The organism is Providencia vermicola (genome assembly GCF_010748935.1).
GTDB classification, from domain to species: domain Bacteria; phylum Pseudomonadota; class Gammaproteobacteria; order Enterobacterales; family Enterobacteriaceae; genus Providencia; species Providencia zhejiangensis.
In genome coordinates this window covers 180,344-295,686 of sequence record NZ_CP048796.1, presented here as the reverse complement: position 1 = coordinate 295,686, position 115,343 = coordinate 180,344, and the positions used below count along the sequence as shown (strand labels likewise).

Genomic DNA, 115,343 nt, shown 5'->3' with positions numbered 1-115,343 from the left:
ACTTTACTGTTTTCTCAACGGGTAATACCATATACACACCGCTAAAAACGGCCCCCGCCTCGCCGTTAGTTCCACTCACTGTCACTTCAAGTTTTACCCTTGCTTTACTCCCTCTCGCAAGACGGTCAAGGTCACCACTCATTTGCGACATATCCGCAATAGCGGTGGGTCTACCACTCACTGGCTTGCTATAACGAATATTGGCATCCACTAATACAATATCACCACCGAGTTGATGCTCTTGCATTAATAACCAAATCAATCCCCAACCTGTCAGGGTGGCTAACGAAAATTGGCTTCCTGCAAAAATCGTTTCGTGAGGGTTTTGGTTGCCAGCTTCTGGCATAGTGGTAATAAACTTTTGCCCTGTATATTGTTCAATTCGAACCCCCATTTTTTCACTTAATGGGATATATTTATACCAAGCTTGTTGTAACTCTCCACACCAATCAGGGCGATGAAGGATCTGGTCAAGTGTCTCGATCGGTTTGATCATTAAATAGTGACGAACAGGTGTTTTGAGCTCACCGGCAATCAGACCTCGGCTTTCAAAGCCTATCTTACGAAAAAAGGGAACCGCTTCTTCTCGGACGCTCGACACAATACGTTTGACACTTTCTTGCCGCGCAATTGATTCTAACGCCATCAAAATGAGTTTACCCAGCCCTTTTCCTTGCATTGCTGGATTCACCGCTAAAAAACGAATCGCGCCTTCGTTATCGGCATTAATATAAAGCCGACCAATGGCTAAGATACGATTTTTATCATCAACAACCATTTGATGGTAAGCGGTAAGATCATAACCATCTTTTTCAGAACCAAATGGTTGATTAAAGGGTTTACGTAACATCTCCCAGCGGAACTGGTAATAAGCATCAAATTCCGCTTCATCTTTCGGTGCACGCAGATGGTACATAGTCTCCCCCTTAATAGTAGAATTAGACTTGCAACCAGAAAGTCACAGGACCGTCATTGGTCAGGCTGACTTGCATATCCGCGGCAAATTGCCCTGTTTCAGTGATCACACCTTGTTGGCGACTTTGCTCAACAAAATATTCATATAATTGTTCAGCCCGCGTAGGTTCAGCTCCCCCAGAAAAACTAGGTCTCATTCCTTTTTTAGTATCAGCTGCCAATGTAAATTGAGAGACAACTAATAAGCTCCCACCCGCTTGTTGAACATTCAGGTTCATTTTTCCCTGTTCATCACTAAAAATCCGATAGCCAAGTACTTTTTCACACAACCGTTTTGCTTTTTGTTCATCATCATCTTTTTCAACACCGAGCAAAACAAGTAACCCAGAATCAATTTGACCAACCACCTGCTCATCAACAACCACTGCTGCATGAGCGACTCTCTGTATTAATGCAATCATGATAACTCGACAAAAATATGGAGTAACAGTTTAGGTTACTCCATGGTGATAATTCATCAATTATTCGACTTCAGCACTGAAGTCATAAGTGCGGAAATATTCAGGTACCGTGTCTTTATTCACGACATGGACACCTTTAATACCTAATGCTTCGGCAGCCTTAATATTGTCCTCGACATCATCAAAGAAGATAGCATCAGCTGCATCAAACCCTTCAGATTCAAGAACATATTGGTAAATAGCTGGATCAGGTTTGCGCATCCCCAGGTCTTGAGATAAGTATAAAAAGTCTGAGGAAGCTGCAATTTCAGGATAATGTTCAGGCCAGTAATCAAGGTGTAGGCGGTTAGTGTTAGATAAAACAACCACACGATGCCCCTGTTCACGAAGGCGTTCCATGATATCAATCACTTCTGGTCTTACTGACATAAATATCGCATGCCAGCCTTCCGCGAATTCTTCAAAACTGAGTGTAATGCCAAGTTCTTCACATAACATTTCTGCAAATTCGATATCTGAGATTTTGCCACATTCATGTTGTTGGAAGATATTCCCAAAAGTAAACCGCGACTTGATTTGCTCAGACGGTATTCCACTGAGTTCTGACCATTTATCAAATACACGATTAAAGTCGATATCAATAATCACATTACCCATATCGAAGATATACAGCATACCGTTTCCTCGTTGTTATTAACTAAATTCACTTTAATCATTATTCATACAACTGAACAGCCCTAATTACAGATTATTTTTTGTTTTTTATGAATACACGTGACCATCATCTCTATCGTGACAGTAGATACGGAATAATCTCGCCAAATGTTCACCTGCTGGCGATAACGTATGATCCCGACGTCGTACAAGAGCAAAAGTCGCATAAGGAAGCTTTTCAGCGAGATCGAGCGCAATGAATTGTTGTTCAAATAGAGGGTCATCAATAGTATCGATAGACACTATCGTCAAGAAATCACTCTGCGCCACTAAACTCATACAACCGATCAAGGTTTCACACGTCACACTAAAGCTCATCGGTTTATCCATCCTAGAGAACACCTCAGACAGTTGCTTATAGTAAGTGCCTTTCGGTGTTGGCATCGTCCAATCACAGTGGGTGAGCTGTTCTAATGAGGTAGCATGCTTCATTGGGTGATCTTTACGCATGATCACCTTGTATTCCTTGCTCATTAAACGTTCAAAATTGAATTCCGCATCTAGGCTACCGGGATAATACGTATTTACAGTGAAATCGAGCTCACCTTGGCGTAACTGAGGTAACATCGTCAAGAGTTGTCCTTCCATAATCCGAATTTTGATATTTGGAAAGTCACGATGGAATTGAATAATCACTTTTGGCATCACTGAACGCGCAATACTGCCTGCAACCCCAATATTAATCGTGCCGCTGGATAAGCCTATACGCTGCTGTATCTCTTCTTGCCCGACACGTAACTCTTCAAGAATGATACTGGCACGACGCAAAAAACTTTCTCCACTTTCCGTCAGATAGATCCCTTGATTACTGCGAATAAACAATTTTGCGCCTAAAGAAGCCTCTAATTCACGAATAGACTTCGTTAATGCGGGCTGAGAAAGCTGTAAAAAGCGACTAGCCGCTCTAATACTGCCATGGCGACTTACCTCGACAAACGCTCTCAACTGATTCAGTTTTATTGGCAAAGCCATATGAATTCCCTGATAACCATTAGTTATATAGGCAAAGATAATTGTATCTTTTTTACCCTATTTTGATTGTGTACAGTCAATGCATGACGATAACAAATAATTAACATCAATACTTATTAACTATTTTTATTTATTAAAATAAAGAAACACAACATATTAAATTATTTTGAAATTATTAAATAAAATTTAATTTCACTAAAATCAAATCGTACTGGGTATTTATACCGAGCCATTCTATTTTATCGTGATAACTAAAAGAGATAACAATTATGGAGATTTCTTTAAATAACGCCATTGAGTCCATCACACATCAACTACAACTTTGGCGCCGTGACTTCCATCAATATGCAGAATCAGGTTGGTTTGAATTTCGGACCGCAACACGAGTCGCAGATGAACTCGCTCGCCTTGGCTATCAGCTACAACTCGGAAAAGACGTTATCAAAGCGGAAGATCGTATGGGGTTGCCGACACCAGAACAGTTTGCCGAACAAGAAAAACGCGCTATTGAGCAAGGTGCGTTAACAGAATGGCTTCCCCATTTTTCTGGCGGATTTACCGGTATCGTTGCCACATTAGATACCGGTAAACCAGGACCGACACTCGCCTTTCGTGTCGACATGGATGCATTAGACCTTAATGAGGATCTCACCGCACAACACCGCCCTCATGCAGAAGGCTTTGCTTCTTGTAATTCACACATGATGCACGCCTGTGGTCATGATGGACATACCGCTATTGGCCTTGGTTTAGCTCATATATTGAAGCAGTTTCAATCACAGCTAACAGGTCGAATTAAACTGATTTTCCAACCGGCTGAGGAAGGAACTCGCGGAGCAAAATCAATGGCAACCGCGGGTGTGGTCGATGATGTGGATTTTTTTGTCGCAATACATATCGGTACAGGTGTTCCGAAAGGGGAACTCGTGTGCGGTAGCAAAAGTTTTCTCGCTACGACTAAATTTGATGTCACATTTCATGGTAAAGCAGCCCATTCGGGAGCAAGGCCCGAAGAAGGTAAAAACGCATTAGTGGCTGCGGCTCAAGCGACACTTGGCCTATACGCTATCCCTCGTCACAGTGAAGGTAGCTCTCGTATTAATGTTGGCGTACTGAATGCAGGTATCGGACGTAATGTGATTGCCGATCACGCCTTAATGAAAGTCGAGACACGCGGCGAAACGAATGAAATCAACGAATTTATGTATCAAAAAGCACTTAATGTCATCGAAGGTGCAGCAAAAATGCAAGATGTTGATTTCAAAATCAACTTAATGGGAGCGGCACAAAGTAGTCACCCTAGCCCTGAATGGGTCGATTTTATTATGGGTCTTGCACAGAACAAAATCCCTGAGCTGACCTCCGTCATCAAAGATAAACCTCAAGCTGCGGGTTCAGAAGATGCGACCTATTTTATGGAGCGTACAAAAGCGCAAGGTGGACAAGCAACCTATATGATTTTCGGTACTGAATTAAGCGCGGGTCACCACAACGAGCGCTTTGATTTTGATGAAGATGTCATGCCTGTTGCCGTCAAAACCTTAGCGACCATCGCGCTTTCGCTACCTGAATTTGGAGGCAAAACTCATGAGTAAGACATTCACATCCTTTATTAATAATTATATTGAGCAAAATCGTACTCGTTTTACCCAGTTAAGCGATGCGATTTGGGACCACCCTGAAACGCGGTTTGAAGAGACCTTTTCTGCTAATCTTCTTGCCGATGCGCTGGAGCAAGAGGGCTTTCAGGTTGAAAGAGGGGTTGGTGATATAGAAACCGCGTTCATCGCCAGTTTTGGCTCAGGTACCCCTGTTATTGCTTTACTCGGTGAATACGATGCACTTGCAGGTTTAAGTCAGCATTCGGCTTGTAGTCAACCTAATCCTGTTATTGAAAATGGTAACGGCCACGGTTGTGGGCATAATTTACTTGGCACTGCCGCCTTATCCTCAGCCTTTGCTGTAAAAGCGTGGCTCGAAGAAAACCAGTTGTCAGGCACCGTACGTTTCTATGGCTGCCCTGGAGAAGAAGGCGGTTCTGGTAAAACTTTCATGGTAAGAGAAGGCCTCTTTGATGATGTAGATGCTGCTGTCACCTGGCATCCTGAATCTTTCAGTGGCGTTTTTAATGTGCAATCACTTGCCAATATCCAGACAGCGTTCCGTTTCAAAGGTATTGCAGCACATGCGGCAAACTCACCTCATTTAGGACGTAGTGCGCTGGATGCCGTCAGTTTAATGAATGTGGGTGTTCAATTCTTACGTGAGCATGTTATCCAAGAAGCACGTATTCACTATGCAGTGACGAATACAGGGGGCGCCTCCCCAAATGTCGTTCAGGCCGATGCTGAAGTCTTGTACCTTGTACGCGCTCCTCAACTAGACCAAGCTCAAGATATATATCAACGCGTTATTGATATCGCTAAAGGTGCCGCCTTGATGACAGGTACAGAACTCGATATTCGTTTTGATAAAGCATGTTCAAATTATGTACCAAATCGTACGATTGAAAAAGCGATGTACCAACATATTACCACTTACGGCATTCCTGAATATGACTCGCAAGAACGCCAATTTGCCGAGGAGATCCATGCCACACTCACTAAAGATGATTTACGCAATGCCAAATTAAATGCAGCGCGTAGTGGTGGTGAAGAAGCGGTTCATTGGGGTGAACGTCAAGGCAATAAAGCGCTAACAGATGAGGTTTTACCTTATGTTGAATCAAAAGAACTGATGTACGGCTCCACCGATGTGGGCGATGTCAGTTGGGTGACCCCGACCGCACAGTGTTTTAGTCCCTGCTTTGCATTCGGTACGCCTCTACATACATGGCAATTAGTTGCACAAGGCAGAACATCCATTGCGCATAAGGGCATGTTATTAGCAGGAAAAATTATGGCCGCTACTGCCGTCGAACTATTAACGACACCCAGCTTACTTGCTCAAGCAAAAAATGAATTCCAACGTCAGCGTGATGAACAACCTTATCACTGTCCAATTCCATCTGACGTGAAGCCGTCAAAATTGCAGTAACGTGACATTGGCGGGCAAATAACAATCATAACGCCCGCCATCACAATTATAAAAATAACAATAATTGCAAATACATAGGAAAACATCATGAATCAAACTGCAACTTCAATGAATAAAAGTCCAGGTGCTATTTTTCGTTGGATAGAGCGTGTCGGGAATAAAATACCTAATCCTTTTATTCTCTTCGTCTATCTTCTCGCGATCCTAATGGTTGCTACTGCAATACTGTCTTGGTTCGATTTATCAGTCAAAAATCCCGCTAACGGTGAACTGGTTTCGGTTAAGAATTTATTGAGCGTTGAAGGCATTCAATGGATATTGCCTAATATCGTCAAAAACTTTAGTAGCTTCGCGCCTCTTGGGGCAATTCTCGCATTAGTTATCGGGGCGGGTCTCGCTGAGAAAGTAGGTTTATTGCAAGCCTTAATGTACAAAATGGCGTCAGGAATTAATAAACGCTATGCCAGTTACATGGTGCTCTTTATCGCGTTTTTTAGCCATATTTCATCAGATGCGGCTCTTGTCGTCATGCCCCCATTAGGCGCATTAATTTTTATTGCGGTAGGGCGTCACCCAGTTGCAGGCTTACTCGCCGCTATTGCCGGCGTAGGCTCGGGATTCACCGCTAACTTACTCATTGTCACCACCGACGTTTTACTTTCAGGCATTAGTACTGAGGCGGCAATGATCATTGACCCTAACTTACATGTTAGTGTGATTGATAACTGGTATTTTATGGCGACTTCCGTGATTGTCTTAACGATTGCTGGCGCATTACTCACGGACAAATTTATTGAGCCTAGGCTACCAAAATGGGAAGGAACCTCTAATGACCGCTTAGAAAAACTGACACCATTACAAAATCGTGGGTTATTAATGAGCGGACTTTCAGCACTCATCTTTATCGCTATTGTTGCGTTAATGGTTGTGCCGGAAGGCGCCCCGCTTCGTGACCCTCAAACTGGCTCGGTTATTCCATCTCCTTTCATTAAAGGCATTGTTCCTGTCATTATTATTTTCTTCTTTGTGGTATCTATTACTTATGGTATTTCGACAAAGCAGATTAAAAAACCAAACGATATCCCTGATTTATTAGTTGATCCAATGAAAAGCATGGCAGGCTTTATTGTTATGGTTTTCCCACTTTCCCAGTTTGTTGCTTTTTTCAATTGGAGCAATATGGGGAAATTTATGGCAATAGGTTTAACTGACTTACTTGAAAATTTAGGGATGACAGGTGTTCCTGCGTTTATTGGCTTGATGTTTTTATCCGCATTTTTATGTATGTTTATTGCGAGTGGCTCGGCGATTTGGTCTATCCTAGCGCCTATCTTTGTGCCCATGTTTGTTTTATTAGGCTTCCACCCAGCTTTTGCCCAAATAGTTTTCCGCATTGCAGATTCTGCCGTATTACCGCTAGCGCCTATGTCCCCTTTCTTGCCACTATTTTTAGGGTTCTTGCAGCGATATTACAAAAATGCCCAACTCGGCACCTATTACACCTTAATTTTGCCTTACCCATTAGTCTTCTTTGGCGTTTGGATATTACTACTCGTAGGTTGGTACTATGCCGGCTTACCAATAGGCCCAGGGGTTTATCCTCTACTCCATCCTTAACGCATCTGCCTATACGGATAAAAAAGGCGCCTTTTGGGCGCCTTCTTCATGATAGCTATCTCGCTAACGATAATTAGTCATCTTTTGAACGATTTGCACGGCGGCGATCGTTTTCAGTCAAGTGACGCTTACGTAGGCGAATAGACTGTGGAGTGACCTCAACTAACTCGTCATCATCAATAAACTCAAGCGCTTGTTCCAGAGTCATTTTGATTGGTGGCGACAGCGTTGTGGCTTCGTCAGTACCCGATGCACGCATGTTAGTCAATTTCTTACCTGTTAAGCAGTTAACAGTCAGGTCATTTGAACGTGAGTGAATACCAATGATTTGGCCTTCATACACTTCTGCACCGTGACCTAAGAACAGCTTACCGCGGTCTTGCAGGCTGTACAGTGCATAAGCAACCGCTTTACCTTGACCGTTTGAAATCAATACGCCATTTTGGCGGCCGCCGATTTCACCCGGACGAACATCATCATAGTGGCTGAATGTTGAATACAGTAAGCCAGTACCCGATGTCATCGTCATGAACTCAGTACGGAAGCCAATCAGGCCACGGCTAGGAATGATGTAGTCAAGACGTACACGACCTTTACCATCTGGCATCATATCGCGTAGGTCACCTTTACGTTCACCCAACGCCTTCATGACATCACCTTGGTGTTGTTCTTCAACATCTAAGGTCACTTGTTCAAATGGCTCTTGTTTACGACCATCAACTTCACGGAAGATAACTTTTGGACGAGAAACCGCCAATTCGAAACCTTCACGACGCATATTTTCGATCAGAACAGATAAGTGCAACTCACCACGACCAGAAACACGGAATGCGTCTGGATCTTGGGTTTCTTCAACACGCAACGCCACGTTATGAACGAGTTCTTTATTCAAGCGGTCAAGAATCTGACGAGATGTCACAAACTTACCTTCACGACCACAGAATGGTGAGGTGTTAACACAATAGAACATGCTAACTGTTGGCTCATCTACCGCTAATGCAGGCAGCGCTTCCACATTCCCCACGTTACAAATCGTGTCGGAGATATTAAGTTCACCTAACCCCGTCAGCGCAACGATGTCACCGGCTTCAGCTTGTTGAGAGTCAATACGCTCTAAACCTAAGTGAGTCAGTACCTTACCAATTTTACCATTGCGAGTGTTACCTTCGCTGTCGATCACCGTCACTTGCTGGTTTGGTTTCACTGTACCACGCTTGATACGACCAATACCGATAACACCTAAGTAGCTGTTGTAATCTAGCTGTGATACTTGCATCTGGAAAGGGCCTTCCAGATCAACTTTTGGTGGCTCAACGTATTTTACGATAGCTTCGTAAAGTGGGGTCATGTCTTCAGCCATATCAGTATGGTCAAGACCCGCAATACCGTTTATTGCAGATGCATAAACAATAGGGAAATCAAGCTGTTCATCCGTTGCACCTAAGTTAACGAATAAATCAAATACTTGGTCAACTACCCAATCAGGACGTGAGCCTGGGCGGTCAACTTTATTGATAACAACAATGGGTTTTAAGCCATTATCAAACGCTTTTTGGGTAACGAAACGCGTTTGAGGCATAGGACCATCAGTCGCATCAACCACCAGCAGAACGCTGTCAACCATTGACATAACACGTTCAACTTCACCACCGAAGTCGGCGTGGCCTGGGGTATCTACGATGTTAATGCGATAGTCATTCCATTTGATCGCGGTGTTTTTAGCAAGGATGGTGATACCGCGCTCTTTCTCCAAGTCATTGGAGTCCATAACACGCTCATCTACAGTTTCACGTTCACCGAACGTGCCTGATTGCTGTAGTAATTTACCAACCAGTGTTGTCTTGCCATGGTCAACGTGAGCGATGATGGCGATATTTCTTAAGTTTTGAATTGACAAGGATTTTTACCGTTTAATTGACAGGAAAGGAATATGCTTTATTGCGCCTAAATCGATATAGGAAGCATACTTTCTACGTTAATTTGCTGTTATTTTACACGTTTTTCCGCACAAGTGGAATAAATGTGAAACCCATCACTGTATAAAAAGTTTTTAACTAAAAAACATTCAGTTGCGTAACAATCGCGGAATATATCAGAAAATAACCCGTATCAGTACTGAAAAACCACAAAGTAGCAGAGTAATACACTTTGTACCATTAATTATCCGCCTAAAAAAAGAATAAAAAATAGATTTTTTTGCACAATATCTAGTTTTCGACCCTTTTAATGTGATTTAGATATATCTAAATTGACTAATTAGATATATCTATTTATATTTAACTCAAGCTAATTCGATATATCTAATTAAGGAGGATTATATGCGAATTCATACCTGCCGTCATGTTTATCATTCACGCCATGAAGACGGCCATGGACATCAATGTTGCCACGGCGAAGATCATGGTCATGGTGAAGGTCGTCATTGTCATGGTAAGGGCCGTAGACATGGCGAAGGTCGTCATAAAGGTCGTGGACGTGGATTACGTCGTTTATTCGACCATGGTGATTTGCACATTATGGTGCTGTCATTAGTTGCCAAAAAACCAAGCTATGGCTATGAAATTATTAAAGATATTCAAGAAGCGTCCAGTGGTTTATATGTACCAAGCCCTGGGGTCGTTTACCCAACGCTAACGTTACTTGAAGAGCAAGGTTTTCTTGAATCAGAAATAATTGAACGTAATCGTAAAAGCTTCAAAATTACCGCGGAAGGTGCCGAACATTTAAAAGCGAATCAAGAGATTGAGGCCACTATTTTCCGTAAATTAACCAAAGCTCGCGACATGCAGCACGGCGGTAATTTATCCGAAGAAATCGAAATGGCGGTTCACCGTTTCAAAGCATTATTGCGCCATAAAATGGTGCTAAAGCAACTGAATGAAACCCAAACACGCCAAATCGCACAGATCATTAATGATGCAGTACAGCAAATTGAGCAAGTAAACACATTACTGACTGACAATATCGATGAATAATGTTGTTATTTAGCCATTTTTATAAAATGAACAGCCTTGGGCTTAGACGTCAAGCACAAGGCTAAATAGCCAATCAATCGACTTTATTACGTCAATTTAAATCCCATCCTAGTCAAATTGCACTACATCTGTGCAATCAAAAAGTAAATTGCACCATATCAGTGCAATTACTGCTGTTTATTTCCTTATCCGTTTGTCATAACGTTGTAATATGCCGTATTTAGGCTATTTTAAAAGTTGGCACGTTTTTCGCTTATATTTTTATGTAAGAAGTGACACCTTGATTAACTGACGCTGAAAAGCCAGAAATAATGGCAAAAAATAATCCAACTGCCTGTGATTATTTTGCAAAACCGACCTGACCAGGAGAGCCGACGATGTCCTCAGAACACGTTTTATCGCTGATAGAAGAGCACAAAATAAAATTTATCGATTTGCGTTTTACTGATACCAAAGGTAAAGAGCAGCACATCACCATCCCTGCTCATCAAGTCAACGAAGACTTCTTTGAAGAAGGCAAAATGTTTGACGGTTCATCGATTGGTGGCTGGAAAGGCATTAACGAATCTGACATGGTGCTCATGCCAGATCCATCAACTGCAATGCTTGACCCATTTTTTGCGGATCCAACATTGATCATTCGTTGCGATATCCTTGAGCCAGGTACCATGCAAGGTTACGACCGTGACCCTCGTTCTATCTCTCAACGCGCGGAAGATTTTTTACGTTCTAGTGGGATCGCGGATACCGTATTATTTGGGCCAGAACCTGAATTCTTCATCTTTGATGACATCCGTTTTGGTAATAGCATGCACAGCAGCTACTATCATATCGATGATATTGAAGCGGCATGGAATACCGGCACTAAATATGAAGGTGGTAACAAAGGTCATCGTCCAGGCGTAAAAGGCGGCTATTTCCCTGTTCCGCCTGTCGATTCTTCACAGGACTTGCGTTCTGCAATGTGCACCACAATGGAAGAAATGGGCTTAGTGGTTGAAGCGCATCACCATGAAGTCGCTACTGCTGGACAAAACGAAGTGGCATGTCGCTTTAATACAATGACGAAAAAAGCGGATGAAACTCAGATTTATAAATATGTCGTGCATAACGTCGCACATGCTTATGGTAAAACAGCGACCTTTATGCCAAAACCTTTAGTTGGCGATAACGGTTCAGGTATGCACTGTCATATGTCACTGTCAAAAGATGGTATCAACCTATTTGCAGGCGATAAGTACGGCGGGTTATCTGAAATGGCGCTTTACTACATTGGCGGTATTATCAAACACGCTCGTGCGTTGAATGCCTTCACTAACCCAACAACCAACTCCTATAAACGTTTGGTTCCAGGGTTTGAAGCACCCGTTATGTTGGCTTACTCAGCACGTAACCGCTCAGCATCTATCCGTATTCCTGTTGTTGCTAGCACCAAAGCGCGCCGTATTGAAGTTCGTTTCCCAGACCCTGCTGCTAACCCTTATTTGGCGTTTGCTGCCCAGCTAATGGCGGGTCTTGATGGCATCATCAACAAGATCCACCCAGGTGATGCTATGGATAAAAACTTGTATGACTTGCCACCAGAAGAAGCGAAAGAGATCCCAACGGTTGCGGGTTCATTAGAAGAAGCGCTGAATGAATTAGATAAAAATCGCGAATTCTTAACGCGTGGTGGTGTCTTCACTAATGACGCTATCGACGCCTACATTGAATTACTGCGTAACGATATTCAACGTGTCCGCATGACGCCGCATCCACTAGAATTTGAAATGTACTACAGTGTGTAACACGCCGTTCCACTGCTAGTCTTTGTTGCCGTGAAACATTTGCCCCATCTTTGATGGGGCCTTTTCTCTGACTTTTTAGTAATAGATAAATTGACGGCATTGTTATTCAAGTTGCAGCTTTGTTGGGTAAATCAAGTATAATGCACCAAAATAGTGCAGGAGCAGAATTACATGAAAGCCGAACATTTGCCAGCACCAGAACACATCCTCAACTCACTGTTAAACAGCGTCTTAATTGTCGATTATGACCTTGTGATTCATTATGCTAATCACGCGGCTTTGCAAATACTTGCGCAAAGTCAACGCAAGATATATGGCACACCATTACCTGTTCTTTGTAGTTATTGCTCTTTAAATGACGAGTTAATGTTAAACAGCTTAAAAGAAGGCCACAGTTTTACCGATAACGAGGTCACGCTGGTGTTTAATAATCACTCCCATGTGATGGCGTTAAGCGCACAGCCTTTTTCTAGCCAATTTATTTTATTAGAGCTTTATCAATTAGACAGTCAACGTCGGCTAAGCCAAGAACAAGTACAAAATGCCCAACAATTAGCAGCAAGAGAGCTCATCAGAGGGCTTGCTCACGAGATCAAAAACCCCTTAGGCGGCCTAAGAGGAGCGGCTCAGTTGCTCTCTAAAGCCTTGCCGGATCCACAATTAAACGAATATACACAAGTCATTATTGAGCAAGCAGATCGGCTAAGAGCCTTGGTTGACCGGTTACTAGGCCCACAATACCCCGGTCCTAAAACACAACAAAGCATTCATCATAGCGCTGAAAATATCGTCCGATTGGTGTCGTTAGAAAAACCAGACAACATCACATTAGTCCGCGATTATGATCCAAGCTTGCCTGACCTTGAATACTATCCTGACCAAATTGAGCAGGTTCTGCTAAATATTATTCGTAATGCGTTACAAGCGCTTTCTGAGACAGGTGGTACGATTACATTACGAACTCGCACCGCATTTCAAGTGATGTTGCAAGGTGAACGTTATCGCTTAGCGGCACGTATCGATATCGAAGATAATGGCCCAGGCATTCCATTAGCTATACAAGACACCTTATTTTACCCCATGGTAAGTGGTCGCTTAGGTGGCACGGGATTAGGTCTATCCATCGTTCATAGTTTAGTTGACCAACATGCAGGAAAAATTGAATTTACCAGTTGGCCCGGTCATACCGAGTTTTCTATTTATCTACCAATTAAAAAATAGGAGATAACAATGCAACAGGGAAAAATCTGGGTTGTTGATGATGACAGTTCTATTCGTTGGGTACTTGAGCGTGCATTAAATAGTGCCTCTTTTCATTGCACCTGTTTTGATAGCGCAGATAGCGTCCTCGCGGCGCTAACACATGACCAACCTGATGTTTTGTTATCGGATATTCGTATGCCTGGTGTGGATGGCTTAGCCCTTCTCACTCAGCTAAAACAGTCACACCCATTATTACCCATTATTATTATGACAGCGCACTCTGACCTTGATGCCGCGGTGAATGCATACCAATCGGGCGCTTTTGATTATCTACCTAAGCCTTTTGACATTGATGAAACCGTTGCGTTGGTTGAACGCGCCTTAAATCATAGTCGTGAACAAAATCATGTCGAACGTGACCCCAAACAAAAAATGGAAAGCGTCTCTTCAACCATGATAGGTGAGGCTCCTGCTATGCAAGAGGTCTACCGTATTATCGGTCGTCTCTCTCGCTCATCAATTAGTGTGCTAATTAATGGTGAATCAGGAACAGGTAAAGAATTAGTGGCTCATGCGCTACACCAACATAGCCCTAGAGCCAACGGGCCTTTTATTGCACTAAATATGGCGGCCATCCCTAAAGACCTGATTGAATCTGAACTTTTTGGTCACGAAAAGGGGGCATTCACCGGTGCCACACAAGTTAGGCAAGGTCGTTTCGAACAAGCAAATGGCGGTTCTCTATTCTTGGATGAGATTGGTGATATGCCACTCGATATCCAAACGCGGCTACTGAGGGTACTTGCGGAGGGGCAATTTTATCGTATAGGTGGCTATACTCCTGTAAAAGTGGATGTCCGTATTATTGCTGCGACTCACCAAGATCTTGAGAAAAGGGTTAAAGAAGGGTTGTTCCGTGATGATTTATTCCATCGCTTAAATGTCATTCGTGTGCAACTCCCACCATTACGAGAAAGAATCGAGGACATTCCCCGCCTTGCATACTATTTCTTGCAAAATACCGCCAAAGAGCTTGGGGTTGATAGCAAATTGCTGCATCCAGAGAGTGAACGTCTTTTACAACACTATCATTGGCCCGGTAATGTCAGGCAATTGGAAAACGTGTGTCGCTGGCTCACCGTGATGGCGGCAAGCCAAGAAATTTTGCCACAAGACTTACCTGAAGATTTACTCGGTCACCAGCAGCAAAATGATGCATCCACTGAATCCACGACACGCCATTATGTCGCAAGCAATAATACAGCATGGTTTGAATTACTTGAGCAATGGACTCAAGACGCTCTCGCGGAAGGGAAAGAAAACTTGCTTGCACAAACAGTACCGTTAATGGAATACACCATGCTGAGCTGTGCACTTAAGCATACTCATGGACATAAACAAGAGGCTGCTCGTTTACTTGGATGGGGTCGCAATACATTAACTCGAAAATTAAAAGAGCTAGGCATCGAGTAACCCTTTATCACGATTTAACTTCAGTCAGTAACCAATTTTGAAAAATCACCATTGCTGGGGTTATTGGGCGAGATTTTAAACGGCTCAGCCAATATCCCCCGAGTGTTACACTGAGATCAAATGGTTGAACTAAGGTTCCCGCGCTTAATTCATGCTCAAACATGCAACTTGGTGCAAGGGCTACGCTGTCGGTCAGCAATGCTGCTTCAACCATTAAGCGCGAGGAATCAAATATGGGTCCTTTGACACGCCACGGCTCAAGTCCCGCTACAATCTGCCATTTTTCCCATTCATCTTTACGATAAGAACGCATTAAACGGTGCTCTTTTAGGTCCAAAGGATGGGTCAATTTATGGGCTATTTTTTCAGAACAAAGCACAGTATGGGCGGCCGGAAATAACGGCGTATTTTCAGCTAATGGCCATAGCCCCTCACCGAAACGAATAGCGAAATCAACACCTTCTGCGGCTAAATTGACCACGTTATTATGGGTCATAATACGCAAATCAATATAAGGGTATAACTCAGTAAAAGCAGGTAAACGGGGTAACAACCAGCCTACAGCAAAAGTTCCTACGACTGATACACTCAGTACTTCGTGATAATGACCATCCTCAAACTGTTGCAATAATGACTCTATTTGGTCAAAAGAGCGACTCAAAACAGGAAGTAAAGCAAGCCCCTCATCGGTTAATGCCAGCCCTCTAGGTAAACGAACAAATAACTCTAATCCAAGTTGCTCTTCCAGTAGGCGAACCTGCTGGCTTACCGCCGCTTGCGTGACATTCAGTTCCAAACCTGCTCGCGTAAAGCTTAAATGTCTGGCAGAAGCTTCGAATGCCCTCAACGCATTTAGAGGAAGGCGATGACGATAATTTCCTGACATAAGTTTTTCTTTTGCCTCATCGAATTTTATATCGTTTTAAATCAGAGTTGGAAATAGGCATACTTTCTACCAATCACCAGTACATGCAGAATTCATCGACTCTACAACAAATTTGATGTTGAAGGATTAGCATACCTGAATTTTGTCAGTAACAACGAAAACTTTTACTTTAACGGATAACTCTATGAAAAATATTTTTCGTCAGGGACGGCTTTTTGTCGCTTTGAGTTTAGCCTTTACTTCACTTTCAGCGTCAGCGATGACACAACAAGCGGTTGATGACATTATCAAACCGCTGATGAAGCAAGAAAATATTCCGGGGATGTCTATTGCTATTTCTGTGGATGGACAGCAAAGAATTTACCACTATGGTGTACAGTCAAAGCAGACCCAACGACCTGTTTCGGATAGAACATTGTATGAAATCGGGTCATTATCAAAAACTTTCACAGCAACGCTTGCCGCTTATGCGCAAACACAAGGTAAGTTAGATTTCAGCCAACCTGTCAGCCATTACTTACCTGAGCTAACAGGCAGTGCTTTTGATAATGTTAGCGTGATGAATTTAGCGACCCATACGTCAGGTCTATCGTTATTTGTGCCAAATGGTGTCACTACTGACAAGCAACTGATCGAGTACTATCAAAAGTGGCTTCCTGAGCACAACGTTGGGCAATATCGTGCTTATTCAAACCTTGGCGTTGGGTTGCTCGGCATCGTAACAGCCAAACAACTTGATATGCCATTTTCTCAAGCGATGGAAAAATTGATGCTTCCTTCACTTGGATTAAAACATACTTATATTCATGTTCCTAAAAACCAAGAAAAATATTATGCACAAGGGTATAACAAGCAAGATCAACCCGTTCGAGTTACCCCTGAAATCCTTGATGCTGAAGCCTATGGCTTAAAATCAAATGCTAAAGATTTGATCCGTTATTTAGAGATCAATATGCAGACCATTAAAGTGGCTAAACCTTGGCAAGAGGCGGTTGAAAATACGCATACAGGCGTTTATCTCACAGATTCTTTTGTACAAGATATGATGTGGGAAAGCTATCCATGGCCAGTTTCTTTGGCGCAATTGCTTCAGGGTAATCGTGATGATATGGCACTAAAGCCGCAAAAAGTTGAGTTGATCAAACCCGCTATGGCGCCAGAAATACGTGCTTATTATAACAAAACGGGTTCAACGAATGGCTTCGCCACATACGCTGTATTTATTCCAGAAGAAAAAATTGCCATTGTGATGTTATCCAATAAATGGATACCTATCCCTCAGCGCATTACAGCGACTTATCAACTATTAGAAAAGATCGCTCGTTAAAAGACAATGGCTCCGTCATAACACGGAGCCACAATCGGTTATATCACTCGAGAAAATTGACGTTGACGCATTTGATTGCGTAAATAAACATCGAAACACATACAAATATTTCGAATCAACAAACGGCCTTGAGGGGATACCTTAATTGCTGTATTTGTTATTTCAACTAACCCATCTTCCGCCATCGGTTTTAACAAGGCTAAGTCTTCCGAGAAATATTCTTTAAAGTTAATGGGATAAAGAGATTCAATTTGTGCATATTGAAGCTGAAAATTACAAATTAGCGTCTTAATCACATCTCGACGCAAACAATCGTCATCGGTTAATACTAAACCACGCCACAACGCATGACCTTGCTCTTCAACCTGCGCATAATAAGTTTTTAAATCTTTTTGGTTCTGAGCGTAGCTATCCCCAAGCATGCTGATAGCAGACACGCCTAAACCTAATAAATCACAGTCCCCTTGCGTGGTGTAACCTTGGAAATTACGGTGTAAAACGCCTTCGCGCTGTGCTATCGCTAACTCATCTTGTGGTTTCGCAAAGTGGTCCATACCAATAAACTGATAGCCTTGTGACGTTAATGTCGCGATCGTTTCTTGCAAGATATCGAGTTTTTGCTCTGCGCTCGGTAAATCGTCATCTTTAATTTTACGCTGTGCAGCAAAGAGGTTTGGTAGATGCGCATAATTGAATACGCTCAGGCGGTCAGGCGACAACTCAATCACTTTTTGCAGAGTGAAAGCAAAGCTTTCTGGTGTCTGTTTGGGTAACCCATAAATAAGGTCAATACTCGTTGATGTAAACCCCGTTTCTTTTGCTCGATTAATCAACGCAAAAATGAAATCCTCATCCTGCTCGCGGTTCACCAAGACCTGAACTTCTTTATTAAAATCTTGCACGCCCATACTTAGGCGATTAAATCCTTCACTCCGCAAGTGATCGATCATGTCGAGTTCAATTTCACGCGGATCAACTTCAATCGACATTTCAACATCGTTTGAGAAATGAAAATGTTTTTTTAATAGTGCGACAAGATGGCTCACTTGAGCTTTATCGAGATAAGTTGGAGTTCCTCCCCCCCAATGCATTTGCGTCACAGTGCGATTTTTTAATAGTGCGGCACGCTGAATAATTTCTTTTTCAATAACTTGTAAATATTCATCTGCTTTATGCTTTTGCCGTGTCACTAGCTTATTACAGCCACAAAAATAACAGAGCTTATGGCAGAATGGGATGTGAACATAGAGCGATAATGGATTTTCAGGATAGCGTTGCGTTGCCGCCACGAATGCACGTTCATCATACGACTGATTAAACTCTAAGGCCGTCGGGTATGACGTATAGCGGGGTCCTGAATAATTATATTTTTGGATAAGAGAAAGATCCCAAACGATATTTTGCTCTGACATTAACATTCCTTAATTGGCCGAATGCCGGTTTACAGGCCACATCTTATGTTTTTTTATTGGCTAACTTATATACACGACATAATAACATAAAAGAAATTATAACTTGTGATTGGGCGGTGAGAGTTGATGCAACACCAAAAGTGATACAGTTTGAATGAAATTTGTTCAATACTCCCCCCAGCAAGCAGGGGGAGTGAAAAAGACGCTTATTTACTTTTCAAGATGCGCATAATGTCATCCAGTTTTTCTTCATCTTCCTCTTCTTCTTCATCAGTGAGTTCGATACCCAGAATAGACATCAACTCATCAATACGGTCTAAACAAGTATCAATGTATTTTTGCTCTTCCGTGGTGACCGTTTCACCCTCTTCTAAACGCGCTAATAAGCTATCTAAACGATCGTCCTGCTCCAGCATTTCTAGCTCTTGCTCGGGTGATAATTTCACTTTTGCGACAGGCTCTTTTACTGGCGTCGTACGTGTGGAAACGGCATTTGCATCAACCACCAATGGGACTGGTTTTTTGCTACCAAGGCGTGGGTCAAGGCTGTCGTTTTGCTTGCCAGACTGACTATTAGACGATTTTTCTTGATAGCGAGCCCCCGATTTATTGCCACGATGCTTTTTCTGGCGCTTACGCTCACGCCCTTCTGCATTGAGCTCTTCTTTTGTTTTGCGATACTTTTTCTTCGTTTTGCTAGCAGTTTTACTTGCCAGTTTTTTTGGTGAATTCATGGTCTGATACCTTGATAAGTCAGTTTCTGCTGCGGAATCTAGCAGAATCCCTCAAGCTGTGAAAGCATTTGCGCAGCAATTAAAACGGTTTTTTTGTATTTTGCATGGCAGCTTTGTTGATTATAGCTCGAATTGGCTGTCATAGAGAGGAGTTGATAAACAAAACGGCTCCGACGATTGGAGCCGTTTGATAGGAAAGAAGATTAAGCGTCAACTAAAACCATTTTTAAAATAAATAAAACGGAAACTAAAATGACGCATGGCCCCAACTCGCGCCAGCGGCCGGTACCCACTTTCATTGCGCAATAAGCGATAAAGCCTAACGCGATCCCTTCCGTGATCGAAAAACTAAAGGGCATCATCACCGCAGTAATAAATGCAGGAACTGATTCCGTTAAGTCATCCCATTTCACACGCGTTAAACTTGATGTCATCAACACCCCAACGTAGATCAGCGCGCCAGCTGTCGCATAAGCAGGAACCATACCCGCTAGTGGTGAGATAAACATGGTCAATAGGAATAACACACCAACCACAATGGCAGTTAACCCTGTACGTCCGCCAACCGACACGCCAGAAGAGCTTTCAATATAAGCAGTAACGGAGGAGGTTCCCATCGCCGAACCCGCGACAGAACTGAGGCTGTCGACATAGAGCGCCTGCTTCATGCGAGGGAAAGTTCCACGCGCATCCGTGATCCCAGCTTTATCTGTCACACCAATCATGGTGCCCGAAGAGTCAAATAAGTTAACTAACATAAAAGCAAAAATAACGCCTGATAGCGCTAAATCCAAGGATCCCATAATATCAACTTGGCCAACAACGGTCATCACGCTCGGCGGCATAGAGAAGATACCATTGAACTGCACATCCCCTAATGCAAGGCCAATTAAGGTTGTGATCACAATGGAGACCAGCACTGCCGCATGGATATTACGTGCCGCTAGGATCGCAATAATGAAAAAGCCCAAAGCCCCTAACCACACGTTATGTTGGGTGAAATTACCGATAGAGACGAGTGTATCTGGGTTCGCCACAATAATACCCGAGTTCTTCAGCCCCATCATCGCAATGAACAGTCCGATACCACTGGTAATACCAACGCGTAAACTTAATGGAATATTCGCGATGATCCAATAACGAATACGGAATAGGGTCAAAATGAATAAGCCAACGGCTCCCCAAAATACAGCCCCCATCGCCACTTGCCATGAATATCCCATCGCACTGACGACGACAAACGCAAAAAAAGCATTTAGCCCCATCGCTGGAGCTACTGCGATTGGCAGATTTGCCAACAGACCCATAAGAATACTGCCTATCGCCGCGATTAAGCAGGTGGTGACGAAAACAGCTTTAATATCCATCCCAGCGACAGATAAGATTTGAGGGTTAACAAAGACAATGTAGACCATTGTGAGAAAGGTGGTGAAGCCCGCAACGACTTCTGTTTTCGCCGTTGTCCCGTGTTCTTGTAATTTAAACACGCGTTGAAACAGACCCTGTTGTTGTCCAGAGCTAGAAGATTGATTACTCATTAGATATAGCGCCCAAAAAAAGTTTTTTTCGCCCTATCCTACAACAAACAAATCGAGAGTGTTACCGTTAAAATGAAAAAAAGAAAACGTTTGCGTAAATCAAAGATCCATAAATGAGTTAACTTACTGATACAACAAGATGAATTGAAATAGACAGTAGAAAAATAAAATTTGCATAAGCAGTGGCGACCCCATCAGCAATCGCCACCTTGAATTGATTAAGATAACGCGAGTAGTTTTTGTCTACGCCAAAATAGCAAGGCACGCTTTGGCGCAAATGGTTTAGCCCCTTGATGACTATTTAAACGTTTTGCCACGAAGTTCGCGATCATCTCTAACGTTAAGCACATAACAAAATAAATAAAGGCAACAAATAAGAAAATTTCGAGTGGATACACCATTTCACGGTTATTCACTTGTGTCGCCAAAAATGACAATTCCGCGACACCAACAATGTAAGCAAGGGAAGTGTCTTTAATCAAAGCCACCCATTGATTAATAAATGAAGGAACCATCATACGTAATGCTTGCGGTAAGACAATTTGCCATAAAACTTGCCAACGGCTAAAGCCTAATGATAATCCGGCCTGCCATTGCCCTTTCCCGATAGCAAGAATACCTGCTTTTACAGCATGAGCTAAATAGGCAGAGGTGATTAATGCGAGCGCACAAACGACCGAAGCGATGCCCGGTATTTCTGTTCCTAGTACCACAGGTAAGAAGAAATAGGTCCAAAAAATTAGCATAATGACTGGAATAGCACGGAAAAAGCCTAAAATAGCCGCGAATAGGTTCATCCAAAACCCTCGTAACATGGCTAATGCAACACCGCTAAGTGTTCCCAGCACAATCGATGCGGCACCCGCAATTAAGCTGATAATCAGTGTAAGGGCTGCACCTTCTATAGGACCATCAGGAAAAGCGCCAAATAACAAATATTGCCAATTTTGTTCAATCACTGAAAAATCCATCTTATACCCCTTCCACTAAATTTCGTTGCGCTCGCCATTGTCCCCAGCCTTCCATAACCGCAATAATGGCGATATACAGCACTGTTGCGAGGCCAAATGCAGTGAATGTTTGTAATGTTTGGCTTTCCACTTGGCGTGAGACGTAAGAGAGCTCAGCAACACCAATTGCCATGGTTAACGACGAGTTCTTAACAACATTCATGTATTGCCCCAGTAAAGGAGGCATGGCGATTTTCACCGCCTGTGGCAACACAACATGTTTCATGGCTTGCCATCCCGTTAAACCAAGTGCAAAGGCTGCATATTTTTGGCCTTGGCGTACACCACGGATCCCTGAGCGTATTTCTTCAGCAATAAATGGTACCGTATATAATGTTAACCCAACAAAACCCGCTAAGAATTCAAATGAAGGCCAACTCAGCGTGATACCTACCACGTGGATTTCATGCGGTGTATTGAGCCATGCCATCATCTCCGATGATAAAATCTCCCCTGACGCAAAATACCAAAAAAACAGTTGAACCAGTAAAGGTGTATTACGGAAAATGGAAATATACACACTGACCCCCCAACGTAGCGGGGCAATTTGGCTATCCTTTGCCGCGGCAACGACAAAACCTAATAGCGTTGCAGCAATGATGGTACAAACCGAGATCCAAATCGTCAGCAAAAAGCCATAGCCAAACCATTCCAAATACTCAGGAGCCAAAAAATGCTGAGAAAAAAATTCACCGCTAATAAATTTTTCAAACATAACTGCTGCCTTGTATAACTAAGAACCCCGCAATAATGAGCGGGGTTATTTATTCTGAAGTGCTGATTCAATATATTGAATCGATATATCAGATGGTTATCATTATTTTTGTTGTTCAAGAGGAGCGAATTTGAATTCACCGCGAGGTTGCGCTGCCTTAGTATCAGGGCCAAACCAACGGTTATAAATCTGTTCTGCTTTGCCTTCTTTTTCTAATTTCAACAAGGTGTTATTCACATTTTCGATTAAACGCGTTTCACCTTTTACTGCTGCAACCGCTTGATATTCACGAGTGATACTAAACGGAGATATTTCAAAATCAGCCTTCACTTTTTCTGGCAAGTTACCCAGCAGACCGACTAACTTCGCGTCATCTTGCGTTATCGCTTGGACATTACCATTGCGCAAAGCAGCAAATGCTTGTGGCGTGTCATCATAAGAGATCACTTTCGTATTTGGATAACGCTCACGTAAGGTCACTTCCTGTACCGTGCCTTTATCCGCACCAATACGTAATGGGGCAATATCGTCAGGCGTTTTCAAGACCCCTTTGCGAGCAATAAACTTCTGCCCTGTCGCAAAATCCGGAATCGAGAAATCAACCTGCTTAGCGCGTTCGTCGGTAATTGTGAAATTTGCCCCAATGAGATCAACCTTACCTGATGTCAGTAGAGGAATACGGTTAGCTGGGTTAGTTGGACGCAATTCCAATTTCACGCCGAGGTCATCGGCTATCGCTTGCGCGATATCAACATCATAGCCCGCGAGTTTTTTTGTTTGTGGGTCAATAAAGCCAAATGGTGGATTACTGTCAAACACAGAGATACGAATAACACCAGCTTGCTTAATATCATCCAATTTATCTGCATTGGCGACATTGGCCACCAGCGCAAGGCCTGCAAGTAGTGCGGTAGTTAAAACGCGAGCTTTCATTGAACACCTCTGACGGTAAATTTATGTAAATCGACTACCACAAATTATCAAGGAAGGCTTATCTCTTGAAATACTATTAAATGATATATTTATATCAAAAAAGAATATACGAGGAAAAATAGGTCACCAAGCAATGAAGAGAGTCTGTAAAATGATTCACGTTACCTTTAAGGGTTGTTTGATGCGTACAATCGTTATGAGGACCTTTAATGAGGATGAATAAACGGTTTTTTCTAACTAACTCGTCCGTGTTTAATATCATATGAAAATAGCGTGATAACGGGAGTCTTTTAAAAGATCACCAAAAACCTAAAATCTGCATCAAATAAAAACACTCTAAGCATATCGAAATGAACGAAAACAACGCTCAATAACCTCACTCACACGTGTTGACGCTGGCGATAAAAAACAAAACCCCAGTCACACACATAAGTCTGTGACTAGGGTTGGTAATGACAACCAACAATGCGACAACGCAAAGTTTGACCGTTATTTTTTGGTGATCATTTTTTCCAATTGATCGCCACCTACATGACGGAAATCTTGCCCTTTCACATAGTAAAAAATGAATTCGCAAATGTTTTGGCATCGATCTCCGATACGTTCAATCGAACGGGCACAGAACAATGCCGTTAATACACTTGGGATCGTCCTTGGATCTTCCATCATGTACGTCATCAGTTGACGTACTATTCCTTCGTATTCTTGGTCAACTTTTTCATCTTCTCGATAAATCCGAATCGCTTCTTCCAAATCCATTCGCGCAAAAGCATCAAGCACATCATGCAACATTTGTACCGTATGACGCCCTAATGACTCAAGGCTAACCAGCAAAGGTTGATGTTGATGAGAGAATTTTTCTAATGCTGTTTGGCAGATCTTATCGGCAACATCCCCAATTCGTTCGAGTTCAGCGATGGTTTTTGAAATAGCCATAATGAGGCGTAAGTCACTGGCTGTTGGCTGACGCTTAGCAATGATTTTCACGCACTCTTCGTCAATAGCCACTTCCATCATATTCACTTTATGGTCATTTTCGATAACTTCGCGCGCAAGAGCCTCATCCTGATTATGCATGGCAGTGATCGCTTTGGTGAGCTGTTCTTCAACCAGCCCTCCCATTGTCATCAATTCTGTATGGATATGTTCCAATTCAGCATTGAACTGCCCAGAAATATGTTTGTTGTGATTCAGCGTATCCATAATCGGCTCCCTATCAACCGTAACGACCTGTAATATAGTCTTCGGTTTGTTTCTTTTCAGGTGTGGTAAACATCTTGTCTGTGTCATTAAACTCAATCAACTCACCTAAATACATAAAGGCCGTATAATCCGAACAACGTGCAGCCTGTTGCATATTGTGAGTGACAATGACCACGGTATATTCAGATTTGAGTTCGCTGATCAACTCTTCAATACGCCCAGTTGAAATGGGGTCAAGGGCTGAACATGGCTCATCTAATAATAAAACTTCAGGGCGAATAGCGATACCACGAGCGATACACAAGCGCTGTTGCTGACCACCAGAAAGACTATAACCACTTTGATGCAGTTTATCTTTGGTTTCATTCCACAGCGCAGCTTTGGTTAACGCCCACTGAACACGTTCGTCCATCTCAACACGCGATAACTTTTCAAATAAACGGACACCAAAGGCAATGTTGTCATAAATAGACATCGGGAAGGGTGTTGGTTTTTGGAATACCATACCGACTTTGGCACGTAATAACGCGATATCTTGTTTATCAGTCAAAATATTTTGACCGTCTAGCAGAATCTCACCTTCTGCTCGCTGCTCACCGTACAGCTCATACATTTTATTAAAGGTACGCAGCAGCGTTGATTTACCGCAACCGGATGGGCCGATAAATGCGGTGACTTTGTTTTTTTCAATATCTAACGAGATATTTTTTAGTGCGTGGAATTTACCGTAATAAAAGTTAAGGTCACGTACTTGAATTTTACTGTTTGCGATCTGATTTGCATTAATCATGGCAACTTCTCTCTATAAATCTCTATTCAATCCGGGTGTTAGTGTTTTTTCTTAGCAAACACAACGCGTGCGATAATGTTAATTAACAGGACACATAGGGTGATTAATAGAACCCCTGCCCATGCCAGTTGTTGCCATTCCGAGAACGGACTCATCGCAAATTTAAAGATAGTCACAGGCAAGTTAGCAATTGGCTCACTCATATCTGTGCTCCAGAACTGATTCGACAAAGAAGTGAACAGTAATGGTGCGGTTTCACCCGCAATACGAGCAATCGCTAGCAAGATCCCTGTAATAATCCCGGATACAGATGCTTTAAGCGTAATAGATAAAATCATTTTCCATTTTGGCGTACCTAACGCATATGCGGCTTCACGCAAGCTATCCGGCACCAGTTTCAACATATTTTCCGTTGTGCGGATAACAATCGGAATCTGCAACAGTGCTAAAGCGATAACGCCTGCCCAGCCAGAGAAGTGCTGCATTTGTGCAACCACAATGGTATAGACAAACAGACCTACAACAATTGATGGTGCAGATAACAAAATATCATTAATGAAACGCGTTACAGAAGCGAGCCATGATTTACGGCCATACTCTGCCAAATAGATCCCTGCTAAGATACCTAAAGGGGTGCCTATCACCGTTGCCCACAGAATCAACAAGCCACTTCCGACGATGGCGTTAGCGAGGCCACCACCTTCTGTATTCGGTGGCGGAGTCATCTCTGTGAACAAGTTAAGGGACATCCCATCAATCCCTTTGGTCACCGTTGAAAATAAAATCCAAACCAGCCAGAACAGACCAAAGGCCATGGTTAACATTGAAACAAATAAGGCCATTCGGTTAATCTGACGACGCCATGCTTGACGACGGGCACGTTCTTTTTCGTTAATAACAAAATGTTGAGATGTCGACATATTAACGGCCCTCGTTCTTCGCTAAGCGCATAACCATGAGTTTTGATATCGCCAGAACAATGAAGGTGATAACAAAGAGAATTAACCCAAGTTCCATCAGTGCAGCAGTGTGTAATCCACTTTCTGCTTCGGCAAACTCATTCGCTAGTGCTGACGTAATACTGTTTCCTGGCATAAATAACGAGAAGCTATCCAGTTGATAAGTATTTCCGATGACAAAGGTCACCGCCATGGTTTCGCCAAGAGCACGGCCAAGGCCTAACATGACGCCACCAATCACACCATTACGGGTATAAGGTAAAACAATATTCCAGATCACTTCCCATGTGGTACAACCAATACCATATGCCGACTCTTTCATCATGACGGGTGTTTGTTCAAATACGTCACGCATAACGGAGGCAATGTAAGGAATGATCATAATGGCGAGGATAATCCCTGCCGCCAAAATACCAATCCCGAATGCAGGACCCGAGAAAAGCTCACCGACAATCGGGATACTTGACATCACATTGCCGACAGGCTCTTGGAAATATTCAGCAAACAGAGGCGCAAAAACAAATAGCCCCCACATACCGTAAACAATACTTGGAATTGCTGCGAGCAATTCAATCGCAATACCTAAAGGGCGTTTTAACCAGTTAGGAGCCAGTTCCGTTAAGAAAAGTGCAATACCAAAACTGACGGGTACAGCAATAATCAGGGCAATCAATGACGTCACAATGGTGCCATAAATTGGCACTAATGCCCCAAACTCCTCCGCGGGTGCATCCCATTCCTTAGTCCATAAAAACGAAAACCCAAATTTTTGCATACTCGGCCACGAGGCAAAAATAAGGGAAATAATGATGCCACCAAGCATTAACAAAGTGATTAGTGCGGCAATTTTTACCAATGCGCTAAATATCACATCGCCTGACTTGCTCGGTGCTTTAAATGCCGTTGTTTTCTCGGCCATGCGCTTTGTCTCATCCTACACCTACTTTATTAGTAGGATTTAGTTACTACGTCAGAAGGCGGATGTTAATCCTAAGCATCCGCCATCCATTGCCAACCCGAGGTTCACTGATTAAAACAGTGGTTTACCTTGGCTATCTTTAACTTCTGTTTTCCATGCTGCACGTATTGCTGTCACAACTTCTGCGGGTAGTACAGCGTAATCTAATGCTTCAGCTTGTTGACCACCTTTTTCGTAAGCCCAGTTAAAGAAGTCGAGCACCGCTTTTCCTTTTTCTGCATTCGCTTGATCTTTATGAACTAAGATAAATGTGGTGGATGTGATTGGCCATGCATTTTCACCATCACGGTTAGTCAGGTCTTGAGCGAATGACTTAGACCAGTCCACTTTTTTCGCTGCCGCACTGAAGCTTTCACCTGTTGGTGAAACCACCTTACCATCCGCTGAAACGAGTTTAGTATAAGCAAGATTATTCTGTTTTGCATAAGCATATTCAACATAACCGATAGAGCCTGGTAGACGTTGAACGAAGGCTGCAACGCCATCATTACCTTTACCACCTACGCTGTTTTTCGGCCAATTAACCGTTGAACCCGCACCGATGTCATTTTTCCAATTTGAACTCACTTTCGATAAATAGCTAGTGAAGACAAAAGTGGTACCGGAACCATCAGAACGTCTTACTACCGCAATATTTTGGTCTGGTAAGTTAACATCAGGGTTCAGCTTAGCAATTGCGGGGTCATTCCATTTGGTGATTTTGCCAAGATAGATGTCACCCAACGTCGTTCCGTCTAATGTCAATTGACCAGACTGGATACCTTTCACATTAACGGCCAAGACAACGCCGCCGATAACTGTTGGGAACTGGAACAGGCCATCTTGCTTCAATTTTTCATCAGTCAATGGCGCATCAGATGCACCGAAATCAACTGTTTTCGCATTAATTTGTTTAACGCCACCAGAAGAACCGATTCCCTGGTAGTTCACTTTATTACCTGTTTCTTTCTGATAAGAGTCCGCCCACTTAGCGTAAACAGGGGCAGGGAATGTTGCACCCGCGCCAGTTAAGCTTGTGGCAGCAAAAGAAGACATCGCAGTCATTGAAAGAGTTGCTGCCATTACGCTAGCTAAGGTTGTACGCATCATTTTCATAATCCCTCCGGGGATGTATAGAAACAATTAAGTGTAAATTGTTGGTGAAATGTCACGGTAGGAAAAATAGGACAATTTGATGACAACAACATGTCTGATTTATGACAGTTTTATGACAATTGATTATTTTAGCGTATTTATTGAAGCAAAGCGGAAGGCCAATAAAAAAAATTAACAATAAAATCAGATGGTAAGAAATATAATACTCGGCCAATCTGTCATGAGGCAAAAATGACACTCTGTCATAAAAAAGTCGCACAATTCTTTTTTGCCGCCTCTCAGGATCGATCAATACTGCTCTGCTCACCATAGCAAAAAGCGCATACACTTGTCATGAGGGGATAGATAACAGTTCATTACAAGATACGCGCCTTATGATTTTCTGAGCGCTACAGCAAATAACGATGGTTAAACACCTAACAAGCAAACCGCCATGACGTGCCCATTGACGCGTAAAATGAGCACGTTAGCGACAATAATCGATCTTATATCCAATTTCAAAATACACATAGACCGACATTATTCTTTATTTGCTTTGTGCAGCATATACTCCTTAAGCTCAGCCAGCACTTGCTCCATACCGACTTTCTTTCCCTGAGTTTGAGAGGGCGTCGTCATTTTGTGGATGCCTTTCAGTGGCGGAGGGGGCGGTGGCGTATCGATTGAAGTCACTGAGGTTTCTTCAAGCCCCTCATACTTTTTGGCATTATTGATAAAAACTTGATGATTTTTCAGCTCTGCCAGCACTTGCGTCATACCGGTTTTCTCCCCCTGAGTTTGCGGAGCAACAGCCATTTTGCCAATGCCCAGAAACTTTGCCATCGGCGGAGGGGGCGGTGGCGTATCGGTTGGAGCCACTGAGGTCTCTTCAACTCCCTCACACTTTTTGGCATTATTGATAAAAACCTGATGGTTTTTCAGCTCCGCCAGCACTTGTGCCATACCGGTTTTCTCCCCCTGAGTTTGCGGAGCAACAGTCATTTTGCCAATGCCCAGAAACTTTGCCATCGGCGGAGGGGGCGGTGGCGTATCGGTTGAAGCCACTGCGTTTTTTTCAAACCCCTCACGCTTTTTGGCATGATTGATAAAAGCCTGACAACTTTTTAGCTCCGCAAACACTTGCTCCATTCCTATTTTCCCTGCTTTTGTTGGTTGAGCAAACGGAGTACCAAACTCAGGCATTGGCGGCGGTACTGGAATAGATAGCGGTGATTTTGATGTTGCCAATTGATGTTCCGGTGATTGGATAACCGCGGTCAGTTGTCGACCCCACGTCACCGGTGTAGCCACCTTTTTAGGTTCTTGAAAGAACCCTATTATGGTACATCGTGTACGCTTTATTTTTTGAAATAGGGCAGATTGGTCTCCCTTTCCTTCTATCCTCGCGCATGCATTTTGACTTTGAGAAGAACGGATCGTTTTAAAAAAATTAATCTGCATAGATTCACCCAATTATTTTATTTGGATCTATTATCCAAACGAAACAATTGCTGAGTCTTTTATATAACGATTATTTTATTTATAAACGGCATGTTTTATGAGGTAAATAATTAGGAATGAATACAATTTAAGAATATTTTAGTTAAAGAGATGAGATAGGCTGACAGCTCATTTCACTAACAGCCTGTTATTCTTCTTTTTCTTTCAATGGTAACAGCGCGCGAATGGCAAAACCCCCCCGTTCGCTTTTATGAATTTCGATGCTGCCCTCATGGGCGTCGACAATACGGCGGATAATCGCTAAGCCAAGGCCTGTTCCTTTATTGCTACGCGCTTTTTCCCCTTGCACAAACGGTTGAAAGAGACGTTGGATATCCTCTTCCTTAATTCCTGCACCATCATCTTCCACTTGGAACCAGACTGAATCTTCGTTTTTACCACTGCTGACTTTAATCCAACCATTACCATAACGATAGGCATTCACGATCATATTCGTAATTGCCCGCTTAATCGCCAATGGATTGGCATTCACAATCAGATTACCTGGCTCAAATGCCGTTTCAATTTCACCGGTAACACTGCTTTCCGCGGTGACGGCTTCATTTAAGATTGCATTCAGGTCACAGAACTCCATATTCATTTCTTGACCGGTCTTCAGGTAGTCCATGAATTGACCAATGATCGCATCGCACTCTTCAATATCTTTATTGATGGATTCAGCAAGATAACCATCTTCTGGACTCATCATTTCCGTCGCTAAACGTATGCGTGTTAATGGTGTACGGAGGTCGTGGCTGACCCCTGCCATTAATATAGTACGGTCATTTTCAAGTGTTTTGATGCCGGCTGCCATATGGTTAAAGGAGCGAATTGCGGCTCTTACCTCTGCGGCGCCTTTTTCCTGCATAGCAGGCAGAATAACCCCTTTACCTACTTGACCAGCATGGTATTCAAGCTCCAGTAAGGGTTTATTTTGATAACGGATATAGAGCCAAACACCGGCAAAAATAAACAGAAAGATTGCTAATGTATAACGGAATACTAGCGAGAATTGGTTTTGCCCTATTTCGGTCAAAGGTACCCGTACCCAGATATCGGGGGCAAGATAAGACGTTAGCCAAAGAATAGGATATTCGCGGCCAAGTTCTAAACGGACTTTAGCTTCACCGCCAATATATTCAGACATGTTTTCACTGAGGAAATCATATTCTTTAGCCCAATTTAAGCCTTCTTCCATGGCAGCTGATTGGGCATAAAATGTGATCCCTAACTCATTATAAATCTTTTTACGCAATGCAGGAGAAACCCGCACAGTGGTTCCATCTTGCAGCACCATCTTTTCCGTCATTAAAGTTCGTACTTCATAAGCCAGTACTTTATTAAACTGTTGCAAACTTGGCATCACAACAAAGTTCAATACCACCATATAGCTGGTGACAAGGCTGGCAAACAATAAGGCAACGAACAAAAATAACGAACGAGAAAATGTACTACGGCGAGAGAACCTCAACCGCTTCATGCTTTACTACCGTCCGGTACAAACACGTAACCCAGTCCCCAAACTGTTTGGATATAGCGGGGATGAGCAGGATCTTCTTCAACCATACGGCGTAAACGTGAGATTTGCACGTCAATTGAACGTTCCATCGCACTGTATTCACGGCCTCTCGCCAAGCTCATCAGCTTATCACGAGATAATGGTTCCCTTGGATGCGAAACCAGCACTTTTAGTACGGCAAACTCACCACTGGTTAAAGGCATATTTTCTTCGCCTTGGAACATTTCACGAGTACCAAGGTTAAGTTTAAATTTGCCGAATGTGATAATGGCATCATCCTGAGATGGTGCACCAGGTAGTTCATTTGCTTGACGACGTAATACCGCACGGATACGCGCCAATAATTCACGCGGGTTAAATGGTTTCGGGATGTAGTCATCGGCACCAATTTCTAAACCGACAATACGATCAACTTCTTCACCTTTTGCCGTCACCATAATAATCGGAATCGGATTATTTTGACTACGCAAACGGCGACAAATTGACAGGCCATCTTCACCCGGCAACATTAAATCTAAAACAATAAGATGAATAGATTCTCGCGTGAGGATCCTATCCATTTGTTCTGCATTGGCGGCACTACGTACCTGAAACCCTTGTTCCGTGAGATAGCGTTCTAGTAAGGCACGTAAACGCATATCATCATCGACAACAAGAACTTTATAACTTTCTTGCATTTTGTAGCCCTCAAGATGTGCAATCTATTGAAATTATCTTTAAAAATAAGAGCATACCCACCATTCCCAAAAATTATGGGTGTCACCAAATTCACAGTTATCTAAATGATCGCCTCATCATATTAATGCGTTTTTTCGCTAGCCTGTGATAGTGGTATATAACTTAATTATTTTGCGTATAAGTTAAATATAAAATAGTTAATGCTCTAATTTACCATCAACTTGAAATTTAATGAATAATTTTACGCGTTATAGGGCTAGAGGTTTATAACTAATTTCTAATATCGAATAGGTCACAATCCCCCCCGGCGTGTTGACAGTAATTTCATCGTCAACCTGCTTACCAACTAGTGCTCGAGCTACTGGAGAGTCAATCGAAATCCAATTTTTAGAGGGATTAAATTCGTCAGCACCCACTAACCGGAATATTCTGATATTTTCATCATCATCTTCTAGTTTAACCCATGCCCCAAAAAAAACACGCCCTTCTTGCCGTGGGTCAGGTTCGACAATCCTGAGTTGATCCAATCTTTTAGATAAAAAACGAACTCGACGATCAATTTCTCGCAAGCGTTTTTTGCCATAAATATATTCCGCATTCTCTGAGCGGTCGCCTTGTGCTGCGGCTTCAGAAACGGATTGGGTCACTCTTGGACGCTCTTCTTTCCAAAGGTACTTAAGTTCTTTGTCCAGAGCATCCCAGCCTTCGCGTGTGATTAACAGACTCTTATTCATAACCTTTATAAATTAGTAAGCAAGTTAGATAATTATAAATTATATACAGAATTATTCTTTGACTTTAATAAAGTTCGCCCTAGAAATTCTGCCTCTGTGCAAGTATAACAGTGCCATAAATTTTTTTATTATTCATTGATTAGGTATTAAAAGCGACATGAATGAAACTCTAAGCCAAATAATTGCAGCAGAGCTACAAGTTCAGACGAAACAGGTATTTTCTGCTATCACACTGCTGGATGAAGGAAACACTGTTCCTTTTATTGCCCGTTATCGTAAAGAAGTGACCGGTGGGCTAGATGATACCCAACTTCGTCAACTGGAGAGCCGTTTAGGGTATCTACGAGAGTTGAATGAGCGTAAGCAAACTATCCTTAAGTCAATAGAAGAACAAGAGAAACTCACCCCTGAACTCGCCGCTGCCATCAACAATACCCTCAATAAAACCGAACTAGAAGACCTTTACTTGCCCTTTAAACCTAAACGCCGTACTCGTGGACAAATCGCGATTGAAGCAGGTTTAGAGCCATTAGCGGAAGCCTTATGGCATGACCCTAGCCAATCACCGGATGATTTAGCACAAGCCTATATCAATGAAGAAAAAGGGGTTGCTGACGTCAAAGCGGCACTTGATGGCGCCCGTTATATTTTAATGGAACGTTTCGCTGAAGATGCGACATTATTAGCCAAAGTGCGTGACTACTTGCTAAAAAATGCCCACATTGTTTCCAAAGTTGCTGACGGAAAACAAACAGAGGGAGCAAAATTTAGCGACTATTTTGATCATCAAGAGCCTGTTTCTTCCGTTCCCTCTCACCGCGCATTAGCCATGTTCCGCGGTCGTAATGAAGGGATCTTACAACTGTCACTGAATTGTGACCCACAATTTGAAGAGCCGCCTAAAGAGAGTTACTGTGAAGAAATCATTACACGTCACCTTGATGTTAGGTTAAACAATGCACCAGCCGACCAATGGCGTAAAGCCGTCATCAGTTGGACATGGCGTGTCAAAGTGCTGCTTCATCTTGAAACGGAAATCATGAGTTCCTTGCGAGAAAAAGCAGAAGATGAAGCAATCAATGTATTTGCGCGTAACCTCCATGACCTATTAATGGCCGCACCTGCTGGGATGCGCGCAACGATGGGCCTCGATCCCGGCTTACGTACCGGCGTTAAAGTCGCGGTCGTCGATGCAACAGGTAAACTCATCGCAACAGAGACTATCTATCCACATACGGGGCAAGCAGCGAAAGCCGCCGCCGTGGTTGCTGCCTTATGCCAAAAGCACCAAGTGGAATTGGTGGCCATTGGTAATGGTACCGCTTCTAGAGAGACAGAGCGTTTCTTTGCCGAAGTGCAAAAACAGTATCCTGAAGTGACGGCACAAAAAGTCATTGTGAGTGAAGCGGGCGCATCCGTCTATTCCGCTTCAGAGCTGGCAGCACAAGAGTTCCCAGACCTTGATGTATCACTACGTGGGGCCGTTTCTATCGCGCGTCGTCTGCAAGACCCCCTCGCTGAATTAGTAAAAATCGATCCGAAATCGATTGGCGTTGGTCAGTATCAGCACGACGTCAGCCAAACGCAATTAGCCCGTAAACTCGATGCGGTAGTCGAGGATTGTGTAAACTCAGTCGGGGTTGACTTAAACACGGCATCTGTCGCTTTGCTTACGCGTGTTGCTGGTTTGAGCAAAATGATCGCTCAGAATGTCGTGAATTGGCGAGATGAGAATGGCCGTTTTAACGACCGAAAACAGCTCTTGAAAGTGACTCGTTTAGGGCCAAAAGCCTTTGAACAATGTGCCGGTTTCTTACGTATCACTAACGGTGACAACCCACTTGATGCGTCTGGAGTCCACCCAGAGGCTTATCCTGTCGTTGAAAAAATTCTCGATGCCGTTCGTCAACCTCTCAAAGAGATCATGGGCAACTCACAAGCCTTGAATAGTTTAAGCCCCCATGATTTTACAACAGAGCAGTTTGGTGTTCCTACCGTCACGGATATTATCAAAGAGCTAGATAAACCGGGTCGAGACCCTCGGCCTGAGTTTAAAACGGCAACCTTTGCTGAAGGTGTCGAAACCATGAATGATTTGACATTGGGCATGATCCTTGAAGGCTCAGTCACTAATGTCACTAACTTCGGTGCGTTCGTCGATATCGGTGTTCACCAAGATGGTTTAGTCCATATTTCATCGCTGTCTAACAGTTATGTCGATGACCCGCATAAAGTGGTCAAAGCTGGCGATATTGTAAAAGTCAAAGTGATCGACGTTGATATTCCGCGTAAACGCATCGCGCTCACTATGCGCTTAGATGAGCAACCGGGTGATAGCCATAGTTCATCGCGTAGAACGAACCATTCGCAAGATAGAAACTCACGGAAAACACCGTCGACACCTTGCGATACTTCACGAAAAAATAATAGTTCCGCGGGAAACAGTGCGATGAGCGATGCCCTCGCCGCCGCATTTGGCAAAAAACGCTAAGTCAGACTCCGCAATAAAAACACCTCTACAATCGACTTTCTCTTTGATTGTAGAGGTTTTTAATCCCACCCCGACAATTTCATTACGTTAATATTTAACAAAACGAATACATTAAACTGTTTTTATTTACCTGCACAACTTAGGTTCATCAATCCGAAGTGCCCGTATACTCAATGCTTAGTTGATCCATATCAATTCAGCTTGACGAAAAAAGAGGCTAAATATAGTGAATAGTTGATGATTATAATTCTCATTATTAATTAGATTTATTACTACTTACTGTCTTTTTTGATCCATAAAAAATTATATTTTTAATAATTATCATTACTACTCATGATAAACGGAAGGCGTTATGTCATTACTTCCTCAACATAGCTACAAAATACTCGGTTTCTCACCACAGATAAGCCCCGCTTACCGACAAAAATTGCTTTCACTTGGTCTATTACCCGGCTCTATCTTTAAGGTGGTGCGTTGTGCTCCTTTCGGTGATCCGATTCAAATCGAAACACATCGAGTGAGTCTTGTATTACGCAAAAAAGATTTAGCGTTACTTAACCTTGACGAAACCACAGCCACCTAACATCACGGATTACTGCACCAGGTCGTTATCTTAAATTTTTATTACTGGTAAACACTATGAAACCATTAACTATCGGTCTAATTGGCAATCCAAACGCAGGTAAGACCACACTGTTTAACCAATTAACAGGGTCTCGCCAACGTGTTGGTAACTGGGCAGGGGTGACTGTCGAAAGAAAGGTTGGGCGCTTTAATACAACGCAACATCATATTGAGTTAGTCGACCTACCGGGGACTTACTCTTTAACAACGATTTCTGAGCAAACATCGCTGGATGAGCAAATCGCGTGCTATTTTATCCTCAGCGGTGAAGCCGATATGCTCATCAACGTCGTAGATGCCTCTAATTTAGAGCGTAATCTCTATCTGACATTACAATTAGTTGAATTAGGCGTGCCCTGTATTGTGGCGCTGAATATGCTGGACATCGCACAAAGCCAACATATTGAAATCGATGTGGAAAAATTACAGCAACAATTAGGCTGCCCTGTTATTCCTTTAGTTTCAACTCGAGCAACGGGTATTGATAAGCTCAAACAAGCTATTGATAATCACCCGCAAAATAACATGACAGCCTTGGTTGAGTATCCCGCGGCGCTATTACAAGCGGTCGATACATTATCAGAACAAATTTCAGCACAACAATTCAGTCAACAGCAGCGTCGTTGGCTGGCGTTGCAAATTCTTGAAGGTGATATTTATAGTCGCCAACGTGCAAATATTACAGAAGCACAACTACATGCTACTCAGCAAAACTTAAAAAATAGCTTAAATGAAGAACCTGAACTGCTCATAGCGGATGCGCGTTATCAATCCATCGCCGCTATCTGTGAAAAAGCGATAAACAATAGTGCTGCTGAACCTAATCAATTAACTCAGTCACTGGATAAAATTATTTTAAATCGTTGGCTTGGGGTGCCGATTTTCCTATTTGTCATGTATCTGATGTTTGTTCTGGCCATTAATATTGGCGGTGCACTACAACCGTTCTTTGAAGGGGCTTCAGAAGCAATTTTTATTCATGGCATACAATGGATTGGTGATTATTTTAGTTTCCCTGATTGGCTAACAGTATTCCTCGCCCAAGGGATTGGTGGAGGTATTAATACCGTTCTCCCACTCGTACCGCAAATCGGTATGATGTACCTATTTTTATCAGTCTTAGAAGATTCAGGCTATATGGCTCGCGCCGCATTTGTGATGGACAGGTTAATGCAAGCGTTAGGCCTACCCGGTAAATCCTTCGTACCACTGATTGTTGGCTTTGGTTGTAACGTTCCTTCTATTATGGGGGCGCGTACACTGGATGCACCACGTGAACGTTTAATTACCGTACTCATGGCACCGTTTATGTCCTGTGGTGCACGTTTGGCAATTTTTGCCGTATTTGCGGCGGCATTCTTTGGTAAAAATGGGGCGAGTATTGTTTTTTCACTCTACATTTTGGGGATCGTGGTGGCTATCTTAACGGGCCTCCTGCTCAAACATACACTCATGCGTGGTGAAGCTTCCCCCTTTGTCATGGAACTACCGGTTTATCATGTTCCACACCTTAAAACCTTATTGATCCAAACATGGCAGCGCTTAAAAGGATTTGTGGTTCGTGCAGGTAAAGTGATCGTTATCGCCAGTATGTTTATTGGTGCCTTGAATAGTTTCTCTTTATCCGGCAAACCCGTTGATAATATTAATGACTCTGCTTTAGCTTCCGTCAGTAAAGTGATCACGCCTGTTTTACAACCGATTGGGGTGCACACAGATAACTGGCAAGCCACAGTGGGCTTAATTACGGGGGCAATGGCAAAAGAGGTCGTTGTGGGGACCTTAAACACCCTGTATACCGCGGAAAGTATTACGGCAGAACCTTTCGATGCTGAGTCATTTGATTTGCTAGCAGAACTTGAAGATGCAGTAGTCGAAACATGGGATAGCTTGAAAGAGACCTTTACCCTAAGTGCCCTTTCAAATCCTATCGAAGCCAGTAAAGGTGATGGCGAAATGGAATCCGGTTCGATGGGAACCATGGCGGCTAAATTTGGTTCTGACATCGCGGCATACAGCTACCTCATCTTTGTGTTGCTGTATGTCCCGTGTGTTTCGGTTATGGGAGCCATTGCGCGAGAAACCAATAAAAGCTGGATGAGCTTCTCGATTTTATGGGGACTCAATGTCGCTTACAGTTTAGCGGCTCTGTTTTACCAAACCGCGACATTCAGCCTGCATCCACAAAGTAGCTTAATAACCATTGTTACAGTCATTATATTTAATATGGTGCTCTTTGCCTTATTACGCCGAGCGCGCAGTCGAGTCACTCTGAATTTAGCCAGTGCTACCGCTAAATCATGTTCCGATTGCTCAGGCAAAACGTGTCACTAAGGGGTTAATCATGGTCAGCTTGTTACAAATCAGAGACTTAATTGCACTGTATGGGCAAGCTGACATTGACTTACTCTGTAAACACTCCCATGCGCCTCAACCTATGGTGCAAGCCATGTTGGAAAAGTTAGTCGCGATGGGAAAATTAGAAAAAGTGGATGTTAGTGCTTGTTTAACCAGCACAAGTTGTAAAGGTTGCCCCGAAAGTACCGGCTGTTCACACCCTATCTATAAAATCAAATAACAGATTATTGAGAGAGCAATAATATTTTAGCATTGTCTCTTTTTTAAAGTTTTCATCAAGCTGATCACTAAAATACATCAACTCATTCAATGAAAAAGAGGATGTATTTATGCCACACTTTGATAAACAATTATTTGTAAATCACACCGAAAACTACTTTCGCCAACAGAACCAAACGATCCCACCAGAAGCACAATATAACTTAAGTAAAGGACTTACCGCTTACTTCCTGATCACCTCAGTCAAAAATAAAGGGAATAGTTATATTAACTTATTATCTCATGCTCAAAATTATCTTAAATCTGATGGCAGGTCACAAAGTAAAACGGCTATTTCTCATGAGTTAATGACCGCAAGTATCCAAAAAATACTCGAAACTCAGAAACCATTAGATAAAATAAAACGCTATCAAGAGTACTATTCCTGTTCCGCTAAGATTGAGGGTAAAGCGTTAACCCCCGAACAGTCACTCATAAAACATAAAAGAGCGGATGCGAGTAACCCGCATAATCCATTCGTGCAACACCAACATTTTGAAAAGTATAATGACAGAGTTCATCAATTAGCATATCAATATTTCGTAGCACTAAAATTTAAAGTACTGCACAACGTTAATAAATTACCCCCCTCTTTAAGCCACATATTCTTTGAAAAACTGGAAAATAGTGTTGTTGGTAATCTTGCAGAATTGGTTCGAAAGCCTAATGATGCGTTAATACAAGCCTGTCTTAATATCGCCGCAGAGCAAATGCGCTGCCCTAAATTAAAACAGTATGATCAATCGATGAAAGAAAATGGTTTAAACGCAGAAAGCAAGACAACGTTAACCTATTTATTTCAAATCAGCGCTCCCGTAGACATTGAGAATATGCTACGTGAAGACGCCCAGCTTGCCGAAACCAGCCGTAAAGAAACGGGGATACAAATTTTTATCGGTGAAGATACCTTAGCGGGTTATATTCGTAAGGATCCTAAAAAGGATACCCCCCTTTTTACACTCTTTGACCCTAATGTGGGCATCAAGACCTTCAATAACTTAGATACCTTTTTGAATAGCCTAATCACGAAAGCCAAAACCTATAGCCATCAACATGGCCTTTCAATTGACACATTGAAATACAAAAAGTTTTATCACATTCGTCCATCGGTCAACCAACCGCAATCGTTCAATCGGCATGCAACCGCTTTTGAACCTTCTGCTCCTCCATTCCCCTTTGAACCATCGGCTCCCCCAAGCGAGTTAGTGATGAGGGAGTCAAACGCCTCCCATACGCCTGCACCACTGCCCTCTTATGACAGTCTTTTTAGTTCATAACCTGTTTGTTATCGCTAGTCAGTGGTCTTTTGACCACTGCTCCTACGGCTTTATCCTTCTAAACGCGCCAAAAAATCGAGTAAGTATTCACAAAACTCATCTGGATGGGAGATAAATGGCGCATGCGCACTGTGACGCATCACTACGGAAGGAGAGTTGGGATACCTATCATCCAATAAGGCAGCTACCTTGCGTGGCACGAGTCCATCGAGATAACCATAAAGGCGTAAAAACGGAACTGTGAGCTGTTTTAACTCATCGCGTAAATCGACAACGCGCAACATCTCCAATCCGGCATTGAGGGTCTCTACTTTAGGCACAGGCTGATCGGTAACAATGGCTTTAAGTAACCTAGCATCATTACGAGCACTCTCTGTTCCTAATGTTTGTAATGCCAGAAAACGTTCGACTGTGCGCTGAAAATCTGTTGCTAATTGATGTTCAAACCCAACTAATACTTCGGATCTTATTCCCGGCCAATCACTCGCATGAGCTTGAAAGCAGGGAGATGAAGCGACAGTGATTAACCCTTTTATCTGGAATGGATGGTCAAGTGCGATACGACTAGCAACTAGCCCGCCGAGAGACCAGCCCAGCCAAATAGCACCTTCGGGGGCATTTTGCCACAGCGTATTGGCCATTGTTTGTAGATCCATCGCCTCAAAACCTTGGCTACGGCCATAACCCGGCATATCAACCAGATGTAAACGAAAATGCGGGGCGATTCGCGGAATAATTGAACGCCATACCTCAGCATTCAACCCCCATCCGTGCAGCAGCACAAGATCTTGAGAACCTTCCCCAATTGTCTCCCAATACAGTTGTGTCATGGTTACACTCTCTTTTTTCACAGGAATATGTCTATGCTAGCAATGCAAGGTGCCTGTTGGCTATGCCAACAGCCATTAAAATTAGCTGACCAAGGAATCTGTTCATTTTGCATAAGGCACTTGCCGTCAATGCCTAATTGCTGCCATCGTTGCGCACTCCCTACCGAACAAGGCAGCATCATGTGTGGCCGCTGTTTGAAGCATCCCCCCGCTTGGCATACATTGATTACGGTAAGCCCATATCAAGCCCCGTTGAGAAAGTTAATCCATCGTTATAAATTTCATCCACAACCTCAGCTGGCTTTTACCCTTGCAAAGATCTATGCCTTACATTGGCTAAATGGCTATCGTCAATCACTTTGGCCTAAACCTGATTTACTGCTGACAATCCCACCACACTCTAAACGCCTGTGGTCTCGTGGGTTTGACCATGTTGCCTTTATTGGCGAATATTTATCCAAATGGTTAAATATCACCTATTCAAGAAATTCATTATTACGCACTCGTGATACACTGACTCAGATAACATTAAAACGTAAATACCGCTACAGTAATCTTAATGGTGCATTTACCCTGACGAGGCCTATAACAGGTCAGCGAGTCGCGATTTTAGATGATGTATTAACGACAGGAGCCACCATGCAAGCCGCTGCACAATTGCTGATTTGTGCGGGTGTACAGACAGTACAGGCTTGGTCCCTGTGTCGCACCTTGTAGAAAGGGGGCAAATGGGCGTATTATAACCAACTAAAGCGGTCAACTATTATTGAGCAAATGATTATGATTAATATTACTGAAGCAGCACAAGCTCATTTTGCCAAATTACTGGAAAATCAAGAGCCTGGAACCCAAATTCGCGTATTTGTCATTAACCCGGGTACACCTTCTGCTGAGTGCGGTGTCTCCTACTGTCCACCAGACGCTGTTGAAGCAACAGACCAAGAGCTGAAATTCGAGCTTTTATCGGCTTATGTTGATGAAATCAGTGCGCCATTCTTAGAAGACGCTGAAATTGATTTCGTGACTGACCAATTAGGTTCACAACTCACACTTAAAGCACCTAATGCAAAAATGCGTAAAGTGGCTGATGATGCACCACTTATCGAACGTGTTGAGTACGTTTTACAATCACAAATTAACCCACAACTGGCTAGCCATGGTGGTCGCGTATCACTGATGGAAATTACCGATGATGGCTTTGCTATTTTACAGTTTGGTGGGGGTTGCAACGGTTGTTCTATGGTTGATGTCACCTTAAAAGAAGGGATTGAAAAAGAACTTCTGAAAATGTTTGAAGGTGAGTTGAAAGGTGTGAAAGACTTGACTGAACACCAACGTGGTGAACACTCATTCTACTAAATGTTCACGCGATTTAACCTGTTTTTACGACACCCGTATTGTACTGCGGGTGTCTCTTATTATTAAACCACCTTTACTATCCGGTATGTTATGGAACAATTTGAGACGCTAACGCCTGCACAGGCATACCAACATTGGGTTGATGGCTCCGCAATATTAGTGGACGTTCGTGATCCACAAAGTTTTCGTGCGGGTCACGCGAGTGGCGCCTATCATTTGACCAATGAAACACTGAGCACCTTCCTAGAACAAACTGATTATGAACAAACTATCATGGTGATGTGCTATCACGGTCATAGTAGCCAAGGCGCTGCACAGTATCTGATTAATATTGGTTTCGAATCCGTTTATAGCATAAACGGTGGTTTCGAAGCTTGGTTAAGGGAATATCCACAAGCCGTCACGGCTCTCTAAGCGAGAACATCCATTCATGATCCACGTTGTTTCATTCGAAAATCCCAGAATGGCTCAGGCTTTTGTCGATTATATGGCAAGCCAACATATTCCATTAAAAATACACACAGTCCCAGAACAGCAACAAGTTGAACTTTGGCTCAATGACGAAGAGCACCTAGCGAAAGTACAACATGAACTCGAGCGTTTTTTGCAAGACCCGACAAATCCACGTTATATCGCAGCAAGTTGGGAAACAGGCACTACAGAAGCAGGGTTTAAATATCGCAATACCCTGACACTCGCGAACTTAAAAGCGCAATCAGGCCCTTTAACCATCGCTGTAATACTCATCTGCATCGGGGTCTATTTTTGGCTAGATATGACTCAACACCTTGATGTATTGCGTTATTTTGCATGGCCAAGAGAAGATCAACAATTTGAGTTGTGGCGCTGGTTTAGCCCTGTATTCGTTCAGTTTTCACTTTCCCAACTCGTTTTTAATCTGGTTTTATGGTGGTATTTAGCCAGTCAGGTTGAACGTCGATTAGGCTTTGGAAAACTGCTCACCATTTTTCTCGTTTCTGCCCTATTCTGTAATTGGGCTCAATCTCTGTACAGTGAGTCTAATTTTGGTGGGTTATCCGGTGTGGTCTATGCTCTTATCAGTTATGCTTGGTTAACGGGTGAGCGTCAACCGGAAAAAGAAGTAAGTGCCCCTCGGGGATTAATGATTTTTGTCATCGTCTGGCTCTTTTTAGGTAACTTAGGTGTTCTAGGTAACGATATCGCCAATGCCTCACATATCTCAGGGTTAATTATCGGATTATTGATGGGAATATGGGATAATAGGCATACTTTTAAACACCAGAGCTCCAGATAGAACATATATAATTAGAGGCTAACACCGTGAAACAGACCCAGAGACATGATGCAATCATTGAACTCGTTCGCCTTCAGGGCTATGTGAGCACTGAGGAGCTTGTCGAACATTTCGAGGTTAGCCCTCAGACGATCCGTCGTGACCTCAATGACCTTGCTGAACAAAACAAAATCCAGCGCCACCATGGTGGTGCCGCGTTGCCTTCTAGCTCTGTCAATACGGCCTACCATGACCGTAAGATTATGTGGTCAAATGAAAAAGCGCGGATTGCACAACGCGTCGCGAGCCAGATACCTGACGGTGCGACCTTATTTATCGATATCGGTACAACCCCAGAAGCGGTTGCGCATGCGTTAGTGAATCATAAAAACCTCCGAGTCGTGACGAATAATTTGAATGTCGCAACACTCCTCATGCCAAAAGAAGATTTTCGTTTGATTTTAGCAGGCGGCGAGGTGCGTTCACGAGATGGTGGTATTGTAGGTGAAGCGACTCTAGACTTTATTTCCCAATTTAGGCTGGATTACGGCATCTTAGGTATCAGTGGAATTGATATGGATGGCTCATTACTTGAGTTTGACTATCATGAGGTGCGCACTAAACGTGCCATTATTGAAAATTCACGCTGTGTCATGTTAGTGACAGACCATTCAAAATTTGGCCGTAATGCGATGGTCAACCTTGGTAACATGAACCTTATCGACTACTTATTTACCGATAAACTCCCCCCCGACAGTATTCAAAAAGTCATTGAGCAACACAATGTACAACTAGAACTGTGCTAAATCACGCCTCCAGATGGTGGCTTAAGCGACCATCTGAGGTTGTTGACAAAGTGGGATAAAAGCGTAGTTTTTCCCGCTTTGTGTTATCAGCCGAAAATCAATAAATTGATTTTCTCGTTTATTTTCAAAACCTATTCGACTTGCCGCCAAACATAATAGGTTTGTCAGCAGTCTGCATCTCTCTGAACCTTTTTGGAATCTCTGTCGCCTTTCAAGCGACTTATTCTTTGCCTCTCATACGATTACTCACCCAATGACGATCTTTCGTTAATGCTCGAACATGTTCATTTTGTAAAAATAAACACACTATTATTATGGTTAATGAGACTGTTTTGTTATCTTTATCACGCAGTTGTTGTTTTTTATTGGTTAGTAGTTGGCATATTAGCCAATTTTGATTACAATCAAATGAGCGAAAACGAACATTATAGAACTTGTTTCGAACATCTCAGGGGGATGCATGGAAACTAAAGACTTGATTGTAATCGGCGGCGGTATCAACGGCGCTGGTATCGCGGCAGATGCCGCTGGCCGTGGACTATCTGTATTGCTGCTTGAGGCTCAAGACTTAGCCAGTGCGACATCATCTGCGAGTTCAAAACTGATCCACGGTGGTTTACGTTATCTTGAGCATTACGAATTCCGCCTCGTCAGCGAAGCATTAGCTGAGCGTGAAGTATTATTAAAACTTGCGCCACATATCGCATTTCCAATGCGCTTCCGTCTGCCGCACCAACCTCATCTACGTCCAGCTTGGATGATCCGTATCGGTTTGTTCTTGTATGACTATTTAGGCAAACGTACCAGTTTACCGGGTAGTAAAGGATTGAAGTTTGGTCAAAATTCAGTGCTCAAACCTGAACTCAATAAAGGTTTCGAATATTCTGACTGCTGGGTCGATGATGCGCGTTTAGTTGTACTAAACGCTCAAGAAGTGGTACGTAAAAAAGGTGAAGTTCGTACGCGGACAAAAGTAACTAAAGCCTACCGTGAAAACGGCCTATGGGTTGTTGAGGCAGAAGACCTTCTGACTGGCACAAAAGAAACATGGCGAGCTAAAGGCTTAGTTAACGCGACAGGCCCATGGGTGAAAGAATTTTTTGACGATGGTTTGAAACTGAAATCACCTTATGGCATTCGCCTTATTAAAGGTAGCCATATTGTCGTACCACGTGCGCATGACGAGCCTCAAGCCTATATTTTACAAAACGAAGACAATCGTATTGTTTTCGTGATCCCTTGGATGGATGAATTCTCCATTATCGGTACGACCGATGTCGAATATAAAGGGGATCCAAAAGATGTGCGCATTGATGACAATGAAGTCGCTTATCTACTGAAAGTCTATAATGACCACTTCAAAAAACAGTTAAGCAAAGATGACATCGTATGGGATTACTCAGGCGTTCGCCCATTATGTGACGATGAGTCTGACTCTCCACAAGCCATTACTCGTGATTACACATTAGATATTCACGATGAAAATGGTCAAGCGCCATTGCTCTCTGTCTTTGGTGGTAAATTAACAACTTACCGTAAGTTAGCAGAAGCAGCGGTTGGGAAACTGACGCCTTATTATCCAAATGCAGGTGCTGCATGGACTAAAAATGGTGTCTTGCCTGGTGGCGACATTGAAGGTTGTGATCGTGATGGTTACGCACGCTTACTCCGTCAACGTTATGATTGGTTACCTGAAGGCCTTGCACTACGTTTTGCGAGAACTTACGGCAGCCAAAGCAAACTCATCTTAGAGGGTGCAAACTCACTCACTGACCTAGGTGAAGCCTTTGGCCATAACCTGTATGAAGCAGAACTACGTTACTTAGTCGAGCATGAGTGGGTAACTGAATTAGATGATGCCATCTGGCGTCGTACCAAATTGGGCATGTGGCTGAATGAAAGTGAAAAACAGCGCATCGCACAATGGCTGGCAGAGCAAATGAAAGCGGCTCAACCGGTCACAATTGCGTCATAAGAAACAATTGTAAAAATCTCGTTGGCAATGCAGTCAAAGCCGGTCAGTTTATCGCTGACCGGCTTTTTCTTTTTTATGTCGTGAATATCATTGTATTTTATCAGTTGCTTAAAGCTATTTAGTCTGATTAAATAATGACGTTACTTTCCTTCAACCTCACTAAAGGTATTCCCCGACGATGATTTGAGATCTGCCAGAAAATGCTTACAGATACCTTAACGGTATAACTTTTTCTGATTTTGGCAGACAATAATCGCTCAGCCCCTCATTTCGTGAAATGAACGCACTATGTTGTATTGTCTGCCCCCTGTACTCAGGAGGTACACATGACGGTTGCTTGTCATTTCTCACAACTCAATATCGAATTTAACCAAAATGCGCTGTTTTCTCCTCTGAGCGGAACCTTGCAGTGCCAACAAAATGCACTCATTGGGAATAATGGCAAAGGAAAATCCGTATTAATGCGCTTGCTTGCCCAACAAATGATACCCACAACAGGTCATATCAATTGGATGATGCCTTTTATTCATGTAGAACAGTTGACTCGCCTTGAAGGGAATTCTATTGCGGATGCTTTAGGCGTTAGTGCATTAGTCGATGCATTCACACGCGTCGATACAGGGAATGCGACGATGGAAGATTTTGAGCTATTAGACGATAAATGGCACCTACCCGCTGAGTGGCAAAGCTTGTTAGACTCGGCCAAATTACCCATTATGGTAGATGAGCCTATTAATCATCTTAGTGGTGGTGAACGCACACGCCTAGCGCTATGTCGTGCCTTCCTCCATAAAAATCATTTCTTACTCTTAGATGAACCCGATAACCATCTTGATCATGAAGGGCGTCAATGGTTAAGCAACAAGCTAGCTGAACATAAGGCTGGGTCTTTAGTGATCACCCATAGCCGCTCGTTACTGGGGCAGATGCAAACCATCTTTGAATTAACGGATAAAGGCCTACATGAGTACGGGGGGGATTTTGCGCTTTATGAGCAGCAAAAACAGTTTGCCATGGCCGCGATTGAAGCCAAAACAGAGCGACTCGATCACCAAATCCGCCAAGAAAAACGTCAACAGCACCTCACGATACAAAAAGCGGAACAGCGTCGTAAACAAGGTGAGAAGATTCGTTATAGCGGTTCCCAATCTCTGCTGTTATTGGATATGAAAACCAATCGTGCACAGAAAAGGCAATCCAATGTCGCTGAACGGCACCAACGTGTCATGAGTTATTTGCAAGGGCAATTACAGGAAACCCAAGATAAACAAATTCATAGCAAACAACAAAAGATGACCCTAAATTACCAACCTGATGGCAGCAAAGTCACCCTTTTTGCTTCCCAATTGCAATTACCTTATGGGCATACCACGCCACTTTCCTTCACGGCCTATACGGGAGAACATTGGCACATTAAAGGACGCAACGGCAGTGGGAAATCGACCTTATTAAAAATATTATCAGGAGAAATACGAGCCATATCAGGTGAATATCGAATCAATCCTGCATTTTGCTATCTTGATCAACATCTTAATTTATTGAATAAAGATTTACCCGCCGCCGAAGCGCTGCATAATTATCAACCTGCATTTACCATTGAACAATGGCGAACGCAATTGGGTATGTTAAGGATCAGAGGTGATAAATCACTGCAACCTATAAAGCATCTCAGTGGTGGTGAACAGCTAAAAACAACACTATTGGCTCTAACACATAGCCCTACTCCACCAGCCGTATTACTACTCGATGAACCGGATAACCATCTCGATTTAGATTCAAAGAACTTATTAGAGGGATTGCTCAGTGATTACAAGGGAACCTTATTTTTGGTGTCCCATGATGACACCTTTGTCGAGAACTGTGGGATCACAAATGAATTCGTGCTCTCAGATTAATAAGCGTGTAAGGCTGCCAACGGGCAGCCTATAAGCTTGTGGTTACTTAATGAATGTTTGTTTAACTCTTTCAGACACTAAAAAATAAGGTATCCAAATCAAACAATAAAAACTGCTATTTGCCACATTCATAATATAGCTATATTTAATTTCCAAACCAAAAACGCTAGGAAAGATAAAACGCGAGGCAATAATCATTACGATATAAAATAGCATAGAAATAATGAAAAGCAGCTTTGCACTTTTCCGCCATTTTAACGCGGCAATAAAAGTCCACAACAACAAGACAATCAATATGCCATGACTCATTTGTAGCAAATAAAAGGCCGTTGAAAATCCGCTGACATAAAAATCAGAATTGACATTAGTCGCAAGATGCCAAGCTAATTTGACTTGATTAATATCGAACAGCATCATCATGATGGTTTGATACAGCATATAAAACAAACCTATCGTAGGAAAAATAAGCCATCCACCAATTCCCTGAAGTGGTGCTTTCTGAGGAGCCGTTGAAGTCGCCGGCTGATTTACATCCATCTTATTAATAACCTTATTTCTTTTTATGACTTAGCGCTGTTTCTAGATATGATTTTAAGACCAGTGCCTGATTATGCTGCTTATCTTTAGCACTATACAGTAATGTTAGATTACCTTGCTGAGCTTTTTCGACCAGTGGTATCCATGCCGATGGATTATCATTCAGTTCCTGCTGATATCTTTCAACGAATTTATCAAACTGATCGGTGTTTTGATGAAACCACTTTCGCAGCTCATTAGACGGAGCCACTTCTTTTTTCCATTCATCATATTGCAAATCTGTCTTTTTAATTCCTCTTGGCCATAATCGGTCAATCAGCACACGATAACCATCGCTTGGTGAGACAGCATCATAAACTCTTTTACAGTCAATCATGCACCCTCTCGTTAGTCACTTTAATATTGACTGATGATTTAATTCACAAAGGTATTTTTTACCCTAACAGATTTCAAAAAATAAGGGATCCAAATAGCGCAGGCACTCATCGCACGAATAATATTTCTGGTGTCATCGTCATCGACAGGAACGGAAAGAAGCTCTTTCACAAGAATAACATCGGCAATGACTAAGACTAAAGAAAAGACATAAAAGAAAATAATGACTTTTATCGTTAATTTCTTTTTAGTAAAAAAGAGATAACATAAAAATAACAATGTTCCATAAACAATTATGTTACCCAGTACTTCAAAATAGATAAGCTCTTTGAACATTGGCATAAAAGAAGGAGAAAGAGGATCCGTTAAAAGTCCCCAATATTCAAATGTTGCCGCATATGAACGCCAAAATGTATAAGGGAGATAAAAAAGAGAAATAATGATCCCCAACATTGGTAATATCAACCACCCACCAAAGCCCGCGGGTTTAAGTTCCCTGTTATCGTTTAAAGGCGAATTAGGCGTATTTTGACTCAATACCTTATGATCATCGCGTTGTGTAGAGCGTTCTTCTAATTCATTCATCATCACATCCTTGCTTTTCATTTATAGACAACAAAAGCAGCTGAAGCGTAACTCATATTTGATTTAAATCTAACTCTTTTTTGCTAAGAGATCACCTTTGAAATTCAAATTTAAAATGCCAAAATGGTTTTGAATAATAAATGCAGCTTGCCTCCCTACATATGACAAAAATGACACCGATAAGGCCTATGTGATGCAAAAAATAACCACCCAACTACGTTTGCCTTCCCATTTTCGGGCAGATGATTTTTTTGCCTTCCATTTACGGGACCAACACAATATTGCAGAAATTGTTGAGGGAAACTTATTACGTAAAGGCATACTGTGGGATCGCTCCCCTGCTCAGCTGCTCATTGCTATTGATGGCAATCAAGCCACGATGAGTCTTGAAATAGATAAGGGGGAAACGCAACCTTGCGAACAAAAATTGGTTGAGGTAGGCAAGCACATGCTTGGATTACAACAAGCGGTCGAACAATTTGAAGCACAATATTTATCTCATCCCATTCTTGGTAAATTAATTCAACAACAACAAGGCCTGCGCATCTATCAATCGACTAGCCCATTTGAAGCTTTAATTTGGGCTATTATCGGTCAGCAAATTAGTGTTACCGCGGCAATCGCAATACGCCGGCGTTTTATTCAAGCCACAGGGTCTAGGCATTCATCTGGAATTTGGTGTTTTCCAGATGCACAACAAGTGACTGCGGTCGATGATCTGACACTACGGCAGACAGGGCTTTCGGCCAGTAAATTGACGGCGCTCAGAGCCCTATGTGCAGCGCTCTTAAATCATCACATCGACCTCACATCACCAATCAACGCTGAAGAGGTACAAAAATTATCCAGCCAACTGGTTAGCCTAAAAGGTATTGGCCCATGGACGGTAAGTTATGCCTTGTTACGTGGTTTTAATTATCTTGATGGCTCATTGCATGGCGATGTTGCTGTTAGGCGCAACTTGCAATCACTACTTGGTATGGAAACGCAACCTACAGCGAAAGAAACTGAAAAATGGCTTGAGGAGTTCACTCCATGGCGTGCTTTAGTGGCAGCACACTTATGGCGTAGCCAATCTGCGGCAGGATATTAATGGCCTATAAATACCAACCAACCGGCTAAGGTTGGTTGGCTTAAATGGTCAATCTAACAGCAAAGCGATAGATGCATTAACGTATCCAGTTTGTCTTCGCGAGTTCAACAACTTCATCACCACGACCGCTTAAAATCGCCTTCAGCATATACAAACTAAAGCCTTTAGCTTCTTGCAGATTAATGGTTGGTGGCATAGAGAGCTCTTGTTTTGCAGTCACCACATCGACCACAACAGGGCCATCATGTGCAAATGCTTCTTTCAATGCCGCATCCACGTCTTCGCTTTTCTCAACACGAATTCCTTTGATACCGGCGGCGTTAGCCACAGCAGCAAAGTTAGGATTATGGAGGTCTGTACCTTCAGTTAAGAAGCCACCGACCTTCATCTCCATCGCAACAAAGCCCAAAACACTATTATTCAGAACGATCACTTTTACCGGTAAATTCATTTGCGCTAGCGATAACAAATCCCCCATCAACATACTAAAGCCACCGTCACCACTCATTGTAATGACCTGACGAGTTTTATCGACGGATTGGATCCCCATTGCCTGTGGCATTGCATTCGCCATTGAGCCATGGTTGAACGAACCAATTAAACGGCGCTTACCGTTCATTTTTAAATAACGTGCAGCCCAAACCGTTGGTGTACCGACGTCACACGTGAATACAGCATCATCATTTGCAAGTGCACTGATTCGACTAGCCAAATACTGTGGATGAATCACATCTTCATGCCCCGGTTTCGCTAGGTCATCAAGGCCTTTACGAGCTTCTTGATAATGTTTTAATGCGCTATCTAAATGGTGGCGATCTTGTTTCACTGTTAAATGCGGCTGTAAGGCTGTCAAAGTCGCTTTAATATCACCGATCAATCCCATATCAATATGGCAATGAGAGCCTAAGCTGCCCGCATTGATATCGATCTGAATAATTTTAGCCCCTTGTGGGTAGAATGCGCGGTATGGAAATTGAGTGCCGAGTAAGACAACGGTATCCGCATTCATCATCGCATGGTAACCCGATGAGAAGCCAATGAGTCCTGTCATCCCAACGCTATATGGGTTATCCCATTCAATATGCTCTTTACCTCGCAAGGCATGTACGACAGGTGCCTTTAATGTTTCTGCGAGTTTAACCACTTCATCGTGTGCCCCTGCACATCCCGCACCACAGAATAGTGTAATATTTTCTGATTGATTCAGTGCATCCGCTAATTTAGCTATTTCAGACGTTTGTGGCATGATCAACGGAGCTTGCGGCTGATACCATGTATCATTAGCGGTTTCTGGTGCGTCACGTAACGCGATATCACCAGGCAATACAATCACAGACACACCTTTTTCCAGAATTGCTTTACGCATAGCAATGCCAAGCACTTGGGGAAGCTGCTCAGGGTTAGAGATCATCTCACAGTAGTGGCTACATTCACGGAATAACTCTGTTGGGTGTGTTTCCTGAAAATAGTTGCTACCAATTTCGCTTGATGGGATATGTGCCGCAATTGCCAATACAGGTACACGGTTACGATGGCAATCATACAAACCATTAATCAGGTGCATATTACCGGGTCCACATGAACCTGCACAAACTGTAAGGTTACCAGTCATTTGTGCTTCAGCACCCGCTGCAAATGCCGCAACCTCTTCGTGACGAGTGCCTAACCATTCAATTGTGCCAAGACGGCGTAAGCTATCACTTAAACCATTCAGTGAATCACCAGTAACGCCCCAAATACGCTTAACACCTGCATTTTCTAGGACCTTCGCGACATAGGATGCAACAGTCTGTTTTTTCATAATGGCACTCTTTTAAGTCAGATTAAGTTAAAATCACTCACAACAAGTCAAAATCATGCTCGCTGTGACACTTCATCATTATTAAACCAATGTATATTTACTTAACTTAGTGTAACTAATTAAATCTGCTGTTCATACCAGCGAAAACCCATCGCTAGTAAGAACAGGATAATCATCCACTAATATCAAAAGAAGAGTCTGGATACAGAATAAATTAAATATAGCGAAAAGATGAAATAACAAAAATAAACCGCATTAACAATAACTTAACAACAAATCGAAATAAGATTATATAAGGTTCCTATTGGCTATCATCACGAATTGAAAACAGCCCCTTAGTCATCCTAAAAATAAAATGCCCCTTCACTTTTCATTTTGCTGGGAATTATTGAAACATGAATATTATCGACGATTGCCACAATGGTCATGATACTGCAATATTCCAGCAATATTCATTCAACCTAATGTAGAATAAGCAGACTGATAATATATAAGCTGAATCATTCAGGGTGGTCAAAAGGACCACTCACTGTGACACAAATAGAAAGAACAGCTAGTCACGCTTTTTATCTTTATACCATTTTCCTATCAGCTCATTATTCAACGCAATAACCTGCCAAATAATCAGATAACCCTGAAGGTATTTTAACGGGCTTTTGTTTTCAACACAGAATGATTGATGTCGGCTTATCTCAGGATTTTATTATCTGCAAATGGAAGGCGAAAAACCGTATATAACAAAGTCGAATTCACACTTATTTTTTCTTTATAAAACAACAGCATAAATACCACCCCTAATTAAGCACTCATTGCGAGATTAAAAAGTTAATAACACCACAAAAAGTAGCATAAAAGACTAACGTTTTACATTTATTCGATATTATTGTATTATTAGTCGCTATGTAAGGTTACCTAAAGGTACATGTTTTGCTTTATTTAAAAAATACACAACAACAAAATAACTCGCTATTCTTTCCGCTTCTTCGTTCGTCTCTTCACAATTATTAGCGGTGATTTTCCCCTAATTGTCTTAGTAATCGGATATAACACGCTATTCATATTGATGATTTCTACAGGTGATTAATAAAATATTTATGCATTCTATAGATAACGACTATTCTAATATAACAGTCTCTCTGTTTATCTTACCCAGGTTAGCTGTAGAGATATGGACGCCACACACATCATGAATGCAGTTCCTTATGTTCCGAGATTCAGATAAGAGGATGGTTCCATGAAATTCAGAAAGAAAAAAGAAAAACCATTAAATATTAATGATATTACTATCATTGATGATGGGAAATTGAAAAAAGCCATTACAGCGGCTTCGCTGGGTAATGCGATGGAGTGGTTTGATTTTGGTGTATATGGCTTCTTAGCTTATGTACTTGGTCAAGTTTTCTTCCCTGGCGCATCACCGAGCGTTCAGATGATTGCCGCATTGGCAACGTTTTCCGTGCCTTTTCTCGTTAGGCCTTTAGGCGGTGTTGTTTTCGGGATCTTAGGTGATAAATACGGCCGACAAAAAGTCTTGGCGATCACCATTATTATTATGTCGATCAGTACGTTCGCGATTGGTTTGATCCCATCCTATGAAAGTATTGGTATTTGGGCTCCCATTCTGCTGCTGTTAGCGAAACTCGCTCAAGGCTTCTCCGTTGGTGGAGAATATTCAGGTGCAGCCATCTTTGTTGCCGAATATTCACCCGACCGAAAACGCGGCTTTATGGGAAGTTGGTTAGACTTTGGTTCTATTGCTGGCTTCGTATTAGGGGCTGGTGTCGTCGTCCTGATTTCGAGCATTGTCGGAGAAGAAAATTTTCATGATTGGGGTTGGAGAATTCCATTCTTCTTAGCATTGCCACTGGGTATCATTGGGTTATATTTGCGTCATGCGCTTGAAGAGACGCCAGCATTCCAACAACATGTTGAAACACTGGAAAAACAAGATAAAGCCAATATTCAAAACCCACCAAAAGTGTCTTTCCGTGAAGTGGTAACAAAGTACTGGAAGAGCTTAATGATCTGTGTGGGGCTGGTTATCGCAACTAACGTGACTTACTATATGTTGCTGACCTATATGCCAAGTTACTTATCGCATAACATGAATTATTCAGCTGACCATGGTGTGCTTATCATTATTGCAATTATGATTGGTATGTTATTTGTTCAGCCTATTATTGGCTTAACCAGCGATAAAATAGGTCGTCGCCCATTTGTGATAGCGGGAAGCTTAGGCCTGATTATTTTAGCCTATCCTGCCTTTATGCTGATTGACAGCGGTTCTGTGGGTTTGATCTTCGTTGGTTTACTGATTTTAGCCGTTTTACTTAATTGTTTTACTGGCGTGATGGCATCTATTTTACCCGCCATTTTCCCAACTCATATTCGTTACAGTGCTCTCGCGATCGCATTTAATATCTCGGTATTGATTGCCGGTGCGACACCAACCGTCGCGGCTTGGTTAGTTGAATCCACCAACAACCTGTATATGCCAGCCTTTTATTTGATGGTTATCGCGCTGATAGGCTTGTACACTGGGATTAAAATGCCAGAAACAGCAAATAAACCACTGAGAGGCGCGACACCGGCTGCATCAGATAAGGCTGAAGCAAAAGAAATCTTAAGTGAGCACTATGACAATATTGAACAGAAGGTTGAAGATATTGAACAACAGATTGCAGAACTTGAGAAAAAACGCCAATCGTTAATTAATCAGCACCCTAAATTAGACTAAGTCTATGTAAGGCAAAGGAGCAGAAGATGGTCAAGAAACAGGCTTGTCATTTGGTCTGGTTTCGTCATGATCTGAGAGTCACCGATAATAAAGCCCTGTCTTCTGCTTGTGCTGATCCCGAGGCTAAAGTGCTCGCCTTGTTTACTGCAACACCGGAACAATGGCGGGCACATGACCTTTCTTCCCGACAAATCACGTTCTTACACCAAAATCTGCTTGCGCTACGCGACTCACTGGCGAAGCTAGGCATCCCCTTGATTTGTCAGACAGTCGCTGATTTTTCAAGTGCAGCACACTGGGTCGTCGAGTTTGCACAACAGCAACAGGCCGATCACCTCTATTTCAACCGTCAATATGAATTGAACGAACGTAAGCGCGATGAATGGTTGTTAAAACAAACATTACCTTTTCATGTCCACACGTTCGATGACGCACTCTTATTAGCGCCTCAATCAGTCACCAATCAAAAAGGTGAAATGTATCAGGTATACACACCTTTTCGCCGAGCCTTTATTAGTCAGTTGATAACGGCGGATTTTCGCTCTTTGGCAGCCCCTAAGCCAAGAGATAACGCACTGAAGATCCAGACGCTATCACAACCCCTGTTTGAGCATCACGCGGTGGATATTGCGCCCCCTTTTCCGGCTGGAGAAGCTGCTGCATTGCAGCAACTACGGCAATTTTGCCGTACTAAGGTCCAACACTATCAGCAACAGCGTGATATTCCTGCTATTGATGGAACCAGCCAATTATCGCCTTACTTAGCGATAGGTGTTCTCTCACCACGACAATGTTTAAATCGATTGCTTGCTGAAAACCCGCATGTTTTCGATTCACCTGATAGTGGTGCATTTACATGGCTCAATGAACTGATATGGCGTGAATTTTATCATCATTTATTGGTCGCATTCCCCCGCTTGTGCCGCCACCAGCCTTTTATTGAGTGGACAACATATATTCAGTGGAACACGAACAATACGGACCTAAATGCATGGCAAAATGGACAAACAGGCTATCCTATCGTCGATGCCGCAATGCGTCAGCTTAACGCCACCGGTTGGATGCATAATCGCCTAAGAATGATCACTGCTAGCTTTTTAGTGAAAGATTTGCTCATAGACTGGCGCCTTGGTGAGCGATACTTTATGCAACAACTGATTGATGGCACGCTTGCCGCCAATAATGGTGGTTGGCAATGGTCAGCGTCCACGGGGACAGATGCGCAACCATGGTTCCGTATCTTTAATCCGACAACACAAGGAAAGAAATTTGACCCTCAGGGTGAATTTATTCGCCAGTGGTTACCCGAATTAAGTTCAGTACCGGACAAATATATTCATACTCCTCATGAGTGGGCTGAGGCGAATAACCTAACCTTAGACTATCCTGCCCCCATTGTTGATCACAAACAGGCTCGTTTAGCCACTCTAGCGGCTTTCGAGGCAGGAAAAAATGACAGTATAAAAACCATTAATGATCAAAGTAATAATTTAAGTTAAGGATTATACTGTCCAATAATTAATAAAATAAAAAATTCAAATAGGAGTCGTTATGCCGGTGATTTTACAAGTGGACTTTCCTTACCAAGGCCCTTGGGGACAGGACATGGCCAATGCGATGGAAACGTTAGCCAAATCGATCAATGAGGAGCCAGGATTCATTTGGAAAATATGGACAGAAAACCCCGCAACACAGCAAGCTGGCGGTATTTACTTGTTTAACTCACAAGAACAGGCGCAAGCCTACTTAGAAAAACACAGCGCACGATTAAAATCATTTGGCGTGCCTGAAGTAAGAGGTGAGATTTTTGCTGTCAATCATGCGCTTAGCCAACTCAACCAAGCGCAATTTATTACCAAGTCATTCATGGACGTAAACATTCAAACAGCATAACATCGGAGGTGAAAGAACCATTTTCTTGTACCATAAAATAGTTCTTTGCCTCATCACTGAGTGTCATTTGGTATTGACGGATTGCGTCAACTAACGGCGGCGGTGTCCTCATCCGTTCCACCCAACTGGTAAACTCCAATTCAAGACGAAAACTTTTCACCGTACGTACAAACAACTGTGCATGATTAAACATCGCAGTCCATTCACCAACAGAGTAATCACGAATATGTGAGGTATCACGTAATACTTCAACGGTTTGTAAGTAAATATCTAATAGTGGATGCCCCGGTGAAACAACATCAATAAACACCGCTCGGCCACCTTGCTTTAAGACACGATGCACTTCACGCAAAGCTCGACCAACATCATGCCAATGGTGCGCGGAATAACGACTAATAACAATATCAAAACGATTATCCTCGAAAGGCAATGATTCTACCGTTCCCTGACATGTTTTAATATTATGCAGTGCCCGTTCTTGGGCTGTCGCCGCGACAACAGAAAGCATAGAATCCGACAAATCATAGGCGGTGACAGAGTCCACAAAAGGCGCAACCGAAAAACTGGCATGCCCAGCACCACAGCCAAGATCGAGAACAGTTGCCTCAGCGTTTTCCTGAAGCAACTGCTGTAAGGCGTGTAAATCTTCGCCTTGTGCATGCACTTGGCTCGTTAAATAAGCAGCCGCTTGCTCGTCAAATTGTTGGTATACCGATTGATGATGTGTCTTCATATGATCCCCTATTATTTTTATGGCGGTTTTTTCCATCAAAACAGAAAATCAATAAAAAGACACGCATTTCATCCTTCATGCCAAATCTACTGTGCGAAATCCCCTTCTCGACGTTCAACCAATGTTAGAATGCTATACAAGGCAACCGCGGCGTTATTTTGATTAAACACTTGAACATCCCATTCAACCACACCATTTGGCTTATCCTCCGCCGTTTTTTGTGCCTTTTTAATTTTCTTCTTACAGGTTAAACGTACTTGAATTGTATCTCCGATTTTGACTGGCTCAATAAAGCGTAGGTTTTCCATCCCATAGTTGGCAATCACTGGGCCAACAGCAGCATCGACAAATAAACCTGCCGCCGCCGATACGACAAAATAACCATGAGCGACACGTTCACCAAACAATGACTGTGCCGCACCAATTTTATCCATATGCGCATAAAAATGGTCGCCACTTAAACACGCAAAGTTGACTAGGTCGGCTTCTGATACCGTACGTCTCGCTGTCAGTAAAGTATCGCCAATCACTAAATCCTCAAAATACTTCCTAAAGGGGTGTACAGGGTCGGTAATAACATCCGAGCCACGGACCCACTGCTTCGTGATTGAGGTCAGCATGGACGGGCTGCCTTGAATCGCTGTTCGCTGCATATAATGTTTTACTGCTCTTAGTCCTCCGAGTTCTTCTCCACCCCCCGCACGCCCTGGGCCACCATGAACTAATAGAGGTAATGGGGAGCCATGTCCGGTCGATTCAGCTGCCGCCGCTTCATTTAACACCAACATTCGGCCATGCGCTCTCGCACTCTTGCGAATAACATCTTGAGCTACCGATGAATCTGCCGTCACTAAGGTTCCCGCAAGGCTTCCGCCTCCCATAATGGCTAACTCAACCGCCTGTTCACTGGTTTCATAACCAATCAGTGTTGCTACCGGCCCAAACGCTTCTGTTTCATGTACCGCTTGATGAGTGTAGGGATCCGCACAATACAGTAATGTCGGTGGGTAAAACGCGCCTTTTTGGCTATCAGCCCCTATAACATCTAGGTTTTCCATACTCCCACCACACAGCAACTCACAACCATTTTGCTGCAAGTACATGACTTTTTGGTGAACATCTTCACGCTGTTCCAGATTGATTAACGCCCCCATGCGGACGCCCTCAACAGCCGGATCCCCCATCGTTACCCCTGATAAACGCTGTAATAAGGCCTGTTTAACCGCTTCTAATTGTGTTTTTGGCACAAGGATACGACGAATTGCCGTACATTTTTGGCCCGCCTTTACCGTCATTTCTCGCGCCACTTCTTTAATAAATAGTGGAAATTCAGGTTGCTGTGCGGTCACATCAACACCAAGAATGGCGCAGTTCAGCGAATCCGCCTCCATAGTAAAAGGTATTGATTTTTCACGTAGTCGAGGATGTGATTTTAATTTTTGTCCTGTTGCTGCCGAGCCTGTGAATGTCACCACATCTTCAAAATCTAAATGTTCAAACATATCACCAACACCGCCACAAATTAGCTGAATCGCCCCTTCAGGCACTAAGCCACTCTCAACAATTAAACGAACCATTGCATGTGTCACTTGTGCTGAAGCAGTCGCAGGTTTAATAATCGCTGGCATACCTGCTAACCATGTTGGCGCTAATTTTTCTAGCATCCCCCAACATGGGAAGTTAAAGGCATTGATATGCAGTGCGACACCATGGCGAGACGTTAAAATATGCCGCGCAATAAACTGCCCTTGTTTCGATAATGGGATCATGTCATCTTCAGGCCAAAGGGTATCATCCGGTAATTCTCGATTTGCCAATCCAGCAAAGGAAAACAACGTCGCAATTCCCCCTTCGATATCGACCCAACTATCCGCCTTAGTCGCTCCTGTTTGCGCTGAAATTTCATAAAGAGATGCTTTATGCGCTAACAAATGTTTTGCTACTGCCTTTAACATCTGCCCACGCTGCTGGAATGTCATAGCAGATAAGGCATCACCCCCTTTTTTGCGCCCATAATCAAGGCAATCAACTAAAGGCAAACCCTCTGTTGTGACCTCATATAACGCCTGCCCAGTCAACGCATGGTAAATTTTGCGGCCTTCACCTTCACCATATAACCATTTCCCCGTTATATAACTCGTTAATTGCTGCATGACATCTCTCCAAATAAAAACAAACAAAAATAGACATATTATAAATATGTATCACAACATCAATGATAGACGCCACTTGAAATTTAACAAATCAAAAACAAATCAGATCAAAAATCCATGAAAAAACAAAAACCACACAAAAGACAATAAATTTAACTATATGTTTATCAACAATAAAATAAAATCAACTGTGAAGCCCATCGCAAAAGAAGAATAAACAGCATTGATTTTATTGTTAACGATTCCTAGCATTAATGTTAAATATTTATGATTCATTTTTTATTTTTAAATTATTTAATTCGAATCACTTGGATGAAGAAAACAATGAATGAGCAAAATCAGGCAAACTTCGAGGCCAAAATCGAAGCCGACATTAACATTGAGCCAAAAGATTGGATGCCCGATGCTTACAGGCAAAATCTGATCCGCCAAGTGGGACAGCATGCACACTCAGAAGTGATTGGTATGTTGCCTGAAGCGAATTGGTTAACTCGCGCCCCCACATTGCGGCGTAAGGCCATTTTATTAGCAAAAATTCAAGACGAAGCGGGACACGGCCTTTACCTATATAGCGCCGCGGAAACCTTGGGATGTTCACGCCAAGATATCTATCAAAAGATGCTCGACGGCAAAATGAAATACTCATCAATCTTCAATTATCCCACCCTGAACTGGGCAGATGTCGGCGTCATTGGCTGGCTGGTTGATGGTGCGGCCATTGTTAACCAAGTTGCGCTATGTCGAGCATCATACGGCCCTTACGCACGCGCCATGGTGAAAATTTGTAAAGAAGAAAGTTTCCATCAACGCCAAGGTTATGAAGCCGTCACCGTACTGGCCAACGGAACTGCCGAACAAAAAGCCATGCTGCAAGATGCAATTAATCGCTTTTGGTGGCCAGTTCTCATGATGTTCGGCCCTAATGACAGCGACTCCCCACACAGTGCACAGAGTATGGCGTGGAAAATCAAAAGATTTAGTAACGATGAGCTACGCCAGAAATTTGTTGATAACACGGTGCCACAAGTCGAAGCCCTCGGTATGACCATTCCTGACCCTGATCTGCAATGGGATGAGGCGCTTGGGCATTATCGTTTCGGTGAAATCAATTGGGAAGAGTTCTATCAAGTGATCAAAGGCGAAGGGATCTGTAATTACGAACGTGTTAATGCCAAGCGTAAGGCTTGGGAAGATGGCGCATGGGTGCGTGAAGGTGCCATGGCACACAGCCAAAAACGCAAAGCTGTTAAGTCTGCTGCTTAGTACAAAATAAAAAAGGAAAAGATCATGAGCAATCAAGATTGGCCATTATATGAAGTTTTTGTTCGTAGCAAACAAGGGCTTGCACATCGTCATGTCGGAAGCCTACATGCCGCAGATGACCAAATGGCTCTCGAAAATGCACGGGATGCTTACACTCGCCGTAGTGAAGGATGCTCCGTCTGGGTCGTAAAAGCCACACACCTTATCGCCTCACAACCTGAAGATAAGAGCGCCTTCTTTGATCCCGCTGATAGCAAAATTTATCGCCACCCGACTTTTTACACCATCCCTGATGGTATCAAGAATATGTGAGGTGACGGATATGAACCAACATGAAGTACTCAAACAATATGTTTTAAGACAAGGCGATACATCATTGATTCTTGCGCAACGTTTATGTGAATGGTGTGGTCATGCCCCAGAACTGGAAATCGACCTCGCATTATCTAACATTGGGCTCGATTTATTGGGCCAAGCGAGAAACTTTTTAGCATACGCCGCCACCCTATCAGACGATAAATTCGATGATGAAGACAAAATTGCCTTCCACCGAGATGAACGTGAGTTCTGCAACCTACTGTTGGTTGAACAGCCTAATGGAGGCTTCAACGACACGTTAGTGCGCCAATTTTTTATGGATGCCTATCATGTTCCTCTGTACCAAGCCTTAATTCACAGTAGGGACGAGCAGCTATCCGCGATTGCTGAAAAATCGTTAAAAGAAGTGCTTTATCACTTGCGATTCAGCAGTAACTGGATGATCCGTTTAGGCGACGGTAGCGAAGTGAGTCACCAAAAAATTCAACAATCCGTCAACCAATTATGGCGATTTACAGGTGAATTATTTCATGCAGATGACATTGAAATTGCGTTAGCCAAAACGGGAATAGCGGTCGATCCTCGCACATTACATGAACAATGGCTCGCGACAGTCACTGACATTTTCGATCAGGCAACCCTGAGCATTCCAGATCAAAATGCCTACCGTTTAGGTGGCAAACAAGGTCTTCACACCGAGCATTTGGGCATCCTTCTCACCGAACTACAGTTTGTCCAGCGTGCTTACCCAAATTGTGAGTGGTGATGTAATGGAACAGAGTATGCAAATTGGAGGACTACAACCTCCACAAATTCATCAGATCTGGCAGCAATTGCAGCAAATACCCGATCCTGAGTTACCTGCACTCTCCATTACTGATCTCGGCATGATCCGCAATGTTGTTGCGACTTCCTACGGATGGAAAGTCATGTTTACACCGACCTATTCAGGTTGCCCAGCAACAGAATTTTTAATCAACGAAATTAAAACCGTTTTAGCGCATGCAGGATTTGCCAATGTAGAAATCGATGTAGTGCTAACACCCGCTTGGACAACAGATTGGATGAACCAAGATGCCAAACAACGTTTACGTGAATTTGGTATCGCGCCCCCCGCAGGAAAATCCTGTGAACATCCTGAAAAATCGGGGCCAATCTGCTGCCCACGCTGTAACAGCCAACAGACAGAAAAAATTAGCGAATTCGGTTCTACAGCCTGTAAAGCGTTATATCGCTGTCTCGAATGCTTTGAACCTTTTGATTATTTTAAATGTATTTAAGGGCACACTCATGACTGTATTTCATCGTTTAAGTATTGCCGCTATTGAACGTGACACCGCAGATGCGGTTGCTGTGACCTTTAGTGTCCCTGACGAATTACGCGAACAGTACCGTTACCACCCAGGCCAGCACTTAACCCTCAAAGCGTTAGTCAATGGCGAGGATTTACGCCGCTGCTACTCCATTTGCAGTTCCCCCGATGAGGGCGTTTTAAAAATTGGGGTGAAAGCGATTCATGAAGGGCGTTTTTCCAATTTCATTAATCAGCAACTTCATGTTGGTGACTGCCTTGATGTGATGATTCCACAAGGAAAATTTGGTTATTTACCTAAAGTGACCACCCAAGCTCGTTACCTTGCCGTTGCAGCGGGTTCAGGGATTACCCCCCTTTTATCGATCATTAAATCAACATTACAAACCGAACCAAACAGCCGTTTCACCTTAATTTATGGTAATAAAAATAGCCGTTCCGTGATGTTTAAAGAAAGCATTGCTGATCTTAAAAACCAATATGCCGAACGATTCCAAGTGCTCTACTTGTTCAGCCAAGAGCAACAAGATAGCCAGCTGCTCAGTGGCCGAATCAATAAACCCCAATTAGTTGCATTAGGTAAAACATTACTTAACTTTCAACAATTTGATCGCGCTTTTGTCTGTGGTCCAGAGGCTATGATGGATGATGTTCAATCGGCATTATCAGAATGTGGCATGAAACCAGAGCATATCCATAGCGAACGTTTCAATACCTCTAATATGAAGTTTCGCCCATCTGCCGCTTTATCGACAGACAGCCGCCAAGTCAGCATTCACCTTGATGGTCGCACCATGACAATCAATATGGACAGTCAAGACGATAGTATTCTCGACGCCGCGCTACGCCAAGGCGCAGACTTACCTTACGCCTGTAAAGGTGGGGTTTGCGCAACGTGCAAATGCAAGCTTAAATCTGGCGACGTTGAAATGGGTGTCAATTATAGCCTTGAACCCGATCAAATCGCGGACGGCTACATTCTTAGCTGCCAAGCGTGGCCGAAAGGCGATGGCGTCGTTCTCGACTTTGATGTGTAGGGGGCCATATGCAAACTGATTGGATCCTAAGCCATACAGCACACCGCGTTTTAACGTTGACGCTAAATCGACCTGAAGTTCGTAATGCCCTGAGCACCGATTGCCTTGAGCTACTGGTCGAACATTTAGAACATGCCGATAGAGACCCGCAAATAGGGGCGATCGTTATTACGGGCAACCCACGTTTTTTTGCCGCGGGTGCCGACCTTAAAGAGCTTCAACAACAAACTGTTGCAACCGCCATTACCGATAAACGACCTTTAGTTTGGCGTCGGTTTTCTCAGATATCCAAACCGATAGTGACCGCTGTAAACGGTTATGCCCTCGGGGCAGGTTTCGAGTTAGTGCTAGCCAGTGATGTCGTAATTGCCGGTGAAACGGCCCGCTTTGGCCTGCCAGAAATCACTCTCGGGTTAATACCTGGTGCAGGGGGAACGCAGCGCTTAATTAAGAGTGTTGGTAAATCCCTAGCAATGCAAATGGTCCTCACCGGAGAGGCGATCAACGCGCATCGCGCCTTACAAGCTGGGTTAATTAGCCAAATCTGTGTAGATGGGCTGACCCTTGAATATGCACAAAAGCTTGCGCAACGCATTGCAAACCATGCACCACTCGCGATGAAAGCCGCTAAAGCAGCCATTAATTCCGCTCAAGAAATATCACTGACTGATGGTTTACAGCTTGAGCGCCAATATTTTGTCGGCTTAGCAGGTACTGATGACCGACGAGAAGGTATTGCAGCCTTCTTTGAAAAACGACAGCCGAAATTTACAGGACAATAAAATGCCAAACAGCCCAAGCATACTGACCACATTGGAAAATGGCGTGTTCACCATCACATTGAACCGTCCTGATAGGCTTAATAGCTTTAATGATGAAATGCACCACCAGCTAAGTGATGCCATAAAAATTGCTGAACGTGATGACACCGTACGCTGTTTAGTGATTACAGGCGCAGGCCGGGGTTTCTGTGCTGGACAAGATCTAAACGATCGTAATGTCTCCGTAGGTGCCGAAGCTCCTGATTTAGGTTATTCCGTTGAGACTTTTTATAACCCACTGATCCGTCGGCTAACCCGCTTACCCAAACCGATTATCTGTGCAGTTAATGGTGTTGCAGCTGGAGCCGGTGCTGCTATTGCTTTAGCAGGAGATATCGTTATTGCCGCCAAGAATGCCAGTTTTATTCAATCATTCTGTCGTTTAGGGCTCGTTCCTGATTCAGGTGGTAGCTGGTTTTTACCGCACCTAGCTGGACATGCGAGAGCGATGGGAATGGCATTATTAGGCGACAAAATCAGTGCGGAGCAAGCGCTACAGTGGGGCATGATCTGGCAAGTGACAGAAAATGAAGACCTGTCCGCCACCGTCAATAAATTAGCTCAGCACCTCGCAACACAGCCTACTTACGGCTTAGGGCTAATTAAAAAAGCGATCTACAGCGCGGCAACCAACACCTTAGATCAACAGCTAGACCTTGAACGCGACTTGCAACGTTTAGGTGGTCGTAGTGAAGACTATCGTGAAGGAGTCGATGCCTTTTTGAATAAACGCGAACCTAAATTTAAAGGACGCTGATATGACACTTATACTCAACACCGTGGCTGTCATTGGTGCTGGTACTATGGGTATCGGCATCGCACAGGTCGCTGCGAGCTGTGGACATACCGTACTGTTATTTGACATCAACCCGCAAGCGCTGGAGCAAGCAAAGCACTCGTTGACTGAACGCCTAAATAAACGCGTTCAACAAGGCAAAGCTGATGCACAAGCCACCAAACAATTGCTTGCGCGTATCACGCTCGTTAATACTATGGCCGAATTAGCGCCAGCTCAATTAGTCATTGAAGCTGTCGCCGAAAAATTAGCGATAAAACAGTCGATTTTTAGCGAATTAGAAGCGATTTGTCAGAAAAACACCCTATTTGCCAGTAATACATCATCACTCTCCATTACTGCCATCGCCAGCCAACTCAAATCCCCAGAGCGCTTTGCTGGACTGCATTTTTTTAATCCTGCGCCTATCATGAAACTGGTTGAAGTGATACGAGGACGAGAAACATCCAACACGGTCATTGAACAGCTCAAAAGTTTAGCGTTATCATGGGGAAAAACACCGGTTATATGCCGTTCAACACCGGGTTTTATCGTTAATCGCGTTGCTCGTCCTTTCTATGCGGAAACAATGCGTGCACTTGAAGAGCAAGTCGGTGATCCGCCAACACTCGATAGTGTTGTACGCGATGCCGGTGGATTTTCAATGGGGCCATTACAATTGACCGACCTCATCGGTCATGATGTCAACTATGCAGTGACAGACTCTATTTTCCAAGCATTCGGCTATGATCCTCGCTTTCAAACCTCCTTTGAACAATTAGAGTTGGTACAAGCGGGCCATTTAGGTCGAAAAACCGGTCGTGGCTTCTATCATTACGATGAAAACAAACCTTTAACTCAAGCGACAATCGCCGAGAAAGTCATTTTACCGCATGCACCGGCAGTGACAGCACACGGCAATTGGCAAAGTTTCCCTGAATTTGCGCAATTATTAAAGCAAAACGGGATCCCTCTCGAAGAATCTAAAATAGATAACCCTAATCCGCCCACTCTTTTCGTTAACAATGTTATTGTCATGTTAACAAATGGTGAATTAACTTCTGTGCGCGCGCAAAAAATGAACCAAAGCATGGTGCAATTTGATTTATCGGCTGACTATGCCAAAGCAACCACTATCGCGATAAGTTGTGCAGTGCAAAACAGCGTCCAAGACAACCAAAATGTCATTGCCTTTTTTCAATCGCTAAACAAGGACGTCATTGTGTTACCTGATTACCCCGGTCTACTGACCATGCGAACCGTTGCCATGCTATGCAATGAGGCTTTAGACGTTGTTAACAAAGGGATCGCAACCCCTGAAGATACCGATAATGCCATGCGCTATGGGGTTAATTATCCTAAAGGCCCTCTCGCTTGGGGGACTGAATTGGGCTGGCAGCATATTCTTCATACTCTTGAGCAACTCTCACAGTTTTATGCCGATGGCCGTTATCGAGCCAATCCCTTACTACGACAACTCGTTGCTGGAACGCGCAGGTTAGACGCTAAGGAGATTCAATGAATTCTCAAATCACCATGACATTAGCCCAGCAATCAGCAGAGATTATGTACCGTGATGATGCATGCGCAAAAGCAATGGGCATGACGATAGAACACGTTTCTGAAGGAGAAGCTCAGCTCTCTATGACTGTTTCATCACACATGTTAAATGGGCATAAAACTTGCCATGGTGGGCAGCTATTTAGTCTCGCTGATACCGCCTTTGCTTATGCCTGCAACAGCCATGGTCTTGCTGCGGTAGCCTCAAGTTGCTCTATTGATTTTATCCGACCGGCCTTTGAAGGCGACAAGCTAACTGCCATTGCTCACGTAAAGCATCAAGGCAAACGGACAGGCTTCTATGAAGTCGAAATTATCAACCAACAAGGAAAAACCTTAGCGTGGTTTTATGGGCGAGCACATCGCCTAGGTCATCGTTTAACAGGAGAAGCATGATGAAAGATGCCTTTATTTGTGATGGTATCAGAACCCCAATTGGCCGTTATGGTGGTGCTCTGTCCTCTGTGCGCCCTGATGACCTTGCGGTCTTCCCCTTAAAGGCCCTAATGGAAAGGCATCCACAATTAGATTGGTCTATCACCGATGACATTATCTTAGGCTGTGCCAATCAGGCGGGAGAAGATAATCGCAATGTCGCGAGAATGGCGGGCTTATTGGCAGGTCTACCGTTATCGATTTCTGGAACAACAATCAATCGTCTCTGTGGTTCAGGGCTTGATGCAATTGCGTTTGCGGCAAGAAGTATCAAAGCTGGCGAAGCGGGTCTGATGATTGCTGGTGGCGTAGAGTCAATGAGTCGCGCCCCTTTTGTCATGGGAAAATCAGAGTCTGCCTTTTCGAGACAGGCTCAAATATTCGATACTACTATCGGCTGGCGCTTTATCAACCCTCTCATGGACCAACAGTTTTCAACACATTCGATGCCCGAAACAGCAGAAAACGTTGCTGAGAAATACCAAATTAGCCGAACAGATCAAGATGTGTTTGCCTTACGTAGCCAGCAACGTACTGAACAAGCACGTCAAAAAGGTGTGTTTGCGCAAGAAATCGTACCGGTCACGATTAAGCACCGCAAAGGCGATATTACCATCACCACCGATGAACACCCTCGCCCAGAAACGACAATTGAGCAATTACAAAAACTTAAAACACCTTTTCGTGAAAATGGTTCCGTGACCGCGGGTAATGCCTCTGGCGTTAATGACGGTGCAGCCGCACTAATAATTGCCTCACAAGAGGTCGCTAAAGCCCAGGGCTTAACACCTAGAGCGCGCATTATTGCGACTGCAACCTGTGGTGTTGAACCTAGATTTATGGGGATCGGACCATTACCTGCCACCCAAAAAGTTCTCAAAATGGCAGGACTGACTATCGAACAAATGGATGTCATTGAACTTAATGAAGCTTTTGCGGCACAAGCGCTTGCCGTACTCAGAGGATTAGGCCTACCGGATGATGCACCACAGGTTAACCCAAATGGTGGCGCTATTTCATTAGGGCACCCTCTTGGTATGAGTGGCGCAAGACTCGCGATCACCGCCACCAATGAGTTACATCGCCGACAAGGACGTTTTGCCCTATGCACCATGTGTATTGGTGTCGGTCAAGGGATCGCCATGATTATTGAACGAGTTTAAGTAACTAGTTTACCTAAAGTCATACAAATTCAATCAGATAGATGATAGGTAGAAACATAAAAAACAGCCTGAAACCCTACACCTGCTCAGGCTAATACTGCGCTCACTTTAAGTTTTTAAGTATATATCGTCCTGACTCGGTAATACGCCATTAAGGACTTAAAGCCTGCAGATATCAATAATTATAAGGACTAGCAAATATGAGCACACTACCCCATACTCAGCAACACATGATTAATCCAATTGAGTTTGCTTCAAGAGATGAAATCGAGGCATTGCAACTCTCTAGACTGAAGTGGACACTCACTCACGCTTACGAGAATGTGCCAATGTATCGCAAAAAATTTGATGCTGCGGGCGTTCATCCTGATGATTTCAAGCAACTCAGTGATATCGAAAAATTCCCTTATACGACAAAACAAGATTTACGTGAAAATTATCCATTTGATACCTTTGCTGTACCAATGGATCAAATCATCCGTATCCATGCATCGTCAGGTACGACAGGACGCCCAACTGTTGTCGGTTACACACAACAAGATATTGATAACTGGGCGGACCTCATTGCGCGCAGTCTCCGTTCTGCTGGGGCCACGAAAGGGGATAAAATCCACGTCGCCTATGGTTATGGCTTATTTACGGGCGGTCTTGGTGCCCATTATGGCGCTGAACGTCTTGGTGCGGCTGTGATTCCCATGTCGGGAGGACAAACAGAGAAACAAGCTCAGTTGATCGCAGATTTCAAACCTGATGTGATCATGGTGACCCCATCTTACTGCTTAAGTATTATTGATGAACTAGAGAAAATCATGGGCGGTGATGCAAGTAAGTGCTCACTAAGGTTGGGCGTATTTGGTGCTGAACCATGGACAGAAGCATTAAGAACAGAAATCGAAACGCGTTTAGGAATTAAAGCCTTAGATATCTATGGATTATCCGAAGTGATGGGGCCGGGCGTTGCCATGGAATGCGCCGATGCGGGAGAAAGTGGGCCAACCATTTGGGAAGATCATTTTTATCCTGAAATTATTTCGCCAGAAACACTGCAAGCCCTCTCGCCGGGTGATCAAGGTGAGTTAGTATTTACTACCTTAACAAAGGAAGCAATGCCTGTTATTCGCTACCGAACTCGAGATCTGACGCATTTAATGCCTGGCATCAATCGCAATATGCGCCGTATTGGAAAAATTACCGGTCGTTCTGACGATATGATGATTATTCGTGGGGTCAATGTGTTCCCTTCACAAATCGAAGAGCAAATTATGCAATTCAAAGAGCTATCTCCACATTATCAACTCGAAATCAGTCGTAAAGGTAATATGGATAGCTTGGCTATTCGCGTTGAATTAAAACAACCTGACATACTCAACTATGATGAACGCTGTAATATTTGCCATAATCTTAAGCATCGCATTAAATCAATGGTAGGTGTTAGTACCCAGATTAGTATTGTTAATTGTGGCGATATTCCGCGCTCTCAAGGTAAAGCAACTCGAGTCATTGATACAAGGATTGCCATATAATTCATCTTATTGAGGCACTTTATTGCGGATAATACCTAAAAGTGCCTCAATCTCAGTTTCCTATCACAGTCAGCCTCTGTATAGCAAATAGAAGACAAATCAGCTGTTTTTGTCTACTATTCACTCATGCTTTTGATACAGATATTCAATGGATAATAAAAAAATGGAAACTAAACTTGATCAATTTATACAGCATGCGCTAACGAGCCAACCCATTAGTGGAACATCCCTGATTATCTCGCTGTATGGCGATGCCTTGCACCATCGTGGCGGGGAAATATGGTTGGGTAGCTTAACCCAATTACTAGAGCCGATGGGCTTCACAGATCGCTTTGTCCGTACGTCTGTATTCCGTCTACAAAAAGAAGGTTGGCTTGACGCAGAGAAAATCGGTCGCCGTAGCTATTATCGAATATCTGAACGTGGGCAAAACCAATTTCGCCACGCTGAGAGTAAAATCTATCAAAGTGAGCAGCCAAATTGGGATGGAAAATGGGATTTATTACTGCTTGAAGCCGCAGATAAAGACGAAAAAGCTCGGTTAAAAAAAGAGTTAAGTTGGTTAGGGTTTGGCCAATTTAGCACCTCATTAATGGCGGCTCCCAGCAGTGCTCAAAGTGATATCCCTTCTCTACTCAGTGAGCTCAATGCCAGTGAAGAGGTGATCTATTTTCGAGCGGATTATCCCTATACTCGTTCAGAAAAAAATCTGAAAAACCTCGTTTCTGATAGCTGGTCATTACAGGAAGTTGCTGAACACTACCATCAATTCATTGTGCTATTTCGGCCACTCGCCTTATTGCTGAAAGAATTATCTGATGAGCAAATATCACCCGAGCAATGTTTTCAGCTACGCTTATTACTGATCCACTTTTACCGCCGAGTCATTTTAAAAGACCCACTATTACCTGATGAGCTGCTTCCAGCACAGTGGGAAGGGCAAATAGCACGTAATCTGTGTATCAATATTTATCAGCGCATTGAGCTGGCCGCAACACGATACGTTAGCGAAATATGTGAAACAACCGTAGGAGAATTACCGCAACCAACGACACTCTACTTCCGACGTTTTGGCGGTATTTTAAAAGAAATCGCAGCATAGTCATGCTAAAAACAAATAGGAGTGAACTCAATATGCCTTTTTATCAAATAGACGGCATCACGCCAGTTGTCAGTCCTGAAAGTTTTGTTCATCCAACTGCCGTTGTCATTGGTGACGTCATCATTGGCAAAAATGTTTATATTGGTCCTAATGCAAGTTTACGGGGGGATTTCGGTCGCCTAATTATTAAAGATGGTGCCAACGTTCAAGATAACTGTGTCATGCATGGTTTTCCCCAATACGATACGATCATTGAAGAGGATGGTCATATTGGTCATGGCGCAATTTTGCATGGCTGCCATATCAAACGTAATGCGTTAGTAGGAATGAATAGTGTTGTCATGGACGGTGCCATCATTGGAGAAAACTCGATTGTGGGTGCCTGTTCCTTTGTAAAAGCAGAGGCGATATTTCCCGATAATACCTTAATCATGGGCACGCCAGCCAAAGCGCAACGCACCCTCTCGGAAAAAGAAATCGCATGGAAAAGCAGCGGTACTGTGGATTATCAAAACTTAGTGGCTCGTTGCCAACAAACGCTTAAAGAAGTATCCCCCTTAAAAGAAGAAGAGCCAAACCGGCCAAAACTTGAATTTGAAGGCATTATTCCAAAATCAGCGCTATGAGTTTTATCGCCATCCATAAGCACTCAAAATAGAGTGCTTTTTCTGACCATCAACAAGCAATAATGATTAATTGTCAAACGAATCATTATGAGATTGATACTATTCCGATTATCTTATATAAGCATTTTTAATAAGATCTGCTCAAAATAAGTCTCTCAACTTATCGGCTATATTATCGCCATACATGATAAGTCATCACGTTTCAGTGAATGTACCGTGCAAAGCGCCCGACTCATTCACTGACTATTGAGAGAAAAAAGTAAATAAATAATAAAGTTAATTGATTTTTTGCCGATAGTTAATTAAGTAAAAGTTTAGTCATCGCTTTTTGAAAAATAAATTTGAAGTTAGTCATGCTATTTCGACAACTTCATACGCATATAACCTTATTATTCTTAAGGTTATAATACGTTTTTGCCTATTACATTAATAGGTAAAAACTTAGCTTGCTTAATTATTGCTCATTCATAGCCGGTTGTTTACGTTAAAAAAATATTTTCACTGGTGAATATATTTATTAACAATTATTCTTAATGTGAATTGTTATCAAATAGAATAAAAATTTATTCCAAGAAATTCATTTATAAAGATAAAAAAGATGTTATAAATAAAATTATTGATATATTAATTTTCGAAAAATTTCATGCAGTTATATAATTAACGTAATACTACTAAAGTAGTATTTGACATAACACTTTGATTTAAAATCAATAAAAAAACATAAAATGACAGAATGAAACACTTGGTAACAAGTTTTTAACCCTACCTTTATAGATAAAAAATATATATAATGCCGAAATATATAAATTTACAAAATAAAACTCCAGTCTCATTTCTAAATTCGCCTTTTTACACGTAATCTGCAACCTTTTCTGAGCTTATCTCGATATTTAATTTTTAAATCTAATGTGAGTAATATTTACCCTCTTTTTAAACAAATGATTACACGTATAATAGCGTCCAGCCAAATTTGATATAAATCAAATTACCCTGAAGTTTAAATACAGCCTAAATATAAAAACTCCTTTACTAAAAGGCATAGTTTTGTATTTCTTTTATTTAAACTTCACATAATTAATACCTAGATTCTACGTCAGTACTTCAAAAAGCATAATCAAAGCCTTGATAAATATGCATTCCTTCGAAATTCAGCTTTCACCCATTGGGTGAAAGAAAAGTGCTCAAAAATATGTTAAATTATCAGCTTTTATGACTCGATATATGGTAAAATAATAGTAAGAAAAGTAGTAAAAAGGGGTTCTAATTATGATTAATAAAATTGATTTCAAAGCTAAGAATCTAACATCAAATGCAGGTCTTTTTCTGCTCCTTGAGAATGCAAAAAGCAATGGGATTTTTGATTTTATTGAAAATGACCTCGTATTTGATAATGACTCAACAAATAAAATCAAGATGAATCATATAAAGACCATGCTCTGCGGTCACTTCATTGGCATTGATAAGTTAGAACGTCTAAAGCTACTTCAAAATGATCCCCTCGTCAACGAGTTTGATATTTCCGTAAAAGAACCTGAAACAGTGTCACGGTTTCTAGGAAACTTCAACTTCAAGACAACCCAAATGTTTAGAGACATTAATTTTAAAGTCTTTAAAAAACTGCTCACTAAAAGTAAATTGACATCCATTACGATTGATATTGATAGTAGTGTAATTAACGTAGAAGGTCATCAAGAAGGTGCGTCAAAAGGATATAATCCTAAGAAACTGGGAAACCGATGCTACAATATCCAATTTGCATTTTGCGACGAATTAAAAGCATATGTTACCGGATTTGTAAGAAGTGGCAATACTTACACTGCAAACGGTGCTGCGGAAATGATCAAAGAAATTGTTGCTAACATCAAATCAGACGATTTAGAAATTTTATTTCGAATGGATAGTGGCTACTTTGATGAAAAAATTATCGAAACGATAGAATCTCTTGGATGCAAATATTTAATTAAAGCCAAAAGTTATTCTACACTCACCTCACAAGCAACGAATTCATCAATTGTATTCGTTAAAGGAGAAGAAGGTAGAGAAACTACAGAACTGTATACAAAATTAGTTAAATGGGAAAAAGACAGAAGATTTGTCGTATCTCGCGTACTGAAACCAGAAAAAGAAAGAGCACAATTATCACTTTTAGAAGGTTCCGAATACGACTACTTTTTCTTTGTAACAAATACTACCTTGCTTTCTGAAAAAGTAGTTATATACTATGAAAAGCGTGGTAATGCTGAAAACTATATCAAAGAAGCCAAATACGACATGGCGGTGGGTCATCTCTTGCTAAAGTCATTTTGGGCGAATGAAGCCGTGTTTCAAATGATGATGCTTTCATATAACCTATTTTTGTTGTTCAAGTTTGATTCCTTGGACTCTTCAGAATACAGACAGCAAATAAAGACCTTTCGTTTGAAGTATGTATTTCTTGCAGCAAAAATAATCAAAACCGCAAGATATGTAATCATGAAGTTGTCGGAAAACTATCCGTACAAGGGAGTGTATGAAAAATGTCTGGTATAATAAGAATATCATCAATAAAATTGAGTGTTGCTCTGTGGATAACTTGCAGAGTTTATTAAGTATCATTGCAGCAAAGATGAAATCAATGATTTATCAAAAATGATTGAAAGGTGGTTGTAAATAATGTTACAATGTGTGAGAAGCAGTCTAAATTCTTCGTGAAATAGTGATTTTTGAAGCTAATAAAAAACACACGTGGAATTTAGGTAATAAATATTTTTTAACTGGCCAGTTTAGCGTTCTATTTTTATTTAAATAGAATTTAAAAACTTCGCTATGTACCGTTATTAACCTATATACAGCTTTTCTCGGAGAAGAAAATGAATAACAAATTTGCATTATCGGCTGCTACAGCATTAATTCTGTCTGCTACACCAGCACTGGCTGCTGATAGCGCAGCTGGTGGTGTAATTAACTTTAGTGGCGCGATCACAGATACAACTTGTACTATCAACGGTGGTAAAAGTGCAGATTTCACTGTTGCATTAAACCCAATCACTGTTGAAGATGCTGGCACTGAGCAAGGTATTATTACTAAAAACAAAAAAACAGTCGCACTTACTTTCTCTAACTGTACTTCTGCTAGCGGTGTAGCAGATACTCCATTGAAAATTTATTTCTCTTCTGCAAATAATATTTCTACTGATGGTAAATATCTACAAAACACCACTGTTAATGAAAATGACACCAGTGTTTCTCGTAACGTTGGTTTCGCTATTACTAAAACAACAGACCAAATCCCTCTGTTATTAAACCAACCATTAGTGACTGATATCAAAGGCAATGATTCTAAAACTGATACTTTAGCATTAGATATCTATTACTATAAAACTAATGCTCTACCAGCAAGAGTCGGTAGCTTAAGCTCTAACGTGACTTACACCATTTCATATCTGTAATTATTTCCCCAAATAGCCAAGTTATCTTTTTAACTTGGCTATTTCTGAGTTGATTATTATGCGATTATTTATCTTTCTATCCTTACTTATTAGTAGTCATACTGCATTTGCTAATATCGTTGTGAATGGCACCCGCGTTATTTATCCTGAAAAAAATAACGAAACAGTCGTGCAATTAATTAATAATGGGAATGACCCAGCCTTAGTTCAGTCATGGATTGATGATGGTGATATCGATTCAACCCCTGAAACCGCAAATGTGCCTTTCTTACTTTCACCACCAGTTGTGAAAGTGTCTGGTAATGCAGGGCAACAATTACGTATAAAAAAATTGCCAGCCTCTTTACCAACTGATCGCGAATCGGTTTTTTATTTAAATATATTAGATATTCCACCGACCCCAGAGCATCTGCAAGGTAAAAATACCATGCAGCTTGCGATCAAAACGCGTATTAAGCTTTTCTATCGCCCAACACATTTACAAGCGGGAGTGGATGAAGCTCTTGAGAGTATTTCTGTTAAGGCCGAAAATCGGGGTTTCCTTATCACGAATAATAGCCCTTATTATGTCACCATCGCGAATATTGATGATCGAAAAGGTCAGAAAATGTTATCGGATTCCCTCATGATTAATCCTTTTGATCAGGTTTTAGCGCCCGCTAAAACGAATGTCATTGCAGGCCAAAATTATCGTTTGCTGTACGTCGATGACTTAGGTGCCTATAAACATAAAGCTGTGATTGCAAAATAAAAATAAGAGAATCCGTAATAATGACGTTGTTTGGCTGCCATAAAAGCCTATTTTTCGCTTTTCTCGTTCTTGGAACATCAAAAAGTTGGGGGGTCAGCTTTGATACCTCTTTACTCGCTGGTGATTCTGCGAAATCAGACCTGTCTCGCTTTTATGAAGAACAAAGCATGCCAGCAGGCACCCAAGAAATGGACGTTTTTATTAATGGTGACTGGAAAGGGCGCTATTCCTTTGTGTTTACCAACGATAACAATCAAGTGTTGCTTAGCAAACATGAAGCGTCGTTGTTAGGTATCAAGTTACCTGAAAGCACGAGTGAGCAACAAAATTATTCATTAGAACAATTAGTTCAAGGGGGTAGCTTTGATGTTGATGTCAGTACATTAAGCATCAAAATGTCTATTCCACAAAGCTTCCTATTACGCACGGAAGCGGGCTACGTTCCCCCTGAATTTTGGGAGAATGGCATACCCGCTGCGATGCTTTCATATAATACAACATACTATAAAACGCATAATAAACGTGGCGACACATCATCCAGTGATGACTTTTATGCTGGCCTTGAATCCGGGATCAACTTCAGTTCTTGGCAATTTCGTGATAGCAGCTCAGTCCGTAAACATGCAGGCAATGATCTAAAATGGCAGAATAACACCCGCTACCTACGTAAAGCTTTACCATCCTATAAATCAAATTTTATTGCTGGAGATTTCTACTCTCAAGGCACATTATTTGACTCAGTGCGTGTCCGAGGGGCTTCATTCGCGTCAGATATTAATATGCGCCCAACCTCACAACAGGGATTCGCCCCGATTGTCAGAGGTGTTGCGCAAACTAACGCCCTCGTCAAGGTGATGCAAAACGGCAGTGTGATTTATCAAGAAAACGTTCCACCAGGGCAATTTACCATTGATAATATTCAGCCAACAGGGTCTGCGGGTGACTTATTAGTCATTGTGAAAGAAGCTGACGGCCAAGAACAGTCCTTCACTGTCCCTTTCTCCGCTGTACCTGGCATGCTAAAAGAAGGCGTCAGTAACTACGCACTACTCGCAGGTAAAGTTAATCAAGAAAATGGTAGCTATCAGCCGAAGTTCTTCCAAGGCACTTTCGAATATGGCTTTAATAACTTAATCACAGGTTATACCGGCGTTATCGCCAGTGAAGATTATCAAGCTTATTTGCTGGGTTCTGGCTGGAATTTTCCTATTGGTGCGGTCGCCGTTGATATCACCCATGCCAAAACGAAGCTACCTAGTGATACTCAAACAGGTCAAAGTATGAGGGTGTCATACAGTAAATTTTTAAATACAACCGCCACAAACTTTACCTTAGCAGCCTATCGTTATTCCACGAAAGGTTACTATAGTTTCAGTGATGCTATCCATGCTCATGAAGGGTATCGCCTTTATCAAGAAACCATAGAAAAACAGCAGTCAGAAACGCAACCTAATCGTGAAGCACCTGTTTTTGATATGAATACATGGGATTCTATGCGTGGCGTACGCCCTAAGAATACTTTCACCATTAACCTTAACCAACGTTTACCAGAAAATTGGGGAACCTTATATATTTCGGGTTCTCAACGAGACTATTGGTCAACCACCCCAACCACGCGTGAATATCAATTAGGTTATTCAAACGCCTATGCAAATATGAGTTACTCTCTTTCAGCAAGCCGAGTACGCGATGGCAAAGGCAAAGAAGAAAATCGCTATTATGTTTCAATTAGCTTCCCGCTCTCTTTGTTTGATAATGATATGTGGGTGAGTACGGGATTCACGGCGACTGACTCTCGTTATCAGCAAAGTACGGTGTCTCTAAGTGGCACTGCTCTGGAATCAAATCGTTTGAGCTACTCCTTATCTGGAAGTAATCAACAAGGCGGCCAAAATATGGCAAGCGCCAACGTTGCTTATCGTTCAAATATCTCCACTATTGGTAGCTCTATAAGTGAATCTAATGACTATCGCCAAACCGGTCTAAACGCTCGTGGTAGCCTAGTTGCCATACCTTGGGAACTTCTTGCCTCCAATGAGATTGGTAACACAATGACCATTGTGAAAGCCCCAAAAGCGCAAGGACTCATGGTCAATGGTGACCAAAGTATTATTACCAATAAAGAAGGGTTGGCATTGGTGCCTTATGCAACCCCTTATCGTAAAAACACCATCACTCTGTCAAATACAGAAAATACTCAAGGTGCTGAAGTTATTGGTAATATTGCGAATAGTGCCCCGATAGAAGGCTCGGTGAATTTAATTAAATTTAAAACAGATACCCGTTCTTCTTGGATCAGTCGTGCAGTACAAAAAAATGGCAGTGCGCTTCCTTTTGGCGCGGAGGTTACTGACCTTCAAGGCGAAGCCTTGGGTTATGTAGGGCAAGCCAGCATGCTGTATTTAAAAGCAGAAACCTTTCCTAAGTCGGTCATTATCCGGCTGAATAATGGTACTTGCACCATTCACAATCTGCCTGACAACCTTGATGGCATAACTGGCGTTTGCCAATAACGAGATGAATGTCATGATGAAACATTTTCTTTTTTTAGTCTTGATTGCATTTAGTGGTTATAGCCAAGCAATTTGTCATGAGGGAGGTGGAGGTATTCGCTATGCCTCGCCGATCAGTATTGATTTGTCCGATAAACTAACCCCCGCTACGCCAGAATGGACCACCACAATATCAACCCAGTATGTGGGTAGCTTCAATTGTTCCACTCGTAACAGCGAGTTCGGTTATACCAAAATTCTCAATACCGATAACCAATATGCGACGATTTTGAGTTTCATGAATGGGAAATATCATGTCAGAGCACAAATCATTAATGATATCCCAAATAGAAAACTGAAGAACTCAGGTCGCCACAATGCCTCTGAACTTAATACTCCAGTAACGATTAAATTTACCCTTGAACCCAAACAAGGCACCCTGATTGCCGGTCATACTGCTCATCTGCATGATATTTTATTTGTTACAGACTTAAGTGGCATGTCATTTTTTGACATTGTACTATGGCCTGTTAAGCAAATTATTAAGATCCTGCAATGGTTGTTTAATGGGTTTAATTGGCCTTACGATGACCAAGATATGTACGGCCAGCCGCTAATATTGAAATATGCGCCTAAACTTACCACTTGCGCTTTTCAAAATGCAGGCCTTGTTGTGACATTACCAACACTCAGCCGTCATCAAGTCATTAATGAGTCACAGGCAGGCTATACCCCATTTGCATTAAATATGCGTTGTGAAAACCTAGGGGGGGCGAATAATACAGCGGAACGAGCAATTGATATCTTTTTATCTAGCAATAATCTGCTCAGCTCAGATAATACCGTGTTGATTGATAAAACAGCCAATGCGGCCCAAGGTATCGGTCTACGCTTAGTTAAAACCAGTAATCCAAATAACCCTATCGTGATTTCACAAAACCCAAACGCTCGTGGTCATGCAACATCATTATTCTATGTGAATGCGGGGGGTCAGTTAGAACCGAACTTTAGTATCCCTATGGCCGTTTACTATTACGCTTGGGATCCGCATAAAGCCAGCCAAGGCACCCTAAAAACAACAGCCACCCTGAATATTGTTTATCCCTAATATTCAAAACAATAAGGGCGTGATACATTCACGCCCTTATTTTATGCACTTAAGCCTTATTACCAAATGGTGGCTTAGCAAACCACACGGTAATAATCAGCCCGATAAATACCCATCCACATAACCAAAAGATTTCATTTGCAGCAATGATTAACCCTTGGCTAGTAATCTCTTGCGCAATGAAACCCGATGTTTGCTCATGGCTTAAACCATGTGCTCCCATCTCTTTATACATCTGCAAAGATTCTGGATTATAGTCTGTAATGTATTCCGTTAACTGACTATGGTGAACTGATTCCCTATCACTCCACATCGTTGTTGTGATTGAAGTGCCTATCGAACCCGCGAGTGTACGGAAAAAGTTTGCCAGACTTGATGCCGAAGCCAGTTTCTCTGGCGGCAAACCAGACAGGGTCAACGTGGTTAATGGCATAAAGAAACAGGCAACCGCCATTCCTTGTACCAATTGTGGCCAAACAACAGCTGAGAAGCCCATACTAGGCTCAAAAGTATACGCTCGCCAGAAGAAACAAATCGCATAAAACACAAAGCTAAACGTCACTATCCAGCGGATATCTAAGAAATCTGATAGCTTAGCAACGGGCGCAGAAAATAAGACGGGTAATAAACCAATTGGTGCGAGCGCTAATCCAGCCCATGTTGCGGTATAACCATAGACCTCTTGCAATAATTGAGGCAAGAGAACAATGGCACCAAAGTAAGCCATATAGGCCAAACTGACAGAAATCGTCCCAATGGTGAAGTTACGTGATTTAAAAAGGGATAATTCAACCACTGGGTTTTTGTCGGTCAGTTCCCAAATCACCAAGAAGACTAAAGCAATCGCTGAAATAACCGCTAAAATCACAATTTCATTCGATGCCAACCAACCAAGCTCTTTCCCTTTATCCAGTAGTACCTGAAGACAACCCACCCCTACGGATAGTAATGCCAGACCAATCACGTTAAACGGTACATTCACGACTTTCGATTCCATTCCTTTAAGAATAATAGAACCGACGATAACCACGAAAATACCTAACGGTACGTTCATAAAGAAGATCCAGCCCCAATGGAAGTTATCACTGATATAACCACCAAAAATAGGGCCAAATACGGGGGCTAAAATGATTGTCATTGACCAAAATGCCAGCGCCATATTTTGCATTTTGGGTGGATAACAACGCATGATCAGACTTTGTGAAAGGGGGATCACAGGCCCTGCGACAGCACCTTGTAAAACACGAAATAAAATTAACATGCCAAGGCTGTCGGAGAAGCCACAGAGTAATGAAAATACGGTGAATAACGCTGTTGCCCATAGGAAAACGCGGACTTCTCCAAACCGTTTGGCAAGGAATCCAGAAATCGCGATAGAAATAGCATTAGAAACCCCAAATGAGGTGATAACCCATGTTCCTTGAGACATAGAAACACCGAGATCACCTGCAATTGTTGGTATAGCAACGTTAGCAATGGTCGAATCTAGCACCTGCATAAAAGTTGCTAACGACAATGCAATCGTTGCCCATACCAGCTTTGCGCCCTTTAGTGGTTGAATATCTGCCACAGCCACTCCTTTCGGGCTAATCCGCGTTTTCGTTAATAATGGTGTCGATCACTGCATCGACATCAGCCAGTTTTAACACCAATACGTCACTTTCAAAAGCCGGTGTTTCACGCTGAATCTCAGCTAATACAGGGCCATTTTGGTCTTTAATATCAATCGTTGCATTCATTGATAGCCCGATACGTAATGGATATTTTGCGACCTGCTCCGGCTCTAATTCGACACGAACAGGTAAACGCTGTACCACTTTGATCCAGTTGCCCGTTGCATTCTGTGCGGGTAACAAAGAGAAGGCACTTCCTGTTCCCATATCTAAGCCAACAACCTTGCCGGTATACACAATATCATCACCATAAAAGTCGCTGGTTAGAGTGACAGGCTGTCCAATACGCACCTTCTCAAGTTGGGTCTCTTTAAAATTGGCATCAACCCACACAGGTTGCACTGGAACAACAGCCATCAAAGAACCTTGTGGGCTAACTTGAGAACCGACTTGTACATTACGGCGTGAAACATAACCAGTAATAGGGCTTTTTACTTCAGTGCGTTGCAAGGTAATCCATGCATTACGCACATTGTCAGCCGCCTGTTGAATAGCGGGTTGTTTTTTCAGCTCGGTATTACGCAACAGGGCACGGTTGGCATTATATTGTTGAATGGATATATCCAGTGCGGCTTGCGCCAACTGCACGGCTTCTTGAGAATGCTGTAAATCTTCTTTCGAAATTGTGCCACTGCGACCCAAAGCAACTCTTCGTTGATAATCTTTTTGTGCTTGCGCAAGTGAGATACGATTTTTTTGAATCTGCGCCAAATACTCATCACCATTGATATACAACTCTTTCGTTTTCCGCACAGTGGTCGCTAAATCGTGTTTTGCTTGCTCATAGGCTAACTGTGCATTGGTTTTATCAAGAACCACCAGCACATCACCGGCTTTCACTAAATCTGTATTTTCAAAGTTAACCTGAGTCACGTTGCCTGTTGTTTGCGCAATAATCGGCACCTGCACACCAGAGACATAGGCATCATCGGTATATTCTTGAAAACGTAATACAAGAAACCAATAAGCACCATAGGCAACAAATAGAAGAACAATAATAATTGAAGCGATAACCATCCACACTTTTCGACGTGTTTCTTTCTTCGTTTTTTGATTGGTTTCTGCTGAATTTGTAGGTTGATCCATAATAACTCTCAGGGTCTCACGCTTTATTAATCACTGCCCTTATATTTACGAACTAATGCTAATAAAGCAATAGAGAATTCCATTTAGCATTATTAATTTCAAAATTTATTCTTAATTAGATATTAACATTATCATCATTAAATGATGAGAATGTTCAATGGTGAGCATCTTAAATAGAATCAACTTAACTTAATGAATTTTAAAGATTATTATATTTGACTTTTCTTACCCCTAATTATTATGATAATAAAAAAGATTATTTTTAACACATCGATTTTTGATGATTTCCATCAGCACTCGTCAGCTTTATTGCGCGTTGGCTTTATTCGCATATTTCGCATATAAAGTATCGCTAATTTACTTGATATTGATCCAACTCAATGTTTTGATATATCAGAATTAGTTGCTGTTACATTTGAATAATACATGTGCAGAATAATAATAAATAAAAAGTATCTGAATACCCTAGATCATCCTTATATGATCAAAATAATTTTCAGTATCACTAGAAAATGATGAGCATGAAACAATAAATATCATTCTATCGTTCATAATGAGAACTATAATAGAAGACTGTTAGCCCCGACTGCTTTGATTCAGGAGAGGTAATGAAAGAAACGAAGGTATCCTCAACTCAAGCTCTGATCGTTGATCAACTCTTTGCCGGAAATTATCGTGACCCTTTCTCCTTCTTAGGTATGCATCAGCAAGGGAGAAAAACATATTTTCGAGTATTACTACCCAATGCTCAGCAAGTCACCGTCCTTGACAGGCTAACCGCAGCCCCTGTCATTCAATTATCACGCGTTGACCCACGTGGTTTTTTTGTTGGTGACGCAGCAGACTTAGATACTAACTTTACCTATATCTTGCAGGTTGACTGGGGTGACTCGCAACAAATCATTGAAGACCCTTATCGTTTCGGCACATTACTCCATGACTCGAATACTCAAGGTTCTCCTCAAACGTGCTCATTTGAGATATTAGGTGCACATATCAAGCAGTTGGATGATATCTTAGGTACCCATTTTTGTGTGTGGGCACCAAATGCGCAACGGGTTTCAGTGGTGGGTGAGTTTAATTTTTGGGATGGTCGTCGCTATCCAATGCGCTACCATCCAGAAAGCGGTATCTGGGAAATATTTCTTCCTGCTATCCATGCTGGTACTCACTATCAATATGAAATATTAGATGCAAAGGGGCAACTCCAATTAAAATCTGACCCTTATGCTTTTCGTAGCCAATTACGGCCAGATACCACATCCATCATTTCTCCACTGCCCAAAAAATCTATACCTACACCGCAACAAATTCAGGCGAACCAACGTAATGCCCCTATTTCAATCTATGAAGTTCACCTTGGCTCTTGGCGTCGCTCACATAATGGCACAACATGGTTAAGTTACAGTGAGTTAGCAGACACATTACTGCCTTATGTCAAAGAAATGGGGTTCACCCACCTAGAGATATTGCCCATTAGTGAACACCCTTTTGATGGCTCTTGGGGCTATCAGCCATTGGGGATTTATTCCCCTACCAGCCGCTTTGGTTCTCCTCAAGATTTAATTGATTTTATTGATAAAGCACACAAGCTCGGTATCAATGTTATTCTTGATTGGGTACCTGGCCATTTTCCTTCTGATAGCAGTGGACTCGCCAATTTTGATGGGACGCCACTTTATGAATACGCTGACCCAAAAGAAGGCAAACACCGTGACTGGAATACTCTGATCTACGACTACCGTAGCCGTGAAGTGCGTCAGTTTTTATCTGATAACGCGATATATTGGATTGATCGCTTTGGTTTTGATGGCTTACGCGTCGATGCTGTTGCTTCCATGATTTATCGTGATTATAGCCGTCCTGACGGCGAATGGATTGCCAATGAATACGGAGGCAATATTAATCTCGAAGCCGTTAGCTTCTTACAAGAGACCAACGAGCGGTTGCATAAAATCCAGCCTAATAGCCTCATGGCAGCTGAAGAGTCGACAGACTTTTCGGGCGTTACCTTGCCGCCATCCCTTGGTGGACTCGGTTTTAACTACAAATGGAATATGGGGTGGATGCATGACACCTTAAGTTATCTACAACTCGATCCACTCGCCCGAAAATATCATCACAACAAAATGACATTTAGTGTCATGTACGCATGGGCTGAAAACTACATACTCCCTTTATCCCATGATGAAGTGGTGCATGGCAAAGGGTCGCTATTACGCAAAATGTCAGGTACGCCCGAACAGAAATTTGCCACCCTACGAGCCTATTATGGATTTATGTGGGCGCATCCTGGCAAAAAATTACTTTTTATGGGTGGGGAGATAGCCCAATGGCGCGAATGGGATCATGATAGTGAACTTGATTGGCACCTGATTGATATTCCAACTAGCCCACACTCTGGTGTGCAACGCTTGGTGAAAGTTCTCAATTTAATTTACCGTAATACGCCGGCACTTTACGATAATGATCACCATGAAAAAAGCTTTGAATGGGTGATCGTCGATGACGATGACAACGCCGTTTTTGCATTTATTCGCTATGCAGAAAATGGAGATCCACTGCTCGTGATCAGTCATTTTACACCTGTAACTCGCCCTCATTATCGTATCGGCGTCAAACAAGCGGGTCGATACCAAATTTTATTAAACACAAGCGAGCAACTCTATGGGGGGAAAGAAACCCAATCGACCTCCCACATTATGACCCAACCCATTAAGGCTCATGGTTATGATCATTCTATTGAATTAACACTCCCCCCTCTATCAACGCTATACCTGAGCCTACGGCCAACCACAAATCAATAAGGAGTAAAAATGAAAGTATTACATGTTTGTGCCGAGTTTTTCCCTTTATTAAAAACAGGTGGGTTGGCTGATGTTGTGGCCGCACTTCCGCCAGCTCAGCGACAGTATGGTGCAGATGCAAGGGTGTTAGTTCCGGGCTTTCCTGCCATCATCAATCAAGTATCCGACAAACAGAAAGTCACCACACTCAATACATTTGCTGGTGAAATCACCTTATTTTATAGTCAATACCAAGGCACGCCACTGTATATTATTGAATCGCCGCATCTTTATCAGCGCGAAGGCAGCCCTTATCACGATGGTTATAATAATGCATATCAAGATAATTACCGTCGATTTGGTCTATTAGGCTTTGTTGCAGCAGAACTTGCGAGAGGCTGTGATCCCCTATGGCAAGCAGAAATTGTCCATGCACATGATTGGCATGCCGCCCTTGCTTGTGCCTATCTCGCCGCATACGGATACCCTGCTCGTTGTATGTTTACAATACATAATATTGCTTACCAAGGGCTATTTTCCCCTCATCATATCCATGAGCTTTGGTTACCCCCTGAGTTTTATAATGTTGAAGGAATGGAGTTTTTTGGTCAGCTCTCCTTTATGAAAGCAGGTCTATTTTATGCCAACCATACCAATGCCGTTAGCCCAACCTACGCCAAAGAAATTTTAAATCCACATTATGCTTATGGCCTAGATGGATTGCTAAATCGACTCAGTCATGAACAACGTCTCAGCGGCATTCTCAATGGCATCGATACGGAAGTATGGTCACCTTCAAGTGATACATTCATTGCGCAAAAATACAGTGCACACAATTTAAAAAATAAGGTGAAAAATAAGCTTGCTTTACAGAAGTCTCTCGGTCTTGCGCAACAGACTGACAAGCCTCTTTTTGCTGTTGTCAGCCGTATGACTCGCCAAAAAGGGTTAGATCTGATCCTTGATATTTTACCGGATCTACTGAATTCAGGGAGTCAGTTTATTTTACTGGGTAACGGCGATCATGATCTTGAGAATGCCTATCGTCATGCACAATCGCAATATCCTGATCAGATCCGCACCATCATTGGCTATGATGAGCCGCTATCCCACCAAATCATTGCAGGTACAGATGTATTAATGGTGCCAAGTCGTTTTGAACCTTGTGGCCTGACTCAGCTCTATGCATTACGTTATGGCACTCTCCCCCTAGTACGTAATACCGGAGGCCTTGCTGATACCGTGACAGATTGTTCCTTAGAAGCTATCAAGCGCGGAGAAGCAACTGGTTTTGTGTTTAATGAAAGCCATGCCTCTGACCTCAAGGCCGCCGTTGATCGTGCACTTGCTTTATGGGATTCCCCAGCACAATGGCAGCAAGTACAACGAAACGCAATGGCTCGGGATGTGAGTTGGCAAAAGTCGGCTGAAACATATTTAGAAGTGTATCGCAGACTGCTAACCCAATGAGTGTTCAATGAGGTTTAAAGCCGCGATGCGGCTTTAAATTCTCACTACCCTGTCATTCCCCTGCATCTCGCCATTCAATCATGCGTTGCTGTTTACAATCAATTTGCTGATTTAATTTATATTAAAGAAAGCGGGCATGATTAAATGCCCGCTTGAAAGATTGAATGCATAAACGATTATTTATGCTTCGATATCAATACTCCAGTCACGGCCTTCCCAGCCCTTAGCATCAAATCTACGTGTAAACTGGATCGTTTTTCCTGCTAATGCGCTGATATCTAATGCAACACCATATAGGCCTAAACCAAGTGGCTGGCTGCTTTGCTCTTTAATATTTTGCCAATGATCATAACCATAATGCAGAACAAATGGCTCTTGCGCTTCAATCCATAGCTCACGATCTGCGGGCACGGCCCCGCAAGACAAATTATCACGCCAATGACGTGCCCGTGGCGCTAGCGATTTTTGACCATAATGCTCACTCACCGAGTGCAACTGTTCAATAGGCACACCCGTTTTTTGCACGTAAATTAGTTTGATTAATTCCGCATGTGCCCAAATCAGTGGCATCGCACTACCACTCGGCCTGCCCGTTAATAACCCTCTTTCTGGAATACTTTCTTTATCCCAGATTTGTTCGGGCAACATACCGCCAGTACTGGCCGAGGCTAAGATCGCATTTAAATAAGGTTGAATATCTTGTTTACAGGCCGCGGCATAATGGCCTCGTTCACCACTGAGTAATGGCCATAGGCGACCTACACCACTTCCATCAAATGCGCGTCCATCCTCATGTTCACCATAACCATCTTCGTTATAACGATAATAATATGGACCTGCCGGCAAGTTCACGCATAACTGTTTATCCACCAGTTTGGTGGTATCTTGAATACGTTTATCTGACGCTTTACGTAGCCCTAAGCGCACTAAATAGAGATATTCCATCCCCAATAACGCACGCGTGTTAATTGTTTCATTATTACGGTTACGTAGCATCACATCGCCAAAGCGGGCTGAATGGCAATTCGGATTTAAACGGATATAGTGTCCTGAAATACCCAATTCATGGTCAAGTTCCGTATTAGAGACATAGACCCAAGATTCTAATCGCTCATTCCAATCATCAGCCAAATCAATAGCGTATTGCTTATCACCTTCCTCAAGGAAACCCGCTTTCGCTCCAGCCACCAATGCAGCAATCGAGACTGATAATGTGAAAGGGTTAATTCCTGAGTTCTCTTCCCAACGATCTTGTGGGCTAGCAGGTCCATATTGTGCGATAAAAGCGAGTGCCTTACGTGCCATATGCACCGCTGCCCCACGCATTTCGCCAAGTAAGCCTTGCTCATGTAATTTTGCGGCAAATAGTACCGGTAGTGCGACTTCATCCAGTTGAATCCCCTGCCAATAAGGGCGACCATCAGTAAAATTGTTCTGCATCCAATGCCCATCAGGCTGCTGAATGGCTATCAAATAAGCCAGTAAAGCTCGCACTTCCGTAATCAACCCACAAGCTAGCATCGCAAAGCCGACTTCAACCGAATCTCTTGGCCAAACAAGGTGATAACCCCCAGGGTCTTTATGGGTATCCCCCCATGGTGTACTTAAACTCGCCACCAGTGAGCCGGGAAAGGTTCTACCTTCGTGCGTCTTTAATACTACAACTGAGGTGCGCACAGCATCGGATAACTTTTTCGGTAATTTATCGAGTTCAGGAAAATTGACCGTTTCATTCCATTCAGCCCATAAATAAGCGTACTGGCGCTTTGCTTCCTGATAACCTGCGGCAAGAGAGCTATTTGCCAGAGTTATAGCTCCTTGTGCACTATCTGAAAAAGCTAATGCGAGTACTCCTGAATTACGATTCAACTCTCCCAACATTGCGACATTACCAGGACCTGCCTGTTGATATTCCCAATGCATTCCACCGTTTTGGCTAAAATCTTGCCAGCCGTCAGAACTTCCCACATAACCCACACTGCCACGAGCAAAACCACTTTCAGCAGACAAAATAAGGTATTGTCCATTCTTCTGAGCCGCCAAACCCGCAGGAGTCACTGACGCATAATTATTGTCGCCATCCCCTCCAAGATGTGGTGCTAAGAGTGGGTATAGCCGCAGTCCCTCACCTTCAAGGTGATAATGAATCAGCAATACATCTCGGGCTGGGTCAGTGATAATTTCCAGCTCAAGACGATAACGTTCATGTTGATGTACGATTTTCGGAATAGGTAAAGCAGATGATGGCGTGGTTAAGCTATATTGATGAACTCGCTTAACTTCTGACCAAAAATCATCCCCAGCAATAATAAACCCTAAATCTCGAATTTGCGGAGTACTACAAGAAGGCCAGTAGACTTCATTTAAAATCCCATACCCGACAGTAAACCACACACGCCCTTGTCCTATCGCAGTGCCTACCATATCTTTTGCACTACTCGTCCAAGTTGCGGTGCTACCGGGTGCCCCCGGTGCTTGCTGTGCTATCATTCGCGACTCTCCTGTTCAAAGAGTGAACGCCATTGATGCCCTGTACGCATAATTCGTGATTGCGTATCCGGCCCTTGAGTTCCCGCTTTATACAAATCAGGCATACCTTTCTGCCATGCTTTTAATGCAGGATCGATAATCCGCCACGCCCACTCAACCTCATCAAAACGCAAGAAATGCGCGCGTTCACCATGGAGCGCATCAATTAAAAGCTGCTCATAGGCGGACACCTCATATTGTCCAGGCTGTGTATAGGGTGCACTGAGGGTAATGCCATGTGTATTTAGATGCATACCCGGTAATTTCGCCGTCATATGCATATCCATCCCCATCGTCGGAGCTAATCTGAACACCAGCCAATTATTATCAACCTGAACATTTTCCGGTAATGCGCCTGCTGGCGCTTTAAATTGCACCGCAATTTCAGCGTAATTATTCGCAAGGCGTTTACCGCTACGCAAATAAAAAGGCACCCCTTTCCAGCGCCAGTTATCAATTTCAATTCGTAATGCGGCAAAAGTTTCAGTATTAGTGTCGACAGGTATACCCGGTTCATTGCAGTAGTCTGTTGCCGTTTCACCGTTCACTTGCCCAGCACAATATTGTCCTCGAACCGCCCAATCGTTCGCCTCCATATCATCCGTAGGCCTAACGGACTTGAGTACTTCAACCTTATGGTCACGTAGAATTTCACCATCCCAGCGGCCTAACGGTTCGATTGCAGTCAGGGTCAGTAGCTGCATAAGATGGTTTTGCAGCATGTCACGCATTGCCCCTGAATGATCGTAATAAACCGCACGGTTCTCTACACCAAGGGTTTCGGCATAGGTAATTTGTACCTGCTCAATATGTTCTGCATTCCAAACAGGGGCAAGGACACGATTTGCAAAGCGGAAGATCATTAAGTTTTGTGTCGCTTCTTTTCCCAAGAAATGGTCTATGCGATAGACCTGTGATTCATCCCAATAAGCATGAACTTGTTCACGCAATGCTTTTGCTGATTCGAGATCTGTGCCAAAGGGTTTTTCAATTAAGATACGACGCCAGTTATCGGGACTCTCTTTGGACAATCCTGCCTCACCTATCGCCTGTGCTGCTTGCCCAAATAAGGTAGGAGGCAATGCAAGATAAAACAGCGCCGATGGTGTCAATTTGCTTTCTAGCGCTTGCAAAGCCGATGCTTCAAGTGAACCACTGACAAAATCTAAGTGCTCACTGAATGATGTCCATTCTGCTTCATTAAAATCGGCAATAAATTCAGCCAGAGCGTTATGAATATGCTGTAAAAAAGCTTCGCGATCCCATTTATCAATTGAGTAACCAATAATATTGAGTTCAGGGATCAGGCCTAATCTATGCAAGCGAAATAATGACGGCATTAATAAACGTTTGGTCAGATCACCACTTGCTCCCAATATTACCAATGAAAGACGACTCATTGATCTCCCCCCTGCTCTGCTGCTTTTTCTTTATGTCCTCCAAAAGCATGACGCATTGCCGACTGAACGCGATCTGCAAATAAATCATTATCACGAGAAGCAAAACGTGAATACAGAGCGCTTGTCAGGACTGGAGCAGGAACCCCTAAATCGATAGCTGCGGTTGATGTCCAACGGCCTTCTCCCGAATCAGAAACTCGTCCTGCATAATTCTCCAAGTCAGGGGATTGGTGCATCTCTTGCGCGATCAGATCAAGTAGCCAAGATCCAACCACACTACCGCGGCGCCATAATTCACTGATCTCGCCAACAGGTAATTGATATTGATAATATTCAGGGTGTTCCAGTGGCGCAGTTTCCGCATCCGCAGCAACAGGATTAAGCCCTTGATCTGCATGCTTAAGGATATTCAGTCCTTCCGCATAAGCCGCCATCAAACCATATTCAATACCATTGTGCACCATCTTAACAAAGTGACCGGCACCACTCGGGCCACAATGTAGGTAGCCTTGTTCTGCTGGTGACGGTTCGCCTTGGTGACCTTCAGTACGTGGTGCGGCATCGACGCCAGGCGCTAATGCACGAAAAACCGGTTCTAAATATTCATAATGCGCTTTCGGCCCACCAATCATCTGGCAATAACCACGTTCTTCTCCCCATACACCGCCACTGACACCAACATCCATATAGTGAATGCCGTCGGCTTTCAATGCATTAGCACGACGAATATCTTCAGTAAAATGGGAGTTTCCACCGTCAATCAGTGTGTCACCTTTTTCGAGTAACGGTTTTAACTGAGCAATGACCGTGTCGACAACCGCTGCGGGCAACATAAGCCAAATATGTCGGGGTGCCTGCATGTTTTTCACCAATTCCTCAAGTGAGTGGTTAAAAACAACGCTGTCGGGTAATTGCTGACGAATCGCTGCATTTTGATCATAAACAACACACGAAATACCGGCTTGTTGGATGCGACGCACCATCGCGGCCCCCATTCTGCCAAGCCCAATAAAACCTAATTGCAGTTGATTTACAGATGATTGACTCATAGGTTATTCCCCCAAATTCTGATTCCACCAAGAAAAGCTTTGTCGTTATCGCCACGCCGTACATGCTCAGGTAGTTCAGCAAACTGATGCACATTACCCCCACCGATCACAATGTAATCCGGCATAAAGGCTTGATAAAATAAATCCACTATCGTTAGCACACTCTGCCGCCATGTCTCATCCCCAACCGATTCACGATAGTGTTCGCTCACATAATATTCGTAGTCATGTTCTCGATAGGGTAAATGGGCAATTTCCATTGGCTGTAGCTGCTGATTAGCCACTAATGCACTGCCTAACCCAGTACCTAATCCTAAAAACAACATGCTGCCACCTTCATAGCTACCAACAGCTTGCATTGCAGCATCGTTAATCAGACGAATAGGGCACGGGAATGCATTCACTAAATTAAAATCAACCCAACCACGTCCTAAATTAACGGGTTCTTTGAGAATACGATTACCAGAGATAGGGGATGGAAAGCCAATGCTGACGCCATCAAATAAACGCGTATCAATGCATTGGTTGACATCATGAATAAATTGCTCTGGCGTCATAGTGTGACCAGAAACAAATTCGATAGCAGGGGTGTTAGGGGCGGTATACAGTTTGACATGTGTACCACCAACATCAATAACTAAAATTCGTTTGGTTGTGGGAACATCCGAAATTGTAATGACACAAGATGTTTTACTCGTTAAAGACATAGAAAGGTTTCTCCGCTTTGCCAACATAGGCAATGGATGTTGTATTACAGGAAACTCCCGAACCTAAATCGATAACCGCAAGCCGATCTAGGCGAACAACTGTCTTCCTTCTGGTGTTGAAATGACGGTGCCGAAATACGTCCCCGTCAATAATCGATAACAAGATTACATTTTATTTTTTGTCGATAAAAAAAAGTATACCTATAAATAGTTTTAATAAAAGTAAAAACGCTTTTAATTAAATAAAACTTAATTATCTTTTTATTTAATTATCATTAAATGACTACTTTTAGTCTTATTTTCAAATAATAAATCACTATTGATAGAATTTAAATAATCATATAAATACCGTCATTTTGCGCTCTTTGTTTTTTATTTTTCATCATCTATGATGATTAGGAAATGGAGATAAGCATTTATATCCAGATTAGAACCTTTTATGAAAAACTCATTCAATGATCGTTAATTATTAAGGTGAAATTATGAAAAAATATTTTATTGTCGGTATTATTGCTGCTTCATTAACGAGCCTTTCCGCCATGGCTGAAGAGAAGAAAAACGATACTAAGCCCCTAAACGAATGGACATGTGAAGAGTTTTTAGCGATCGATGATAACTTTTATCCAACCGCTGTCGGCTTTGGTGAGTTATTAACGAAAAAAGATAAAGTCGAAGATGCCGTGCTAGATGTTGATGGTATTCAAACCCTAACACCTCTCGTGATTGAGGCTTGTAAAAAAGAGACTAAGGCTAATTTTGTTGAGCAAGTTAAAAACGCTAAAAAATAAGTCTTCCTTGTTGGTTGCGTAGCCTTTTGGCTACGCAATACATTCACCATATCACACCCTTTTATGATGGATGTGATTTGGTTTTTCCTATTTCATCATGTTTCCTCATCAGCCAAAATTCACTCTCTTATCCGATGAATATGGCGTAACGCTGATAACGTCATCATTAAGGCAATCAAAACGCCCATTGCCGCAATTAAATAGATACCTCTATAACCCAACGTAGCGACTACCATTCCTGCAAGTGGTCCAGTCACACCGTAAGCAATATCTTGGAATGCAGAATACCCCCCTAATGCGGTACCTCGCATTTGTGGTGCAACAGCTTTAACCACTTCCGTGCCCACCGCGGGATAAATCAAGGAGCAGCCAGCACCTGTTAATGCCGCACCGAATAACGCGATGCCGTATACGGGAGCTAACCACAATGTTATCAGACCAATAAACTCAATTAATAACGAAATTAGCGCAATGCGATAACCATTGACTCTATCCGGTAATCCTCCCCAAAATACGCGCACCAACACAAAAGCACAGCCAAATGTACTCATCGCAAGGCCGGCGTTGCCCCACTGCTCTGACACAAAATAAAGCGAAATAAATGTACCAATCGCCGCAAAACCAATGCCTTTTAGCGCTAATATCATTCCCATTTTCCAGATCTTACGAATGACAGACCAGAAAGGAAGTAAGTTCCCCTGTAAAGGCGTAACAGAACGAACAGACCCATTAATTAGCCAAGAGATACAAGGTAACAGCATGACTATCACCCCCACTGCCATGAATCCATATTGCTGATAAATGATAAGCCCTAATGGCGCGCCAACCGCTAATGAACCATAAATAGCCATTCCGTTCCAAGACATGACTTTTCCAGCATTTTCTGCACCTGCAAGCCTCATTCCCCAAGTTAAGTTACCTGTTAAAAGCTGACTTTCACCTAGACCTAGCACCAAACGTCCAATAATGAGTAAGAGTAGTTGGTAGATTGACGAAACTGGCAACAATATGGCTAGCAGGCAAAATACCCCCGATATGCCACAGGCACTCATACCTTGGAGAGTCGTTCTTTTCGCACCTTTTTGATCGGCTAGGCGCCCTGCATAGCCTCTTGTCAACACCGTTGCTAAAAACTGCACACCGACCACAACCCCTACCCAGACATCGTTAAATCCGAGTTCTTGATGAACGAAAAGCGGAATAACCGTTAAAGGCAAACCGATGGTCATATAAGAAAAAAACATGGAGATAGAAATTCGAAGCAGTGGTATTGGCGAATTTGGCGCGGACGTCGACATCATTAAAGGTTATCCATATTCACAACATAATGTTTATCTCTGACATTAAGTGAGCAAATTAATAATGTCAATTGAGTTTATTTTGGTATTTTACGTTAGCGTTAATTTGAGATCCTTATAAATAACTAGTTGAAATTTATTATTTTTATTTATAAATAAAATCACTCTTTTAATTCTATTATCATTAACCTATTCACCATTGTGTAAATACTCAATAACACTGAGGTTACTCTTTATTTATCATTTTACTTCATACCTGTTAATAAACTTTTAATTTTATAGAATCCGCCAATCTCATATTTATTTCTTGTCTATTTCAGTGGTAACATCTGTATAGTTTATGATTATTACTCTCATTTGCATTTGTGTTTTACTAGGGGATTTTATGTCTATTCACTGCCACTACACACGTCTAGCAGCCGCGGTTATTGCCGCCATCTCATCTTTTAATGCGCTCGCTCAAGAAGACTCAGATAAAATGATTGTTTCTGCATCTGGTTACTCACAACAGTTACGCGATGCCCCTGCAAGTATTACGGTTATCTCAAAAGAACAACTCCAGAACAAACCGGTACGCGACTTAGCTGATGCAGTTAAAGATGTAGAAGGTGTCAGTATTGTCGGTAGTGCCAATAAGCAAGATATCAATATTCGTGGTTTACCCGGCGAATATACTTTAATACTGGTAGATGGACGCCGCCAAAATAGCCGTGAATCACGCCCAAATGGTAGTGGTGGTTTTGAAGCCGGTTTTATGCCACCAGTGGAAGCGATTGAACGTATTGAAGTGATTCGAGGTCCGATGTCCTCTCTATATGGCTCAGATGCAATGGGTGGCGTTATCAATATCATTACCAAAAAAGTCACTAATGAGTGGCATGGTAATGTCGCCATTGGTGGTATTTTGCAAGAAAACAGCGAAAGCGGCGATTCGACTGATGGCAATTTTTACCTATCAGGGCCGCTGGTCAACGATAAATTAGGCTTACAGCTGTACGGAGGTGGTGACTATCGTCAAGAAGACAAAATTACCGACGGCCATAACAAACGTGATAATCGTAGTCTCACCGCCAAGCTAACGTTTACTCCTCTGGATAACCAAACCTTTTTGCTTGAGGCGGGTAGAACCACCCAAGAACGTGACTCGACACCGGGTAAATCACTTGCCGAATATACAATGCGTGGTGAGTCAAAACAGAAAAATACTAAAACAGAGCTCCACAATAACCGAAATCACTTTGCTTTAACCTATAAAGGGGATTGGGATCTCGTTAACACCGAATTAAGTGTTTACCAAGAACAAACTAAACGCCATACCAAGTCAGAAGTCAAAGATAGCGCGGGTGATTACCATTTTGTCTATGAAGCTCGTGTGCCTGAAATCACCAATACTGTTGTCGATGGAAAAGTGGTCGCTTTCCTTCCTGATAATATCATGACTGTCGGTGGACAATTCCAACATGCTAAATTAAAAGACACTTCAGCAACAGGAAAAAAAACAACGGAAGATACGACGCTCAGTGCTGACCAATATGCCTTCTTTATTGAAGATGAGTTTACGGCAACAGAAAACCTTATCCTGACTGGCGGGTTACGATTAGACCATCATGAATTTTATGGTAACCACTGGAATCCTCGTGGTTATGCTATCTATTATCTCACTGACGAAATCACCATTAAAGGTGGCGTATCACAAGCCTTCCGTGCCCCAACACTACGTGAAGTGAGCCCAAACTATGGAACATCAACCGAAAAAGGGGAAGGAATTATTTATGGTAATAAAGACCTGAAACCAGAAAAAAGCCTGAGTGAAGAGATCAGCATTGCCTATGACCACGAGTCAGGTTTCAATGCGAGCCTTACGCTCTTTAATACTGATTTTAAAAATAAACTCACCAGTTACTACACAGGTGAACCGGATCCAATTACAGGTCTAAAACTCTACACTTATGACAACGTAGGTAAAGCCAATATCAAAGGTGTCGAAGTCGCGACAGGTATTCCTCTAGCAGAAGATTGGAAACTTAGCTTAAACTACACTTATGTTGATTCAGAGCGTAAAAGTGATGATGAAAAGCTAAGCAATGGCATATCTTTGAAAGGCTATCCATTGGATAAGACACCAAAACACACCGCTAATGCCAAACTCGATTGGCAATATAGTGAAGACTTGAATCTATACACTCGTGCACATTATGAAGGTAAGCAAATCTGGGCGGCACAGCGTAATGGCTATACGGCACCGCGCTACCGTAGCGGCTACACTACAATGGATGTAGGCATGACTTATCAGTTACTTAAAAATACCAAGCTCAATTTAGCCGTATTGAATATCGCTAATGAAAAAGGTCCTAAGATTGACACAAATGGTGGCAACTGGGATGTTGAAGATGGACGCCGTTACTGGGCCAACGTCAATGTGAGCTTTTAATTTATTTTAACTATTTTAGGTGGATATCAAGCAAGTTTTCTCCGTCATTTGAGTGCGAGTTGGCGAAGAGCCAAAAAGACAATCAATTAAAGAATATCCTTGCTCGGTATCCGCTTTCATCGATGTTGTTTTCACAAACTATGCTAAATCAATTAATTATTTCGAGTTTATTACTCTCAATCAGCTTAATAACACCCGCCGCTGCTCGTCCATCGCAAAAGATCCCCGAGTTAGATGAGCAAGTGAGTCAGTTTTATGCTGTTCAGCATCATGACATGACCAACGAAAATTCGGCTAACGAAAAGCGTCGCTATCGAATTTTTAGCGCAGTTCCTCATTCTGCTGGAACAACAAGGCCTATTTTGTATATGCTTGATGGTAATGGATTATTTCCGTTAGCTGTGAATCGCGCAATCCAAACACTCCCAGCGGATAAATTGCCTATTATTATTGGTATCGGTTACCCAACCGATGAGGCTTTTCCCAAGAAATTACGCGACTACGATTATACTCCCCGCGTTTCCGGTGATGCGTTTACACACGGCGGAGGCGCCGATGAACTGTATCAGTTCCTCGATCAACAAATTCGTCCTTGGGCTGAGCAAAACTTCACTTTTGATAAACAAAGACAAACGCTATTTGGTCACTCCTTCGGTGGACTATTTACTTTGATGGCTTATCAAAATCACCCGACAGCGTTTCAATCCTTTGTGTCAGCCAGCCCCTCATTATGGTGGGGAAAAGGTGAAATGATAAATAGGGATAAACTGACCCAAGAACACAATGCAGCGCCTTTATTTATTACCTTGGGGGGTTTAGAGGAGAAGCCTGATTTATCACGCCTTAGTGAAGAGCAGATTAAACATTATCAATCCCGTTCTAGTTGGATTACTGCACGCCAATTGTGCACTGAAATTGCAAACCACGGGCGCCATTGTCAGTTTTCTCTCTACCCAGACAAAACGCATGGTAGCGTGATCCCTGATGCGATTTATAAAGCGCTACTCGTTGCGACGGAATAAATTCTAGTACCGCATAACGGACTTAGTGGCTAATGGGTTTAAGCAGATCACTGTATAGCTTGGCCAAGATACCATTGGCAGTGAATTCTTTACGGATCCATTGTGTCACTAATCCTGTTGCAGAGTGTTGGGTCGCGAGTAACATATGCGAATCTTGTCTTGGATTTTGAATCTGTTTGATAACCAATAGGCCATTTTTAACGTGTTCTTTAACCATATAATCAGGTAAAAAACCAATCCCTTCCCCTAATATCTGACACTGGCATTTCGTATTAAAATCGGGTACCTGAATAGCCTCTTGACCATGCAACAGCCAACCAACCCGTTTATTGATAGTGAGTGCGGTATCTTCAACCATAATATTTGGATATAAACGTAGCTGACTTTCTGCGATAGGTTCAGGCATCAATGCTAATGGATGAGTCGCAGAGATCGCAAATTGCCAGTGGATAGCCCCAATTTCAGTGTAATCAATTCCCCCACCATCCATTAGTGTGCCTGGTGCGCCAATCGCAATATCCGACAAATTGTTAATAATGGCATCCCATACGCCGTTATACACCTCAGTCGTGACTGTAATTTGGCAAGTTGGAAACTGTTTTTTAAGGATTTGCAGCAGCTTCGCCGTATGATAAGGCGTATACAGCAGCTGATTAATACAGATCCGTACACGGGCTTCAATCCCCTGTTCAATGGAATAAATACTCTTCTTAATAAGATGAAAGTTATTCAATAAATCAGTTGCTTTACGGTAAAAATAATAGCCTGCTTCGGTTAACTCAATATTACGCGTATCCCGGATAAACAACACAACATCTAAATAGGTTTCGATACGTTTTATCGTATAACTGACGGCGGAGGTGGTTATTCCTAACTCTTCTGCTGCTTTACTAAAGCTCGCATATTTAGCTGCTGTCGTGTAAGTCAGTAAGTTTTCTTCGGTAAATATAGAGTTCATACTGGTGTCCAAAATAGGCTTAAAATCAATCAAAATAAAAAGTTATAATCAAAATACTTCGCATTACAGTTAAGCAACAAAAGATGGATAGCTTACGGTTGATAACTGGTGTGTGTGAGCATCCGCAACAATAACGTAACTTGAAGTATGACGAATATATGTGAATTATATTTAATAACCCGTAATTTTAGGTTATTTATCAAGCATTTTTTCAAGGTTAACAGAAATCGGCATACATACCGAGCGATAAAAAATTTTTGCTTTTTTGGCAAAAACCGATGTAATACGAAACCAACTATTTATAACCAAAATAGCTAATCTTATTGAAATGAATAATAAAAAATTCTATTAACAATCTCGCTGATCTCGATCAACTCTTTTACATTGTTAACAGTTTAAAAACTTTTAATTTGAGTTATATCACAAAATTGATTAAATCCTTTTTTCCCCTTCTCATTAGCAAACAAAATTTCATTATATTGCTTATTTTTTATCCAAAAACACGGCAAAAGCGACAAAAAATCATGCTATCACGCACAAAAAATCGTTATTGTTGATTTAAAATCAACAATAAAAGTAGCTATTGATGAATTAATTTTAAATGGATTCTATTTATCTCACCTGCTTGCTATGCTTAATTCATCATAAATATGCCCATAACGCTTCATTTACTTGGGTCACATTTAAATATTGTCTTTATCTATTTCGTTATTTGATGCTGAAATCAAATAATTTAATAAGGGGAAAAACATGACATTAGAGCAAGAGTTTTTATCCGCAGCAGAACAAGGCAACCTAGATTTATTAAAAAACTGCCTGAAAAAGGGCGTTGATATCAATACAACCAACCGCCAAGGCCGTACTGCTATTGTGAATGCAAGTCTCAATAAACATTATGAGTGTGTGACTTTCCTGATTAATGCAGGTGCAGATATTAATAAACAAGACCAAACATGTTTTAATCCTTTTTTATTAAGTTGCTTAAATAATGATTTAACATTACTACGCATCGTACTCCCCGCTAAGCCAAACCTTGATTTATTGACTCGCTTTGGTGGTGTGGGCATCACGCCTGCAAGCGAAAAAGGCCATGTCGACATTGTGCAAGAATTGCTCGAAAAAACAGATATTAATGTTAACCACACAAACTTTGTCGGTTGGACACCACTACTGGAAGCGATCGTGCTGAATGATGGCGGTGAAAAACAGCAGCAGATTGTCAAAATGTTGCTAGAGCACGGTGCCAACCCGCATATGACCGACAAATACGGTAAAAAACCATTAGAGTTAGCGCGCGAAAAAGGCTATCACGAAATTGCTGAATTATTGATAGCAGCCGGTGCATAGTGCATTACAAGGAGGCTTGTGAATAACATCAAGACTCAACGACAACAACTGCATGGACTCTCGGCTGATATAACATTTTTCAATCTGTTAAATCAGCCTTCATTATCAGGCCACATAGAACAGGTTTTCCGTAAGGCGATCAATATTTCGATTAATCATTCACTTTTTACCTTACTGAGCTCCGAATTAGATAATGCCCCTAACAGTTGTCGATTATTGAATAGTGATCTTTCTCAATTAAATATCAAAGAAGGAGAAAACGTTTATTTATCGGATAAAAAAATTTATTTTGGCGACCATTACTTTCTGTCATTCTCTTTATGTCATCAATGGCAGCCTAATAATATTAGTTTTATTCCAGAGAAAATAAATAGCGACGACTATTTTACATTTTTAAATTTTAATATTAATGAAATAGATAAACTATTGAATAAAAGTGGTCACGCTTTATTGAGTTATCATGGGTGTAATTTATTTTATTCTAGTCTCGCTAACAAATTAAATTTATTACGTAACGAATTAATCGATTCATTAAAGAAAGCAGAGCATCAAAACTTGCCTGTTATTATCCAACAATTTGTTGGGCTCGGGATTGGTCTTACTCCTTCAGGGGATGACTATTTAGTTGGATTAATGGCGTTTTTATTACTCAAGCATCACCCAGCACAGCATCTACACCCTTTTTTTGAACAAGGTATCCGCCGTGCCAAAGATGCCACCACTAAAATTAGTGCTATCACCTTAGAAAAGGCGCTCAATCGCGAATATAGAGAAAACTTGCTGCAACTTATTCAGATGTTAGTAACAGCAGATGAGAGAAATATTTATCCGCAGTATCAAAAGATTTTAGATATCGGGTCTAGTTCGGGTAGCGACATGTTATTTGGCATTCGTGATGCTTTGTACCTTACCCATTATTTTGGAGAAAAGTATGTCGACTAAAGTTGTCATCAAAAAGAATACCTATTTTGATTCTGTATCATTGATGTCTATTTCCACAAAAGCTAACCAACTCGACAACGTTGAGCAGGCATTTGTGGCCATGGCAACAGAAATGAATAAAGGTGTACTGAAAAACCTAGGGTTATTATCCGCTGAATTGGAAGCAGCCAAAAACGGCGACTTGATGATTGTCATTAAAGGCACAAGTGATGAAGCAAATGAAGCAACACTCATCGCGATTGAAGAGCTGTTCAATAAGAAAAACCAAGGTGGCTCACAACATGAAGCTAAATATGCCACGATTCATTCCGCACATAGCCACATCCCAGACAGCAACCTAGCGGTCATTTCTGTTAATGGTCAATTTGCTGCTCGTGAAGCACGCATCGCACTTGAAAATGATCTTAACGTCATGCTGTTCTCTGATAATGTCTCAATCGATGATGAATTCGCGTTAAAACAACTCGCTAGCAGTAAAGGCCTATTGATGATGGGTCCGGATTGCGGTACTGCAATCATCAATGGTGCAGCACTATGCTTTGGCAATAGCGTTCGTCGCGGTAGTATCGGTATTATCGGTGCATCCGGAACAGGCAGCCAAGAGCTCAGTGTCCGTATTCATGAATTTGGCGCTGGGATTTCACAACTGATCGGAACGGGTGGTCGTGATCTCAGTGAAAAGATCGGCGGGATCATGATGATTGATGCGCTGAAAATGCTGGATGAGGATGATGAAACTCAAGTAATCGTCTTAGTTTCTAAACCACCAGCGGCGGCCGTTGCCAAAAAAGTCTTAACTCAAGCAGAAAAATGCCACAAACCGGTTGTCGTTTGTTTTCTCGGTAATCAACCCACGCCAGAAGATAAACCCGGTTTAAGCTTCGCAAAAGGAACTAAAGAGGCGGCACTAAAAGCGGTGCTTCTCACTGGCGTCAAAGAAGAAGAGTTGGATTTGCATTCGTTGAATTGGCCTCTAATTGAAGAAGTGAGAGCAAAACTATCACCCACACAAAAATATATTCGCGGCCTTTTTTGTGGCGGCACGTTATGTGATGAAGCCATGTTTGCTGCACTCGAAAAATATGATGATGTCTACAGTAATATTCAACCGAACCCTGATTACCGCTTAAAAGATCTCAACAAAAGTGTTGCCCATACTTTCCTTGACTTTGGTGATGATGATTTTACCAATGGCAAACCTCACCCAATGATCGACCCAACCAACCGCATAGAGCGTTTACTGCAAGAAGCGCGCGACCCTGAAGTCGGTGTTATCGTCATGGACTTTGTTCTGGGTTACGGCTCTCATGCAGACCCTGTTGGGGTGATGATTGATGCTATCAAAGCAGCAAAAGAGATTGCGAAACAAGATAACCGTGAACTGGTGATCCTCGGGTATGTTTTAGGCACTGATCAAGATACACCATCAATGGATGCACAGGTGAAAATGCTCACTGATGCAGGTGTCATTTGGGCGAGTAGTAGCACCAACACCGGTTTGTTAGCGCGTGAATTTGTCTGGAAAGGGGAGAAAGCATAATGACTTCATTATTTAAACAACCATTAAATGTGATTAATGTGGGCATTGAAATGTTTAGCGATGACCTGAAAAAACAACATGTTCCCGTAACACATTTGAATTGGACACCGCCTGGGCAAGGTAACGTTGCCGTCATCCGTGCACTAGACAAAATTGAAAGTAACGCCGCATTACAAGAAAAGATTGCAGCGGCTAACGCGCAAGCCTTGGAACGTATCATTCAATCACAACCGATGTTGGTCGGCTATGATCAAGCCATTAATGTTGTACCAGGAATGACCAAGAATACTATTTTACACGCAGGTCCTCCTGTTGAGTGGAAAGACATGTGCGGTGCGATGAAAGGCGCGGTGACAGGCGCATTAGTATTTGAAGGTCTAGCGAAAGATTTAGCGGATGCTGAACGTGTTGCCGCTTCTGGTGAGATCATTTTCTCCCCTTGTCACGAACACGACTGTGTAGGCTCCATGGCGGGAGTGACCTCTGCCTCCATGTTTATGCACATTGTTGAAAACAAAACGTATGGTAATCGCGCTTTCACTAACCTTAGTGAGCAAATGGCAAAAATTTTGCGGATGGGGGCCAATGACCAAAGTGTTATCGACCGCTTGAACTGGATGCGTGATGTTTTAGGTCCAATGCTACGTGACGCGATGAAGCTCGCTGGTGAAATAGACCTGCGCTTAATGTTAGCGCAAGCCCTGCATATGGGGGATGAATGTCATAACCGTAATAATGCAGGCACCACACTGCTCATCCAAGCATTAACACCGTATATCATCCAAACTGATTTTTCTGTTGCTCAACAAAAAGAAGTATTTGATTTTGTGGCAAGTAGTGATTATTTCTCAGGCCCAACTTGGATGGCGATGTGTAAAGCAGCAATGGATGCGGCACATGGTATCGAATACAGCACCGTCGTCACGACCATGGCACGTAACGGTTATGAGTTCGGTTTACGTATCAGTGGGCTACCGGGCCAATGGTTTACGGGTCCATCGCAACAAGTGATTGGTCCTATGTTTGCAGGTTATAAACCTGAAGACTCTGGCCTCGATATTGGAGACTCCGCAATTACTGAGACTTATGGTATTGGTGGCTTCGCCATGGCAACAGCGCCTGCCATTGTTGCTCTCGTCGGAGGTACCGTTGAAGAAGCTATTGATTTTTCAAGGCAGATGCGTGAAATCACTTTAGGTGAAAACCCAAATGTGACGATTCCTCTGCTTGGCTTTATGGGTATTCCTACTGCCATTGATATCACTAAGGTTGCCGCCAGCGGTATCCTTCCGGTCATCAATACCGCAATTGCCCATAAAGATGCAGGTATCGGTATGATTGGGGCGGGTATTGTTCACCCTCCGTTTGATTGCTTTGAAAAAGCGATGTTGTCTTACGCCGAAAAATACGCCTAGTCACACAGATAATAAGCCCAACTTCGGTTGGGCAATCCAGACTAATGAGTTGTGATTCACCAGAGCAAATAGGGTTTTTAATTATGACTGCCCCCGCAGTCTCTTCTTTGAAGGATACATTCCATGAGTGTAACGAAACTAAAGTGGAAACGTGGTGACTGGGCGGCCTACTTCGGGCTAATGACCAATAACTTAACTAATCTGCTCACAATGATGGGGCTACTGATCTTTGTCGTCGGTATCCCAAAAGATATTGTTTATGGACGTATTGCACCCGCTTTTGGTTTTGCCGTCTTACTTGCGAGTGTCAGCTATGCTTATTTTGGGCAGCAACTTGCCAAACAAACTGGGCGCGACGATGTTACCGCACTACCGTCTGGCCCAAGTGCACCCTCTATTTTTACCGTCACCTTTTTAGTCATCATGCCAGTCTATCAAACTACGCAAAATGCGGAGTTTGCCATTCAGATTGCGCTGGTTTGGTGTTTTGTGGAATCAATGATCCTTGTTGGTGGCTCATTCCTCGGTGAAACGATCCGTAAAATGATCCCTCGCACTGTCTTGCTTTCCTGTTTATCTGGGCTAGGTTTGCTGTTACTGGCCATGAACCCAATGCTACAAGCATTTGAAGCCCCGACTGTCTCATTTATCGTTTTACTGCTCATCTTTATCAACTGGTTTGGTAAAAAACCGATCTTTGCCCGTATACCAACAGGCTTATTGCTTCTGATCGCAGGTACCGTATTGGCATGGATTTCAGGATTACAAAGCCCTGCTGCGATTAAATCCTCCGTCGAGTCATTTGGATTTAACCCACCAGGCATCCATATTGATAGCTTTTTACAAGGTCTACCGCACGCGCTGCCTTACTTAGCTTCCGCGGTTCCATTAGGCTTAGCAAACTATATCTTTGACCTCGAAAATATTGAAAGTGCCCACGCTGCTGGTGATGAATACAATACACGTAAGGTCATGCTAGCCAATGGTTTATCATCAACTGTAGGTTGCTTTATGGGGAACCCATTCCCCGTGACGGTGTACGTAGGTCATGCGGGTTGGAAAGCCATGGGAGCCAGTATTGGCTATACGTTAGCTTCTGGGATCACTATGTTCATCGTTCCGTTATTTGGTTTGGGGGCTTTCATGTTAGCCATTATTCCAATGACAGCGATCGTACCTATTCTGGTATTTATCGGGGTTGTTACGGCGAACCAAGTGGTGCGAGAAACACCCAAGATTGAAGTCCCCGTTATCTTTATTTGTTTATTCCCTTGGATTGCCAACTGGGCACTGACCATGATGAATAGCATGATGGGAGCAGCAGGGACTTCAGCGGCGCAGATCGGAACCGATGTATTGTTGAGCAAAGGGGTGTATTACCAAGGTCTCGTACACCTCGGCAATGGTGCACCGCTAGCCAGTATGCTGTGGGGCTGTATTGCTATCTTCGCCATTCTTAATCAACCACTACGTGGTGCAATTGCTGCTGCCGTCGGCGCACTACTCGTATTCTTCGGAATCATTCATTCGCCAATGGTAGGAATAGCACAAGGCTCAGCCTTGATGTTTGTATACGCTTACCTCATGATGGCGGGCTTATTTGTCATGAAATACTTTTTGGATAAAGGCAAAACAACAGAAGAGCAACAACCTGAAAAAGCTGAAAAAATCAGTAAATCAGTGTGATGCCACTAACCTCCGATTGTCGGTGTGCCTAGCACACCGACTCTAACACTCTGTATCAGGATACAATAACAATGAAAGAACTCGTGGTTGTTGCCATCGGGGGCAACAGTATTATCAAAGATAACAACAGCCAGTCGATTGATTCTCAAGAAAAAGCCGTACAAGAAGTGGCTACCCATATCTGTGACATGCTTGAAGGAAACTATAATATCGTTTTAACTCATGGAAATGGGCCACAAGTCGGATTGGATTTACGCCGCGCCGAAATCGCACATACCGTTGAAGGGCTACCTTTGACACCATTAGCCAATTGTGTCGCCGATACCCAAGGGGGAATTGGTTATTTAATCCAACAAGCACTGACTAACGCATTGGTGACGCGCCATAATCGTCAAGCGGTCACTGTAGTCACTCAAGTTGAAGTCGACAAAAATGATCCCAATTTTCAATCGCCAACCAAGCCTATAGGGGCATTTTTCAGCGCTGAACAGGCCGAGAAATTGCAACAAGCAAACCCTGATTGGCATTTTGTTGAAGACTCAGGACGTGGATACCGCCGTGTAGTCGCATCACCCGAGCCCAAAAGTGTCGTCGAATCCGCGGCTATCCGTACATTAACTGAAAATGACTATGTTGTTATTGCCGCTGGTGGTGGTGGGATCCCTGTGGTCAAAAATGGCCATGGAGGCTTTCAAAGTGTCGATGCCGTTATCGATAAAGATTTATCCACAACGCTACTCGCAAAAGAGTTACAAGCCGATATTTTGATCATCACAACAGGGGTTGAAAAAGTCTGTATTTACTTTGGAACACCAGAACAAAAGGAACTTGGAGAAACCACGACAACCGCGATGCAACGCTATATGCGTGAAGGGCATTTCCCCGCTGGAAGTATGCTACCGAAAATAGAAGCTAGCCTGTCGTTTCTCGCCAACGGTGGCAAGCGAGTGATTATTACCTCACCTGAAAAATTGCCACAAGCCTTACGCGGCGAAACAGGTACTCATATTATTCAAGGCTAACTTCACACCATTTCAGGTTGCGACGTTCAGCAACCTGAAAACTGCCTAATTAAGGAGTTTCTATGCAATCCAACAGAAGAGAGTTCCTTTCTACGAGTGCAAAACTGGCTGCGACTTGCACGCTATTTGGTGCGATGTCAGGTATTGCTATCGCTGAAACCGATTCAGTCCCATCAAGCACGACGTCAAAGATTACAGATAGCCACTATTATCTTGATAATGTGTTACTTGAGACAGGGTTTAACTATCGTGATAATACTGTCGTCGGCACGAAAACAGCGTTACACACGCTCGAGATCAAGCAAGGTAAAATCGTGGCTATCCTGCCAAATACACAACATCAGAATAGCCAATTAGCCGCATACAGTGCGAATAATAAGCTTATGCTCCCCGCTTTTCGCGATATGCATATTCACCTTGATAAAACTTTTTATGGTGGTCCTTGGCAGGCTCCTGAATCACGTGAAGGCAAAACCATACTGGATATGATTGCACTGGAGCAAAAATTACTCCCTGAGTTACAACCTTACACACAAGAGCGTGCTCACGCGCTGATCAGCTTGATCCAATCTAAGGGATCAACTATCGCGCGTAGCCATTGTAATATCGAACCCGTTTCAGGGCTTAAAAATCTTGAGGCTCTCATACAGGTTCTTGATAAACATCAGCAGGACCTAACCTGTGAAATCGTCGCTTTCCCACAACATGGCTTGCTATTATCCAAATCAGAACCTTTAATGCGTGAAGCAATGCAAGCGGGGGCACATTATGTTGGTGGACTCGATCCAACTCACGTCGATGGTGCGATGGAAAAATCACTCGATACCCTGTTCCAAATTGCATTGGATTACAATAAAGGCGTTGATATTCATCTTCATGAAACCAGCCCTGCGGGCCTAGCCGCCATTAATTATATGATTGATACTGTGGATAAAAACCGCAGTTTACGCGGTAAAGTCACTATCAGCCATGCCTTTGCTCTCGCAACGCTGACACCAGAGCAAGCCAACACCACAGCGCAGCGCCTTGCTGAGCAACAGATTAGCATCGCCACTACGGTTCCTATCGGTACATTACATATGCCATTGAAAATACTGAATGAACACGGTGTATTTGTGATGTCTGGAACCGATAGCGTTATTGACCATTGGTCTCCTTTTGGCCTAGGCGACATGTTAGAAAAAGCCAATTTATACGCTCAACTTTACACGCGCCCAGATGAACATGCTCTATCACGTTCACTCGCAATCGCGACGGGGAATACATTGCCATTGGATAACAAAGGCAAGCAAGTGTGGCCAGTTGCAGGCGACGATGCCAGCTTTGTCCTCGTGGATGCTTCTTGTTCTGCTGAAGCGGTTGCACGCATTTCACCAAGGCAAGCCAGCTTCCACAAAGGGAACTTAGCTTCCGGCTCAATTGAGAAGAGAGTAGGCTAACTGTTTGTCCAAAAAGACGGGGGTTCAACTCCCGCCGTCTTACTGGTTGGGCATCGCTAGCAACGCCAATTTTTTAACAGTGCCAATATCAGTGGAAACTCACAAAACCCTTCCCTATCGAGAAAGTGTCCTGCATTTTCCACCGTAATAACCTCTGTTTCTAAATTATCCGCTAATGTTCTCGATGACTGCGGGGAAACAATCTGATCATTATTTGAGATCACAGAAACGCGATAGTCAGCTAATGATTTCAAATAAGGGTAATCGAATATAAACTCAGTATGAGGTTTCAATTCAGGCAATGTTTTTTGCTCATCAGTAAAACCAGAAACGAAGATATAACCACCTACCCGCTGTCGCTGCTCCGCGAGGAAACGTAATACGCTAACACAACCAAGACTATGACCGATCAACACCGTATTTGTGTCCAATTTAATATTTGCATCCAGTAAAAACTGCAACCATCGTTGGGGATCAGGCGCTTGTGGATCAGGCATAGCAGGAACGAATACGCTAGCCCCACACTGCTCAAGCTGTGCTTTTAACCAAGGAAACCAATTTTTCTCAGGCGATGCCGTATAACCATGCACAATAATGACTTTTTTATTGTTTAAATTTTCATGCTGAAGATTTTCACCACTCATCATTCGGTTCCTTTTATCAGTACTGAGTAGGCTGTACATTAAGATAGCGTCAAATAAAGACCATCTATACTAAAACGTTTTCAGGTAAACCTGATGTGTTTTTTGGTAATTATCTCATTATTATTATTCAGCAAATCTTTATAATTCTCTAAAAATTAACATAAATGGATATTTTACCTGTGCAAAATAATCTTCAACTTTCAGATAAAGTTTTAAACGCCTTCCCACAACGATCACTAAAATTAACACCACTATCAGGCGATGGCGGCATGATTCGTTCGCTATTTTTGATTGTGTTCCTAGTCGTATTAACCGCATTCAGTGCGTATCAGCTACCTAACATCGCTTATGACTATAAAATTGGCCAGAATGCCGTTCCCGTTGATGCGGATATTGATGGCTCCTGCAAAACGAACTTATTGGTGATCACCAACTGTAAAGTTGAGTTGCGTTATAAACACAATGTCGTCTCCCATGACTTCACTTTCGTAGGATTGAACGGTGGAGACATTGCAGTCATGCCACTCATGGATGCGACAGATCCGTCAAAGCTAACCGTAGATGTTGCTGTCGATAATGTCATGCTTCGCTTTGTTACCACTATTGCATTAATTGGCTTATTTATTTTTTGTATCTTCTTTTTTATTCGTGCCCAAATACGCATCAGCAAAATAAGAAAAGAGTTATTATCTGTCGGGAGCCAGCCTTTGCAACTGATGGCTATCCCTGCCAAGGTCATTAATGCCAATCGACAAATCATTGCCACTTATCAGCGTGAATTGAATGGGAAACAAATATCGACAGGTTATTCAGGCAAGAAAACAAGTGCACCTATCGTTTTAGAATCAAATGGTAAAACTTATGTGCTCGCGGTGGCCAGTGCCCAGCAGAATATTCCTTATGTACTTGATTTCCCGATGCAGCGTATTCAAGCAACCCCTGAAGAAGTGCAGCATTTTCATAATGTGTTGCAGGAAGAAGGGATAATTTAATTGTTACTAAAGAGGTTGGGCTAGCCTGCCCAACCTTCCTAGCAAATGCAATTATTTTAAATCGGGGAAAAACACGCGTTTAATCGCTAATTCAACACCACGTACCTCTGCCAATCCCTTCAAACGTCCAATCGCAGAATAACCTGGATTGGTTTTCTTTTTCAGATCATCCAACATTTGATGACCGTGGTCAGGACGCATTGGAATACGACGCATGTTACCTGCTTTTTGGCGACGATTTTCTTCTGTTAAAATCGCTTTCACGACGGCAAACATATCCACATCCCCCCCTAGGTGAGCGGCCTCATGGAAGGTTTTCGGATTATCTTCCCGACAGGTTGAACGCAAATGAGTGAAATGAATACGATCACCAAATTGCTCAATCATTTTAACTAAATCGTTATCACTTCTTACACCGTAAGAACCGGTACACATGGTAAAACCATTGTGAATACTATCCACTGTATCTTTCAGCCATTGCATATCTTCAATGGTAGAAACAATCCGCGGTAACCCTAAAATTGGACGTGGTGGATCATCCGGATGAATAGCCATTTTCACACCCACTTCTTCAGCGACGGGGATAATCGCCTTTAAGAAGTACGCCATATTTTCACGTAGCTTCGCCTTGTCAATACCCGCATATGTTTTCAAATGGGCTTTAAATTGTTCAAGAGTATAGCCTTCTTCCGCCCCAGGTAAGCCCGCAATAATATTTCCAACCAGTTTATTAATATCGGCTTGGCTCATCGCTTCATAATAGGCTTTCGCTTGAGCGATTTCCTCTTGACTGTAATCTTGTTCTGCCCCCTCGCGCTGTAGCAAATACAGCTCAAATGCGGCAAATGCAATTTGGTCAAAACGTAATGCTTTTGAACCGTCTGGTAATTCATATTCTAAATCTGTGCGAGTCCAATCAAGCACGGGCATAAAGTTATAACACACGGTATCAATGCCACAGGCGGCCAAATGACGAATCGATTGTTGGTAGTTCGCAATATGCTGCTCATAATCGCCACTGTGTGTTTTGATTTCTTCATGAACAGGAATACTTTCCACGACAGACCAAACAAGGCCCGCCGCTTCAATTTCTGCTTTACGCTTTTGAATTTCTTCAATACTCCACACCTGACCATTCGGAATATGATGCAGTGCTGTCACGATGCCTGTAGCCCCTGCTTGACGTATATCACTCAAAGAAACCGGGTCATTAGGGCCATACCAACGCCATGTTTGTTCCATATCACTCACCTCAAAAATGTGGGCACCGTATCGTGCCCTTAAATTTATTGTGTAACAGTTTCTTCGATCGGTGCTTTAACGATGAAGAAGTAAGCTAATGCGCCCGCGAATGTCACCATAGAGCAAACGATTAGCGCCCAATTAAATGAACCCGTGGTGTCTAATACCCAACCAGTAACAATCGGTGCGAATGACGCAAAAATGAAGCTACCAAAGTTTTGAATACTACTGACGGAAGCGACCATTTTGCTAGGCGTCACCACTTGCACTAATCCCCAGCAAGAAGTGCCAGCAAAATGCACAAAGAACAGCGCTAAACTGATAAATGCGACCGCCATAGTGGTGGAAGTCGATTGCACAACTAAGAGCGTGCAAGCCGCGGAACAAATCAGTCCTAAACAGATTAAAATTTTGCGGCTATTCATTAATGAATAACCTTTTTTTGCTAAGCGGTCTGCCACCATGCCATTGACTAACATACCGAGCGAACCGAATAAGAATGGAATTGCGGCAACCCATCCCGTATTCGCGAGACTTAATCCCCGTTCTGCCTGTAAATACCCCGGCAACCAAGCAAGATATAGCCATCCCGTATAGTTCACACCACTGAAACCTAAAATCATTCCCCAAACAGTACGCTTTTTGAACAAGGCGCCCCACTCTTTAAGCGTCACTTTCTGTTTTGGGGTTTCATCACGGCCGGAATTGAGATATTTCAAATCGTCTTCTGACAGCTTTAATGACTCACGGTTGCGATAATACGCATACCAACAAATACCAATCAGAATGCCTGCAACCCCGATGATGATAAACATCATTCGCCAGCCAAAAGCCAACATGAGCGCAACTAAGATTGGTGGAGCAAAAGCTTGGCCAATCGTCGTAGAGGAGTTAAATATTCCCATCGGAATACCTCGCTCTTTCGCACTAAACCAATCATTAACGACCTTTACACCACTCGGCATAAAGGGCGCTTCACCCACTCCGAGGCCAATTCGTAATGCAATAAATTGCCAAAAGTTTTGGATCAAACCCGCCATGCCTTGCATTGTTGACCAAAAAATCAACCCTGCGCCTAAAACAATACGAGGTCCAAATTTATCGAGTAATAAACCTGATGGTAGCTGTGAAATACCGTAAGACAATGAAAAAGCAGATAATAAGACACCGAATTGAGTTGCTGAAAGCCCTAAATCAGCACGAATCGCTTCGTTAGCAACCGAAAGCGAACCTCGGTCAAGGAAATTAATGATCCCTGCCAAAAACAGCAGCAGTAACGAGATACGTTGAATTTTCTTAATCCTGGCGGTTTTTGCAATATTATCGGGTGTTATGTCAGATGCTGAACTCTGCATAGTTACATCCTCAAAAAAGTAATTATAATTGTATGATACCTGAATGACTGGTGGCTCGATTGTCAGGTGGTCAGGCCGGTATTATAGTTATTGAATTTGAAAAAAATTAACTTGATATGGCTCACAAATCTGTTTTTTTATCATTCAGATTAGTAGCTAACAGCGATTAGAGCGTATGATATGTGGCGATAGGATGAGAATACCGAGGAATTAACATGGCATTAGCCCCACTGAAAGTTGAACGATTGTACCGCCAGATCTCAAACCTTATTATTGAGTGTATAAAACGTGGCGATTTCAACGCAGGAGAGCCGTTGCCTTCTGAGCGAGAACTTGCAAAACAGATGGAAGTCAGCCGATCATCCATCCGTGAAGCCTTTATTGCATTAGAAATGACAGGTTGGATTGAAATTCGAGTTGGAAATGGTGTTTATGTCGCCAATCCATTACCACAGGTTGAATCTAAAAAAGAAACCGTCAGTGCAACACCAGAAAAAGATGAAACCGAATTCAGCTTACGTGATTTGTTGAAAGCGAGGCAATCTTTCGAAACTATGATTGCAGAACTCGCAGCTCGTAATGCAACAGATGAGCAATGCGCTGAATTACAAGAAATAATGAAAGATCTCATCAAGCAGAAAGACAATGACGAAAACTTTTTGCGCGAAGATAAACGTTTTCATTTGCTGATCAGTGAAATGACAGGAAATGAAGTGTTGCATAGTATGATGGAACATCTGTGGGATATGCGCCAATCAACACGTTTTATCCGCATGGAATCTCACTATGCCGATATTGATTTACCCAAAACGATGAACGAAGATCACCAATTAATCGTCAATGCGATTCTAGATAGAAATCCAAAAGAAGCAGCAAGATGCATGCATGACCACTTACAGCATGTCTATGAATGTTTCTTCAACATCGAATAACATTGATCAAAAAACGCCCCCATCTTATCGATGGGGGAGTCACCACACTTTTACTGAATGAGTCGATTATCGCGACGGATCTTGCGTTCTTCATAGATAGCCACGACACCCAGCATCACTATCCCTACTGCGGTTGCAGCAAATAACAGATAGAAAGTATCCGACCAGCCATGAAGTGTAAATCCACCAACCGAGATACCGTTGCCAGTTGGGTCTGCGATACGAGAAACTAGGACTTTAGCCATCCCATCACCGAATAAGTAACCAAAAAAGCCCGGAATTGAGTTAACCACCGCCGTTGCACACTTAGGTGCAAAGCCAATGATTGAAATACCAATCAAAATCACAGGTCCGAAAATAAAGAAGCCTTCAAAAAAGAGTGCAATATAAATGCCCCAGACACTGGACATATTTTGGTAAGCAATTAATGGGAAGATGACGGAGATCATACATAACATACCGAGTAATGCACGGCGTCCCCCCATTTTATCGGAGACATACCCCCAAGTGAGTGAGCCTAAAAATCCCCCTAATTCGAGCGCTGTAATCGTACCAATAGCAGAGATATCATCCCAATCAAGTGCCATTTTAACGTAGGCGACACTCCAGTTATCGACACCAATACGAATGGTATACACACAGAGGTTAGCTAAGCATAGAAACCAAACTGCCGGATTTTTCAGAACATATTTGATGAAAATTTCTGACTTTGACATACTTTCTGCGGCGGTATCATCTTTAGAAACTGGCTCGTCAAAAATTTCTTCTGGTGTGTTCCAACCTAATTCTGATGGGTCATCTTTACCAAAAAACATCCCAAATGTAGCAATGACACCCGCAAATAAAATCGGGAAAATAAACATCCCTGCCACATTACCGTTAAAAGCATACTCCATCCCGAATAAGGCGATTGGCCCAGCCAAAATAGCACCTATATTGTGTGATGCGTTCCACCAAGAGATAAACCGACCCCGATTTTTTCTGGGTGTCCAACGGTTAATGGTTGAGTTAGAGCAAGGACCTCCAGGAGCCTGAAATAACCCCGTGAGTGCCCATAAGAAAATAAAAATACCAAGAGAATGCCCTGATGACAGTAAAAACATGCCGATCGCAAATGAAGATGCACAAGACAGCATAAGTAAGAAGCTGAGTATTTTCTTCGTATTTTTGCCATCAATATAATAGGAAAGGAGCACACGGCCTAGACTATAAGTAATAGAGAAACCAAAACCCACCGTGCCCAAATCACTCAAAGTGAAATCTGTTTGTTCAATAATAAACGGGGTAGCGGCTTTAAAATTATAGCGAAGAAAATAGATCCCTGTATAAGCCAAACACATCACAAAGAATGGCTCCATAAACTTTCTTAACCATAAATCGCGTTGTACAGAGAGGGGGATTTTTCCTGTCGGTAGCCTTTTTATATCAAAAAAAGAAAATTTAGAACTCATGTTATTAGCCTTTTCGTGGTTTTATTATTTTATTCTCTAAATGATTCGAGTTGCTGATATATCTTTGGACTCGATGCCAATACATAATTTCCTTTAAGGAGAAAATTATCTTTCGCTCTATAATTATTCATAACCCCTCCGGCTTCTTGAATTAACAATAAGCCTGCAAGACAGTCCCATGAATTTAGATGAGGTTCGTAGTAACCAATTAGCTTGCCTGCGGCTACATAAGCCAACATTAATGCA

General features: G+C 42.6%; 97 protein-coding genes (2 of these 97 running past the window's edge). 56 read left to right on the top strand and 41 right to left on the bottom strand.

Translation table 11 applies throughout. The annotated features are described in order from the left end of the window. From fabY to G3341_RS01250, 4 genes are all read right to left on the bottom strand, one after another. Window positions 1-916, bottom strand: the 5' portion of a protein-coding gene (gene fabY / locus G3341_RS01265; RefSeq protein ID WP_154622471.1) for a fatty acid biosynthesis protein FabY. 8 nt of this gene lie to the left of the window's left edge; the window shows 916 of its 924 coding nt (coding positions 1-916); the start codon lies at window positions 914-916; the stop codon falls past the left edge of the window. Between the two features lie 22 nt (window positions 917-938). Further along, on the bottom strand, window positions 939-1,376 hold the full coding sequence (gene dtd, locus G3341_RS01260; RefSeq protein WP_154622470.1) for a D-aminoacyl-tRNA deacylase: 438 nt from the start codon (window positions 1,374-1,376) through the stop codon (window positions 939-941). Window positions 1,377-1,436: 60 nt separating this feature from the next. Then, entirely contained in the window at window positions 1,437-2,051 is a 615-nt protein-coding gene (gene yihX / locus G3341_RS01255) for a glucose-1-phosphatase (protein WP_154622469.1), read from the bottom strand. An 87-nt stretch (window positions 2,052-2,138) separates the two neighbouring features. Further along, window positions 2,139-3,062, bottom strand: coding sequence for a LysR family transcriptional regulator (locus tag G3341_RS01250; RefSeq protein WP_163860535.1), 924 nt, complete (start codon window positions 3,060-3,062; stop codon window positions 2,139-2,141). Between the two features lie 269 nt (window positions 3,063-3,331). Between G3341_RS01250 and G3341_RS01245 the strand changes: the two genes are divergently transcribed. The 3 genes from G3341_RS01245 to abgT all read left to right on the top strand — a co-directional run bounded on the left by G3341_RS01245 (window position 3,332) and on the right by abgT (window position 7,715). Beyond that, a complete protein-coding gene (locus G3341_RS01245) occupies window positions 3,332-4,657 on the top strand; it encodes a M20 family metallo-hydrolase (protein ID WP_163860534.1) in 1,326 nt (441 codons plus the stop codon). Continuing rightward, on the top strand, window positions 4,650-6,098 hold the full coding sequence (locus G3341_RS01240; protein ID WP_163860533.1) for a M20 family metallopeptidase: 1,449 nt from the start codon (window positions 4,650-4,652) through the stop codon (window positions 6,096-6,098). The genes G3341_RS01245 and G3341_RS01240 overlap by 8 nt, the downstream gene beginning before the upstream one ends. 87 nt (window positions 6,099-6,185) lie before the next feature. Next, on the top strand, window positions 6,186-7,715 hold the full coding sequence (gene abgT, locus G3341_RS01235; protein ID WP_154624406.1) for a p-aminobenzoyl-glutamate transporter: 1,530 nt from the start codon (window positions 6,186-6,188) through the stop codon (window positions 7,713-7,715). 73 nt (window positions 7,716-7,788) lie between these two features. On the opposite strand, the gene typA is transcribed toward abgT, so the two are convergent. Beyond that, complete coding sequence (gene typA, locus G3341_RS01230) at window positions 7,789-9,612, bottom strand: ribosome-dependent GTPase TypA (RefSeq protein WP_163860532.1); 1,824 nt, start codon at window positions 9,610-9,612, stop codon at window positions 7,789-7,791. 421 nt (window positions 9,613-10,033) lie between these two features. Here typA and G3341_RS01225 point away from each other — a divergent pair, with 421 nt between their 5' ends. The 4 genes from G3341_RS01225 (at window position 10,034) to glnG (ending at window position 15,153) form a co-directional block, all read left to right on the top strand. Further along, the gene (locus G3341_RS01225) at window positions 10,034-10,690 is read left to right on the top strand and encodes a PadR family transcriptional regulator (protein WP_244316464.1); all 657 of its coding nucleotides are present in this window, start codon (window positions 10,034-10,036) and stop codon (window positions 10,688-10,690) included. 377 nt (window positions 10,691-11,067) lie between these two features. Further along, the gene (gene glnA / locus G3341_RS01220) at window positions 11,068-12,477 is read left to right on the top strand and encodes a glutamate--ammonia ligase (protein WP_154624404.1); all 1,410 of its coding nucleotides are present in this window, start codon (window positions 11,068-11,070) and stop codon (window positions 12,475-12,477) included. A gap of 171 nt (window positions 12,478-12,648) precedes the next feature. Next, entirely contained in the window at window positions 12,649-13,698 is a 1,050-nt protein-coding gene (glnL, locus tag G3341_RS01215; RefSeq protein ID WP_154624403.1) for a nitrogen regulation protein NR(II), read from the top strand. A 9-nt stretch (window positions 13,699-13,707) separates the two neighbouring features. Continuing rightward, on the top strand, window positions 13,708-15,153 hold the full coding sequence (gene glnG, locus G3341_RS01210; protein WP_154624402.1) for a nitrogen regulation protein NR(I): 1,446 nt from the start codon (window positions 13,708-13,710) through the stop codon (window positions 15,151-15,153). A gap of 7 nt (window positions 15,154-15,160) precedes the next feature. On the opposite strand, the gene G3341_RS01205 is transcribed toward glnG, so the two are convergent. After that, window positions 15,161-16,039 carry a LysR family transcriptional regulator gene (locus tag G3341_RS01205; protein ID WP_163860531.1) on the bottom strand — a complete coding sequence of 293 codons (879 nt, stop codon included), beginning with the start codon at window positions 16,037-16,039 and terminating at the stop codon, window positions 15,161-15,163. Window positions 16,040-16,232: 193 nt separating this feature from the next. Here G3341_RS01205 and ampC point away from each other — a divergent pair, with 193 nt between their 5' ends. Continuing rightward, window positions 16,233-17,366 (top strand): class C beta-lactamase, encoded by a 1,134-nt coding sequence (ampC, locus tag G3341_RS01200; protein WP_410242007.1) that lies wholly within the window; start codon window positions 16,233-16,235, stop codon window positions 17,364-17,366. Between the two features lie 38 nt (window positions 17,367-17,404). On the opposite strand, the gene hemN is transcribed toward ampC, so the two are convergent. From hemN to greB, 15 genes are all read right to left on the bottom strand, one after another. After that, a complete protein-coding gene (gene hemN / locus G3341_RS01195; RefSeq protein WP_163860529.1) occupies window positions 17,405-18,778 on the bottom strand; it encodes an oxygen-independent coproporphyrinogen III oxidase in 1,374 nt (457 codons plus the stop codon). Between the two features lie 206 nt (window positions 18,779-18,984). Beyond that, window positions 18,985-19,512 carry a Der GTPase-activating protein YihI gene (yihI, locus tag G3341_RS01190; RefSeq protein ID WP_163860528.1) on the bottom strand — a complete coding sequence of 176 codons (528 nt, stop codon included), beginning with the start codon at window positions 19,510-19,512 and terminating at the stop codon, window positions 18,985-18,987. A gap of 203 nt (window positions 19,513-19,715) precedes the next feature. Continuing rightward, the gene (locus G3341_RS01185) at window positions 19,716-21,050 is read right to left on the bottom strand and encodes an NCS2 family permease (protein WP_154624397.1); all 1,335 of its coding nucleotides are present in this window, start codon (window positions 21,048-21,050) and stop codon (window positions 19,716-19,718) included. Window positions 21,051-21,268: 218 nt separating this feature from the next. Then, window positions 21,269-22,021, bottom strand: a complete 753-nt coding sequence (locus G3341_RS01180) for an amino acid ABC transporter permease (protein WP_154624396.1) — start codon at window positions 22,019-22,021, stop codon at window positions 21,269-21,271. Between the two features lies 1 nt (window position 22,022). After that, complete coding sequence (locus G3341_RS01175) at window positions 22,023-22,775, bottom strand: amino acid ABC transporter permease (RefSeq protein ID WP_154624395.1); 753 nt, start codon at window positions 22,773-22,775, stop codon at window positions 22,023-22,025. A gap of 102 nt (window positions 22,776-22,877) precedes the next feature. Next, a complete protein-coding gene (locus tag G3341_RS01170) occupies window positions 22,878-23,708 on the bottom strand; it encodes an ABC transporter substrate-binding protein (RefSeq protein ID WP_154624394.1) in 831 nt (276 codons plus the stop codon). A 489-nt stretch (window positions 23,709-24,197) separates the two neighbouring features. After that, complete coding sequence (gene phoU / locus G3341_RS01165; protein WP_154624393.1) at window positions 24,198-24,911, bottom strand: phosphate signaling complex protein PhoU; 714 nt, start codon at window positions 24,909-24,911, stop codon at window positions 24,198-24,200. A 13-nt stretch (window positions 24,912-24,924) separates the two neighbouring features. Next, window positions 24,925-25,701 carry a phosphate ABC transporter ATP-binding protein PstB gene (pstB, locus tag G3341_RS01160; RefSeq protein WP_154624392.1) on the bottom strand — a complete coding sequence of 259 codons (777 nt, stop codon included), beginning with the start codon at window positions 25,699-25,701 and terminating at the stop codon, window positions 24,925-24,927. Window positions 25,702-25,739: 38 nt separating this feature from the next. Next, entirely contained in the window at window positions 25,740-26,621 is an 882-nt protein-coding gene (gene pstA, locus G3341_RS01155; RefSeq protein WP_154624391.1) for a phosphate ABC transporter permease PstA, read from the bottom strand. Window position 26,622: 1 nt separating this feature from the next. Next, entirely contained in the window at window positions 26,623-27,579 is a 957-nt protein-coding gene (pstC, locus tag G3341_RS01150) for a phosphate ABC transporter permease PstC (protein ID WP_154624390.1), read from the bottom strand. A 111-nt stretch (window positions 27,580-27,690) separates the two neighbouring features. After that, a complete protein-coding gene (gene pstS, locus G3341_RS01145) occupies window positions 27,691-28,734 on the bottom strand; it encodes a phosphate ABC transporter substrate-binding protein PstS (RefSeq protein ID WP_154624389.1) in 1,044 nt (347 codons plus the stop codon). Window positions 28,735-29,253: 519 nt separating this feature from the next. Then, complete coding sequence (locus G3341_RS01140; RefSeq protein ID WP_163860527.1) at window positions 29,254-30,174, bottom strand: hypothetical protein; 921 nt, start codon at window positions 30,172-30,174, stop codon at window positions 29,254-29,256. 187 nt (window positions 30,175-30,361) lie between these two features. After that, complete coding sequence (gene envZ / locus G3341_RS01135; RefSeq protein ID WP_154624387.1) at window positions 30,362-31,693, bottom strand: two-component system sensor histidine kinase EnvZ; 1,332 nt, start codon at window positions 31,691-31,693, stop codon at window positions 30,362-30,364. Continuing rightward, window positions 31,690-32,409, bottom strand: coding sequence for an osmolarity response regulator transcription factor OmpR (gene ompR, locus G3341_RS01130; protein WP_004923581.1), 720 nt, complete (start codon window positions 32,407-32,409; stop codon window positions 31,690-31,692). The genes envZ and ompR overlap by 4 nt, the downstream gene beginning before the upstream one ends. A 249-nt stretch (window positions 32,410-32,658) precedes the next feature. Further along, window positions 32,659-33,144: a transcription elongation factor GreB gene (gene greB, locus G3341_RS01125; protein ID WP_154624386.1), complete on the bottom strand. Its 486-nt coding sequence runs from the start codon at window positions 33,142-33,144 to the stop codon at window positions 32,659-32,661. A 157-nt stretch (window positions 33,145-33,301) separates the two neighbouring features. Here greB and G3341_RS01120 point away from each other — a divergent pair, with 157 nt between their 5' ends. From G3341_RS01120 to G3341_RS01100, 5 genes are all read left to right on the top strand, one after another. Next, window positions 33,302-35,635, top strand: a complete 2,334-nt coding sequence (locus G3341_RS01120; RefSeq protein WP_163860526.1) for a Tex family protein — start codon at window positions 33,302-33,304, stop codon at window positions 35,633-35,635. Window positions 35,636-35,987: 352 nt separating this feature from the next. Beyond that, window positions 35,988-36,218 (top strand): ferrous iron transporter A, encoded by a 231-nt coding sequence (gene feoA / locus G3341_RS01115; RefSeq protein WP_154622219.1) that lies wholly within the window; start codon window positions 35,988-35,990, stop codon window positions 36,216-36,218. 56 nt (window positions 36,219-36,274) lie between these two features. Next, complete coding sequence (gene feoB / locus G3341_RS01110; protein WP_163860525.1) at window positions 36,275-38,593, top strand: Fe(2+) transporter permease subunit FeoB; 2,319 nt, start codon at window positions 36,275-36,277, stop codon at window positions 38,591-38,593. Between the two features lie 10 nt (window positions 38,594-38,603). After that, window positions 38,604-38,837, top strand: coding sequence for a FeoC-like transcriptional regulator (locus G3341_RS01105; protein WP_154622221.1), 234 nt, complete (start codon window positions 38,604-38,606; stop codon window positions 38,835-38,837). Window positions 38,838-38,946: 109 nt separating this feature from the next. Then, a complete protein-coding gene (locus G3341_RS01100; RefSeq protein ID WP_163860524.1) occupies window positions 38,947-40,152 on the top strand; it encodes a hypothetical protein in 1,206 nt (401 codons plus the stop codon). Between the two features lie 50 nt (window positions 40,153-40,202). Here the strand turns inward: G3341_RS01100 and bioH are convergent, their stop codons facing one another. After that, the gene (gene bioH, locus G3341_RS01095; protein ID WP_154622223.1) at window positions 40,203-40,982 is read right to left on the bottom strand and encodes a pimeloyl-ACP methyl ester esterase BioH; all 780 of its coding nucleotides are present in this window, start codon (window positions 40,980-40,982) and stop codon (window positions 40,203-40,205) included. 33 nt (window positions 40,983-41,015) lie between these two features. Here bioH and G3341_RS01090 point away from each other — a divergent pair, with 33 nt between their 5' ends. The 7 genes from G3341_RS01090 (at window position 41,016) to G3341_RS01060 (ending at window position 48,272) form a co-directional block, all read left to right on the top strand. Beyond that, the gene (locus G3341_RS01090) at window positions 41,016-41,699 is read left to right on the top strand and encodes a phosphoribosyltransferase family protein (protein ID WP_154622224.1); all 684 of its coding nucleotides are present in this window, start codon (window positions 41,016-41,018) and stop codon (window positions 41,697-41,699) included. A gap of 63 nt (window positions 41,700-41,762) precedes the next feature. Beyond that, window positions 41,763-42,341 carry a Fe-S biogenesis protein NfuA gene (gene nfuA / locus G3341_RS01085; protein WP_154622225.1) on the top strand — a complete coding sequence of 193 codons (579 nt, stop codon included), beginning with the start codon at window positions 41,763-41,765 and terminating at the stop codon, window positions 42,339-42,341. A gap of 90 nt (window positions 42,342-42,431) precedes the next feature. Beyond that, the gene (gene glpE / locus G3341_RS01080) at window positions 42,432-42,755 is read left to right on the top strand and encodes a thiosulfate sulfurtransferase GlpE (RefSeq protein ID WP_154622226.1); all 324 of its coding nucleotides are present in this window, start codon (window positions 42,432-42,434) and stop codon (window positions 42,753-42,755) included. A gap of 16 nt (window positions 42,756-42,771) precedes the next feature. Then, window positions 42,772-43,617 carry a rhomboid family intramembrane serine protease GlpG gene (glpG, locus tag G3341_RS01075; RefSeq protein WP_154622227.1) on the top strand — a complete coding sequence of 282 codons (846 nt, stop codon included), beginning with the start codon at window positions 42,772-42,774 and terminating at the stop codon, window positions 43,615-43,617. A 26-nt stretch (window positions 43,618-43,643) separates the two neighbouring features. Continuing rightward, window positions 43,644-44,402 carry a DeoR/GlpR family transcriptional regulator gene (locus G3341_RS01070; RefSeq protein WP_163860523.1) on the top strand — a complete coding sequence of 253 codons (759 nt, stop codon included), beginning with the start codon at window positions 43,644-43,646 and terminating at the stop codon, window positions 44,400-44,402. A gap of 460 nt (window positions 44,403-44,862) precedes the next feature. Then, a complete protein-coding gene (gene glpD, locus G3341_RS01065; protein WP_163860522.1) occupies window positions 44,863-46,377 on the top strand; it encodes a glycerol-3-phosphate dehydrogenase in 1,515 nt (504 codons plus the stop codon). Between the two features lie 326 nt (window positions 46,378-46,703). Continuing rightward, complete coding sequence (locus tag G3341_RS01060) at window positions 46,704-48,272, top strand: ATP-binding cassette domain-containing protein (RefSeq protein ID WP_163860521.1); 1,569 nt, start codon at window positions 46,704-46,706, stop codon at window positions 48,270-48,272. A 42-nt stretch (window positions 48,273-48,314) separates the two neighbouring features. Here the strand turns inward: G3341_RS01060 and G3341_RS01055 are convergent, their stop codons facing one another. From G3341_RS01055 to G3341_RS01045, 3 genes are read right to left on the bottom strand one after another with little or no spacing between them, the layout of a single operon-like run. Further along, window positions 48,315-48,809 (bottom strand): DUF2569 domain-containing protein, encoded by a 495-nt coding sequence (locus tag G3341_RS01055; RefSeq protein WP_163860520.1) that lies wholly within the window; start codon window positions 48,807-48,809, stop codon window positions 48,315-48,317. Window positions 48,810-48,822: 13 nt separating this feature from the next. Then, window positions 48,823-49,185: a DUF488 domain-containing protein gene (locus G3341_RS01050; RefSeq protein ID WP_154622231.1), complete on the bottom strand. Its 363-nt coding sequence runs from the start codon at window positions 49,183-49,185 to the stop codon at window positions 48,823-48,825. A 38-nt stretch (window positions 49,186-49,223) separates the two neighbouring features. Next, a complete protein-coding gene (locus tag G3341_RS01045; RefSeq protein ID WP_154622232.1) occupies window positions 49,224-49,769 on the bottom strand; it encodes a DUF2569 domain-containing protein in 546 nt (181 codons plus the stop codon). A 193-nt stretch (window positions 49,770-49,962) separates the two neighbouring features. Here G3341_RS01045 and G3341_RS01040 point away from each other — a divergent pair, with 193 nt between their 5' ends. Beyond that, a complete protein-coding gene (locus G3341_RS01040; RefSeq protein WP_154622233.1) occupies window positions 49,963-50,862 on the top strand; it encodes a DNA-3-methyladenine glycosylase family protein in 900 nt (299 codons plus the stop codon). Window positions 50,863-50,938: 76 nt separating this feature from the next. Here G3341_RS01040 and poxB read toward each other — a convergent pair whose 3' ends face one another. Continuing rightward, the gene (poxB, locus tag G3341_RS01035) at window positions 50,939-52,663 is read right to left on the bottom strand and encodes a ubiquinone-dependent pyruvate dehydrogenase (protein ID WP_154622234.1); all 1,725 of its coding nucleotides are present in this window, start codon (window positions 52,661-52,663) and stop codon (window positions 50,939-50,941) included. A 1,234-nt stretch (window positions 52,664-53,897) separates the two neighbouring features. On the opposite strand from poxB, the gene proP reads away from it, so the two are divergent. Genes proP through G3341_RS01020 form a run of 3 tightly spaced genes read left to right on the top strand, consistent with a single transcriptional unit; the run spans window position 53,898 to window position 57,293 of the window. Next, the gene (proP, locus tag G3341_RS01030) at window positions 53,898-55,400 is read left to right on the top strand and encodes a glycine betaine/L-proline transporter ProP (RefSeq protein WP_163860519.1); all 1,503 of its coding nucleotides are present in this window, start codon (window positions 53,898-53,900) and stop codon (window positions 55,398-55,400) included. Between the two features lie 26 nt (window positions 55,401-55,426). Next, on the top strand, window positions 55,427-56,899 hold the full coding sequence (gene phrB, locus G3341_RS01025) for a deoxyribodipyrimidine photo-lyase (RefSeq protein WP_163860518.1): 1,473 nt from the start codon (window positions 55,427-55,429) through the stop codon (window positions 56,897-56,899). Window positions 56,900-56,951: 52 nt separating this feature from the next. Continuing rightward, a complete protein-coding gene (locus G3341_RS01020) occupies window positions 56,952-57,293 on the top strand; it encodes a monooxygenase (protein ID WP_154622237.1) in 342 nt (113 codons plus the stop codon). Here the strand turns inward: G3341_RS01020 and G3341_RS01015 are convergent. Continuing rightward, window positions 57,265-58,026, bottom strand: coding sequence for a class I SAM-dependent methyltransferase (locus G3341_RS01015; protein WP_163860517.1), 762 nt, complete (start codon window positions 58,024-58,026; stop codon window positions 57,265-57,267). The genes G3341_RS01020 and G3341_RS01015 overlap by 29 nt on opposite strands. An 86-nt stretch (window positions 58,027-58,112) precedes the next feature. After that, window positions 58,113-60,179 carry a phenylacetic acid degradation bifunctional protein PaaZ gene (gene paaZ / locus G3341_RS01010; protein ID WP_154622239.1) on the bottom strand — a complete coding sequence of 689 codons (2,067 nt, stop codon included), beginning with the start codon at window positions 60,177-60,179 and terminating at the stop codon, window positions 58,113-58,115. Window positions 60,180-60,503: 324 nt separating this feature from the next. On the opposite strand from paaZ, the gene paaA reads away from it, so the two are divergent. From paaA to G3341_RS00920, 18 genes are all read left to right on the top strand, one after another. Further along, on the top strand, window positions 60,504-61,442 hold the full coding sequence (gene paaA / locus G3341_RS01005) for a 1,2-phenylacetyl-CoA epoxidase subunit PaaA (protein WP_154622240.1): 939 nt from the start codon (window positions 60,504-60,506) through the stop codon (window positions 61,440-61,442). A gap of 24 nt (window positions 61,443-61,466) precedes the next feature. Next, entirely contained in the window at window positions 61,467-61,754 is a 288-nt protein-coding gene (gene paaB / locus G3341_RS01000) for a 1,2-phenylacetyl-CoA epoxidase subunit PaaB (protein WP_154622241.1), read from the top strand. Window positions 61,755-61,764: 10 nt separating this feature from the next. Then, entirely contained in the window at window positions 61,765-62,526 is a 762-nt protein-coding gene (gene paaC, locus G3341_RS00995; protein ID WP_163860516.1) for a 1,2-phenylacetyl-CoA epoxidase subunit PaaC, read from the top strand. Window positions 62,527-62,530: 4 nt separating this feature from the next. Further along, window positions 62,531-63,040: a 1,2-phenylacetyl-CoA epoxidase subunit PaaD gene (paaD, locus tag G3341_RS00990; protein ID WP_163860515.1), complete on the top strand. Its 510-nt coding sequence runs from the start codon at window positions 62,531-62,533 to the stop codon at window positions 63,038-63,040. 10 nt (window positions 63,041-63,050) lie between these two features. Beyond that, window positions 63,051-64,109 carry a 1,2-phenylacetyl-CoA epoxidase subunit PaaE gene (gene paaE / locus G3341_RS00985; protein ID WP_154622244.1) on the top strand — a complete coding sequence of 353 codons (1,059 nt, stop codon included), beginning with the start codon at window positions 63,051-63,053 and terminating at the stop codon, window positions 64,107-64,109. 8 nt (window positions 64,110-64,117) lie between these two features. Further along, a complete protein-coding gene (gene paaF, locus G3341_RS00980; protein WP_163860514.1) occupies window positions 64,118-64,891 on the top strand; it encodes a 2,3-dehydroadipyl-CoA hydratase PaaF in 774 nt (257 codons plus the stop codon). 1 nt (window position 64,892) lies between these two features. Continuing rightward, window positions 64,893-65,687, top strand: coding sequence for a 2-(1,2-epoxy-1,2-dihydrophenyl)acetyl-CoA isomerase PaaG (gene paaG / locus G3341_RS00975; RefSeq protein WP_163860513.1), 795 nt, complete (start codon window positions 64,893-64,895; stop codon window positions 65,685-65,687). Window position 65,688: 1 nt separating this feature from the next. Then, window positions 65,689-67,227, top strand: a complete 1,539-nt coding sequence (locus G3341_RS00970; protein ID WP_163860512.1) for a 3-hydroxyacyl-CoA dehydrogenase — start codon at window positions 65,689-65,691, stop codon at window positions 67,225-67,227. Beyond that, on the top strand, window positions 67,224-67,661 hold the full coding sequence (gene paaI / locus G3341_RS00965; RefSeq protein WP_163860511.1) for a hydroxyphenylacetyl-CoA thioesterase PaaI: 438 nt from the start codon (window positions 67,224-67,226) through the stop codon (window positions 67,659-67,661). The genes G3341_RS00970 and paaI overlap by 4 nt, the downstream gene beginning before the upstream one ends. Further along, on the top strand, window positions 67,661-68,863 hold the full coding sequence (gene pcaF, locus G3341_RS00960; RefSeq protein WP_154622252.1) for a 3-oxoadipyl-CoA thiolase: 1,203 nt from the start codon (window positions 67,661-67,663) through the stop codon (window positions 68,861-68,863). Before paaI ends, pcaF begins: the two co-directional genes overlap by 1 nt. Window positions 68,864-69,063: 200 nt before the next feature. After that, the gene (paaK, locus tag G3341_RS00955; protein WP_154622249.1) at window positions 69,064-70,386 is read left to right on the top strand and encodes a phenylacetate--CoA ligase PaaK; all 1,323 of its coding nucleotides are present in this window, start codon (window positions 69,064-69,066) and stop codon (window positions 70,384-70,386) included. Window positions 70,387-70,549: 163 nt separating this feature from the next. Beyond that, on the top strand, window positions 70,550-71,488 hold the full coding sequence (gene paaX / locus G3341_RS00950; RefSeq protein ID WP_154622250.1) for a phenylacetic acid degradation operon negative regulatory protein PaaX: 939 nt from the start codon (window positions 70,550-70,552) through the stop codon (window positions 71,486-71,488). 32 nt (window positions 71,489-71,520) lie between these two features. Then, a complete protein-coding gene (paaY, locus tag G3341_RS00945; protein ID WP_163860510.1) occupies window positions 71,521-72,114 on the top strand; it encodes a phenylacetic acid degradation protein PaaY in 594 nt (197 codons plus the stop codon). 1,266 nt (window positions 72,115-73,380) lie between these two features. Beyond that, window positions 73,381-74,643, top strand: coding sequence for an IS1380-like element ISEcp1 family transposase (locus G3341_RS00940; RefSeq protein WP_000608644.1), 1,263 nt, complete (start codon window positions 73,381-73,383; stop codon window positions 74,641-74,643). 320 nt (window positions 74,644-74,963) lie between these two features. After that, on the top strand, window positions 74,964-75,542 hold the full coding sequence (locus G3341_RS00935; protein WP_154623243.1) for a fimbrial protein: 579 nt from the start codon (window positions 74,964-74,966) through the stop codon (window positions 75,540-75,542). Window positions 75,543-75,600: 58 nt separating this feature from the next. Further along, complete coding sequence (locus G3341_RS00930; protein ID WP_154623244.1) at window positions 75,601-76,293, top strand: fimbrial biogenesis chaperone; 693 nt, start codon at window positions 75,601-75,603, stop codon at window positions 76,291-76,293. A gap of 20 nt (window positions 76,294-76,313) precedes the next feature. Then, complete coding sequence (locus G3341_RS00925) at window positions 76,314-78,806, top strand: fimbria/pilus outer membrane usher protein (protein ID WP_154623245.1); 2,493 nt, start codon at window positions 76,314-76,316, stop codon at window positions 78,804-78,806. A 13-nt stretch (window positions 78,807-78,819) separates the two neighbouring features. Continuing rightward, window positions 78,820-79,893, top strand: coding sequence for a fimbrial protein (locus tag G3341_RS00920; RefSeq protein ID WP_167520907.1), 1,074 nt, complete (start codon window positions 78,820-78,822; stop codon window positions 79,891-79,893). A 49-nt stretch (window positions 79,894-79,942) separates the two neighbouring features. On the opposite strand, the gene G3341_RS00915 is transcribed toward G3341_RS00920, so the two are convergent. Both G3341_RS00915 and emrA read right to left on the bottom strand, forming a co-directional pair. Next, complete coding sequence (locus G3341_RS00915) at window positions 79,943-81,463, bottom strand: DHA2 family efflux MFS transporter permease subunit (protein ID WP_163860509.1); 1,521 nt, start codon at window positions 81,461-81,463, stop codon at window positions 79,943-79,945. A gap of 16 nt (window positions 81,464-81,479) precedes the next feature. Continuing rightward, window positions 81,480-82,652: a multidrug efflux MFS transporter periplasmic adaptor subunit EmrA gene (gene emrA / locus G3341_RS00910; protein ID WP_154623247.1), complete on the bottom strand. Its 1,173-nt coding sequence runs from the start codon at window positions 82,650-82,652 to the stop codon at window positions 81,480-81,482. A 608-nt stretch (window positions 82,653-83,260) separates the two neighbouring features. Here emrA and glgB point away from each other — a divergent pair. Both glgB and glgA read left to right on the top strand, forming a co-directional pair. Next, window positions 83,261-85,459, top strand: a complete 2,199-nt coding sequence (gene glgB, locus G3341_RS00905) for a 1,4-alpha-glucan branching protein GlgB (RefSeq protein ID WP_163860508.1) — start codon at window positions 83,261-83,263, stop codon at window positions 85,457-85,459. A gap of 9 nt (window positions 85,460-85,468) precedes the next feature. Further along, complete coding sequence (glgA, locus tag G3341_RS00900) at window positions 85,469-86,908, top strand: glycogen synthase GlgA (RefSeq protein ID WP_163860507.1); 1,440 nt, start codon at window positions 85,469-85,471, stop codon at window positions 86,906-86,908. Window positions 86,909-87,088: 180 nt separating this feature from the next. Here the strand turns inward: glgA and G3341_RS00895 are convergent, their stop codons facing one another. From G3341_RS00895 to G3341_RS00880, 4 genes are read right to left on the bottom strand one after another with little or no spacing between them, the layout of a single operon-like run. Next, a complete protein-coding gene (locus tag G3341_RS00895) occupies window positions 87,089-89,398 on the bottom strand; it encodes a glycoside hydrolase family 15 protein (protein WP_163860506.1) in 2,310 nt (769 codons plus the stop codon). Then, the gene (gene zwf / locus G3341_RS00890) at window positions 89,395-90,837 is read right to left on the bottom strand and encodes a glucose-6-phosphate dehydrogenase (protein ID WP_154622637.1); all 1,443 of its coding nucleotides are present in this window, start codon (window positions 90,835-90,837) and stop codon (window positions 89,395-89,397) included. The genes G3341_RS00895 and zwf overlap by 4 nt, the downstream gene beginning before the upstream one ends. Beyond that, window positions 90,834-91,886: a phosphogluconate dehydrogenase (NAD(+)-dependent, decarboxylating) gene (gene gnd, locus G3341_RS00885; RefSeq protein ID WP_154622636.1), complete on the bottom strand. Its 1,053-nt coding sequence runs from the start codon at window positions 91,884-91,886 to the stop codon at window positions 90,834-90,836. The genes zwf and gnd overlap by 4 nt, the downstream gene beginning before the upstream one ends. Then, a complete protein-coding gene (locus G3341_RS00880) occupies window positions 91,883-92,593 on the bottom strand; it encodes an ROK family protein (protein ID WP_154622635.1) in 711 nt (236 codons plus the stop codon). The genes gnd and G3341_RS00880 overlap by 4 nt, the downstream gene beginning before the upstream one ends. Before the next feature lie 482 nt (window positions 92,594-93,075). Here G3341_RS00880 and hdeA point away from each other — a divergent pair, with 482 nt between their 5' ends. After that, window positions 93,076-93,381: an acid-activated periplasmic chaperone HdeA gene (hdeA, locus tag G3341_RS00875; protein WP_154623420.1), complete on the top strand. Its 306-nt coding sequence runs from the start codon at window positions 93,076-93,078 to the stop codon at window positions 93,379-93,381. A 119-nt stretch (window positions 93,382-93,500) separates the two neighbouring features. Here the strand turns inward: hdeA and G3341_RS00870 are convergent, their stop codons facing one another. Next, the gene (locus G3341_RS00870) at window positions 93,501-94,679 is read right to left on the bottom strand and encodes an MFS transporter (RefSeq protein ID WP_163863447.1); all 1,179 of its coding nucleotides are present in this window, start codon (window positions 94,677-94,679) and stop codon (window positions 93,501-93,503) included. 385 nt (window positions 94,680-95,064) lie between these two features. Between G3341_RS00870 and G3341_RS00865 the strand changes: the two genes are divergently transcribed. Then, window positions 95,065-97,110 (top strand): TonB-dependent receptor domain-containing protein, encoded by a 2,046-nt coding sequence (locus G3341_RS00865; protein WP_163860505.1) that lies wholly within the window; start codon window positions 95,065-95,067, stop codon window positions 97,108-97,110. Window positions 97,111-97,169: 59 nt separating this feature from the next. Beyond that, window positions 97,170-98,132, top strand: a complete 963-nt coding sequence (locus G3341_RS00860) for an alpha/beta hydrolase (protein ID WP_244316463.1) — start codon at window positions 97,170-97,172, stop codon at window positions 98,130-98,132. Window positions 98,133-98,154: 22 nt separating this feature from the next. On the opposite strand, the gene G3341_RS00855 is transcribed toward G3341_RS00860, so the two are convergent. After that, window positions 98,155-99,090 (bottom strand): LysR substrate-binding domain-containing protein, encoded by a 936-nt coding sequence (locus G3341_RS00855; protein ID WP_154622185.1) that lies wholly within the window; start codon window positions 99,088-99,090, stop codon window positions 98,155-98,157. Between the two features lie 750 nt (window positions 99,091-99,840). On the opposite strand from G3341_RS00855, the gene G3341_RS00850 reads away from it, so the two are divergent. The 7 genes from G3341_RS00850 to G3341_RS00820 all read left to right on the top strand — a co-directional run bounded on the left by G3341_RS00850 (window position 99,841) and on the right by G3341_RS00820 (window position 108,481). Continuing rightward, window positions 99,841-100,437, top strand: coding sequence for an ankyrin repeat domain-containing protein (locus tag G3341_RS00850; RefSeq protein WP_163860504.1), 597 nt, complete (start codon window positions 99,841-99,843; stop codon window positions 100,435-100,437). Between the two features lie 18 nt (window positions 100,438-100,455). After that, window positions 100,456-101,379, top strand: a complete 924-nt coding sequence (locus G3341_RS00845) for a DUF2877 domain-containing protein (protein ID WP_163860503.1) — start codon at window positions 100,456-100,458, stop codon at window positions 101,377-101,379. Then, a complete protein-coding gene (gene fdrA, locus G3341_RS00840) occupies window positions 101,369-102,919 on the top strand; it encodes an acyl-CoA synthetase FdrA (protein ID WP_163860502.1) in 1,551 nt (516 codons plus the stop codon). Before G3341_RS00845 ends, fdrA begins: the two co-directional genes overlap by 11 nt. Continuing rightward, window positions 102,919-104,334 (top strand): DUF1116 domain-containing protein, encoded by a 1,416-nt coding sequence (locus tag G3341_RS00835; protein ID WP_154623676.1) that lies wholly within the window; start codon window positions 102,919-102,921, stop codon window positions 104,332-104,334. The genes fdrA and G3341_RS00835 overlap by 1 nt, the downstream gene beginning before the upstream one ends. 123 nt (window positions 104,335-104,457) lie before the next feature. After that, the gene (locus G3341_RS00830) at window positions 104,458-106,020 is read left to right on the top strand and encodes a xanthine permease (protein WP_154623677.1); all 1,563 of its coding nucleotides are present in this window, start codon (window positions 104,458-104,460) and stop codon (window positions 106,018-106,020) included. 71 nt (window positions 106,021-106,091) lie between these two features. Continuing rightward, the gene (locus G3341_RS00825; protein WP_154623678.1) at window positions 106,092-107,042 is read left to right on the top strand and encodes a carbamate kinase family protein; all 951 of its coding nucleotides are present in this window, start codon (window positions 106,092-106,094) and stop codon (window positions 107,040-107,042) included. Between the two features lie 62 nt (window positions 107,043-107,104). Continuing rightward, complete coding sequence (locus G3341_RS00820) at window positions 107,105-108,481, top strand: amidohydrolase family protein (protein WP_154623679.1); 1,377 nt, start codon at window positions 107,105-107,107, stop codon at window positions 108,479-108,481. 56 nt (window positions 108,482-108,537) lie between these two features. On the opposite strand, the gene G3341_RS00815 is transcribed toward G3341_RS00820, so the two are convergent. Then, on the bottom strand, window positions 108,538-109,125 hold the full coding sequence (locus G3341_RS00815; protein ID WP_154623686.1) for an RBBP9/YdeN family alpha/beta hydrolase: 588 nt from the start codon (window positions 109,123-109,125) through the stop codon (window positions 108,538-108,540). A gap of 179 nt (window positions 109,126-109,304) precedes the next feature. Here G3341_RS00815 and G3341_RS00810 point away from each other — a divergent pair, with 179 nt between their 5' ends. Next, entirely contained in the window at window positions 109,305-110,117 is an 813-nt protein-coding gene (locus G3341_RS00810; RefSeq protein WP_244316462.1) for a hypothetical protein, read from the top strand. 51 nt (window positions 110,118-110,168) lie between these two features. On the opposite strand, the gene uxuA is transcribed toward G3341_RS00810, so the two are convergent. Together uxuA and G3341_RS00800 are read right to left on the bottom strand one after the other, a co-directional pair. After that, window positions 110,169-111,359: a mannonate dehydratase gene (gene uxuA / locus G3341_RS00805; RefSeq protein WP_154623681.1), complete on the bottom strand. Its 1,191-nt coding sequence runs from the start codon at window positions 111,357-111,359 to the stop codon at window positions 110,169-110,171. A 44-nt stretch (window positions 111,360-111,403) separates the two neighbouring features. Next, complete coding sequence (locus G3341_RS00800) at window positions 111,404-112,714, bottom strand: MFS transporter (RefSeq protein ID WP_163860500.1); 1,311 nt, start codon at window positions 112,712-112,714, stop codon at window positions 111,404-111,406. Window positions 112,715-112,929: 215 nt separating this feature from the next. On the opposite strand from G3341_RS00800, the gene G3341_RS00795 reads away from it, so the two are divergent. After that, window positions 112,930-113,646, top strand: a complete 717-nt coding sequence (locus G3341_RS00795) for a FadR/GntR family transcriptional regulator (protein WP_154623683.1) — start codon at window positions 112,930-112,932, stop codon at window positions 113,644-113,646. Window positions 113,647-113,696: 50 nt separating this feature from the next. Here the strand turns inward: G3341_RS00795 and uhpT are convergent, their stop codons facing one another. After that, entirely contained in the window at window positions 113,697-115,097 is a 1,401-nt protein-coding gene (uhpT, locus tag G3341_RS00790) for a hexose-6-phosphate:phosphate antiporter (RefSeq protein WP_163860499.1), read from the bottom strand. Window positions 115,098-115,126: 29 nt separating this feature from the next. Continuing rightward, window positions 115,127-115,343 carry the 3' portion of an inositol monophosphatase family protein gene (locus G3341_RS00785; protein ID WP_230085850.1) on the bottom strand. The gene runs 572 nt beyond the window's last position, so 217 of the gene's 789 nt are visible here — the last part of the coding sequence; the start codon falls outside the window, past its right edge; it ends in the stop codon at window positions 115,127-115,129.

What these genes read in the sequence shown, in the direction of transcription:
- dtd (WP_154622470.1), bottom strand. Translation starts at nt 1,376, where the DNA reads ATGATTGCATTAATACAGAGAGTCGCTCATGCAGCAGTGGTTGTTGAT.
- yihX (WP_154622469.1), bottom strand. Translation starts at nt 2,051, where the DNA reads ATGCTGTATATCTTCGATATGGGTAATGTGATTATTGATATCGACTTT.
- G3341_RS01250 (WP_163860535.1), bottom strand. Translation starts at nt 3,062, where the DNA reads ATGGCTTTGCCAATAAAACTGAATCAGTTGAGAGCGTTTGTCGAGGTA.
- G3341_RS01245 (WP_163860534.1), top strand. Translation starts at nt 3,332, where the DNA reads ATGGAGATTTCTTTAAATAACGCCATTGAGTCCATCACACATCAACTA.
- G3341_RS01240 (WP_163860533.1), top strand. Translation starts at nt 4,650, where the DNA reads ATGAGTAAGACATTCACATCCTTTATTAATAATTATATTGAGCAAAAT.
- abgT (WP_154624406.1), top strand. Translation starts at nt 6,186, where the DNA reads ATGAATCAAACTGCAACTTCAATGAATAAAAGTCCAGGTGCTATTTTT.
- G3341_RS01225 (WP_244316464.1), top strand. Translation starts at nt 10,034, where the DNA reads ATGCGAATTCATACCTGCCGTCATGTTTATCATTCACGCCATGAAGAC.
- glnA (WP_154624404.1), top strand. Translation starts at nt 11,068, where the DNA reads ATGTCCTCAGAACACGTTTTATCGCTGATAGAAGAGCACAAAATAAAA.
- glnL (WP_154624403.1), top strand. Translation starts at nt 12,649, where the DNA reads ATGAAAGCCGAACATTTGCCAGCACCAGAACACATCCTCAACTCACTG.
- glnG (WP_154624402.1), top strand. Translation starts at nt 13,708, where the DNA reads ATGCAACAGGGAAAAATCTGGGTTGTTGATGATGACAGTTCTATTCGT.
- G3341_RS01205 (WP_163860531.1), bottom strand. Translation starts at nt 16,039, where the DNA reads ATGTCAGGAAATTATCGTCATCGCCTTCCTCTAAATGCGTTGAGGGCA.
- hemN (WP_163860529.1), bottom strand. Translation starts at nt 18,778, where the DNA reads ATGTCAGAGCAAAATATCGTTTGGGATCTTTCTCTTATCCAAAAATAT.
- yihI (WP_163860528.1), bottom strand. Translation starts at nt 19,512, where the DNA reads ATGAATTCACCAAAAAAACTGGCAAGTAAAACTGCTAGCAAAACGAAG.
- G3341_RS01185 (WP_154624397.1), bottom strand. Translation starts at nt 21,050, where the DNA reads ATGAGTAATCAATCTTCTAGCTCTGGACAACAACAGGGTCTGTTTCAA.
- G3341_RS01180 (WP_154624396.1), bottom strand. Translation starts at nt 22,021, where the DNA reads ATGGATTTTTCAGTGATTGAACAAAATTGGCAATATTTGTTATTTGGC.
- G3341_RS01175 (WP_154624395.1), bottom strand. Translation starts at nt 22,775, where the DNA reads ATGTTTGAAAAATTTATTAGCGGTGAATTTTTTTCTCAGCATTTTTTG.
- G3341_RS01170 (WP_154624394.1), bottom strand. Translation starts at nt 23,708, where the DNA reads ATGAAAGCTCGCGTTTTAACTACCGCACTACTTGCAGGCCTTGCGCTG.
- phoU (WP_154624393.1), bottom strand. Translation starts at nt 24,911, where the DNA reads ATGGATACGCTGAATCACAACAAACATATTTCTGGGCAGTTCAATGCT.
- pstB (WP_154624392.1), bottom strand. Translation starts at nt 25,701, where the DNA reads ATGATTAATGCAAATCAGATCGCAAACAGTAAAATTCAAGTACGTGAC.
- pstA (WP_154624391.1), bottom strand. Translation starts at nt 26,621, where the DNA reads ATGTCGACATCTCAACATTTTGTTATTAACGAAAAAGAACGTGCCCGT.
- pstC (WP_154624390.1), bottom strand. Translation starts at nt 27,579, where the DNA reads ATGGCCGAGAAAACAACGGCATTTAAAGCACCGAGCAAGTCAGGCGAT.
- pstS (WP_154624389.1), bottom strand. Translation starts at nt 28,734, where the DNA reads ATGAAAATGATGCGTACAACCTTAGCTAGCGTAATGGCAGCAACTCTT.
- G3341_RS01140 (WP_163860527.1), bottom strand. Translation starts at nt 30,174, where the DNA reads ATGCAGATTAATTTTTTTAAAACGATCCGTTCTTCTCAAAGTCAAAAT.
- envZ (WP_154624387.1), bottom strand. Translation starts at nt 31,693, where the DNA reads ATGAAGCGGTTGAGGTTCTCTCGCCGTAGTACATTTTCTCGTTCGTTA.
- ompR (WP_004923581.1), bottom strand. Translation starts at nt 32,409, where the DNA reads ATGCAAGAAAGTTATAAAGTTCTTGTTGTCGATGATGATATGCGTTTA.
- greB (WP_154624386.1), bottom strand. Translation starts at nt 33,144, where the DNA reads ATGAATAAGAGTCTGTTAATCACACGCGAAGGCTGGGATGCTCTGGAC.
- G3341_RS01120 (WP_163860526.1), top strand. Translation starts at nt 33,302, where the DNA reads ATGAATGAAACTCTAAGCCAAATAATTGCAGCAGAGCTACAAGTTCAG.
- feoA (WP_154622219.1), top strand. Translation starts at nt 35,988, where the DNA reads ATGTCATTACTTCCTCAACATAGCTACAAAATACTCGGTTTCTCACCA.
- feoB (WP_163860525.1), top strand. Translation starts at nt 36,275, where the DNA reads ATGAAACCATTAACTATCGGTCTAATTGGCAATCCAAACGCAGGTAAG.
- G3341_RS01105 (WP_154622221.1), top strand. Translation starts at nt 38,604, where the DNA reads ATGGTCAGCTTGTTACAAATCAGAGACTTAATTGCACTGTATGGGCAA.
- G3341_RS01100 (WP_163860524.1), top strand. Translation starts at nt 38,947, where the DNA reads ATGCCACACTTTGATAAACAATTATTTGTAAATCACACCGAAAACTAC.
- bioH (WP_154622223.1), bottom strand. Translation starts at nt 40,982, where the DNA reads ATGACACAACTGTATTGGGAGACAATTGGGGAAGGTTCTCAAGATCTT.
- G3341_RS01090 (WP_154622224.1), top strand. Translation starts at nt 41,016, where the DNA reads ATGCTAGCAATGCAAGGTGCCTGTTGGCTATGCCAACAGCCATTAAAA.
- nfuA (WP_154622225.1), top strand. Translation starts at nt 41,763, where the DNA reads ATGATTAATATTACTGAAGCAGCACAAGCTCATTTTGCCAAATTACTG.
- glpE (WP_154622226.1), top strand. Translation starts at nt 42,432, where the DNA reads ATGGAACAATTTGAGACGCTAACGCCTGCACAGGCATACCAACATTGG.
- glpG (WP_154622227.1), top strand. Translation starts at nt 42,772, where the DNA reads ATGATCCACGTTGTTTCATTCGAAAATCCCAGAATGGCTCAGGCTTTT.
- glpD (WP_163860522.1), top strand. Translation starts at nt 44,863, where the DNA reads ATGGAAACTAAAGACTTGATTGTAATCGGCGGCGGTATCAACGGCGCT.
- G3341_RS01060 (WP_163860521.1), top strand. Translation starts at nt 46,704, where the DNA reads ATGACGGTTGCTTGTCATTTCTCACAACTCAATATCGAATTTAACCAA.
- G3341_RS01055 (WP_163860520.1), bottom strand. Translation starts at nt 48,809, where the DNA reads ATGGATGTAAATCAGCCGGCGACTTCAACGGCTCCTCAGAAAGCACCA.
- G3341_RS01050 (WP_154622231.1), bottom strand. Translation starts at nt 49,185, where the DNA reads ATGATTGACTGTAAAAGAGTTTATGATGCTGTCTCACCAAGCGATGGT.
- G3341_RS01045 (WP_154622232.1), bottom strand. Translation starts at nt 49,769, where the DNA reads ATGAATGAATTAGAAGAACGCTCTACACAACGCGATGATCATAAGGTA.
- G3341_RS01040 (WP_154622233.1), top strand. Translation starts at nt 49,963, where the DNA reads ATGCAAAAAATAACCACCCAACTACGTTTGCCTTCCCATTTTCGGGCA.
- poxB (WP_154622234.1), bottom strand. Translation starts at nt 52,663, where the DNA reads ATGAAAAAACAGACTGTTGCATCCTATGTCGCGAAGGTCCTAGAAAAT.
- proP (WP_163860519.1), top strand. Translation starts at nt 53,898, where the DNA reads ATGAAATTCAGAAAGAAAAAAGAAAAACCATTAAATATTAATGATATT.
- phrB (WP_163860518.1), top strand. Translation starts at nt 55,427, where the DNA reads ATGGTCAAGAAACAGGCTTGTCATTTGGTCTGGTTTCGTCATGATCTG.
- G3341_RS01020 (WP_154622237.1), top strand. Translation starts at nt 56,952, where the DNA reads ATGCCGGTGATTTTACAAGTGGACTTTCCTTACCAAGGCCCTTGGGGA.
- G3341_RS01015 (WP_163860517.1), bottom strand. Translation starts at nt 58,026, where the DNA reads ATGAAGACACATCATCAATCGGTATACCAACAATTTGACGAGCAAGCG.
- paaZ (WP_154622239.1), bottom strand. Translation starts at nt 60,179, where the DNA reads ATGCAGCAATTAACGAGTTATATAACGGGGAAATGGTTATATGGTGAA.
- paaA (WP_154622240.1), top strand. Translation starts at nt 60,504, where the DNA reads ATGAATGAGCAAAATCAGGCAAACTTCGAGGCCAAAATCGAAGCCGAC.
- paaB (WP_154622241.1), top strand. Translation starts at nt 61,467, where the DNA reads ATGAGCAATCAAGATTGGCCATTATATGAAGTTTTTGTTCGTAGCAAA.
- paaC (WP_163860516.1), top strand. Translation starts at nt 61,765, where the DNA reads ATGAACCAACATGAAGTACTCAAACAATATGTTTTAAGACAAGGCGAT.
- paaD (WP_163860515.1), top strand. Translation starts at nt 62,531, where the DNA reads ATGGAACAGAGTATGCAAATTGGAGGACTACAACCTCCACAAATTCAT.
- paaE (WP_154622244.1), top strand. Translation starts at nt 63,051, where the DNA reads ATGACTGTATTTCATCGTTTAAGTATTGCCGCTATTGAACGTGACACC.
- paaF (WP_163860514.1), top strand. Translation starts at nt 64,118, where the DNA reads ATGCAAACTGATTGGATCCTAAGCCATACAGCACACCGCGTTTTAACG.
- paaG (WP_163860513.1), top strand. Translation starts at nt 64,893, where the DNA reads ATGCCAAACAGCCCAAGCATACTGACCACATTGGAAAATGGCGTGTTC.
- G3341_RS00970 (WP_163860512.1), top strand. Translation starts at nt 65,689, where the DNA reads ATGACACTTATACTCAACACCGTGGCTGTCATTGGTGCTGGTACTATG.
- paaI (WP_163860511.1), top strand. Translation starts at nt 67,224, where the DNA reads ATGAATTCTCAAATCACCATGACATTAGCCCAGCAATCAGCAGAGATT.
- pcaF (WP_154622252.1), top strand. Translation starts at nt 67,661, where the DNA reads ATGAAAGATGCCTTTATTTGTGATGGTATCAGAACCCCAATTGGCCGT.
- paaK (WP_154622249.1), top strand. Translation starts at nt 69,064, where the DNA reads ATGAGCACACTACCCCATACTCAGCAACACATGATTAATCCAATTGAG.
- paaX (WP_154622250.1), top strand. Translation starts at nt 70,550, where the DNA reads ATGGAAACTAAACTTGATCAATTTATACAGCATGCGCTAACGAGCCAA.
- paaY (WP_163860510.1), top strand. Translation starts at nt 71,521, where the DNA reads ATGCCTTTTTATCAAATAGACGGCATCACGCCAGTTGTCAGTCCTGAA.
- G3341_RS00940 (WP_000608644.1), top strand. Translation starts at nt 73,381, where the DNA reads ATGATTAATAAAATTGATTTCAAAGCTAAGAATCTAACATCAAATGCA.
- G3341_RS00935 (WP_154623243.1), top strand. Translation starts at nt 74,964, where the DNA reads ATGAATAACAAATTTGCATTATCGGCTGCTACAGCATTAATTCTGTCT.
- G3341_RS00930 (WP_154623244.1), top strand. Translation starts at nt 75,601, where the DNA reads ATGCGATTATTTATCTTTCTATCCTTACTTATTAGTAGTCATACTGCA.
- G3341_RS00925 (WP_154623245.1), top strand. Translation starts at nt 76,314, where the DNA reads ATGACGTTGTTTGGCTGCCATAAAAGCCTATTTTTCGCTTTTCTCGTT.
- G3341_RS00920 (WP_167520907.1), top strand. Translation starts at nt 78,820, where the DNA reads ATGATGAAACATTTTCTTTTTTTAGTCTTGATTGCATTTAGTGGTTAT.
- emrA (WP_154623247.1), bottom strand. Translation starts at nt 82,652, where the DNA reads ATGGATCAACCTACAAATTCAGCAGAAACCAATCAAAAAACGAAGAAA.
- glgB (WP_163860508.1), top strand. Translation starts at nt 83,261, where the DNA reads ATGAAAGAAACGAAGGTATCCTCAACTCAAGCTCTGATCGTTGATCAA.
- glgA (WP_163860507.1), top strand. Translation starts at nt 85,469, where the DNA reads ATGAAAGTATTACATGTTTGTGCCGAGTTTTTCCCTTTATTAAAAACA.
- G3341_RS00895 (WP_163860506.1), bottom strand. Translation starts at nt 89,398, where the DNA reads ATGATAGCACAGCAAGCACCGGGGGCACCCGGTAGCACCGCAACTTGG.
- zwf (WP_154622637.1), bottom strand. Translation starts at nt 90,837, where the DNA reads ATGAGTCGTCTTTCATTGGTAATATTGGGAGCAAGTGGTGATCTGACC.
- gnd (WP_154622636.1), bottom strand. Translation starts at nt 91,886, where the DNA reads ATGAGTCAATCATCTGTAAATCAACTGCAATTAGGTTTTATTGGGCTT.
- G3341_RS00880 (WP_154622635.1), bottom strand. Translation starts at nt 92,593, where the DNA reads ATGTCTTTAACGAGTAAAACATCTTGTGTCATTACAATTTCGGATGTT.
- hdeA (WP_154623420.1), top strand. Translation starts at nt 93,076, where the DNA reads ATGAAAAAATATTTTATTGTCGGTATTATTGCTGCTTCATTAACGAGC.
- G3341_RS00870 (WP_163863447.1), bottom strand. Translation starts at nt 94,679, where the DNA reads ATGTCGACGTCCGCGCCAAATTCGCCAATACCACTGCTTCGAATTTCT.
- G3341_RS00865 (WP_163860505.1), top strand. Translation starts at nt 95,065, where the DNA reads ATGTCTATTCACTGCCACTACACACGTCTAGCAGCCGCGGTTATTGCC.
- G3341_RS00855 (WP_154622185.1), bottom strand. Translation starts at nt 99,090, where the DNA reads ATGAACTCTATATTTACCGAAGAAAACTTACTGACTTACACGACAGCA.
- G3341_RS00850 (WP_163860504.1), top strand. Translation starts at nt 99,841, where the DNA reads ATGACATTAGAGCAAGAGTTTTTATCCGCAGCAGAACAAGGCAACCTA.
- fdrA (WP_163860502.1), top strand. Translation starts at nt 101,369, where the DNA reads ATGTCGACTAAAGTTGTCATCAAAAAGAATACCTATTTTGATTCTGTA.
- G3341_RS00835 (WP_154623676.1), top strand. Translation starts at nt 102,919, where the DNA reads ATGACTTCATTATTTAAACAACCATTAAATGTGATTAATGTGGGCATT.
- G3341_RS00830 (WP_154623677.1), top strand. Translation starts at nt 104,458, where the DNA reads ATGAGTGTAACGAAACTAAAGTGGAAACGTGGTGACTGGGCGGCCTAC.
- G3341_RS00825 (WP_154623678.1), top strand. Translation starts at nt 106,092, where the DNA reads ATGAAAGAACTCGTGGTTGTTGCCATCGGGGGCAACAGTATTATCAAA.
- G3341_RS00820 (WP_154623679.1), top strand. Translation starts at nt 107,105, where the DNA reads ATGCAATCCAACAGAAGAGAGTTCCTTTCTACGAGTGCAAAACTGGCT.
- G3341_RS00815 (WP_154623686.1), bottom strand. Translation starts at nt 109,125, where the DNA reads ATGAGTGGTGAAAATCTTCAGCATGAAAATTTAAACAATAAAAAAGTC.
- uxuA (WP_154623681.1), bottom strand. Translation starts at nt 111,359, where the DNA reads ATGGAACAAACATGGCGTTGGTATGGCCCTAATGACCCGGTTTCTTTG.
- G3341_RS00800 (WP_163860500.1), bottom strand. Translation starts at nt 112,714, where the DNA reads ATGCAGAGTTCAGCATCTGACATAACACCCGATAATATTGCAAAAACC.
- G3341_RS00795 (WP_154623683.1), top strand. Translation starts at nt 112,930, where the DNA reads ATGGCATTAGCCCCACTGAAAGTTGAACGATTGTACCGCCAGATCTCA.
- uhpT (WP_163860499.1), bottom strand. Translation starts at nt 115,097, where the DNA reads ATGAGTTCTAAATTTTCTTTTTTTGATATAAAAAGGCTACCGACAGGA.